Here is a 109952-nt window from a genome sequence, read left to right as displayed (position 1 = left end):
GTATATCGACCTGGCGTTCTTTGATGAATTGCAGAACCGCTTCAAGGCGCCGGGCGACTTCGCTCAGGCCTACGTGATTGCGCATGAAGTCGGCCACCACGTGCAGCACTTGCTGGGCATCTCTGACCAGGTCGACCAATTGCGCCGCCGCAATCCGGCTCAAGCCAACGCGTTGTCGGTGCGGATCGAATTGCAGGCTGATTGTTTTGCCGGCCTGTGGGCGCAGCGCGCGAATGCGGCGCGCAACATCCTGGAAGGGGGCGACGTGGAAGAAGCGTTGGCGGCAGCCACCGCCATTGGCGACGACCGTCTGCAAAAGCAGACACAAGGCTATGCCGTGCCGGACTCGTTCACCCATGGCTCGTCGGCTCAACGCGTGCGCTGGTTCAAGCGCGGCCTGGACAGCGGCAACATCAAGCAATGCGATACGTTCTCAGCCAGCACGTTGTAGGCGCGGGATGAAGGCGCGTTGCCCGGCTATCTTTGGGCTGTATATCCATCCAGTCAAAAGATCAACATCGTCTTCATCTTGTAAGATTACGCCCCCTCGCACTGTTTCCGCGCATGAGTCCCCTGCGCCGACGCGAGCGGCGCCGCGCACCTGAAGCGCAATTCCAAGACCCTACCTCTGTTTTATGGCCAACAAGTTCGAACCGCTAATCACCGTTGATGAGGTGCAAGAGATCCTTGCCGAACCCAAGGAAACCGTAAAGCCGATCGCCTGGGTGCCCAAGCCCGCCGCCAACAACATCCAGTGGATGGAGTTCGCCAGCGTCTGCAAGGTCAAGGGTGAAGTGCGCGACGACGTGATCTTTCGCGTGACCTATCGCGGCGCGCGCACGGTGGTGCACGGCCAGGCCACGATCTTCCTGACGGAAGCGTTCTGTGTGAGCCTTTTCGTCGGTCCGCACCGCGTGTTCGGCGTGGACACGGACGACTCCTTCCACACGAGCCTGGTGGGTGAAGGACGGCCGCAATACCGCAAGCCGCTGGCCGACCGCAGCCATGAACATATCTGGGTGGACGAAGGCGAAGGCTATGCCGAGCCCATCGTGCCCGCCCTGCACACTATCGGCGCGCTGATGCAGTACTTCCTGCCGCGAGCGAACCTGACGCTTGCCGGCGGATTTGCGCATCCCCTCAAAGGCCGCCAAATCGAATTGATCCTATGAGCACTTTTCTGGAAGCCTCCGGCTGGACTGTCCTGCCGGCCGGTGAACACGCCATTCGCGCCGTCGCCCCCATGACACTGGGGCTGGACGGCCAGCACGCGGCCTTCTTCATCGCGCACCCGGACGACGCCACGTTCTATCTGACCGACGCCTGTGAGACCACGATGCACGCGTCCAGCTACGGCATCGACGTGGGCGCCAAGCGCATTGACATGCTGAACGAAACGCCCGGCGTCAGCCTGGCGCACTTCGACCGCGACGGCGCCATCGTTGCCTCGGGCCCCAACGAGCAGCTGCAAGAAGCGCTGTGGGACGCCGTGAAGCTGGCGATGGCCTTGTCGTTCCAATGCGCCAAGTGGATGCCGCGCTTCAGCCAGTTGCGCTTTCGCGCGCAGGTGGGACGCGCGCTTGCCGAAGGCGTGGGCGTGAACCGCATGGTCAAGGGCGCACGCGCCAAGGCCAGCAGCGGCCACACGGCCGACTTCGCGTTCGCCGTTCGTGCGGCGGGCAGCACGGCGCTGACCTACATTGAGCCGATTGCGCTGAAGGCCGGCAAGAAGATGGATTGGACGCAGGTCTACCAAACCCACGGCAAGATGTCGGACGTGAAGATGGCGAATGCGCGCCACTCACGCATGGTCATCCTGGAAGACGGCGCAACGGCTGAAGAATTCAAGAAGGCCGTGACCATTCTTGAGCAGTCCGCCACGGTGCAGACGCTGGCCAAGACGCGCGATTGGCGGGAAGTGTTTTCCGGCTAGGAAGACATCCAGGAAGGGATCACTAAGATGGGATCACTAAGACCGGATCACTAGAACGGGATCACTGAGACCGGATCACTGAGACCACATCGCTAAGACGGCATGTTCGTCAGGCCGTCGACGATCTCGCGGCCATGCGATATGGCCGCGTGCACGGCCTCTCGCGGACTGTAGACGAAACCGCCTTCGGCAAAACGGGGAACCGGGTATTCGTCGCCGCCTTCCAGCACGGCGCCTGCCTGAACCACCATTATCGAGGCGATGAATACGGGGCCGCTGGGCAACGCTTGAACCTCTGCGTCCGCGCCCCGGGACACCTTGGCCGTCAGCCGGTATCCCTTGTAGATCAAGTTGTTTGGATGCACTTCGAATGCCCTCTTTCTGCGGTCGAGCATACTCCGGGCTTTCATGACAGTTCAGATATGTTTTGTAACCTGGGCAGAAAATAGAAACATTGTTGCACCGCAAGAATTACGTCCCCATTTCTCAAATCCTGAGATGCTGAAACGCGTATTTGGCGGATAGGCAAGCCTGACGCGGGCTGCGGCGCAACGCCAGGTTCGCCGCACCCGCATCGCCGCCCGGTTTTACGGGGATTTCCCTAAGTCCTGTTGCGAAATCGCATCTTCCGCCGGAAGCATGGCCGTCGCCCGCATGTAGTCATCCAGCGCCCAGCCCCGCCCCAACAGGATCATTCGCGTGTGCAGATCCTCCTGAACACGGGGCGCCACCTCGCGCCCCAGATAGCGCAACTGCTTACGGCGCAGGTCCACGTAGCCCAGCTCGTAATGCCGCGCCAGCCCCATCCACAAGCGATGCGCGCCGGTGGACTGGCGCGCGCCGCTGATGATGCACAGGCCCGCGTCCAGCCCCCACCGGTACACCGCCGTCGCCAGCCCCATGCCTTGATACGGCGCGGCGTACTTCGAATGCGGCGCACGCACGTAGGGGTCGGCGCGCTTGCCCACTTCGATCAGCCGGTTGAACACGGTGTAGCCCGCCACCCGGTCGCGCTGCACATCCACCACATACACGTAGTACTCGCCGTCCGCCTCGCGATAGCGAAGCACGATGCCAGGGATGTCGGTCTTGACCTCCGGCAGAGCGTGCAAGCGATCCAAAGGGCGGTTCATCCGCGCGTGTATGGCATCGAGTTCGTTCTCCACTTCTTGGGGAGCATGATTGACGTCGATGCGTAGTTCCATCACTCCGCTCATGAAACGCGAGAGCGAATGCAATGCGTGCAGTGCCAACGTAGGCAAGGCCACCTCCTGTACAGCGTTGATAAAAAAATAGCCGCATTCGCGGCTGGGAATGGATGGGTTATGGGTGTGGGCTAGGCCGCGGCATGCGTGTCTGCCGGCGTCCAGCCGTTGGCATGTTGGGCCAGGGATTGCCCGTCGGGTTGGCCGAAGAACGCCGGAAACTGCCGCGCCCCCTTGCGGGTGACCGACAGCGCGCGCGAATCCAGATCCTTGGTGATCCAGCCGCGCTGCACCACCGCGTCAAGCAAGGCCGCGCCCAGCGCGCCGCCCAGGTGCGAACGGCGCTCGCTCCAGTCCAGGCACGCGCAAGCAAAGCGCCGGCGGCGTTGCCGGGCCTGCGCCACGTCCACGCCCACCTGCGCAAGCGATGCTTCGCCCAGCGGCGTCAGCACGTAATCGCGGCCATCAGGCGTGAGCCATTGACGCGCGATCATGGCGTCGTGGATGCGCACGGCCAACGTGCCGGCCATGTGGTCGTAGCAGGTGCGGGCTTCGCGCAAAGCAGAGGGCGTATTGGGTTTGAACGGCACGCGCTCGGCGCCGGCCACGACAAGCAACGCTTCCAGCGCGTGCGCCACTTCACCATTGGCCAGGCGGAAGTAGCGATGCTTGCCTTGCACCGCCATCTCGACCAGGCCTTGCTCGCGCAAGCGCTGGAAATGGCTGCTGGCTGTGGATGCGCCAATGTCCGCCGCCGACGCCAATTCCGTCGCGGTGCGCGCGCGGCCGTCCAGCAGCAGGCATAGCATGCGCGCGCGGGCCGGGTCGGCAATGGCGCCCGCCACGGCCGAGAGATTGACGTCGGCGAACTCGGATTCCATGATTCGCTACAGACCAAAGTGTTGTGTGCAAGGCATAAGCATACTGCGACTCATCTCAAGAAAACATCCGACGCGTCTGAAAACCCATGCCTACTGCTCAACCCTTCTTCGGCTGGAAAGTCCTGGCCGCCACATTCGTCCTGGCCATCTTCGGTTGGGGAGTCGGCTTCTACGGCCCGCCGGTCTTCCTGCACGCGGTGGTGCAGCGCACCGGCTGGAGCGTGGCGCTGGTGTCCGGCGCCGTCACCCTGCATTTTCTAAGCGGCACAATCGTCGTCGCCAACCTGCCGCGCCTGTATCGCCGCGTGGGCGTGCCGCAAGCCACGTTGGGCGGCGCGGTGCTGCTGGCGCTGGGTGTGGCCGGCTGGTCGCAAGCCCAGGCGCCGTGGCAACTGTATGCGGCGTCGGTGCTCAGCGGCATGGGGTGGGTGGCGCTGGGCGCCGCCGCCGTCAACGCGCTGATTGCGCCGTGGTTCGTGCGTCGCCGGCCTGCCGCGCTGGGCATGGCCTATAACGGCGCGAGCGTCGGCGGCATCGTGTTTTCACCGCTGTGGGTGTTCCTGATTGCCCAAGCCGGCTTTGCGCAGGCCGCCTTGTGGGTAGGCGTTGCGATGGTGCTCGTGATTGCGTTGCTGGCGCGCAAGGTGTTCGCCGTCACGCCGCAGCAGCTTGGCCAATTGCCCGACGGCGACACCGCCGCCACCCCTGCCGCGTCATCCGCCTCCCCCCTTCCCCGCGTCAGCAACCTGTGGCGCGACCGCGCTTTCCTGACGTTGGCGGGCGGCATGGCGCTGGGGTTGTTCGCCCAGATCGGGCTGATCGCGCATTTGCTGTCGCTGCTTGCGCCCTTGCTGGGTGCGCAGACGGCGGGCGTGGCGATGGGGCTGGCGACGGCGGCCGCCATTGCGGGCCGCACGCTAGTCGGCGCGTTGATGCCTGCGGGCGCGGATCGGCGCAAGGTGGCCTGCGTGGCTTATGCCATCCAGATCTGCGGATCGCTCACGTTGATGCTGGCCGCCGACCATGCCTGGGCGGTGTGGGTGGGCGTCGTGCTGTTTGGCTCGGGCATCGGCAATGCCACCTCGTTGCCGCCGCTGATCGCGCAAACCGAATTCGCCCGCGAAGACACCGGGCGCGTGGTGCCGCTGATTGTGGCGCTATCGCAAGGCGCCTACGCCTTCGCACCCGCCCTGTTCGGCCTGCTGCGCGCCGTGCTCGACACGACGGGGCAATCGATGATCGGCTTCCTGGCGGTAGCGGCGCTGGTGCAGGCCGCGGCCATTGTCTGCTTCATGGCCGGGCGCGGTGCGGCGGTAGCGCGCGGCAACGTGCCTGATGACGCCGCGCACGCCCTCAGTCCAGCCCGCCCCGGCGCGCAACAAGACCGGCCATGACCGCGTTGCCCCCTTCGCTGGCCAGCCCTTGCGCCACGCCCTGGCGGTCGGCCAGCGTGCGGTTCTGGCTGACTTTCCACTTGCCTTCGATACGCGAAATCGGAATCTCGACGCCCACAATCGCCCGCATCTGCGCCGCAATGAAATCCGCCGGCGCCTGATCCACGCTCCACGGTTGCGTGCGCGCCTTTTCCTGGCTGTTGGTCAGCGCCTCCAACTGCGCGCGCAGCCAGGCGGGATCATCCTGAATGACAGGCGTGCCCCACACATGCACGGCCACAAAATTCCACGTAGGCACGACCTTGTGCGTCTCGGCCTTGGTGGCATACCACGACGGCGTAATGTAGGCCTGCGCGCCATGAAAAACGATCAGGCATTCCTGCCCCGCCGCCAGATGCGCCAGCTGCGGATTCGCGCGCGCCACATGCAGCCGCAGCACGCCGTGCGGGCCTTCGGGATAGAGCAGACAGGGAATATGGTTGGCCATCAGCCCGGCGTCCCCGCTGGTCATGATGACGCCCAGCGGATGGGCGCGGATGAAGTCATGCTGGACGGCAAGGTCGTCTTCACGGAAAGCGGACGGCAGATACATGGCGGGGCTGAAGTGGTCTGGAAAAATCACAACATAACGCCTTCGTGGCCCCATGCACAGGGCCATCGAACTGCTGTTTCATGGAGCCAGCCAGTCAAGCTGCCAAGGCGGCTATCGTCGGACGCGCTCGTACGCCTGGTTCATGCGATCTCTCGCCTCGGTTTCCAGCGCATACGCGCGGTCGTAGCTTTCCAGGCACCCCGGCGTGGGGCTGGGCCACTTGATTGCGGCGATGGCTGCAGTGAGCTCGTCGCGGGCGCGCTGCCATTCCTTCACAGCGGCATACCATTCCTTGGCGGTGTCCATAGTTTCCTCCCTATGTGCACCCGTCCATCGTAGCGCCGGCATGCATGCCGCAACCGCGCGGCGCCGCAGTAATAAAGGATGATCTCCATTTCCTGACAGGGTTTACCCCGCCCGTGTGGCCGCGGAAATGTCTGCGCCGACACGCATTGCGCGGCACATAATTAGCACTGCGCTGGCGCGGACTCCGCCCCTGTCTGGAAAGGAAAAATCATGAACTTTCGATTGACCCTGGCCGCCTGTTGCATTGCCGCCGCCGCGCTGGCCGGCTGCACCAACCTGCCCCGCGCAGAAAACTATTCCACGGAACTCGGAGAATCACAGGCGCAGCTGCAACCGGACCCCGTCTGGAGCGGCGGCCGCATCTGGGTGCGCCCCACCCCGCCGATCAGCAGCCAGTACGACAAGAAGATCTTGCTGGAACCGATCACGTACATTCCCGGCGACCGGCCCGACCAGTTGGACATGAAGAACAACACCGCCCTGCGCGAGCGCGTCCTGGCGTACATGAATGAAGCGGTGCGGCGCGAACTTTCGAAAGCAGGCTATCAATTGGTGGCGGCGCCCGCGCCACGCACAATGCGCGTGCGGGCCGCCATCACCGCCACCTTCAAGAACGACCGCGATCCGCGGGCGATGGAGTACATCCCGATTGGCTTTGTGCTCGGCCAGGGCGCCAAGGCTGCCGGCATGCGCGACGACTCCGCGCGGCTGCTGATTGAGGCGTCCGTACGCGACGCCAACACCAACGAACTGCTGGTCGCATCGCTAGGCGCCGTCACCGGCGGCAATCTGCCCCCGGACAAAACACCCACGCCGGACGACGTGCGCGCCGCCCTTGACGATTGGGCGCGTCAGGTCACCGAGCAATTCAACCGCATCTGGCTGAACGCGGGACCTTGACGGCGGCGCCCGGCGAACTTTCCGAATCTGCGTAAAATCGCGCAGCCCCAATGGCGTGCGCGGCGGACATTTGCCGTCACGCGCAGCGCGAATTTCGCGGTCAAGAAGTGGCGGCGTGCCACAAGCGGGGAACATAGTCGCCACCGCTGAGGTCAAAACGCCCAAGTTTTTTCTTAAAAATCACGATGTGATGAATATTGACGTCAACCCTCACTTACTCACAGCCACGGCTAATGCTACTGTTCCGCCTGTGCAAGGAGTACATGCAATGGATCAGAAAACGAAGCCCTGGGCCTTTCCCAAGCCTCATCCGGAAAACACCCCACGTGGTGAGCGCAATAAACAGGAGTTTGACGCTCCGCCCGAAGTCAAAAAAGCCGCGCCCAAACCGCGCGCCAAGAAAGAGCCTCCGGCCGCCAGCCGCGTGCGCTCATGAGCTTGCCAGCCAGGACACGCGCCGCCATGACGGCGGCGCCGTCCTTTCAGCGCTGGCTGCTTTCCCCCTTTCCCTTCCCGCGGGACTTGCGCTGACACGCCCACGGCGTGATTGACGGTTCAAATCAGGCCCGGCCATACTCTGGCGGCCTGGACCGATCAACACCACCATGACCGCTTCCATCCTGCTTGGCATCACCATCGTGCTCGCCGCCGGTTGGGGCGCGCTGGCGCTATGGATACGCGCCCCCTTACCCGCAAGCCTGCGCGCCGCGCTCGCAATCGCGTGGACAGCACTGGCGCTTGCCGCCATCGCCGCACTGATCTGGCCCGCATGGCGGCCTGCGGGCATCGGTTTTGCCGTGGCGCTGCTGGTGATGCTAATCTGGTGGCGCAGCATTCGCCCGTCAAACCACCGCGCTTGGATTCCGGAAGTGGCGCAGCAAACCTACGGCGACATCGACGGCGATCACGTCACCCTGCACAACGTGCGCAACTTCACCTGGCGCACGCGCACCGACTTCACCCCGCATTGGGAAACGCGCCACTACGCGCTGCACGAACTCGAATCCGTGGACGTGGCGCTGTCGTATTGGGGCCGCCCCGCCATCGCCCATGCGCTCGTCTCGTTTGGCTTTGGCCAGGAACGCTATGTCGTGTTTTCAGTGGAGATCCGGCGTAAGCAAGGCGACAGCTTTTCCGAGATCGGCGGCTTCTTCAAGCAGTACGAACTAAGCGTCATCGCATCCAGCGAAGAAGACAGCCTGCGCGTGCGCACGAACGTGCGCGGTGAAGACGGCTATCTGTACCGCATCCACATGCCGCCAGACAACGCGCGCTCGCTGTTTCTGGCCTACGTGAACACGGCCAACCAGTTGCGCGACACGCCGCGCTTCTATCACACGCTGACCGCCAATTGCACCACCATCGTGTTCCAGATGGCGCGCCGTATCGTGCCAGGCCTGCCGCTGGATTACCGGCAGCTGGTCTCTGGCTATCTGCCTGAATATCTTTATGAATTGCAGGTGCTGCAAGGCGCGAACAACGCCGCGCAGTACCGGCGGCTGGGCCGATACACGGACCGCGCCCGCGCCACGCAAATGCAGACGGAAGTGCCCGCCCAGCCGGCCGCTTTATCGTCCACCGAATCGCCCACTGAATCGACCACAATCTTCTCGCAAGCCATCCGGGAAGGCGTGCCGGGGATTGAACGCGCCGCAACGGCACACACCGCTGCGCCTGTCACCGGCAACGCTACGCGTTAGCCACCCACATCACCACTTGATTGCGGCCCGTTGTCTTGGCCTGATACAGCGCCTGATCCGCGCACTTCAGCACGGCGCCGGCATCTGCGTCATCGTCCGGCCAGCGGGCCGCGCCAATCGAGACGGTGACATGGCCGACGCCGCCCGGCATCAGGTGACCTTCGGTGGCGTGACGAATGCGCTCGGCGATGGCGCGGGCCGCGTCCGGGGAGGCCCCCGGCATCAGCACCAGAAACTCTTCGCCGCCCACCCGGCAGCACGCGTCGTCGGCGCGCACGCAAGAGCGCATGATGTCCGCCAGCGCCGTCAGCACGACGTCGCCGGCCGCATGCCCAAAGGTGTCGTTGACACGTTTGAAGTGATCCAGATCCAACGCCAGCACCGCAAACGGCAGCCGTGCGGAGGTCAGCCTTGATAACTCGTTGGCCATGCCCCGGCGATTCAACAAGCCGGTCATCGGGTCCGTCATCGTCTCAGCGTTCAACTTGCCAATCTGGCTTTCGTGCTGCGCCATGGTGAAGCCGACGGCGTCGCGCAGTTGTTCGGCTTCGAAGTAATTGGCCTGCACCGATTGAATCAACGGCGTGGCCTGTTTGGCATCACCCGACTTCATCGCGCGCGCCAGCGTTGCCAGCGGCCTGGCGATCCAGAAGCCCATCGCCGACACCATCAACAGCATGACGAGCGCGGCGGGAATGGAGTATTCAAAGATCCGCCACATCAGCCCATGCAAAGGCGCAAGCGTCTCGGCCACGGGCCGTTGCACCACCACGCCCCAGCCGCCCAGGCTCATATGCGCATAGCCGGCCAGCATGGGAACGCCCTGGCTATTGGTGACCGCCATGGAGCCGGACTCCCGGCGCAACAGGGCCTGGATGACGCGATTGGAGTCGCCCCCCGTTCCAATCCGGCGATGGTCGCGGTGGTACAGGATATTGCCGTCGGCCCCGACCACATAAACGTAGGAACCATCACGGTAGAAATGCTCTTGCAGCAGGCGGTCCAGTTCGGTGTTGTGCTGAAGGTAAAGCGCCGCCCCCACAAAGCCCAGGTACTTGCCCTGCGCATCCCGCACGGGTTCGGTCAGGGCCACCGTCCATAACCCTTGCGACGACAGATACGGCGGCGTCACATTGCCTGATTGCGCTGCGCCGCGCAGATCGACACCCGAGGTCGTTCTGCCCTGCGTTTCCGCACCGGGCAGCAACGACGCAAAGGCCACCATCGCCCCCTTGGCATCCACCACCGCCGCAGCAATCACACCGTCCGATTGCTCGGCCACGCGTAACACCTCTTCGTCCATCTCTGCCGGCGCATCCATCATCTTCGCCACACGGCGCGCGCTGGACTTCAACTGCTGCTGAATGGCGCCGACGTAGATATCCACCACTTCAGCCAGCTTCACCGCATAGGCGCGATTGCCCTCAAGCGTCGTGGCGACAAGTTGTTCCTTCTGCACCGTGTACGCCGCGAACAGCGCATTGGCAAACGCCACGGCCGCGCTGAACACGGACAAGCCGACAACGAGATACAGCAATGTGATCCTGGGTTTACGCAAGCGGCCTCCGATTTTTTTGTCAGATACGTTCTAGCATCTGCTTGTCGGATGAACCATTGTTGCGCGCATCAAGAATCAAAAAAACAACAGCTAAGCCGGGGAAATGGACCCGGCAATTCTTGCGGGATGGCGCCTTCCGCGGCGGGGTCTGCCGCCGAACTATTCCTGCGGCTCGGCACTATCCGCGGCCAGTTCCGCCGCCGTGGCCGCCGCCGGCGTTGCCCTGAACGACACGCCCAGCCGGTTGAACGCGTTCATCAGCCCAATCGCATACGTCAGATCCGCCAGCTCCTTGTCGGTGAACTCGGCGGCGGCCGCCGCGTAGTCCTCGTCCGGCACGCCGGTCTCGGACACGCGGGTCACGCTTTCAGCCCAGGCCAGCGCCGTGCGTTCGCGGCGGCTGAACACGGCGCCGGCCTCATGCCATACGGGCACCAGCACCAGCTTGTCGATGGCGACGCCCTGCTTGACCAGGTCGCGCGAGTGCATGTCGATGCAATAGGCGCAGCCGTTGATCTGCGACACCCGAAGAAAGACAAGATCAATCAGCGTCTTCGGCAAGCCGCAGCGCTGAAGGTAAACGTATACCCCGCCAAAGGCCTTGTAACCGTCGGGCGAAGCGTGGGCGTAATCGAGGCGGGGAGCGCTCATGATGGGTCCTGGATAGAGAAGATCAGAACCGCTATCGTGCGCCTTCTTGGCCTAGCGCGATAGAGCCATAAACCGCCATATCGACTAGGTCATGACGGCGCGCCGCACAGCCTGCGCCAGACGGCGTTGCCCTCACGAATCTGCCGGCGCACGGGGGCCGGCGTATCGTCAACCTGCTGTGCATCATCGAAATAAATCGGGCGCGTATGCTCGCAGTATTCAACGCCCACCCGGGCCGGCGCCACGCACCCAGTCGCGCTTAAGCTCAGCAGCAATGGCAGCGTCATCCATGCGAGCCGTTTGATCTTGCACATCTCGTGCCTCCTGCCGGGCGTGATCCGCCTGCTGGTTGATGCGCGCATCGCGCTGCTCGCGTTCGGCCGCGCGGCCAGCGCCGCGTCCACGCAAGTAAGCCAGTACCAATAACGCGATGGCCCCGAAAGCGACCAGCACCATCTTGTTGAATCGCTCAAGCCATGTGCGCATGAAGGCTTTCCTCTGCCAGGCGGGCTTGGGCATACAACGCCGCCCACGTGTGCGAATGCGGCTTGCCCGGGCGCCAGGTCCGCAAGTACAGCGCCCACGCGCCGTCGACATCACCGGGCGCCGGCAAGCGCAAAGGGTCCGTCCAGAGCAACAGACGCGCGAAGCCTGCGGCCAGCACATCGTCCGTTTCCAGCGCGGAGTAGACGGATGCGGATAGCGGGGGCACGTTGCGGGCGGCGCACAGGTTATGCGCGGCATCGCGGCTGGACGGGTGCGTCAGCACGCCCAGTACCCCACCGTTTTTTTCGAACTGCCAGAACCCGCGTGCGGGGCCGTTGATCTGGCGGCGATGTTGGAAACGGCTTTCTTGAAGGCCGATGGCAAGCAAGAGGATACGGGCCGCGGGGGAGGTCATGGCGGACGGCAGGAAAGTGAGCGCGGGGGAGATGGTGGTGTGGATGAGGGTGTCAAGGTTCATGGTTGTCTTTTCGCCCCTAGCGCATCACGCCGCGCTGCAATCGTTGAAGTCATCGTTATGGATTCCTTATATGTTTGGCGGTCACAGAGGCCACATAAAATGCTGCGGAGGCAGCAAGGGCCGCATCGCCCGCGCTGGCCCAACCGACCAAGAAGATGCGGCAGGCTGCGCCGGTCGCAGTCAACCCGACCAATGCCAGGCCGATGCGCTCTAGCAAGGTGTCTTTGATCGACTTGGAAAGAACGGCCAGCGCCGCCCCGCCTGCCACGATCAGCCAGCAAACGAATGCCAGGACGGCCCACAACGTGAGGTAGACGGTGCTGTCCATGTCATATCCTGTGGTTGTCTTCCGGTGCACGAGCGGAAGGCCGGCCCCGTACGCGGTCTATGACCGCCTGCCACATGTCCGGTATGGGAAACGCTTGCACGGCTTCCCACGCCCGCGACACAACCGCCATGCCGAACATGCCGACCAGAAATCCCGTGAGTCCCTCGGGAATCCCCAGCACCGCAGACAGATAGGGCGCGGCGTAATACGCGCCAAGCGATCCGCTGATTGCCATGCTGATTCGCGCCGTCCACGATCCATGCAGATAGCGCATGGACACCGCCGCACCCAGTACACCAGCGAACTTCGCCGCCAAGGCGTCGAAATCTTGGAGGTTCATTCGCATCCCCTAAAGACAATGAAAAGCCCGCTAGTGCGGGCCGGTAAAAACACGAAACGCTGATTTGCGCTACAACTCGGGCCTTTTGCCTCATGAAACCTTGGTCCCGCCGTCAGCCCCGCCGCAAATCCACGCCCACCTTGGCTGAAGCGCTGACGCGCTATCTGGCCGAGGTTTCGTCCACAAAGAAGGGCCACGCGGCAGAACAGTCCATCGCGCGCGTCTGGCGCGCTACGCGCCTGGCCATCAGGCCGGTTGACCGGATTCGCAGCTCAGACTTAACCGAACTGCGAGACGAGTGGTTAAAGGACAGAGCCCCCGCCACCGTCGTGCGGCGAATGGCCTTTCTATCCCACGTGTACACGGTGATCCGGAAAGATTGGGGCTTCGACCAGTTGGCCAATCCGGTGCAGCTGGTGCGCCGGCCAGCAGTGGACGACGCGCGCGACCGCCGGCTGTTCGACCGCATCACGTTGCGCGGCGTCTCCGACGACGACTGCCCCCGTAAAGAACTGGAGTGGATCATCCGCGCCACCCGGTCGGCCGAGCTACCCACCATCCTCACCGTCGCCAAAGAAACCGGCATGCGCCGGTCCGAGGTGGTCGGCATCTTGCGTGAGCATCTGGACCTTATGCACGGAGTGGTGCACCTGCCCCATACGAAAAACGGGCGCGCGCGAAACGTTCCGCTGACTCCGCGCGCACGAGAGGCTCTGCGGCGCTGGGTCACCGGCAAACCCCTACGGGGCCGCATCTTCAAAATGCAACCGGGTTCAGTCACGCGCGCGTTCATTCGGGCGCGGCGGCGCGCTCGTTTGAGCTATGAACGGATGTGCCGCCAATATGGCCGTAGGCCGAATGGGGCATATTTCCGTGACCTACGGTTTCATGACCTTCGGCACGAAGGCACCTCGCAGCTTGCTACGGTGTTCCAGATTCATGAGCTGGCCAAGGTCAACGGCAACGTGGACACCCGGATGCTGCTGCGCTACTACCACCCACACGGCCGAGAGTTAGCCCAGAAGCTGGTGCGCAGCCCACTGGGGCGGCGCCAACTGGAAGAAATGCGCCGTGAGCGCGATATCGAGTCGGAGGCCCTGCCCCTGGCGGCGTAAATCTTACGTCTCGTCCGAATCCACTTCGTCCGGTCGCGGCGGCTCGTCCGCGGTCAGCCATGCCGGCAGCGTACCCCAGCCCGGGTAGCTGACTTTGCCTCCGGCGCCATCATGGTCGGCACCGATTGAATACGGCGTGTCAGTCTCCACCCCCCATAACGGCGTGGTGCGATAGTCGTCGACCATGACCCACGTCTCACCCACGCGGCGCGGCCATTTCCCCGCGGGCGGCGCTGGCGGAGCATCCTCGTATGCGCCGTAGGCGATATTGAATGCGCCGGGCGACAGCGCCAACTCGTTCGCAACGGACGCGTATAGGTAGAGGCCGTCGTCGCCGGTCTGGAAAACTTCCTTCTGCATACTGCTTTCTCCTAAGAAATGAAATTTGCACTGCAAATGCGAGAGCGTTGGGTAGTCGGCAGACAGACGCCATGCAGCGGGTGACCGGCACGCTTACCGATATTGCCGCCGGAGCGAATGGAGGAGCAGGCGGCGTCTTCACCAAGACGCGCGACGTCGGAACGATCTATTCGATCAATCAAGTGGCCGGCTATTTGAGGTTCATGGACGTAGCTATGTCTCTGTCGCCCGGTGCGCGCACGTCGGACGAAACCCGCTCTCTGAATACCGCCTACCACCCGCGTATCCACGCGTAGCGTCTGCCTCACTGCAAATGCGAGACCGCTCGGTAGTCGTCAGGCGCATGCGCTGTTGGACCATGCACATAACGTCCTCGCCTATACGCAACTCGACGGTGCCGGCGGCGCCTTGTCTCGCAACGCGGACGGGCGCGGCACTATGCCAACCGGAGGCGTCGTGTCTGGTGGCGGCTTTACCGAAACTCGGCCCGTGAACGCCGCCTATCACTCCCGAATCCATGCGTGATGTTCCTCTCACTGCAAATGCAAGAGGCATCGGCAGCAAGCAAGTGGGGGCCTATCCCAGCCACTCGCACACCGTCTCTGATCCATGGCACAGCCATGGCGTGAATGACGCGGGGCATGCTCATGTCGGTCCCGGGGGAGCCTATTTCCTTATGTCAGGCGGAGGCACCAACTCATTTAATAACTTCGGGGCCGGTGGCATTGCTAGCGGAACAGCTACAGCAGCCACCGGAATTTCTATCAACTCCGCGCCCACAGGGATTTGGATTAACGCATCCGGTGGGGCGGAAAGCCGCCCTCAGAACGTTGCATTCCACCCGCGAATTCACGCCTAGGTTTATGCATGGATGCGCGGCAGATAGGCGGTGTTTATTGGTCGGGTCTCAGCTCCTCCAGCTGTTGTGGTCAAGCCCCACCCGCCCGTCGCTGCCGAGCTTGCAACGTCAACCAAGCCGCCCGTGCCGACGGTAATGGACCGCGCAGAAAGCTGATGACTGTGCGCGGCAAACGCCTGTACTTGGCGCGAACCGATGCCTCTTGCATTTGCAGTGTCAGCGTCAGTTCCCGTAAATCGGCGGAACATATCGCGCAGATCCGGGACGCGGAACGTATTCGCGTCGAGGTTTACGAAGTAGTGCCCACCCCTGCGCGCTTCCCAATTGGCCTGCGTGAGCACCAGGCCATTTTCCTGCGCGTAACCCCAGAGCGCGGCATAAGCGGACTTCTGCAGGACGCCGCCTACTGCGTCTACTTCGCTCGGGAGTGGCGCCACGGTGTGGCCGTCCAGCGGCCGACCGCAAAGGGGCGAGCGATAGCCGGTAAAGAAGCTTGAGGAAACCCAGATCCAAACTTCCGCAACTTCAGCAACTAGAACCGGGCCGATATTCGTCGTGGGCAAACTGCTCACGGACACGACAGGCACGCGAGTGTCCAGTGCCGACTGTAAGCCGGTCACGCGGGGGATATCTGAACGAGCAAAGGCCAGATTACTGATCGCGGCGGTTTGCGACACCGTCTCAAACGCCGTGACGGGTTCCACCAACCATCCGCTTGCCCACGCCGAGACCGACGCGCCAGAAGAGTTGTACTTGGCCTGTACCTCCGACACGGTCACTGTGGGATAAGACCAGGACTTCGACGTATCGCCGATCCAGATGCAGAGCTTGCCCGCCGCATCCGAGCCGAACCGGACCGGCACGTCCGACACCGGGCTTCCCGCCAGCACCGTCGCCCCGCAACGCCCCCACGCCTTGGTTGTCTGAACATAACCATGGATCAACAGCGACACGGGCGGCACGCCGTCCAGGTACTCGAACAGGTCCACGCGCAAGCGCAGCATCGTGTTCACCCCGACAGCCGCAGCGGGCAGCGTGATCTTCATCGCGCCCGCGACGGTGGCGGTGTGGGTCGAATAGGCGCCGCCATCCGGTAACAGCACATGCGCGGTGCGTCCCGACGACGTGTTCACGCCATACTGCGAGCCGATCGCCGCGCCCGTGCCCAACACCACCGGACCCGTAACCTCGCCGCCCGCCTTCGGCAGTGCCTGAATATCCTCCAGCACCTGCGCCGGCGTGCGCGATACCAGCGCGCCCGTGCCCGCCCCGGTCAAGTACGAGCCTGCGGCAAGCGTCGCCACGCCCGTGCCGCCGCGCGCCACCGGCAAGGTGCCGGCGGTGGCTTTCGACACGTCCAACGCGGTCACGTTAAGCGCGACGTTGCCGGTTCCGTCAAAGCTCACGCCGCCAGCCGTCGCGCCGCCCGTGACAGAGAACAGACGCGTCGTGGCCAGCTTGGTTGCGGTGGCGGCATTACCGACTGCGACCTCGCCGGCTGCCGACACGCGGCCCTTGGCGTCTACGGTGAACGTCGGCACCGCGTTGGCGTTGCCGTAGCTGCCCGCAGTCACGCCGGTGCTGCTCAGCGTCAGGCCCACCGACAAGTTGGCGGAACCGTCGAATGTTCCGGAACCCGTTGCGTCGCCGGTCGCTGCAATGGTGCGCGCCGTGGCCAGCTTCTGCGCGGCGCCTGCGGTCAGCGCGGTGGCCGTGCCCGACAAGCGCGCAACAGGCACCGTGCCGGTCTTCAGGTTGGTGGCGTTCAGGTTCTGCTGCGCGTAGCTCAGTGCGTCGAAGCCCGTGGCCGCCAGCGGACGGCCCGTGACTGCCGCCAGGCCGTCCAGCTGCTTGTACAGCCAGGCCAGGCGTTCATCGGTGGTCTGCTGGACCTTGTTGAACTGTTCGACAGAGGGCGGCACGGAACCGATGTACGACCAACCCGTCTTGTATTGCAGGTCGGTGATGCCCTCGGTCAGGCCGTTTTGCGCCCAGGTCGAGTTGAAAAGGTCGAAAAAAGTAGGGTCTGCCATCAGTAGATTCCTCGCGCCAGCACGCCGACGCCAAAGCCAAAGAAACCTTGCTCGCGAAAGCCGAAAGGCTTGTCGGTCGAGCCGGTAATGAGTTGCACGCCGACACCGGCGGCTTGGGGTACCCACTTGTAGGGGTTGGCCATAAGCGGGTCATTGGGACCGGGAATCCGGCTGACCCAGATGCGGATCTTTGCGTTGCCCGCGTTCTGCACCACGACGCGGCTCACGTCGAAGATCGGTTTGAGCGACGAGGCGATCTCCGGCGTGGTGCCGTGCCCGTTGTTCAGCGCGATCTTCCAGTACAGAAGCTTGCGGTACTCGGCGTCCAGCAAGGACGTCGACCCGGCTACCGTCCGTTCGTTGGCGCGGCGAAAACGGGCGTCGGAGAAGCCTCCGACGTTCGGCTGCCCTTCGAAGCCGAAGAAGCGGATGTAGATCGCTTCATCAATCACGCGGGGCAAGCCCACGATCTCGCCGATGCCATCGAGCTGCTTGCCCACCGCGGTCTCTAGCCACCGGTCCTCGTACAGGGAGCGCAGCGCGCCTTGCAGGCCATCGGCGGGTTTGAGCAGTGCGCGGACCAGCGCCTCCAGCCGCCGCTTGGTCTGGAACTGGCCCAGCCAGTGGCCCCACGCAACTTGCCCATGGTCTTGGTTCAAGTCCATCAGGTCACCTCGATGCGTGACAAGTCGAACGCGGCCACCTGGAAGTCCTGGATCGTCACGTTGGCGGCGCGGTAGTCGGCCGGCGTGGGCGTGAACGCGGGGTTGGTGGAGAACGCCAGCTTCAGATCCACCGACGCCAGGCCAGGCGTGCGATAGATGGCGCCGTAGAGCCGTTGCAGGATGACGTCTTCGCCAATGCTCGACGCGTCGCCCACGGCTGCCAGGTTCTCGGCAATGCGTTGAAAGCCGTCTGGAGGAAATGCCTGCTCAGCCGGCGACAGCAGCGTGGTGGCGCAGCGCACCCACAGGTAGACACGCTCGGGCCGGTCGAAGCGGATCAGGTGGTCCGCGCCGTCCTCATCCTTGACCACCACCTGCTGCTTGCCATGGGTGTCGATGCCGGCGGCCACCACGCGAAAGATCGCGTCGGCCACTTCGTCATCCAGGCCGCCGTCCGCCACCACATGCACACTGTGCGGTGGCCTGCCCAGCGCATCCGGCGTGTCGGTGCTGTTCATGAACACCTTCACGGTGCGCACGCCAGCCACCCGGTCGCGCACATTGGGCGCGATGCTGGGCAGCGTCGCCGCGCCCAACCGGAACAGGCCGGTGGGATATCGCGCACGCAGCTCCGCCGCGTTCTCCGCCAGGCGCCCCGCCACACCCGCTTGCAGGTTGCCCACGGCTTCCCAGCCGTCGATCTGCGTGATGATGCCGTTCAAGTCACCCACCGCCGCGCCTTCCGTCGATGCGCCCAGCGTCACGGCAAGGCCCGGCGAGCCTAAACGGATCAGAGACAAGTTGCCGGACCACGTGAACGCCGCCGCGCTGCGTCCATCCGTATGGATGCGTACCGAGGCGCCATCGCTGGATACGGCCAGGCCGCTAGGCGTCAACGCCGTGACCAGCCCCGCCAGAATCTGAGGCAGGTTCGTCGTCGTGCCCGACGTGTAAGAATATGCCGCACCGTCGATTGACACGATGTAGGCGCTGGATGGCGTAACCGCGGGTTGAAGGATCACGTCCGCCGCGGCGCCGGCCAGGATCTGCGTGGCGCTCGCCAGCGCCCACAGGTTCTGGCTGACGCGATGCCGTACTTGCGCGCCCGCCGGCACCGTCGTGCCCGCCGCGCCATACAGCACCACATAGGCGCGCGAGGGCTCGTCGCGATACCGCGACACGCCAGTAAACGACACCGCGCGATCCAGCGACACCCCCGTCGCCGAGCCGGGGTACATCGCGTAATACACGCCTTCCGCTTGCTCCCACAACGTGGCTTCGCGCTCGGCGAACGTATCGATCAACAGACCGGTAATGCTGTCGGGGCGGGTTTCCACCGCGCCGTTGAAGCCGGCGGACTGCATGCGGGCGCGCAGGTCCGCCACGATCTCCTGGCGGATTTCCGGCAGGCGCGGGCGTACGAACCCGTCCGGTGTGACACCGTAGGCCATAGGTACCTCGAAAAAGGATTGGGGTTAAGACGTGCGCAACTCAACGACTCGTTCGAGCCGTCCTGCTGCTGTGTCCACGTCATAGGTGACACGCAGCACGCGCAATTGGCGTTCAATTTGCAGCTCAAGGCCGCGCACGCGGGCCACATCCGGCACGGCGCGAATGCGCGCGCGGAAGATGGCTTCGATGCTGGCCCGATTCGGCGACTTCACCAGCACGTCATCGAAATACGGCACGCCAAACGTCGTGTCCAGGAACCACTCGCCCAGAAAAGTCAGCAAGGTGGTTTTGATTTGCTGGGCGATGCGTTCGGCGCCGTCCACAAATGAAGTGCGGCCGAGCAGATCCAGGTCCAGATCGTGGTCGGCGGATAGCGCAAGGTCGAGTGCCATCAGACAGGGTTCTCCGTGATGCCGCCCGCATAGGCGTGGCGATGGGTGTCGCCGATGTTCTTGCCGTTGTGCATGATGGCGCCGCCCTCGTACGCCACGCCGCCCCGGATACGCATGGATGCGCCGCCTTCGCCGCCCTCGCCCGCCATGCCTTGCGTGTAGGTCAAGGGGCCGTTCACCGTCACCGGTGTATTGAACGTTGTCTGTTCGGCCTGAACCGTCCAGGTCTTGACCTGAAACGTCAGGTCGCCGGCGGGCGACAGTTTCAACATGCCGGGACCGTACTGGATGCAGACGTTCTGCGTGTCGGCCGCCATCGTGCCGGGCCGCAGCAGCGGCGAGGCGAAGGCGTCCGACAAATCAAATTGGCGCGGATCGTCGGGCGGGCCGTTATCGCCCGCCAGCCAGTTCTCCAGCGCCCGCGCTGAAAACGACAGTTTGATCGCATCGCCCACCTTCAGCGGCACCGAGATCAGCGCACGTGCGCCATTCACATCGCCTACCGGCCAGCACACCGGCACACGCACGATCTGCGGCGGCGGCAAGGTTTCGCCGTTGGCGAGCCGCTTGGCCAACGTCGGCCTGGCCGTCACGAAAACACCGTCATAGGCCACGACTTCGCCAGGAAGCGTCGTATAGACGTCCGACAGCTCCGTCGCGATCAAGCGGCGCACCAGAGTCACTGCTTGGCTCATGTCTTTTCCTTTTTCTTCGGTGGCGCATAGCGGTCGACCAGCCCCAATTCGGTCTGCCAATCGCCACCCTCGCTGTCGCCGGTGTGGTGCACGGTTTCGACGCGTTGCCACGCACCAACCGTGCGGCTCTCGACCTTGACCAGGTCGCCGGGGCTGATGGTCGGCAACAATAGCGACTTCACCTTCCAACCGTCACGCTGTTGCTGGCCGCTTGCCGGCTTGGCGCTGGCGGCCGTTGCCGGTTCAGCGGCCTTCGCCGGCCCTTTCGCTGGCCCTTTCGCTGGCCCTTTCGATGCCGCCTTCTCGGTGGCCGCCTCACGCGTGCGCTCGGGCTGGCCCAGCAGCCCCGTGTCCACTGCCAGCACGACGGCCTGACGCCGCGTGGTGCCCAGCCGTTGCACCACCTGTAGCTGCTGATTCTGAATCGACCACTCCAGCCCGGTGCCCTGCGTCACCTTGTGCAACGCCGTGCGGGCGGCGCCGTAGAAAGCAAACCCTTGCTCCCAGCGGCGGTCAGGCACGTCGTCCGCCATGACGAGCGGCAAGCCCATCTGGCGGGCAATGTCACGGATGATGGCGCTGGCCTGTGCACCCGGCCCCAGGCCGATCGACACCGCCGTGTCGCGCACTTCGATATAGCCGTCCTTGACCGTCAGCTCCGTAATCACATCCGGCTGTTCAAATCGGGTGTAGGCGTACACCACGCTGCCCGAGGCCATCAACAGCGGGCCGCCTTCTTCGGCGTAACCCGCGTACAGCACGCAGCGCAGGTTCGGTTCTTCCAGCGCGCCACGCGTACCCGCCGCCAGGTTGTAGAGCGTGATCTTGGCGTCGTTGGGGGATTCCCCTGCGGTCTTGGCGATGTCGAACGTCAGCCGAATGGGCGGCACGATCTCAAGCGCCTTCTGGCCGCTCTTGCCCACGAGCAAGCGGTAAACCCGATCAAATCTGGCCATCCGCCATCTCCTGCGCATCCACGTAGATCAACGCGACTTCACCTGAGGCCAGCGCCGCGCGGCTGATGGTGTCGCGACGGTCGGGCGCCAGCGCCACCAGTTCGCCAGCCGGCACCGTCAAGTGCCGGTAGCCCGACAGCAACGGCGTACCCGGCAGCACGGCGATGCCCGCCACGACGAGCTCGTTGTAGGCGTTCTCGATGGACAGCGTCCACAGTTCCGCCTCGCTGTTCCAGGACAGCCGCAAGAAGTAGGTCAGGCCGTCCAGATCGACTTCGGTAAGACTGTCGTTCACGTCCGGAATCGGAATTTGGATCATGTCGGGATTTGCCTTGTCGTAAAGATTCCGCCCTGCTGCTTCGGGGTGGCCGGCACGCCGCTGGTCTTGCCGGCGTTCTGTTTTGTCGTGCCAGCCTTGCCCGTGGCGCTGCCCGAGGTTTTCTCGGGGGGAATGTCCGCCTGGCGCAAGGTCACTTTGCGGATGCGCCTGAACGTGGCGGATAGCTCGAAGCGGTCACCGCCGCCATTGCTGCGCCCAATGGAGCAGCTTTCCATCACGAAGTTCTCATAGACATCGAGTCCGGTCGTGATGGTGATGGGCAGGCCGTCTGCGTGGATCTTGCGCAAGGCGTCCTTGGCGCCGATGAGTTTTGACCGGCCCACGTCCGTTGACGCCCCGCCAGAGCCCCCCATGCCACCCAACGCGCCCCGCGCATTCAAGCCGCCCAGCAAGGTGATGTCGGCGGCGGTGACCCATCCGTCGAGCGTCAGCAGTTCCGATTCCTGGACCACGTGGTCCGAAACCGGCGGCCCGTCTTCCACCGCATACGAGGTGGCGCGGCTGTTGAGTGCCGTCTTCTCGCCCACCAACGCATCCAGTGGCAACGCGCCAATGCTGCTGCCGCCATTCCATCCAAAGATCATGGAAACAAAGTTCATTGCTGCTCCTAGGCGACCATCTCGACGGGGGCCGGCAGGTCGAAGGTTCTGCCCACGTCGGAAAGGTTGCGTTGCAAGCCCAAGCCGACGCCCCGCTCAACAGCGCTCCTGACGGCTTGAGGTTCCCCCCCCGTCACGTTGACGACGATGTCGTTGTGGCTCTGGTACGAGAACGGCGCGCGGCCGAGGTTCGACGCGGGGCCGACCACAACCGCAGGCGGCACGACCGGAACGACAGCGCCACTGGCCACGGCCATCCATTCCGGCGCAAGGTCTGGCTTGGCGCCTGCCGCATCCGTCGCGGAGGCTTGCTTGTCAGATTTCGACCCGCCCGGCACCAGGCTCTTAAACCACTCCTTCGCCTTCTGAACCTTATCCAGCACCCACGTTTGAATCGCGGCGCCAATCTCCTTGACCGTGGCGATCATGCGGCCGCCCATGCCTGAGAAGAACGTCCACAAACCGCTGAAGGCGCCCTGCCAATGGGCAATTGCGCCGTCCCAATCGCCCGTGAACGCGGCGACGACGCCGCTGACGAGTTCGCTCCAGAACGCCCAGATCGCCGAGATGTATTCCATCACCGGCCCCAGGAAGGAGTCGTGCGCGATTCCCATCAGCGCGTCCCAAGACGCCGAGATATAGGCCTGGATCTCATCCCAGTTTTCCCAGATCTGCCACAACGCAAGCGCCAGCACACCAATGGCCGAAATGATCCGGCCAATGGGCGTCATGGCAAACGCGTTCCACAGCATCGGGATGACGGACCGCGCGATGTACAGCAACCCGTTCCACAGCATCGGCAGCGCCGTCGTCGCCACCCACATCAGCCCGTTCCACAGCAGCGGGATGATGGTCGTGGCCAGGTACAGGAATGCGTTCCACAGCATGGGAACGGCGATCTTCGCCATGGAGAGGATCACGCTGCCGATGGGCGACAGAATCTGCCACAGTCCATAGGCCAAAATGGCAATGGTTCCAAACTGAGCGATCCACGGCCCCAGCGTCTGCCCGGCGCCTACCAGCAGATCCTTCACAACGCCGAGCACACCCGACACGGCATCCAGCTCATCCTGCCATTGCTCCACGCCACCGATCCAGCCGCCCAGCACGGAGTCGCCCCCGCTCAGCCAATTGGCGATGTCTTCGCCGATCAAGTAGATCGTCATCAGCACCGCGGCCATGCGCAGCATTGGCGCCAGCGTCCGCGTCCACACCGACAGCATCTGCATCGCGCCTGCCGGCCCGCTACGCAGCGCCATCGCGCCATCCAGCCCCAAGGCCACGCGGGTGGCGGCGACCAGAGATCGCAGCAAGCCGCCAGACTGCACGGTGGCTTGGCGGAGCCAGTTGCTCAGCGCCACAAGCCCCAAGCTGGTCCCCGCCAACGCCAGCAGCTTGACGACGGCGTCGATGTTGTCGGCCAGGAATTGAATCGATGCCGTCACCGCCGATAGCGCCGCACGGCCCATCGGCAGCGTCTCGCCAAAATAGCGCTGCATGGCGTCGTTGAACACCGTCATCGCCCCGGTGATGGACGCCGGCGCGCTTTCCGCTTCCGCCCGCATCTTGGGCAACTGCGATTCCAGCGCGGGCAAGGCGCGGGTAGCCGTTACTTGCCCGCCCTGCACCTGCTCGCGCAACTGGCCACGGTTGACGCCCAAGCCCGCGGCCAGCGCATCCTGCATGCGCCGGGGCAAGGCGTTGTATTCCTCCATGCCCAGCTTGCCTTGCTCGATCATCTTCAGCAGCGATGCGACGACTCCGCTACGGTCTTGCGCCGGTGCGCCCGACAAGCTCATGCCCAACGCCACCGCTTCGGTGATGCTGGACGCGTCGATGCTGGAGCGTCCCTGATCTTCCAGGGCCTGCCGAGTGCGTGCATACGTATCGACGGTATCGGCATACGGCGTGCGGCTGGAGCGCGACAAGCGCGCCAGGTCGCGGTCGGCGTCGGACGCCTGCGCGTCCGATCCGGCCGCTTGCCGCAGACGCATCTGCGTCTGCGCCCACGCGTCGATGTCGCTCAAGATGCGCTTCAAGGGCGAACCGCCCAGCGTCAGAGAAACAACGCCTCGCAGGCCGCCAAGCGCCGTGGCGTGTTGCCGCGCGGCCGATACCCCCTGCCGCTGCGACTGAACCATGGCGCCTACCGTCTGCTGCGCATTCATCACCGACGGCAGCGCACCCGCCAAGGCTTGGCTGATGGCCGCGCTGGCCTGAGCGCTTGCTCGCACCATCGAAGAAAACATCGTCTCGAACGCCTGCTGATACGTTCTCAGCCCGGAATCATCCACCTGGTAGCGCAACAGCGTCACCAGTTCTCGTACAACGGTCATCGTTACCTCGCCTTGTTTTCTGCCGCAGCCTGGGCCGCCGCCTGGGCATCCATCAGCGCATTGAGCTTCATGATGTCCAGGAGGTCGACATCGCCGCGTTTAACGGCGTCCAGGCTGACATGGCGGGCCAGGATGGGCCGCCAGATGATCAACTCTCTTTCGAAGCCTGCGTCGAACCGCCCGACAGGCTCGCCAGCTTGGCGCGGGCCGGACCAAAGCGGCCGGCCCAACGCGCCAAAGGGCCGGCGAAGTTGTGCTCAAGGATGTGGAACAAGAGCTCCAGGATTTCGGCATAGTCGCCAAACGCCAGGCCGCGATGCGCCGGCGTCAGCTTCTGGGGCTCGCGGCCCGCGAGCTCGAAGGTGACCAGTTCCGCGTCGATCAGCCGTTCGGCCCAGCTGGCCAGGCTGTCGCCGCCCAGCTTGACCGACAGTTCGCGAAAGGCGTTCAGCATCGCCTTTTCGTCGCGTTCCTGCACCGCGCCGTCACCGCCGAACACGGCGGTCAACATCGAGCCCGCGGCCGGCAGCACTTCCTTTTGCAGGTCGCCCAACAGCTTCAGCTGGCGAAACGGATCAAACCGCGAGACCCGGAAGACCGTCGAACCGATGGTCACTTCCTTGATGGCGCTCATCAGGTGTTGCCTCCGATGACGTTGATGGCAGGACCGGTCTCGATCGACCATTCGCGGCTGCCGACCTTGGCGCCGTAGCCCGCGTCGGGCATCTTGACGATCCACGCCGAGTCGGAGGCGTGCAGCGACGTGCCACGCAAGTCGGTCACCGAGATCGGCACGGCGCCGTTGCCATCCGTAGCGCGGTCGGCCTGATGCAGCGCGGTCAACGCGGCGTTGCTGGCGCTGGTCTGCATCAGCGTCAGCGTGATGCGCAGGCGCGAATCGCGCGACATGGAACGCGCAACTTCGCCATCGACGCCGACGACAGAGGCGATGCCTTCGCCGATTTCGGTCACGGTGACAAAGGTGTCTTCGGCCAGGCCAGAGATGGGCAGCGCGCCCATCACGATCTTCACCTGATTGGGTGCGTAAGTTTTGACGGACATGAGTAGGCCCCGATTACAGTTGTTGGTAGGTGAGGTTGCCCTTGATTTCGGCAACATGGATGGCGCCGGCAAGGCGGGCGCTGAACGTCAGGTCACGCAGAATGCGGTTGGCCTTGTCGTTGGTGGAAACGCTGGCTGCACGCGGCACGTTGATGACAAAGCCGGGAATCTTGCGGCCGGCGTCGTCGATCTCGTCGGGTGCAACCAGGCCACGGCTCTGGCCCAGCAGCAGCGCCTGGCGAATGCCGTTGACCAGGATCTGGATACCGGCGTCGGTGTACGGCACCTTGCCGTTCGCGTTGATCAGCTGCGACGCGACGTTGATCTTCACCTGCTCGGCCAGCCAGTCGCGGCCGCGGATCACGTCGATCCATTCGCCGGCGGCGACCTTGCCGTTCTGCGTCACGGCGAAGTTGCGCATCTGCTCGAACGTGTTGGCGTTCTTGGCGTGCGCGGCCAGCGCCTGGCCTTCAGTCAGGCTGTCATAGGTGACGCCCGACAGACGCGTGTTCGCCCACGTTTCACCGCCCGGATAGAAGGTGAAGCGGTTGGCGGCGACGGCGGCATCCAGCGCTTCGCTGGCAGCTTGGCCGTGATACCAGACGTGCGTGCGGAAGAACTGCTTTTGCTGGCACTGGGACGCGATGTCGCTGGACACGGCGGCATCGATGATGCCGGCCTGTGCGCTGGACACGCCGAACAGGCGCTCGTTCGATTCCACCCATTCGGCGGCATCCAACACGTCAGCTTCGACACGGCTGGCCAACGACACGCCGTACCAGTCACCGTTCTCGCGCAGGCAGGCGTTCAAGGCGGCCGACGGGGTTTCGGTGCTGACCGGTGCGGCCGATTGCACATTGCCCTTCACGGCGATGGCGACGGCCTGGCCGGCCTGGCTGGCGGTCACGGCAACGTCAGCGCCCGTCGCGGTAGCGGTTACCGGCGCATCGGTTTCGGCGATGGCGGCAGCCAGCGCGGTGGCGATCGTCTGCGGGGTGCTCTCGGCCAGACCCGACACGTTCACGTCCACCTTTTGCACGGCGCCAGCGGCATCACGCCACGACAGCGAGACGGCGTAGTCGGCCACAGCGGCACGCGTCACGGAAATGCGCGATGCATCCACTTGACGGCGGCCCACGAAAACGCGAGCGACAGTCGGGATCTGTTTGAAGGCATCGCGCACGGCGATGTACAGAGGATCATTCGGCGACATGCCCAGATCCAGCAGTTCACCCGGCTCGGTCACCACCAAGACGCGGTTGACGGCCAGCGCATGCGCGCCAAGGATCAGGATGTCAGAGAAGTTCTGCTCCTTGATCGCCGTGGTGTTCAGCGAGATCGCCACATTGACGATCCGGTCGATTTTTGCCATTTGCGGCTCCAAAAAAAAAGCCGCCCAAGGGCGGCGGGACTGCGTTAAGAAGACCTGGGGCGCTACGTCGCCTTCTCGGTCTCCGCGGAAAAAGAGGTTTCCAGGGCAGGCATGAGCCCGCCCGTCGTGGTGATCGTGCCGGTCACGGTTTCGATGACACCGACAACATCGGTATAGGTCTGCGCGTAGCGGATGCCCAGCGCAAGCACACCCAGCCGCTCGCTGGAGGCGCCCGCGCTTTCACGCGGCACGCGCTCGATGCGGCCGACTTCAAACAGCGCCAGGCCCAGCGCTTCCGCCTGCTCCTCATAAACGGGATGGCGCAAGGTTAGGCCCATCTTGTCGAGCGCAGCGTAGGCGGCGGCGCCCACGCTGCGCAGTTCGACGGTCGCATCGCGGTGGTCATGCACAGGTTGATTGCCATCGTCGTCAACCGGCCCGGCTTCAGCGGGGCCTGTCTGTACCCAACGCACCGCCATCGCGATGTAGGGCGGTTGCGGACTGGATTGCGCGTCGTCGGACGAGACGACGGGCACACCGCCCGCAGCGGCCGTCACCAACGTAAGAATTGCGTTATCGGGCGTCATGGAAGTCCGGTTTCAGGTCTGAAAAAAACAAAGCCCGCGAACCGTTTAGGTGGGCGGGCTGCATTTCGTGTGGGCGCAATGGCCCGGAGCTATTGTCTCAAATCCGGTCCCAAATGGGCATGGTTTTTATGAAGTGCGTGTCCCAATTCCGACCACGCGTAGGTTGCAGACTTGGTGTTGCCGCCACAGCGCTGCACATGCCCCGCATCCAGCAAGTGGTCCAGCACGCGGCGCGCGCCACGGCGCATGGCTTCTTGCGATGCGGGCGCCAACGGAATGCCGCGGCTGACGTGCCGCAGGATCTCGGCCATTCTGAACTCGCGCCCCGGATATGCCGCCAGCAAATCGATGACTTCGTGCGCGTACTTCATTTGAATGCCCTCCAGACCTGTTGCTTGAAACTGCCCAACGCCACCTTGTAGTAAGGCAGCGTGATACCGATGACGCGGCAGGCCTTGTCCTGACGCAGATGCGCGGGTAGATCGCCGTAGTCGGCGCGCCGCGTGTATTCGGCTTGCACCACACGCCGCTCAACCAGCGGCAGCGCTTCATACAACGCGTCAACCCGGCGCGCCCGTTCATGGTTCACCGGAATTCGCACGGGCTCATCGTCATCGTCGTGGCCGGGCTGCGGCGGGAACTCGCACAAGTCCGGCGCCTCTTGCTCCATGCGGCGAGGCCCCGGCCAATCCCCTTCCCACTGCGACCGCGCCCAATTACGAATTTCGTCTTCCACCCAACGTGGCATCCCTGCTTCCATTTCCGACCTCGTCCCTATTGTGTTTTGACCATCTCGCGTGCGGCGTTCAATGACGGCGCTGTGGTTCATGTGCGCTCCGGATTGGCGCTGTGCTTGGCATGCGTCAACATCTCGGCGATGGCCTTGGTTGGATGCCCGCCCAGCGCGATGCGCGCTTCCCATTTCTCGATCCATTCGCGATGCGAGCGGCTGCGCGGCTGCAGCAGCTTTCCCGCCCCCATCTTTTTCAGCGCCGCTTCGGCTTGCGCGCGCGTGGCCATCGTCTGACCTGGCGCCGGCAGCGCCACGCGCGGCGCGGGGATCTCGGGCCACGTGCCTTTGCTTAATTCCTCGGCCAGCGTCCTTTCCCAACGCGCTTTGATCGCGCCGTAATTGCTGTTCAGCAAATCCACGGTAGAGACGCCCACCGCCGCCCAGTACACGGCAGGATGCGACCAGTTGCCGATCTCGCCACGGCGCCGCGCCGACACGCCGCGCACGGCTTCGTGATAGGCGACCTCAGGCGTCAGCCACGGGCAGCACAGCTTCAAGAATTCCGGCAGCGTCGGCGGCCACTCGCGAGTCAGGCACGCGGTCAGCCCGCGCCTGACATGAGATTCGCTCAAGCCCGCCAGCTTCTGATTCCACGAGTCCTTCAACTCACGCGGCGTCAGTCCTTCCCACTGCTGCGCGAACTTCGCGCCGTACAGCAGATGCATTTCATTGACGACCAGCGCGCCTAGCCCGTTTGACAGTTCGTTTGACGGCCCGTTTTGCAACCCTTTTGACAACCCTTTTGACGCTTCAGCGACTTGCATCAATCACCCCCATGTCGATCTCGCTGCGCGCTCGGCCTTCGGCCAGCACGCTGCGCAATTCCGACGACCAATCCGCCCGTTGCCGCGTCCGTGTGGATGGTGTTTCCCGCTGCACGCTGCGAGGCGGGAACAAGCCCTGATATCCGCTGGCGATGCTATGGGCGATGACGGCGCGGGGTGCGATGCCCTCGGCCTGGTAGCCCGCAAGCTGTTGCAGCTGCCGGCGAGCGCCCTCTTCCGTGATCGGCTTCTTGCGCGCTTTGCGGTCAGCGACCCAGCTGACCCAGTCTTCACGATCCAGCCAGGCGGGCAAGGCAATCGCCGACGCATCGAATCCGGAAGCCCGCTTGCAACGCTTCGTTGAGGGTTCGTCCTGGTTCCTGGTTCCTGGTTCTGGTTCCTGGTTAGTTGGCGCGGTGTTCAACGGCTGTTGAACACTTGAGTCCGGGATACCTTCGCGCGGGCCCTGTTCCTTATCGCAGCGTTGCGCCTGTCGCGCCCGCTTCGCGGCGCTTGCCTTGCCGGCCGCAGACTTTGCTTCTTTGTTGCCGTGATAGCGGGCAATCTCGGCATCGCAGCGCGCGTGGCGCCAGCCGTGCTCCGTGTCCGTGAAGAATTCGTTCAGCACCTGGAAGACGGCGGCCTGCTCCTCATCGGACCGCGCAATCAGCAGCCGGCACAACTTGTCGACGTCGCGAGACAAGGGGGCTTCGGTGTCGTAATAGAGTTCGATCAAATCGCGGTAAACGCTGCGTTCGATGCGCGTGAGATGCCGGGTTGCGCTGTTGAAATCGCCGATGTGATGGGGGTAGTAGTTCATTGCTCCTTTGTCCCTTCGGCCAGCTCCGGCCAGATTCGAATGCAATCGGCGGGACGCAGGTCGCGCCGGGTCACCACGCCGTTCGTGGCTTGCTCGATCAAGGCGCAATGCTTGACCGGAACGGGCCTGCGGCCCGTGCGCCACTGGTAGACCAGCGCGGGGGATACGCCCACGCGCCGGGCGAGCGCCGCAGCGCTCAGCGCTTCATCCCCGTCGAAATAATCATGTAGATTCATCACTAAAACTATAGCGATGCTACAGCTTATAAGCAAGCCATGCTATAGTTTTATTTGAATAGCATTGCTATATGAAAATGTGGACGATTGAAGAGGAAGCCGCCGCCCTGCGCGCACGCTTTGAAGGCGTGAACCGCGCGGCATTCGCTCGCGACCACAATGTGAAGGGCGGGCAGGCGATGATTTATCAGCACATCACAGGCCGCCGTCCCATCGGGATCGAAGCCGCCATGGCCTATGCCGAAGGTTTCGGCTGCACGCTGGCGGCAATCAGCCCGCGCCTGGCCGCCGAGGCCAAAAAGGCGGCATCGCTGTCATCCGCGGCGCCCCTGGCGGCGCCTTCCGCCGACACCGCGTGGCCGTTTCCTTCGATTCCCGCATCGCTCATCAAAGGCTTGGCCGACGACCAGCTCAAACGCCTGGAAGGCGCGCTGCTATTGGCGCTGGGCCAGATGGGCGTCAAGGCCAAGGGATCAGCCGCGCTGTCCACGTCCCCATCCTCCAAACGCGGCGCCGTCATGAACATTGACGCCGTCGCAGATGAATTCCCGATGGCGCCCGTTGGTGCCGCGCCGTGGGAACCCGACGGCCTCACGACCCATCACGCCGACCGGATGCAAGCCTTGCGCATCAGCACGGCCGCCAACGTCGGCCATGTCGCCAACGCCGGCTACTCCGCCAACGACCAGGAATTCATGCCCATCCCCGAGCTGGATGTGCGCCTGGCCGCTGGCCGCCTCGGGATCGAGAACTATCACGAGACCGAGATCGGCGAGATCCTTCTGCGCCGCTCGTTCCTGGAATCGTTCAAGCTGCCCATCAGCCGCATGAAGATCGTCTACGCGCAAGGTGACAGCATGGAGCCCGTCATCCGCAACGGCGGCCCCATGCTGTTCTTTGAAGAGCCCGTGACGGACCCGCGCGAGATCGACCCACGCACGGTCTACGCCATCAACCACGGCGGCAAGATGATCGTGAAGTGCATCGCGCGCGAACGCGAAGGCTCGTGGTTGGCCAAGTCACTGAATCCCGCCTACGCCCCCTTCCCGCTTGAGAAGGAAGATGGATGCGAAGTGCGCATCGTCGGCCGCATTCTGTGGTCGCCGTATGATTTGAGAAACGGGGTGGATGAGCGGTTGTTGTAGGTTGGAACGGTTTAACCCGCGCTCCCACAAGGTTCATCCGAATAAGTGGGAATTGCCGCAGCCGGTGACTCAGCGTAAGACGGGTTGAGATGGGGCGTCGGCATGGTGGCGCGCTATTTGATCTGCCCGAACGCCCACTTGATATATGCGGCGGCGACGCTCGCCCCATAGACATCCAAAACTCGGTCCACGTTGGCCTTCTCCGGCCAAGAAACGTACCGCGTAGCAACCTTGCTACCGTCCTTGATCTGAGCCAGTATTTTCGCGCTTACCTGAGGAGGGAATACGGCATCGTTCGACGAAAACACCTGCCCATTTTCAACGCGGATCGACACGCTACTTCCGGGGTAGCGTTGCTCCATGATGGCGACGACAAATCCGAGCTCTTTAGTGTAGAAAATCGTCAGACTTTCCTTTGTCGCTTTGCAAGTCACGCGATCAGTCATCACATCTTTCTTGCAGGACAAGTGCCAGTTCTTTGCATATTCAGATGACGATTGAATGTCATTGGCCTGAGTACCCGCGCTAGTACCGCTAGCATCCGAGAGGTGGAACTCGTATTTGATGCCGTTCATTGTCCCTTCTTCGACGGTGGTCAGCTGCTTATTGAATACGCGGGATTCTTTTCTTGAAGTTGGGCTGAACGTCGAGTCCACCGAAATGACGTCCGAATGCGCATGCGCCAATGTCGAAATGCAAACTGCCGCCAACGTTGCCAAAGACTGGATAGCGAACCTATTCACGATATCTCCTCAGAAATGACGTGGGATGGTAGCGCAAAGCGGTTAAAAGTTCATTCCGATCACGAGAGTTCGAAGTGCAGTTTGCGGCATCTCCAGCGCTAAAATCGGCGACCCAGATTGGGTAGTCTCGACGAAATCTCAGACGGGTCGGCATAACTGCGGACCCTGACCGACCCATCCGGGAAACGAGCGACGACATCAAACTTATATCGGCCTATACCCGTAGAGGGTATAAGCGAAGACGCAATGTGAAGGTCAAGCCAACGTTCTAAAAAATTAGAACTGTGCGATTTATTAGAATTATTCAGATCGCACAAAAGAAAAAAGCCGCTCTAGGCGGCTTTCTTCTAACAAATTCTTTGGGGTGGCTGATGGGGCTCGAACCCACGACAACTGGAATCACAATCCAGGACTCTACCAACTGAGCTACAGCCACCTCTGGTACTGCTTCAAGCGGTACTTTCGTACCGCCTCCTTCTTCACCGCCGCGCTTCAGAAAGAAGCTCAACAACGAAGAGGCCGAACTATAGCACATTTTTTTGACCTGTCAAAAGCCCTGCCCCTAATTTTGCTTGCCTGACTTCGCCAGCTTGCTATCCTTCCGCTTGGCTCACCTTTGGAGGCCGGCTTTTTTGCCATAGCTATGGATCGCCTACACGCATTTTTGATCGATTACTGGCCTCATATCGTGTTCGCCATCAGCATCGTGGCGGGGTCGGGCGCGGCGGTGCATGCCGCGATGACCAAGCAGGATGTGCGCGCCGCCATCGGCTGGGTGGGGGTCGCGTTGTTCTCGCCGCTGTTTGGCGCGCTGTTTTATTTTGTGGCGGGGATCAACCGTATCCGCAAGACACGCGTATCGCAGCTGCGCGATGAAGCCATGGTGGTGGATGCCGAGCAAGTTGAAACGCGGCCCGTGGATGTTGCGCCGATCTCGGGGCCGCAGTTCGCGTCGCTGAAGGTGCTGGGCGACCGGGTCAGCCGGTTCCGTTTGCTGGGCGGCAATGCCGTGCAGCCGCTGGCGGGGGGGGATGAAACCTATCCGGCCATGCTGAAGGCCATTCGCGATGCGCGTCATGCCATCGCGATGCAAAGCTACATCTTCGACAACGATGCCATCGGCCGTGAACTGGCAGAGGCGCTGATCGAAGCGCACGCGCGCGGCGTACAGGTGCGGGTGTTGATTGACGCCATTGGCTCCAAGTATTCACGCCCGCCCATCGTGCGTATGCTCGCGCGCGGCGGTGTGCCCGTGGCGCGCTTCATGACGAATCCGCTGGGCGTGCTGCGCATGCCGTATGCCAATCTGCGTAGCCACCGCAAGGTGCTGGTGATCGATGGGCGCGTGGGTTTCACCGGCGGCATGAACGTGCGGGCGGCCTTTGTCAGCGCGTTGTCGGGGGATGCCACCAACCGCGACACGCACTTTCGGGTGGAAGGGCCGATCGTGACGCAGCTGATGTCGGTGTTTGCGCATGACTGGAACTTCACCACGCACGAATCGTTGCCCGCCAAGCCCTGGTTTGATCCGCACGCCTTGCCGCCTACGGGCAACGTGCCGGTGCGCTGCGTGCCGTCCGGGCCGGACCGTGCGCTGGGCAGTTCGCACAATATGCTGCTGGGCGCGCTGGCGGTGGCACAGCGCCATGTCCGCATTCAGTCGCCCTACTTCCTGCCCGACCAGACGCTGATTGGGGCGCTGGCCACCGCCGCGCGGCGCGGCATCGTGGTCGATATCGTCATTCCGGACAAGAACAACTTACGGCTGGTGGACTACGCCATGTCGGCGCAGCTGGACCAGGTCGTGCGCACGGGCTGCCGCGTGTGGCGCGCGTTGGGCGCGTTTGATCACTCCAAGTTGATGACGGTGGACGACGCGTGGGCCTACGCCGGTTCGTCGAACCTGGACCCGCGCAGCTTGCGGCTGAACTTCGAGTTGGACATCGAGATCTACGACCCAACGGTCGCCTGCTGGATTGGCGACCAGATCGACGGGCGCATCGCGCACGCCAAGCGCGAGACGCTGGAAACGCTGACGCAGACGCCGTTTGCCAAACGGCTGCGCAACAAGATCATCTGGCTGGCGACGCCCTATCTGTAAGGGGGCCAGCGATGGCTGAGTTGCCCTTCGCCAGCAGCGGCCGATGACAGCCGCCCAGCGGCTCAGCCGTCGGACGCCGGCACGGCCGCGTGGCGGACGGCGAACACCGCGTTGGCTTTCAACATCACCCGGCCAGCTGCCTTGAGCAGACAAGTCGCGTAGATCAGCCTCTTGCCCTGCTTGTCCACCTGCACATGCGCTTCGAGCCAGTCGCCGGGCTGCACGGCGTTCAGGTATTCCACCGACATCTGCACCGTTACGATCGACACGTGCGCCTGTTGCGCGATGGTGTAGCCCAGCGCGCTGTCGGCAAGTGTGGCGAGCAGGCCGCCATGCGCCATGCCGTGCATGTTCGTATGCGGCTCGCCGACGCGCAGCGCCATGACGCCGTCTGCATCGCGCCGGTAAAAGGCGCCCAAGTCCGCCAGGTGCGTCATGAAGGGGCTGCTGGGGGTCCAGCGTTCAAAGCCCTCGGGGATGGAATCTGTCATGGCCTGGAAATTAGAAAAGTCCGATAGTGGATGATCGAAAGTACCCCAAAGCGCAAACCATTGGGCATCCCCGGCTGCAAGAGGTGACCGCACAGCGAACGAAGCGGTCATTTGCCCGGCGCGGGGGCCCGCCCCCCTGAGGCCTTCGTATCGTCCGACTTCTGAGAGTAAGATTTACGGCACAACAAACACCTACACATGGCAGGAGCAGTGGAAGATGGCGAAAGTCGGCATGGTTGGAATCGGCCTCATGGGCCACGGCATTGCAAGCAATTTGGTGAAGCATGGTCATAGCCTGACCGTGCTGGAGCACCCGGGCAATCAGCCCCTGGATGCCTTGAAGGCCGCGGGCGCAGCCAGCGTGACCACAGGCGCCGCGTTGGCCGCGCAAGCGGATGTGATCATTCTGTGTGTGACGGGCAGCCCGCAAGTCGAGGCCGTGCTGCTGTCCGAAGGCGGCGTGCTGGAAGGCTTGCGCGCAGGCACCGTCATCATCGATTGCTCGACCGCGATCCCGTCGTCGACCGTGAAGGTGGCGCAGGCCGTGACGGAATCCGGCGGCCGCTTCCTGGACGCGCCGATGACGCGCACGCCCAAGGAAGCCGCCGAAGGCCGGTTGAATCTGCTGGTGGGCGGTGACGCCGCCCTGTTCGAAGAGTGCAAGCCGATCCTGGCCTGCTTCGCCGAGAACATCACGCATGCCGGCCCCGTGGGCGCCGGGCACCGCATGAAGCTGCTGCACAACTACGTGTCGCTGGGTGTTGTCGCCCTGCTGTCCGAAGCGGCGGCGTGCGCCCTGCGTTCCGACATTGATCCGGCGGTGTTCGCCGATGTGCTCAGCAAGGGCGGCGGTGGCGGCGTAGCGCTGGAACGCATCAAGCCCTATCTGCTTGAACAGGACCCGTCGTCGTTGCGCTTTTTCATGTCGAACGCGCAGAAGGACCTGTCCTACTACAACACCATGGCGGCCGAAGCCGGCGCCGTGCGCGAAATCGGCGCGGCCGTGCAGCACACGTTCGACCAGGCCGTGACGCAAGGCGGCGGTGACCGCTATGTGCCTGAGCTGGTGTCGTTGCTGAAAGACCGCTAAGGCGCCCGCAACGCGTTAACGACTGACGGCTGCCGGCGCCCGCACCAATCCGCGGCCCGGCAGCCGCAGCGAAATCGCTGCAGCCAGCAACAGCAACACGCCCGCCGATCCGAAGGCGACCCAATGCGTGTGGAACGTGTCGAAGGCCCAGCCGCCCAGCCACGAACTGATCATGCCGCCGACCTGATGGCCCAGATACGTCAGCCCGTACAGCACGCCGACCAGCCGGATACCGTAAACGTCCGCCAGAATCGCCGAGGACAAGGCGATGCTGCCCGCCCACACGATGCCGCCGATGGTGGCCGCGGCGTAGAGCTCCCAGTGCGCACCCACCATGACCAGCGCGAAGAATCCCAAGCCGCGCACCAGATAGATGGCGGCCAGGATGTTGCGCCGTTCGACCTGGTCCGACATGCGCCCCAGCACCAGCGTGCTGAAGATGGCGACCAAGCCAATCAAACCGATACCCAGCGAGCTCGTCGTGGCGTCAAAGCCGTGGTCCATCAGCATCGGCATGCCGTGCGTGCCCAGCAGGTTCATGCTGTAGCCACAGGCGAACAGACCCAGCGCCACCTGCCAGAACGGCAGCGTGCGCAAGGCATTGCGCACGTTGGGCGCGGGTCCCTTTGCTGCGGGCTTGGCGGCAGACTTGCCTTCGATGATCTGGTGCGGCAGCAAGTCGGTGTGCTCGGGTGCGGTGTCGCGCATCACGAAGAGCGCGACGGGCACCGTCAGCAAGGCGAACAGCACCGAGAAGGCCAGCAGCGTTTCCTTCCAGCCCACTGCGGCGATGGCGAACGTCAAGGTCGGCGTCATCAGCGCGATGCCCGCCATCGAACCCGTGGACAGAAAGAACAGCGCCATGCCGCGCTGGCGCGTGAACCAGCGGCTGATCACCGGGGTCAGCGCAACGGGGCTGGTGAAGGCCAGGCCGACTGATAGCGCCACGCCGAACGACAGCAAGAATTCAATGGGGCCGCGCGCGAATACTGTCCATAGCGAAGACGCCACAACGATGGCAGTGCCGGTCAACAGCACGAAGCGCGTGCCGCGCGTGCTGACCAGGTACCCCGCCAGCGGCATGGCCAGGCCGTAGCACAGCATGCCCACCGCGACGATGCCCGACAGCAGGCTGCGCGAAAATCCCAGCCCGTCCGCCATGGGCAGGAAAAACGGCCCGATGCCCATGCGCAGGCCAACCGTCAACAGGGTGAGTACCGCGGCGGCGCCGACGATGTTCCAGCCGAAATACCAGCCGCCCGACTCTTGCTTGTCCAAGTCCTTCTCCTCGATGTCTTCTTATGGCCGCTTGCGCGCCAAGGCTTACAGACACCGCAGGGAAGGCGCGGAGAGGCTCCGCTATCGACACGGGTGGGAAGGGCGAGGCGTGGATCGGCGTGTTCTTGCCAGCGGCCATCGGCCGTCCGGACGCGTCATATTACTCCTGGCTATAAAGCTTGCGCCCGCCAGAAATTAAAAACTGTCCGATCTCCGGGCAATCTCGCAAGCCGACGCGCCAGGCGATCTCGCAGGCCCGTGCGCCGAGGGATCTCGCAGGCCGCCGGGCCGGGCACTCACGCACGCCGCCGCGCCGGCCCCTTCGGCGCAGCACGTTGCGCACGAAGCGCAGCACGTTGCGCGCGAAGCACAGCACGTTGCGCGCGAAGCGCAGGCGCGTCTCGCCGTCATTGAAGCAGGCATACGGCTGGGCACTGCTGTAGATCGCGAAGTCATCCGTGCCCCACCCGTGTGAGCGACGCCCGACCATTCCAGGCGTAATATGCCGCCGATGCCGTAGGCCATTTCGTGCCACCCATCAGGATCGGTGCGGCCACCTATTGTTCGCCCGGCGCCACGGTCCAGATCCACAACTGCGCAGCTGCTGAATTCAATCGTGAACCCCAAGACGTCGATGTTCGCCCTTTCCCGCCAGGAAATCGCCCTGGTGCTGGTCACCATGCTGTGGGGAAGCACGTTCCTCATCATTCATATCGCCATGCAGCACAGCGGACCGCTGTTCTTCGTGGGGCTGCGCTTCACTATTGCGGGTTTGATGGCGCTGTTGCTGTTCAGGAAACACATGACGGGAATCACCCGTCTGGAAGTCGGCGCAGGCATCGCCATCGGCTGCGCGCTGTTCCTGGGCTACTTTCTGCAGACCGAAGGCCTGCGCACCATCACCAGCAGCCAGTCCGCCTTCATCACCGCGCTGTATGTGCCGATTGTGCCGCTGTTGCAATGGGCGGTGCTGAAGCGTCCGCCTGGGCTGATGAGCTGGATCGGCGTGGCGCTGGCCTTCTCCGGACTGATCCTGTTGGCGGGCCCCGAGGCGGGTTCGCTGAGTTTCAGCCCCGGTGAAGTCGCCACGCTGGCCGGCGCCGTCGCCATTGCCGCGGAAATCATTTTGATCGGTCTGTTCGCCAAGCGTGTCGACAGCCGCCGCGTGACCTTCGTGCAGTTGCTGACTGCCGGGCTGGTGTCGTTTGCGCTGATGCCGGTGATGGGCGAATCGATCCCGGCGTTTTCCTGGCTGTGGGCGGGCGCCGCGATTGGGCTGGGCCTGGCCAGCGCCATCATCCAGCTGACCATGAACTGGGCGCAGAAGTCGGTGTCTCCGACACGCGCCACCGTCATTTATGCGGGCGAACCGGTATGGGGCGGCATCGTCGGGCGCTTGGCGGGTGACCGTTTGCCGGCGCTGGCCCTGGCGGGCGCGGCGCTGATTGTGGCCGGCGTGCTGGCCAGCGAAATCAAGTTCGGCAGAAAGAAACCCGTCGCGGCGAAGGGTAAGCAAGCGGTGGGCGGCTCGGCCTGAATTGAAGTCGGCCTGAATCGAAGTCGGCCCACGTCAAAGCCGACGTCGGCGAAATCAGCCCGCCTGTTCCAGAAATGCTTGCAAGGCGGGCACGGTATTGAGCACATGCTGGCGCATGGCGGCCTCGCAGCGCGCGGGGTCGCGGGTCTTTAACGCGTCGATCAGTTCCTGGTGCGATTCGCGCACGCGCAGCACGCGGCCCGGTTGGGCGGCCCACAAGCGCATATAGGGTTCCACCACGGAATGCAGTTCCGAGAGCTGGCCCAGCAAGCGCGGCTGCTGACAGAAGCTGCACAGGTATTCGTGAAACTCGCGGTGCGCGGTGGTCCAGTCGAGATCCTCGCCCGAGCCCTGGTCCAGTTGCTCAAGCATGTTCGACAGGCGGCGGATGTGCTCGGCGTTCATGTGCAGAACGGCGTTGCGCATGGCCAGCCCTTCCAGCACCGAGCGCATCTCGAACACTTCCAGCATCTCCTGCTGATTCAAGCCGCGCACGACCGCACTGCGGTTAGCGCGAATTTCCACCAGCCCTTCCGATGCCAACCGGCGCAACGCCGCGCGCACGGGCATGCGGCTGGTACCGATCTCGGTGGCGACAACATCCGGCACCAGGCGCTGGCCCGGGGCATAGTTGCCCAGCCGGATTTCGCGTTGCAGATGCAGGTACGCCTCGTCTTCGGCGCTGATCGCTGTCTTTTGAAATTGCAGCATCGTCGTCCCCGGGCTTGGAAAGCCGCAATGATAGATAAACGCAAAAATAACACAAACTGGATACAGTTATCCATGGATGCAAATACCAATGGTTCGAGGGCGCGCGGTCCCGTCTAATTCCCTCCGAAGGGCGTTGTCATGCGCCCTCATAACAGGGGAACCCATGAAATTTCGTCTTATCCGGACGCTGGCGGGTCTAGCCGCCGTGGCTTTCGCGGCCCAGGCCGGCGCGCAAGCTGGCGCCCCGGCCACCGATTGGCCGCAGCATCCCGTGCGTATCGTCGTGCCCTTCCAGGCCGGCTCCGCCACCGATCTGATCTCGCGCCAGCTGGGCGCCGCGCTGGCGACTGAACTGGGCCAGCCTTTCGTCGTCGAAGCCCGTCCGGGCGCGGCGGCCGCTATTGGCAGCGCCTCGGTGGCGCGTTCGGCGCCCGACGGCTACACGCTGTTGATGGGCGGCCCGGCCGCCGTGGTCACGAACCGCTTCCTGCAAAAACGCCTGGCCTATGACCCCGACGCCTTCGCGCTGGTGTCGATGGTGGCCTACACGCCCAACATCCTGCTGGCCAACCCGCAGCAGCCGTTCAAGACACTGCCCGAAATGGTCGCCTATGCGCGCGCCAATCCGGGCAAGCTGACCTATGCCTCGTTCGGCACCGGCACCACCTCGCACATGGCGGGTGAAATGCTGAAGTCCATTGCCGGCATCGACATCCTGCACGTGCCGTACAAGGGCGCGGGCGAAGCCATTCCGGCGTTGCTGTCGGGCCAGGTGTCCATGTACTTCGACACCATCATGACCGGCCTGCCGCAGGTCAAGAGCGGTTCGTTGCTGGCGCTGGGCATGTCCAACTCGCAGCGCTCGGCGCTGGCGCCGGACATCCCCACCATCGCCGAACAAGGCTACGCCGGCTACGACATCGCCCCTTGGTACGGTCTGGTCGCGCCTGAAGGCACGCCGGCCCCGATCCTCGACAAGCTCAACCGCGCCGTGAACAAGGTGCTGGCCGACCCGGCATTGCGCGGTAAGCTCGCCGAAGCAGGCGCCGAGCCCCGTGGCGGCAGCCGCGAAGAATTCGCCGCCTTCATCAAGGCCGAAATTCCGCGCACCAAGCAGTTGATCGATCAAGCCGGCATCACGCCGCAGTAATCCTATTCACGAGTTTCCAGCATCCATGTCCTCCTCCTTCGATTGGTCTTTTCCGTACGCTTCCCGAAAAATGCCGGTCCTGGCCGCCAACGCGGTCGCGACCAGCCAGCCGCTGGCGGCGCAGGCGGGGCTACGCATGCTGCTGGCCGGTGGCAATGCCGTTGATAGCGCCATTGCCACCGCGATTGCTCTGACCGTTGTCGAGCCCGTCATGAACGGAATCGGCGGCGACATGTTCGCGCTTGTCTGGCATGACGGCCGCCTGCATGGCTTGAACTCCAGCGGCTGCGCGCCGGCCGCGTGGACACCCGAATTCTTCAACGGCCGCGACGCCATGCCCGGCACCGGCTGGGGCACCGTCACCGTGCCGGGCCAAGTGGCAGGCTGGAAGGCCTTGTCGGAACGCTTTGGCAAGCTGCCCTTCGCCAAGCTGTTCGAACCCGCCATCGCCTACGCCGAAGAAGGCTTCGCGGTATCGCCCACCATTGCGCGCCAATGGGCCACGCAAGCGCCCAAGCTGGCTCACGAACCCGGCTTTGCCGACGCGTTCCTGCCGCAGGGCCGCGCCCCGCAAGCTGGCGAATGGTGGCGCTTTCCGGCGCAGGCCAAGACGCTGCGCGACATCGCCGAAACCGGCGGCGAAAGCTTCTACCGCGGCGAACTCGCCCGCAAGATCACCGACTTCGCCGGCCAGACGGGCGGCGCGCTCAGTGCCACGGACCTGGCCGAGCACCGCCCGGAATGGGTCGCGGCCATCTCGCAATCGTTCCGCGATGTCGAGCTGCATGAAATCCCGCCAAACGGCCAGGGTATTTCCGCGTTGATGGCGCTGGGCATGCTGGAACAGTTCGACCTGGAAGGCATGGGCCGCGACAGCGCCGACTACTACCACGTCAGCATCGAAGCCATGAAGCTGGCGTTCGCCGACCTGCACCATCACGTCGCCGATCCGCGCCACATGCGCACCGATGCCCGCGCCCTGCTCGACCGCGCCTATCTGGCCGAGCGCGCGCGCCTGATTTCCATGGACCGCGCCAGCATCCCCACCGCGGGCACGCCCACCACGGGCGGCACCGTCTACCTGACCGCGGCCGATGCCAACGGCACCATGGTGTCGTTCATTCAATCGAACTATCACGGCTTTGGCTCCGGCGTTGTGGTGCCTGACACTGGCATCAGCCTGCACAACCGTGGCCTGAACTTCGTGCTCACACCCGGCCACGCCAACCAGGTCGCGCCGCGCAAGAAACCCATGCACACGATCATCCCCGCATTCGTCACGCGTGGCGGTGAACCGCTGATGTCGTTCGGTGTGATGGGCGGGTCCATGCAGGCGCAAGGCCATCTGCAAATGGTCACGCGGCTGGCCGCGTTTGGCCAGAACCCGCAGGCGATGAGCGACGCGCCGCGCTTCCGAGTGGAAAAGGGCCCGGTCGTGAATGTGGAGTCGCACCTGCCGGCGGATGTGGTCGAAGCGCTGCGCGCACGCGGCCACAACGTGGCCGTGGCGCCTGCCGACAGCCTGGAATTTGGCTCGGCGCAATTGATTTGCCGTTTGCCGCAGGGCGGGTATGTAGCGGCGTCGGACTCGCGCCGCGACGGCCAGGCGGTGGGCTTCTAAGCCATCCGGGCGGTCAAACGCGGTTCCAGACGCGCTCGTCCATGCGCGGGATCATCGACAGCCCGCCATCGCCTGCCTGGATTTGCGCCGCGTCGGCGCCGTACTTGATCAAGTCGGCGTCGCGTTCGATTCCCAGCTTGCGCATGGCGCTACGCTTTTGCGAACTGACTGTCTGCACGCTGCGATGCGACATCTGAGATATTTCGGTCACGGTGGCGCCGGCGCAAAACAACCGCACGATTTCGGCTTCGCGCTTGGTCAGGCGCGCGCGCCCCAATGCAAACGCCTGATTCACGATCATGTCCTTGATCGTGGGCGAATAATAGGTGCGGCCCTGGTACATGGCGTGCACCGCGTTAATGATGTGGCTCGTCGAATCCGACTTGCTGAGCACGCACAGATTTTCATACGCCAGCAAGGCGCGGATCAGCGTGGGGTTGTCGATCATGGTCAACACCGCCACGCGCAAGGCAGGATAGCGCCGGCGCAATAGCGCAATCAGGCCCAGGCCGTCGCCGTACTTTCCGCCTGGCATGGTGTAATCGGAAACCACCACGTCGCAATGCTGAGTTTCCAGCCGCGCAATCAGGTCGGTGGAATTTTCCGCGCAGCCGATGACATCGATGGCGGGATCAAGACCCAATTCATAACTGACGCCCAGCGCAACGGCGGGATGGTCGTCTGCGACGATGACACGAATATATCGGGACGACATTGTTGCATTCCCCTCTTCCACATTGGGACTCCCCGGGCAACATTCTCGTTCTCGCGCAATGTCGACGATCGGCGAAAACGAGGTTTCTCATTTATCGGATGATACTCATGGGTGCTTCGTCGGTGTCAAACCACTAGAGCGATAGACCGATATAGTGCTGCCGTACACCTAATAAACAAATAGGAAGAATACGAAAGTGCCAGTTTCGTACCGTTGCCGCGCATGAGTCAGACGTAATCCTAATACGCCTCAGACCAATCCCACAGACGACGCCTCTCTTTTGGCGCATATTGTCTGATCCCGCGTACCGGCACTCAGGACGCTAGCCAGGCCCATGAAAGAAAAAGACCCATTGGAAGCCGGGACTTCCCCCTCCAGACCCACCGCACTCGCCCTAGACCAAGACCAAAACATGGCCTCACCTGACGTGACGGCGCTTGTGCTGCCCCCTCGGCCCGAAGACCGCGAACGCCGCCATGAACAACGCGTGCGCATGATCAGCGACTTGACCGCGGCCGACCCCGCTCGCATCCGCACGCTGGCCAGCGCATTCGTCAAAGCCAACGACGTCGACAAGCAGCAGTTGCGCCGGCTGCATGACAACGGCGACCGCCTGGCGTTGCGCCAACTGGCGCACCGCATCAAAGGCGCCGCACAAATGATGGGCGACACGCAACTCGTTGCGCACTGTACCGCGCTCGGGGCCGCCTGCCTTGATCCCAAGGCCTCGCCCTTCACGCTGACCCGCTGCGTTCAAAACATGGAAGACGCCATGCGCGAGTTCGGCGAGTCCTGCGAGCGCATGGCGCAAGAAGCCGACGGGCCGCCGCCCTGAATGCCACGATTCAGGTGTCGGACACGTTCCCGACACCGCTAGGGCACAGCTCGGCCCCTGCTCGGGCACATCTCGGGCACATCTCGGGCACAGTTCAGACCCTGCTCGAACCCTGCTCGGCCCCCTGCTCGGACAAACCCCGGGCACACCTCGGACACGAATCGGAATCGTCAACCGCGGAATTCGTACTCTTCATAGGGCTTGATTCCTGCCCGCTCCGTATATTGGCCGCTTGCATCGCGTGACCTGATTTTTCGCGTCCACGCCACGTCTCTGACGCCCATTCGCGCCGCGTTCACGTCTGCGACGCCAGCGTCCCATACGGATGACCCTGATGACCCTACGACACGGCGGCGCCCGCTGCATGGCGCTCGCCAAGACGTCCCACACGCTATTTCGACACTTCCGCACCATGCCCCACCGGGCCGCCTGCCTGGCGCTGCTCTTTGCCCAACCCGCCTGGGCGCAGGTACCCGACGCCGGCCGCTCTATCCGGGATCTGGAATCCACCATCCCGGCCCCGCCGCCCGCCGCCCCGCGCCGGCGCTCGACCTGCGTGAACCCGGCGCACCCGCAAGCCCTGCTGCCGACAACGCCGCCCCCCTTGCCACCATCAGGGTGCAGGGCTTCCAGCTGGACGGCAACCGCGTTTACGACAGCGCCGCATTGCAGGCGTTGCTGGCCGACCTGGTCGGCTCCGAGCAAGACCTCAACGGCCTGCGCAGCGCCGCCGCGCGCCTCACGGCCCACTATCAGCGCGGCGGTTATCCGCTGGCGCGCGCCTACCTGCCCGCGCAGGAAATTCAGAACGGCATCGTGCGGATCAGCGTGCTGGAAGGGGTGTATGGGCAGGTCGTTCTGAACAATGCCTCACGCACCCGCAACCACGTGCTGCAACCCGCCCTTGATGCGTTGCATAGCGGCGATGCGGTACATGGCGCCGAGCTCGACCGTGCGCTGCTCGCGTTGAACGATATCCCGGGCGTCACCGCCAAAGGCACTTTGCGCGCAGGCTCGGCGACGGGGGCCACCGACCTGATCGTCAATGCGGACTCGGGCCCCTGGATTTCCGGCAGCGTTGACGCCGACAACTACGGCGGCGCCTACACCGGGGAATACCGGCTGAGCGCAGCGGCCAGCATCAACAGCCCCTTGACGCTGGGCGACCAGCTCGATGTGCGCCTGCTCTCAAGCGACCGCCAACAACGCTACTACCACGTCGACTACTCCCTGCCGCTAGGCCCCTGGTCCACGCGCGTGGGCGCCGGCATGTCGGCCATGCGTTATGAATTGGGCCGGGAATTCAACTACCTGGAAGCGCACGGGCGCGCCGACACGGCAAACGTTTACATCAGGCAAACCCTGTTGCGCAGCCGCGATGCCACCGTGCAGGCCACGCTGCAATACGAACACAAGCGCTTGCAAGACGACTACGACGCCGTGGACTACACGCGCGCGCATCGCGTCGGCTTGTGGACGGCCGCGCTGAACGCCAGCGCCCGCGACCACATCCTGGGCGGCGGGCGCAACGCCGCCTATCTGAGTTTTTCCCGGGGCAACTTGCGCTTTGGCGATACGGCGCTGCGCGATGAAGACCGGCGCTTCAAGCACGCGGGCGGCGGGTTCGGCGTGGTCAATGCCAGCCTGGGCCGCTTGCAGCACGTCGCGGGTCCCGTGCAGTTCTATGGCCGCCTGCGTGCGCAATGGTCCAGCAAGAACCTGAACAGTTCGGAAAAGTTCAGCCTGGGCGGCCCGTACGGCGTTCGCGCATTCGCGCCCGGCGCGGCCAGCGGCGACCAGGGCTGGCAGGCCTCGGGCGAGCTGCGTTATCTGCCCCTGCCGGGCTTGCAGCTATCGGCATTCATCGACACCGGTTCGGTGCAGGCCAGCAAGCACAGCTGGACGGACGAACGCAACCGCCATTTCCTGACCGCCTTTGGCGTCGGCATTGCCCATGCCGCGCCCACCCATTTGATCAACGTCAGCGCCGCCTGGCCCTTGCAGCAAAGCATGCCACGCACCGCGACGGATCAAGAGCCACGCTTCTGGGTGCAAGCCACCCGGTATTTCTAAGCGTAGACACCGCCCTTGTTGCATCGTCCTGGGCCAATGCCGCAGGCGTTAAGGGCACCCATCCATCCCTGGAGAGAGCTTTGAACAAGACCTATGCATTAGTGTGGAGCGAATCGCGACGCGCCTGGATCGCCGCCAGCGAGTGCGCGCGCCGTCGGGGCAAGTCCACCCAATCGGGCGCCCGTGCCGCCGCAGCGGCCATTGCGCTGCTCGGCCTGAGCACCCACTTTTGCGCGCAAGCGTTACCGACAGGCGGCACCATCACGCATGGCGACGCCACGATTACGACAGACGCCGGACAGATGGTCATTCAGCAGAACAGCGAGAAGATCATCGCGGACTGGACCTCGTTTGACATCAGCGCCGGGAATACCGTCAGGTTCGAGCAGCCCAGCAGCACGTCCGCGGCATTGAATAAAGTCACCAACTTTCCACATACCGAGATCAACGGCAAGCTCGAGGCCAATGGCCGGGTCTTCCTGATCAACCCGAGCGGCGTGATATTCAAGCACGGGGCAGAAGTCAACGTGGGCGGCCTCGTCGCATCCACGCAACCTATTCAGGACGCCGACTTTATCGGCAGCCATTACGTCTTTGCCGGTGACAGTGCATCGGCGGTCGAGAACTATGGCGCCATCACGGTGAACGGCGGAGGCGGCGTTGCATTGCTCGGAGCGAACGTCAACAACCAAGGCGTTATCCGTGCGCAGCTGGGCACCATCGCTCTGGCCGCGGGCGAAGCCTTCACGCTGACGTTCCAGGACAACCAACTCCTGGATCTGCAAATCGACCGCGCCGCCGTCGCCGCAATAGCCAGTAATGGCAACCTGCTGCAAGCGAACGGCGGCCAGGTGCTCATCAAGACTGACGCCGCAAACGCCACGTTAAGAACGGTTATTAACAGCGAGGGCATCATCGAAGCCAACACGTTGTCCGGCAAGGCGGGCAGGATCTTGTTGGATGGTGGCACACAAGGCTTGGTAAGGGTCGCCGGCACGATGAGCGCTGCGGCGTTGGGCGGCCAAGGAGACGGCGGCGCCGTTACCACACGGGGAAGTGAAGTGCGCGTCCAGCAGACCACCCAGACGGATACCCGTGCAAACAAGGGCAAGAGCGGCATCTGGAACATCGACAGCAACATCGTGAAGGTCAACACAGTAGGCGCCAACGCCGAGGGCCTGACGATACACAGCAACACGCTCAGCCAGAACCTTGCCACCACGGCAGTTGCGTTGACCGCCGTCGACGGCGATCTTTCGATCAATGGCCCAGTCTCCTGGGCCAGCTCCAGTGCTTTGAGTCTGCACACCAGCCAAAACGCCAACATCAATAGCAGCGTGCGCGGCTCGGGCGCGAATGTCCATTTGTCCGTGCATGCAGGAGCGGGCGCGCTTATCAATGGCTCTCTGGGTGTCACAGGCGCCAAGAGCAGGATGACGATCAACGCATTGAATGGCTACGAGATCGCGGATGGCGCGACCGTGATGCTGTCCGGCGCGGCGACGACGTTCAGCGCCAATGGCCGGGAGCACACCGTGATCCAAAACGTGTCCCAGTTGCAGGCCATTAACAAGCGCCTGGACGGTCATTATGTATTGGGGAACAGCATGGGGGCCAAGGCCAATTTTCAAGCCATCGGCGGCGAAAGCGGCACATTCTCAGGCACGTTCGATGGTCTGGGTCACACGATAGAGAACCTCTCGATAAAGGGCAGCGGCGCCAATCTTGGACTATTCGCGGCGTCCTCCGGCGTGATCCGCAACACCGTTCTGAAGTCCGTGACGGTTAGCGGGGCGCGCGATAGTCTGGCAGCGATGTCGATAGGCTCGCTGGTGGGCTTGAATATTGGCGGGGAGCTCTACAACGTCAAATCCTGGAGCACGGTCGTAGAGGGTTCCGCCAATCGCGAAAATGTCATCGGTGGCCTGGTCGGCACCAACGAGGGCGCCATCATTCAACGCGCCACGGTGTCGGGCAACGTACGAAGCAACGGTCATACCCGAGCCGCAGGCGGTCTGGTGGGCGAGAACAAGGGGGGTGCTACGGGCCGCGGGATGATCCGGAACAGCGCGTCGACCGCTACCGTATCCGGCGACATGCAGCGCAGTTCGACAGGCGGCATGGGAGGGCTGGTAGGGGTCAACAACCGTGGGTCTGTCCACCATTCGTCCGCCACGGGTAAGACGGCAACCCGCAGTGATGGCATTAATGTGGGCGGCTTGGTTGGCAACCACACCGACAGCTTCATTGAGTCCTCACAGGCTGGCGGTCTTGTCCAGGGCGGCAAACTCGGCAACACCGGCGGCCTGGTAGGGGCCAACAACGGCGGCGCGATTTACCACGCGATCGCGAGCAACACCGTCGAAGCCTTTGGCGCCGGCAACACGGGCGGAGCGGTGGGCAGCAATAATGATCGAGGCGAACTGCTCAACGTCAGATCCAATGGAAAAGTCGCAGATTGGGAAGGCCATAACGTCGGCGGACTGGTGGGCGCGAACGTCGGAAGCGATAGCCGGATCGAGGAAGGCCACTCCTCCGGACGAGTCGACGCGCGCAAGAGCCAGAAGGGCGCACAAATCGGCGGTCTGGTCGGCTACAACAGCGGCGTCATCAGAGACTCCGAATCACATGCTTCTATCGAGACCGGCCACAACGCATCGGCCGGCGGCCTGGTCGGCACCAACGATGGAAGTCTGCAACGCGTGCGCGCAAACGGCAATGTCACCGCCTACAGGCATTCGTCCGTCGGAGGATTGGTAGGCACCAATAACGGCAGAATCGATTCGGCTGTCGCGTCTGGTGCAGTGTGGGGCCATGATCAAAGCCGTATCGGCGGCATCGCTGGCGTGAACGCGCGCAACGGATTTATCTTCAACGCCACTGCGCGTGGAACCCTGGAAGGCGCTCACCACACAACGATTGGAGGCATCGCCGGATTGAATCAAGGACTGATTGAAAGGTCTAGCGCCGCGGGCCGCATCAAAACGCACTGGTACACGTGGTTGCTGGGCCAGACGCACGGCGCGGTCGCGGGAAAGAATACCGGCATCATCCGCTAATGGACTTCATGCCCCTTTGATCGTCTAAAGCACTTTCCACGCCTAAGTTCCAGGGCATGAAAAAGGCCGTACGGGTTAAACCGTACGGCCTTCTTTCCTATCACGCCATCATCAGTCATCAGGGAAATTCGATGGTGAACTCCGCTGTCCCATTCGCATGTCCGCCTGCCATCTGGGCCGGGTGCGCGGCGGTGCGCAAATAGCTGGCGCGCAGAAATATGCTTGCGCTGTCCGCGCCGGCTCTCGCCATGTCATAGAACTTGCCGAATTCGATGCGCTTGTTGGTCGCCGCGTTAATCATCACAATGCCCACGCCTTTGGCCGGTGGCAATCCCCGGTCGTCCACTTTGGGATCGAGCTTCAGCACAGTCTTGTCAGCACTGGCGCCGTGTTTGGCGGTAAAGGAAATTTTGGGTTTGGCAAGGGCGCTGCATTTGCTCAGCGTAATATCAAATGGTTTTTCTTCAGAGGTGGCTCCTTGACCGGGAAAATCACGCAGCGAGTAGGACCCCAGTTCCACGGTCTTGGTCTGTGTCAGCCCCGCTTCGCAGGCATTGGAAAACACCACCTCGCTGCCACCCGCCCCAAGTCCCATGATGCCGCTTCCCAGCAAGGGGCCCAGCTTGGTAGAGACACAAACCTGCGGCCCTGCGGGATAAGACGGAAAGCGCGGAATCGTTTGTCCGAGTTGATACGGATTACCTTTCGGAAAGCTCATTGCATACAGCGCGAATCCCGCGCCAAGGGCGACACCGGTCACACTCTGCGGCCCGTTGGAAGGCAACTGATCCAGCGGGGAGGCCAACACAAGCTGTTGGATCAAAGCGGTATGCACCGAATCATGTTTCGGCTTCGGCTTTCCGTCGTTGACAGCCAGCGCGTGCTTTGCCACCACCACCGGAAGATTGCCGGGCAACACTGCCTGGCCGTTTGCCAGTATCGCCATGGAGATGCCGGGAACGTTGGTCTTGGCCCAGCCGTTTTGATCCACAGCCAACCTGGGCTCCCAAATTGCCGCCACGATCAATTCGTATTCCTCCGAAGGATCGCCGTAATCCTCATAGGTAAAATCCGTCGTCACAAAAGCACTTCTTTCAGACAGCACATCACTCACTTGCGCCGCACTGCTAAGTTGCGGCCTAAGCGGATTCCATCGCGAGCCTAGCTTATTGCTCCAGGTGCAATTCCCGGCGATCAGGCCTTTCTGCGTTGACTGGCCCCACGCCATCGGCGCTGCCACCGCCAGCAACACGCCCGCCAATCCTCCCGTGCCAAGACGCCGCAACACACCCCTGCTTGCCATGTTTGTCTTCCTAGTTTGATTGACGGCGGCTTACCGGCACCCGCCGCCCTGCTTCACTTCATCGCGCTCGTCGCGAGCGCGCTCGTGCCCTGCACCATGACGCCGTCGTCCGTCGGCGCTTCAAACCGCAGTGCGTCCCGGCCGGCTAACGGGATGACGCCCGGCGCCAGCGGAAAGCGCGTTCCGCCCAAAGGCGCCACGGTCAGTCCGTCCAGCAGGACGGGGCCCGCACGGGCCTTGAATTCCACGCGGGCGAACGACACGAAGTAGGCCGACGGATTCCACGCTTCAAGCACGCCCTCGCCCTGCGCCCCCTCTGCCGCATTGCGATACGTCCACCTCACCTGATCAATGGCCTCACGCGCCGATCCCGCCAAGCCCGATGGCCGGTACAGCACTTTCATGCGGAAGCGATGCGACAACTTCAAGCGATTAGGCGCGTCGCCCGCCACCGAAGGCGTACTCGACGGCACGTTCAGAAAATTGATCCAGAATACGGATTCCCGATCTGTGGGCATGGGTTCACCCGTGTGCCGCAACGACACCGCCGCGCGTTCATGCGCGTTCAGACGAAACACGGGCGGCGCCACGACAAACGGCACCGCCAGCTGGCTGGGGTCCGCATCACGGCTTCCTTGATCCAGCCACACCTGCACCAGAATCGGCCGCTCGCCCGTGTTGCGGGTTTGAATCGTCAGTGCTTTGTCGTTTGCCGGGTAGACATGACGCGTGCCCACCACAGCGAGATCGGCGCGCGCAGCCGCGCTCAGCCCCAGCGCCAAGGCAAGACACAGGATGACTCGGTAACCAGCAGGCAAGACAGGCGCATTCATCGCATCGTCAGCGCGTCGCCCGCCGCCGCCTTCAACACCGGCGTTGCCACCCCCGCGGTGCAGGCCAGCTCAAGCACGTCATAGCCCGTGGACGTGTTCCGCTCGGGCAATTGGTAGTCAATCAGGCATTGCTCATCGTCACCCGTTCCCCACTGCACACGCACCGTACCGCTGTCTTGTTCGGCGCGCATGACGATACGGCTGCCCTGCCCGACCACGCCCACCGGCAATGCGGTTGCCACATCGATGACCTCGGCGCCAAACGGCAGCGAAGCGCCGTCGGCCTGCGTGCTGCGAATCAGCAGTTGGCGCGCACGCAGCGTCGGGTAAACCAGTTTGGCGATGGCCCCGGCCCGGGGCGCGATGTTGACCGAGCTGGTCTTCAGTTCAATGTCGTCCGGAATATTCTTGGGGTCCAGGTCCACCGAGTTCAGGCGATACGGCGTCAGATGGCCAACGATGGCGTAGCCGCGAGCGTCCACCTGATTGAAGCCGTACCCTACCCGCGCGCCCTGAGCGCCCTTGGCCTCGACCAGCGCCACGGTCTCGCCCATTGCCTGGGCGAACGTCACGCCGCCGCCGTGCACCAAGACACCGCCATTGGCGCTCATGGACGCCTGGCGGTACCCCTGGCCCGCGCCTACGCTTGCCGACACCGATACCTGAGGGAATTGGTACGCCAGGCTGGCATCCGCCGTATTGGAGCCATTGCCGCCCGTGTGAGAGGCAGATACCGAGTAAGTGCCGGCGCTTTCCTCATCCAATGCGCCCGTCACACCCGTGGTGAGGCGGGTTCCAGACTGGCTGTCGCGGCTGTAGAACGTATTCAATCGGGACGATCCGCCCGAGGCTGCGCTGCCCAAGGGGATGGAGATATTCAGCGTCACCTGCGTGCTTCGGTCGCCATTGCCACGACGATACCCGTCTGCGCCGCCCGCGTTGTGCACCCGCTGCACGCCTAAGGAATACGAAATGCGGTTCCAGGAATTGCTGTAGCCCAATGCAAAGTTCAAGGCGTTGCCCCGCTCGCTCCAGTAGTTCGCCGCCGAGCCCGCCACATACACGCTGCCCCACCGCTCACCCAGCGCCTGATTGATGTTCGCGTCGAAGCGGCTGCGCATGCCGTTGTCGCGAAATGGGCGGTAGCCGTCTCCGTACGCCGTTCTCCCGGCGGCGACGGCCTCTCCCAAGCCGACGTATCCGCTGGTGGAGTACCGGTACGCCAGCAACGAAAAGCTGGTGCCGCTGTTCGGCAAATCCTTGCTGTAGGTCAGCCGGTAGCTGGCGCCGCTGCGCTTGCCCGCGCCCGGCAAGTYGGCGCGCGCTGTCGTGACGTCCGCCGCAAAAGCGCCTATCCGCGTACTCATCGCCGCACCCAACAGCATCGAGCGGTAATCGTCGGTAAAGGCCAGCCCGCCGTAGGCCGTCACGGCGTCGCCCACCCCGCGTTTGAGCGTTCCTTGCAGGACGTACTGCGAACTGCCGCGCAGCCCCGGGTCTGCTGCGCGGCCCGCAGTCAGGCTGTATTGGGTCGTGCCCGGTCTGAGCAACTGCACGATCGTGGCAAACGGCACCACGAAGCTGCGTGAGCTGCCATCGGCTTCCGTCACGCGTACGTCCAGGTCGCCGCCATAGCTGTTGGCGCGCACGTCTTCAATCGCAAACGGGCCGGGCGAGACGGTCGTTTCATACACAAGAAAGCCGCGCTGATAGACCGACACCTTGGCATTGCTGTTGGCCGTGCCCCGCACGATGGGCGTGTAGTACCGCAGGGTCTCGGGCAACATACGGTCATCGCTGGCAAGTTGAACGCCCCGGAACGTCACCGAGTCGAACAGTTCGCCGCTGGTGGCGCTTTCCCCCAGCAGCAACTGTGATTGCCACGAGGGCAAATCAGTTTGCACATAGTAGGAACTGGCTTGATACCTGGCTCCGTTGCGGGTGGACCAGGTGACCGATCCCGTGTGCCGGAACCGCAGCGCGCCCACATTGACGCCCAGGTTCAGCCCCGAGTATCCCCGCGTCATGCGGCGCCCCGCGCCTTCGCTGGTGTACACGTTGGCCGTGTAGTTCAGTCGCGCCGCCGTCATGCCGCTGTCCCATTGCGACGGGTCCACATACCGGTGCGACGCCGCCAGCCGTTGCAGGTATTCGGGGTAGGTGATGTACAGGCGCTGTTGGGCCATATCCAGCTTTATCTGACCGCCCGGCACGTATGCGGCCAGCTCTTCGCAGGTCAGCGCGTCCGGCAAGGGATCAACGCCTTCTGCGCGCGACACCTTGTTCAGATCCAGCCCGCCCCGGTCGAGAAAGGCGGTGTCATAGCAAGGCACGGCGCTATCGAAGCCCTCGATGTGACGGAACTCGATGTCCTCGACCCCGCGCCATTGGCCGTTGAAGTAGACATCCAAATGATGTGTGCCGGCCTCGGCGTAATTCACGCGCTGAAACCGGCGCGTATCAATGGTGACGCCGCCGATGCCTTGCACCAGCATGTTCGGGTCGAAGATGGCGATTTCGTCCTGCGCGTTCGTGGCGGTTGCCGCGACACCCAGGGCGAAAGCCAGCGCCATCATGCCTCCGATTGGCCGCCGCGAGGGCGCGGCAGGCGTCGCGATCAGAGGCGATGGGCGTGCAGAGACGCGAACGAAAGTCCGCAAGCGTAAAGGTTCCATCTCGGGCGAATTGGCTCCTTGGCCCAACCACAGTCAAAGTGACGGGGAGTCAATCAAGCAGGCGCATATCCTGAGGCTGCAACCCGCCGTAGTCGTTGACAATTTCGTAGCGAACGCTCAGCCCTTTTTGGGTAGCTGAAATGCCAGCTGCGGGCAATTCAAAACGTGCGGTGTCAAAGGGCGCCACCATGCCGCTACCGGCATCGACTCGACCGTTCTTGGAGTACAGCCCAATGCCCACCAACGTGACGTGGTACGGCGTCGGATTGGCGACTTCAAGCACAGTCTTGCCCTTCGCACTGCGCGCGAGCTTCCAGCCGAGCTTGCCGGGCGCGCCGCCCACCCCTTGCTTCAATGAGACCGGCCGAAAGAAGATCTTGATGCGCGTTCTGATGTTGAACATCAGTGCGTTCTCAGCGCCCGCCACGCGCGGAGGCGTTTCCATCACGTTCAGATAGAACAGGCTTTCGCGATCAGCAGGCAGCGGTTCACGGGTGTACGAAATGCGAACCACCGCCGAACCACTGGGTTCTACCCGAACGATGGCCGGCGTCAGGATGAACGGCACATTGATATCCGCAGGCAAGGCGTCTTGCCGCCCGTCATCGATCCAGTTCTGCGCCAGCACGGGCACATCACCCGTGTTCTGCATGCCAAGCGTGACACTGCGCGCATCGGACGAGATCACAACGCGAGTTCCGTCCAGCACGATCGCAGCTTGGACCGGGGTGGCCCAAGCTGCCAGGATCACTGCGGACGACACAGCAAGTAACGATGCGCCGCGCGCAAGGATTCCAGAGTCAAACGTCATRTCGCTGACAGCAATTAGCGGACGTTGACCGTAAAGTTCAGGCGCGCGTTACCATCGCCCGGCGTGACCGGAGCCGCGTTGTCCCGGCGCACATACTGCGCGAAGTACGAGTACTTCGCCGCGTTGTCGACGATCTCGGCTTCCACCGCGCCAACCTGGCCAAGCAGCACCTTGTCGCCCTTCACGCCGTTCGTGCTGTTGGAGATTTCGATTTGCACGTTGCCCGCACCGCCCGCATACAGCGGAACGTTGTTGGACACCAGGTCGACGTCGTTGCGGTCGAAGCTCAACATGGCCTTCTTGCCATTGGTGCAATCGGCCCCGCCACCCACGTTGATGTCGAAACTCAGGGCCGGCGCGGTGCCGGCAATGACGGCATCCGGTTTGACGGTGCCAAACCGCACTTCCGAGCCCGTGGCCGACGAAACATCGACGGCGCACGTCGTGTCGCTGATGTCACCGCGAAATTGAATAACCCCGTTGGCGGCATACGTCGATACGGGCGCCAACACGGCCAGGAGTAAACCGGAGGCGGCAAGGGTATTCACAATACTGCGCTTCATGCGAGTTCCTCTATGCAGAGATAAAAAAGTCCATTCGAAAAAAGGCACCGCCAACGGGCAATAGCTGCTTGCCGACGGTGCTTCAAATGGCTACCAACGCTGTGAAAAGCCCAGACACGGCAATGCCGTACACAAGGCTGAAAGGACATACACAGACCTGATTGGCGGACCAAGTCGTGGATCTGTGCAGACCCACGAACGATACTTTTTTGACACCCTCAAGGAACTAGGATGATGCTTAATTCAAACCCTGATTAATCAGATATTCCCCTCGAAATCTGAGGGTGATGCGCAGACTGTATTGCTGGATTGCAAAGCGCAGTGTCTGAGCTCAGCCACCTTGGGCAAGCCACAGTGGAGGTTCGGTGCTGAACGTTCCAGTACAGGCCGCGTCGACGCAATCCGCCAAGGACCCGAAGCGTACGTTCCTGTCCACCAGCCCCGGCCCGTAATGCGCGTACTTTCCGGAATTGGTCATGACCGTCTTGACGGCGGGGTCAAAGACCGGCGCCTGGATCACGCACCAACACGTGTCCACGACGAAGCTGACGCCGAAGCTGCGCAATGCCGCAACGGGCCCGGCCATTGCCGCAGAACGCAGTACGTCGCCATGGGTCGTGACCGTGATGCCCACCGTGTCGCTCTTCTTCCGGCCAGCGCATCGCTCTGCCAGCGCCGTGATTTCTTCGGCAGAAAAGTGCGGATTACCCAACGCCACCCATTCCACCTGATCCCGCTCGGCCTTGTTGAATGCCCGCCACGCGTTTCGCAAATCTGCAACCGTGATTCGTCGCGTCGAGTTGGGCTCCGCCCCGCCCAGCGCCGCCGCCAGATCAGGCGCTTCCGGCGTGACGCCCGCGATATGGAACATGGGTGCGGACGACGTGGTGGCGAACGCGGCGCCAAACGCGCGCAGCGCGTCCAGCGTGGGCGACGCAGCCTGCAGTCCATTCACCACCGGCACATCGCGGCCCGCGCAAACGCCCACGAGATAACCCAGCAGGGGCCAAAAGCTATCGTCATGATCGGCCGGCGGGTCGATGTCCACCTGCAACACGGCACGGCGGTTCTGTGTCAGATGACTGCTGGCCGCGGCGGCGCGGCCGGTCAGCGCGATGAAAATGTCCAGGAAATCCGGATACTTGGCCGTGCGCGCACCGATCACGCTGTTCGCATAGACAACCGCATTGGATTCCGCCCAGGCGATCTGCTCGCCGAACCTCGGCGCCGTGGGCAGGTGATAGGGCGCACAGGTGTAGGTGGGCGCCACTCCCATGGCCACATAGGCGTCGGCCAGCGCTTCGGCTGGCACGCCCAACGTTGCCGGCACGCCCTGGGCGCGCCAGGCGCAACGGTCCACGGAAATGGCGTTCATGGTCGTGGGGATCTTCACCTTCGCGTCCCAACTGGCCAGCCGCCGGGCGAACGCCAGGCCTGCCGGCCCGGTATAGATGCAGCCGTCGATATGGCCTTGCCGGATATCAAGCAGTTGCGTCGCACCCGCCGCGCGCGCCATGCGCACGATGATCTCCATCGCAACCCGCGCAGCCTTGCCTTCGGTCCCTTGCAACATCCGCAGGTCGCCTTCGCCCAATGCCACCGCCGACCAATGGGATGCATCGGCAATGATGACCGCGTCGTCCGTCTGCGCGGGCATGGGCATGGGCATGGGCACGGGCGCTTCCCCTGCCTGCACCCGCAGCGATGGGCGTTGCTTCAAGGCAAGAAAGGCCGAAGCGCCGACGCTGACCACGGGGATGCTCTTGCCGAACACCGCTTCGGCCACCAGCACGCCCAGCATGAGGATGTCGTCGCGGCCGGCCAGCACCAGCGCCCGCGGGGCCCGGCCGCCCAGCAGCAATTCAAGCATGACGGCGCTGCCGGTACACGAGCCCCGACTGCCCGGCAACACCAGGATGCGGTCTGAGAGGGATTGCCCGTGCAACGGATGATGCTCGTCGATCACCACGCCCGTGCGCGGGTCGACGCCGCCCCAGAAGCTCAAGTCCATATCGGTCCAGAGCACCTCGCCTGACGCCTCGCCAGGAACCCAGGTCTTGCCCAGCAGTTTGGGCGTGTCCGACTGAAAGCGATCCACTTTTTTCTCCCTGTTGGTCCTATTCATCCCCGGCGCGCGTGCCACGTGGGCAGCGACGCAGTTGCCGCAGGCGCTGGCCTTAGTTCAGGACGCGCTGCAAAAACTGCCGGGTTCTTTCTTCGCGCGGTGCGTTGATGACGGTTTTGGCGGGCCCCACTTCGCACAGGGTGCCTTGATCAAAGAAGGCCACCCGATCTCCGCTTTCGCGGGCGAAGGCAATATCGTGAGTGACGACGATCATCGACATTCCGGATGACTTCAGCCGGCGCAGCGTGTCCAGCACTTCGCCCACCAACTCCGGGTCCAGCGCCGAGGTGACCTCGTCAAACAGCATGTAGTCGGGCCGCATCGCCAGCGCGCGTGCAATGGCCAGACGTTGTTGCTGCCCGCCCGACAGCTTCACCGGGCGCAGCGTTGCGCGCTGGCTCAAGCCCACGTAATCCAGATACTCGGCAGCCAGCGCCAGCGCATCCTTGCGGCTCATGCCCTTGACCACCCGGGGCGCCAGCGCCACGTTCTCCAGCGCGGACAAATGCGGAAACGCGTTGTACTGCTGAATCACGATGCCAAGCTTCTGACGCAGCTGGTTCAGGTTCGTATGCTTGTCATGCACGTCCACGCCATCCACCAGGATCTGCCCGCTTTGTATCGGCTCCAACCCGTTGATGCATTGAAGCAGCGTCGATTTACCCGAGCCGCTGGCGCCGATCAGGCACACGACCTCGCCCCGTGCAATAGTCAGGTCTATGCCTTTGATGACCTCGACCTGGCCGAACGACTTTCTTACGTTTTTGATTTCGATCATGGGGTTGCCTTGGCAGGAGTGGCGCGGCGTCAAACGCCGTCAAGACGGCGTTCCAGCGCACGGCTGTAGCGGGACACCGGGTAGCAGATCAGGAAATACGCGATGCCCACGCCGGTCAGCAGCAGCAAGGCATCGTTGGTGCGCGTAATGAGGATCTGCGCCGCGCGCAGCAGCTCGACATAGCCGACCACGCTCACCAGCGCCGTATCCTTCGTCAGGCCCAGCACCGTGCCGATCCAGCTGGGAAACACCGTCCGTAGCGCCAGCGGCAGGGAAACATGACGAAGCTCCTGCCAATACGTCATGCCCAGAGACCGCGCCGCCCGCGTGAGCTCGGGCCGCACCGACCGTAACCCCGAGCGCACCAGTTCCGACGTCAGCACGCCCATATAGAGGCTCAAGGTCAGCACCCCGACTTGAAGCGGATCAAGCGGCACGCCCAACACCGAGAACGCGCTGTTCACCAGAATGAACTGGATCAGCAGCGGTATGCTGCGCGTGATGTCGACATAGGGCGCCAGCAACACTGACACGGCGCCATTGGCCTCTCGCGCCCAACCCAGCAGCACCCCAAGCAGCGTGCCGAAGGTGGTGGCTATTGCGGCCAGCAACAAGGTGCGGCTCAAGCCGATCAATACGAAGGTCATGTCGCCCCACTGCAACCCGGCGTAGGCAAATTGAAATTGCATGGATCATCCCCTTCCCATCAGGCGCCAGGCCAGCATGCGCGCCACGAAGCTGATGCCCTTGGAGATCAGGTAGTACATCGCGGCGGCGACAACGAAGAATTCAAACGTGCGAAACGACTCCGCCAGTGAGGTCTGCGTGGCGCCGGTCAGTTCGGCCACCCCGATGATCGACCCCAGCGAACTGTTCAACAGCGCCCAATTCAGCTGATTGATGTACGGGAAGAACACCATCACGAAGACCTGAGGAAAAATGACGCGGGTATACGCCTGCGTGGCCGTCAGCCCCAAGGAGCGGGCGGCGGCATACTGAGTCGCGGGCACCGACGCAATTCCGCCACGGAATATTTCAGCCAGATAGCCCGCGTTGTTGAAACTCAGCGCGGCCAGCAGAGAGGCGTAGCTGGGGATATCGATACCGATGGCGCCCAGACCGAAATACGCCATGTAGATCTGAAACAACGCTGGCGTGTTGCGCGACAGTTCGACCCAGGCCGTCGCCACGTAGTACCCCACGCCGCCCGGCCGGTTGCGCATCAGCGCGAGCGGCAGCGCGATGCATGTGCCGATCAGCATCGATAGCGCGGTGATCTCGATGGTGCGGCGCGCGCCATCCAGCAGGATGGGCAGCTTTGCCCACACGACGGACCAGTAGAAGGTGTAATCAAGCATGGGGCGCGAGCACTCGGATCAGAAGTCCACACCGGCCACGTTCAGGGCGGGTGCGTTGGCGGTGCCGTAATAGGTTTCGTAAAGCGCTTGATACCGGCCGGTGCGAACCTGGTTCCAGACAAACACGTTCACCCAGCGCAGCAAGGCCGTATCGCCCAACCGCACCGCAATCCCGACGAGATCAGGCGGATAGTGGGTGGCGCCCTTGGTCACGAACGACGGAAACTGTCCGCTGCGTATCAACGCGTCCGCGGTATTGGAACTGGCCACCAACCCATCGATCTTCTTTTGATTCAGCGCCAGATAGGTCTCGGCTTCGGAACCATACGTGATGAACTTTCCGCGGGCGTCGTTCCAGGCGTCGAACGACGTACGCAATTGCAGCGCTTGCGTGGTGCCGGTGACGCCGCCGATCGTGCGGCCCTTGAAGTCTTCGTAGCGATTGATCCCCGCGTCGTTGCGCGTCAGCACGACGTTCTGAAGGCTGAGATAAGGCTGCGAGAACGCCACGCTCAATGCACGCTGCGGCGTGATCGAGGTGGACGCAATCAGGACGTCGATGCGGTTCGACACCAGCGCGGGAATGCGCTCGGCCGACGGCGTTTCAATGATCTCGGCCTTGACGCCCAGCGCGCGAGCCATGTCCTTGCAATACGCAACGTCGTAGCCCTCGGGCTCGTTCTTGGGCGTGCGAAAACCGGCGGGCGGAAAGTCGAGCTGCACGCCGCACTTGAGGGTGTTGGCGGCCAGCACCTTTTCAAGCGTGGGGGAGCTTTGCGCGTGGGCGGCCGAAGCCAGGACAACACCCGTCAACACGGCGCAAGGCGCCAACATCGCGGCAGCGCGTGCCAAAAAACGGTAGGTCATATCGATTCCTGTGTAGATCAAACGCGGCGGTTTTCCGGGGCTTGGGCAATGCCAGGGGCAATGTGGACCAACCCATCAAATTAAGTCACCATTGTTCTTTGGAATCGGGATTCAAGAATGACAATGTCGTTAACACGCCAGGCCCGCTGACAGCCGTCGCGCGGGTTGGGCCCTGCAACGCCACACTGGGAGGCGCCGTGAACACGGATCACATCCATCTTTCGATAGACCAGGTCTACGAACTGTCGTTTGACGTACTGACACATAACGGTTTCTCGGCGGCTCACGCCGCAGCCATCGCAAAGACCATCACTGCCGGGCAGCGTGACGACTGCCAGTCACATGGCTTGTACCGTTTGCTGGTGTGCGTGCGCACGTTGAAAACGGGCTTGGTGGACGCGGCCGCCCTGCCCTTGATTACCCATCCCACTCCCGCCGTCGTACAAGTGGACGCGCAACGCGCGTACTCGCTGCTGGCGTTTCAGGAAGGCCTGCCGCATCTGGTTGAAAAGGCCAAAAGCAATGGCGTGGCCGTGCTGGCGATTAATAACTGCTTTCATTTTTCGGCGTTGTGGCCGGAAGTTGAAGCCATCGCCCAACACGGTCTGGCCGGGCTCGCCATGACGCCCAGCCACAGCTGGGTAGCGCCCGCAGGCGGCACGCGCCCCGTCTTCGGCACCAACCCGTTTGCCTTCGCCTGGCCACGTCCGGGCGGCTACCCCTACGTGTTCGATTTCGCGACCAGCATGGTGGCGCGCGGCGAGATCGAATTGCATCGCCGCAGCGGCCGCGCCATTCCCGAAGGCTGGGCCATCGACCGCGACGGGCGCCCCACCACCGATGCCGCAGCCGGCCTGGACGGCGCGATGCTGACCTTTGGCTCGTACAAGGGGTCTGCGCTGTCGACCATGATCGAACTGCTTGCCGGCCCGCTGATTGGCGACTGGACCAGCCTGCAATCCCAGGCGTTCGACAACGGCGCAGGCGGCACGCCCCTGCATGGTGAATTGGTGATTGCGCTAGACCCGGACATCCTGGGCCGCGGCCAACGGGCCATCAACGCCAGCAGCGCCGAAGCGATGCTGGACGCCATCAGCGGCCAAGGCGCCCGCTTGCCGTCCGAGCGGCGTTTCAAAGCCCGCGCGGTCAGCGAACGGGAAGGCGTCTGGGTCGGCCGCGCGCTTTACGACGATGTGATGGCCCTGAGCACGCCGTCATCCTCTCGCCGTACTTGAAGCCATCACCGCGGGCAACGGCGCATGCCGCACGCGCTGCCCCGGCGCGTCACGCTGGGACATGCCGTAGATCACGCTGCCCCGCGCGCCCGCAGCCTTACACCAGGTTCTTCGCGCGCGGATCGTGCTTGCCCAAGCGGGTCAGCAGATGATCCACTTCGGCCTTCGCCGCGGGCGTCAACGCGCCGCCCGGACGGCGTTGCGCCGCACTGGACAAGATGCCTCGGCGCATCATCACGTACTTGCGCACGGCCAGGCCCACGCCCGGCTGCTGCTCGTAGCGCAACAGCGGCAAGTGCGCGTCGAACAAGTCATGTGCGGCTTCTGTTTTGCCCTCGCCCACCCATTTGACGAAGTCGCACAGCATGTCGGGGAAGCAATAGCCGGTGTTGGCGCCATCTGCGCCGCGCGCCATTTCGTAGTCCAGGAACAGGCCGTTGTTGCCGCACAGGATCGAGATGTGGCGCATGGCGCCTTCGGCTTCAAAGCGGCGCAGCGCCGAGATCTTTTCCAGGCCGGGCCAGTCTTCGTGCTTGAGCATCACGCAAGAGGCCAGGTCCGTGACGATGCGGCGGATCACCGACGGCGCCATCTGCACCGAGAACGTCAGCGGATAGTCTTGCAGCACGAACGGCACGTCATCGCCAATGGCCTCGACCGCCTGGTGGTAATACGTGACGATCTGGTCATCCGTGCGCAAAGTGTTGGGCGGCGCGATCATCACGCCAGCGGCGCCCCGGTCCATCACTTCACGCGTCAGCGAGCGCATGGACGCAAAACCCGGCGCCGACACGCCCACCACGATGGGCATGCCGCCGGCCTTGCCGATCACCTGCGAGGCGATGTCCAGCGATTCCTTGAAATCCAGCTTGGGCGCTTCGCCCAATTGGCCCAGCACCGTCAGGCCGGTCGCGCCGCACGCTTGGTAGAAATCCATCATGCGGTCGATGGACGCGTGGTCCACCGCGCCGTCGTCAAAGAACGGCGTGGGCGCAATGGGGAACACGCCCTTGGCGTCAGCAGTCAGTTTCATCTTCAACATCCTTCAATGTCGCTGCCAAGTTCGGCAACGGTTGCGTTCAGATCAATGGCGTTCAGATACTGGCGATCAGGCCGCCGTCCACGCGGATCGTCGATCCGGTGATGTAGCTGGCGCGCGTGCTGGCCAGAAATGCCACCGCGTCGCCATATTCCTTGGGGTCGCCATAGCGTCCCACCGGAATCGTGCCGGTGCTTTCGCGGCTGACGTCTTCCACGCTGCGGCCTTCGCGCTTGGCGCGCGCTTCGTCCAGGAACGTGATGCGGGCGGTGGCGATGCGGCCCGGCAGCACGATGTTTGACGTGATGCCGTCCTTGCCGACTTCGCGCGCCAGCGTTTTGGACCAGCCCACCAGCGACATGCGCAGCGCGTTTGAAATACCCAGGTTGGCGATCGGCGCAATCACGCCCGACGACGTGCTGGTGATGATGCGGCCCCACTGCCGTTCACGCATGCCGGGCAGCACGCGGTCAGTCAGTTTGATGACGGACAGCACCATGCCTTCGAAGTGCTCGCGCCACAGATCGGCCGTCTGGCCCGAGGACGGTGTGGGCGGCGGGCCACCCGTGTTGTTGACCAGAATGTCGACCGCGCCCACGTTGGCTTCAATCCACGCGACCTGGCTGTCGATGGCGTCAAGCGCCCGCAGATCCCACTGCAGGGCCACCACCGTCAGGCCGTCGGCGCGGAGCTTGTCCGCCGTGGCCGTGGCGGCATCGAGGTTCAGGTCGGCCACCACCACCTTGGCGCCCTCCTGCGCCAGCGACGCCGCAATCGCGCTGCCCAGCCCGCCGCCACCGCCCAACACCAGCGCCGTCTTGTTCTTGATACCCAGATCCATCGTTGTCTCCTGAAGTCAGACCTTATTTTCCGTCAGGCGACGGGGCGTGAAAAACGGAAAAACCTCATGCAGATCATTCATTTTATGAATGACCTTTGACCGAAAACGATTGATTCATCTCAATATATTCCAGCGTGCCGCGGTATATTGATGCCCCACCATTCATGTATTTACAGAATGAATCCGCGCCGTCTGACCCCGTCCATGTCGCTGCTGCTGGCCTTTGAGGCCAGCGCGCGCCACCTCAGCTTTACCCGCGCCGCGACCGAGCTCGCGCTGACCCAAAGCGCCGTCAGCCGGCAGGTGCAAGCGCTGGAGGATCTGCTGGAAGTGGCGCTGTTCCGGCGCGAGAAGCGGCGCATTCTGCTGACCGAAGCCGGCATGCGGTATCAGAAGGAACTGGAGGCCGCGCTACAGCGCATTCGCAGCGCGTCGCTGCAAGCGATCTCGCACCGTACCGGCCGCGGCGACATTCATCTGGCCGCGCTGCCCACCTTTACCGCCAAGTGGCTGATGCCCCGGCTGAACCGGTTCTACGCGCGCCACCCGGGCATACTCGTCCACCTGCATTCGCGCGTGACGCGGTTCGATCTGGATCTGGCTGGCATTGATGCCGTGATCGCCGTGGGTGACGGCGACTGGCCGGGTCTGACGCCGTATCGCTTGATGGATGAATACGTCATTCCGGTCATCAGCCCGGAGCTGGCGGTCAGCCATCCGACGCGCCAACCGTCGGACCTGGCGCAACACAGCCTGCTGCAAGTGGCCGCCCGCCCGGCAGTGTGGCAGCGCTGGTTTGAAGCGCACAATCTGCCCGTGCGTTCGATGCGCTGGGGCGCGCAGTTTGAGCTGACCACCCATTTGATTCAGGCGGTGGCCTCGGGTATTGGTATCGGCTTGCTGCCGACCTTCCTGGTGGAAGACGAGCTGCGGCAAGGCGTGCTGGCGCCTGCGCTGGATGAGGCATTCAGTACCGGCGCGGGCTATTACTTTTTGGCGCCGCCAGAGAAATTGGCGACCTCACCCGTTGCCGCATTCCGCGACTGGCTGCTGGAAGAAAGCGGCCAGGCGGGTAACGGTATGGCCTGCGCTACACGATAGGATCACGCTGAAACTCAGGGCGGCGGCGCATCAGCCGCGCCAGCTTTTCCAGCGCATCCGCAAGCGCCTGCCGGTCTTTCACGCCGCCCAGTGAAATACGGATGGCATTCTGCGCCGCATTGCCCATCACAGCCGTGCCCACCTGAAACGCGTCCGACGACGCCACGCTCAAGCCTTCGTCACGCGCCACGCGCGCCAGATCTGCCGCCATCCATTGCGACGGCAGCGGCTGCCACAGATGAATCCCCACCGAGGCCGAACCAAACGGGCCGGGCAACAGCTTGCGCGCCACGCGCTGGCGCGCCTGCGCTTCGGCCCGCACCCCGTTCAGCACGGTCTGCGCGGTGCCGCTCACGATCCATTGCGTGGTCAGCGCGCCCATTAACGGCGTGGCCATCAGCGCGAAGGAACGCATGGCGGCCATCACGCGCGTGCGGCTGTCTTGATCCGGGCTCAGCACGAAGGCGGTGCGCAGACCCGGTGTCAGGCACTTGGCTAGCGTGGCGATGTGAAACACCGACGCAGGCGCGAGGCTGGCCAAGGGCGGCGGCGCGTCGTCCAGGAACAGCCGATACGGATCGTCTTCAATGATGCGTGCGCCGCAAGCGGATGCCGATCGCACCAGATCACGCCGGCGGCGCGCGCTCATCGTGTGCGTGGTCGGATTCTGCAACGTGGGATTCAGATAGACCAGCCGGCTGCCGCTTTCGCGGCAGGCGCGTTCCAGGCCGGCGGGCGTCATGCCGTCGTCGTCGACCTCGGCGGCCAGCACGTGGCGGCCCAGATGTTGCGCAGCGTTGAGCAGGCCGGGGTACACCAGCGGCTCGGCAATGATGCTGTCGCCGGGTTGGCTCAGCGCCAGGATCAGCGCGGCCAGCGCCGCTTGCGCGCCGGGGCAGACCAGCACCAGTTCGGGGTCAATGGGACCCAACGCCTGCGCTAGCCATTGGGCACCTGCGGCGCGGCCATCGGGGCCACCGCCCGCCAGGTGATACGCCATCATCACGTTGACGTCGTGGCGGTCCATCACCTTGGCCAGCCCGCGTTGCACCAGCTCTTGCAAGTCGCATCCCAGCGGCACGGGCGGCATGTTCATGCCCAGGTCGATCAGCTGAGTGGACTGCGCGGCGGGCCGGGCGATGAAGGTGCCCAGCGCGCCGCGCGGGTCCAGCAGCCGGCGCTGCCCGGCTTCGGCATAAGCGCGCGTGACGGTGGTCAGATCCACCCCCAGCCGCTGCGCCAGCCCACGTTGCGGGGGCAGGCGGTCGCCGGGATGGAGTTGGTTTTCAGCGACGGCGCGCTCAATGAAATCTGCAATCTGGCGGTAGCGCGGGCCACCGCCACGGATCAGATGTTGCGGCCAAATTGCATACAAATCTTCGTCTTGCATGTGTTTTAGGTGCGCCGGAATGTCGCAATGTATGGATGATACTGCACCCCTTCTACACCATGGGCGGCGACGCCAACGTGAACGCCTTCTTCGGCGTCATGACGGCATCGTCACGCGCCGCCTGTCCTGCCCCCTATGTTCCGGCACTTCCCGGATCTGGTCTGGATCTGCGTCTTCACCTTTGTCTACCTGCGAGAGTTCGTATGAGCACGGCCACCCATCCTTCCCCTCACCCCCGATCCGTTATCGCCGGCAAGCCTGCAAGCAACTTGTCCAGCGTAATCGGATAGTCCCGCACGCGTACCCCGGTGGCGTTGTAGACCGCGTTGGCAATCGCCGCGCCCACGCCGCAAAGACCCAGTTCGCCCACGCCCTTGGCTTTCATCGGCGACGACGTCGGATCGGTTTCGTCCAGGAACACCACCTCTTGCGACGGAATGTCGGCATGCACCGGCACTTCGTACCCCGCCAGATCGTGGTTGACGAAGAAGCCCACCCGGTGGTCCACGGCCAGTTCCTCCATCAGCGCCGACCCCACGCCCATCGTCATTGCGCCAATCACCTGGCTGCGCGCCGTCTTGGGGTTCAGAATGCGGCCCGATGCGCACACGGCCAGCATGCGGCGGATACGCGTTTCGCCCGTGTCGGCGTCGACCGCCACTTCCACGAAGTGCGCGCCGAACGTGGACTGCTGGAATTTCTTGTCCAGGTCGCCGAACTCCACGCCGCCTTCCACCACCAGCTCGCCGTCGCTAGCCGCTTGCCGCAGCAGCGCCGTCCGGCCGCCGTCCTCGGTCACCGACCCGTCGGCGAACGTCGCGCCTTCCGATTTGAAACCCAGCTTGTTCAGCACGGCCGTGCGCAGCTTTTGGCAAGCCGCGTACACGCCGGCCGTGGCGCTGTTCGCGCCCCACTGCCCGCCCGAACCGGCCGACACCGGGAACGACGAATCCCCCAGCCGCACCACGACTTTCGCCAACGGCACGCCCAGCATCTCGGCGGCGGTCTGCGCAATGATGGTGTAGCTGCCCGTGCCAATGTCGGTCATGTCGGTTTCCACGATGACCTGGCCCGCGGCATCCAGCCGTACCCGCGCGGCGGAATCCATCACCAGGTTGTTGCGAAATGCCGCCGCTACGCCCATGCCCACCAGCCATCGGCCTTCGCGCCGTGTTCCCGGCTGCGTGTTGCGCGCCGTCCAGCCAAAGCGCTCGGCGCCTGAACGCAGGCACTCGATCAAGCTGCGTTGCGAGAACGGCCGATCAGGTTTTTCCGGGTCCACCTGCGTGTCGTTGCGGACGCGAAATTCGATGGGGTCCAGCTTCACGGCCTCGGCCATTTCATCGATGGCGATTTCCAGCGCCATCAAACCCGGGGCCTCGCCCGGCGCACGCATCGCGTTGCCTTCGGGCAAGTCCAGCTCCATCAAGTTCAATGCGGTCAGCCGGTTGGCGCCGGCATACAGCAAGCGCGTCTGCTGCACGGCTTCTTCAGGCTTGCCGCCGGGCAAATCGCCCGACCAGCTTTCATGCCCGATGGCGGTGATCTTGCCGTCTGGCGTCGTGCCGATGCGGATGCGTTGAATGGTCGCCGGACGGTGCGTGGTGTTGTTGGCGATCAGCGGGCGTTGCAGCGCCACCTTCACCGCGCGCTTGGCCGCGCGCGCGCCCAGCGCCGCCAGCAGCGCATCCGATCGCACAAACAACTTGCCGCCAAAGCCGCCGCCGATGTAGGGAGAAATCAATCGCACTTTGTCCTTGGAGATTCCCAAGGTCTTGGCGACGTCGCTGCGCCCCCAATCGATCATCTGGTTCGACGTCCACAACGTCAGCGCGTCGCCTTGCCACATGGCGGTGGACGCATGCGGCTCCATCATCGCGTGGGTGTGGTCGGGCGTGGTGTAGGTGTGGTCGATCTTCACGGCGGCTTGCGCGAACGCGCCTTCGAAATCGCCGACGCGATCCGCCTGCGGTGGCTTGCCGGCTTTGTCTGCGGCGTCTTTTTCCGCCGCCAGATCGAATGCCCCCCGCGCACGCTCGTACTGCACGCGAATCAAGCGGCTGGCGGCGCGCGCCTGCTCCAGCGTGTCGGCCACCACCAACGCAATGGCTTGGTGATAGTGTTCAACGTCGGGGCCGCCCAGCAAGGTGGCGGTGTTCATCTTGCCTTTGCCGAGCTTGCCGGCGTTTTGCGCGGTGACCACGGCCAGCACGCCGGGCGCGCGCCGCGCGGCCTCGATGTCCATGCTGCTGATGCGGCCCTTGGCAATGGCGGAACCCAGCACGTAGCCCACGGCGGCGTCTGGCGCCGTGTCGTGGTGTTCATACGCGTAATGCGCCGTGCCGGTCGTTTTCAGCGGGCCGTCAATGCGGTCAACGCCATGGCCCACGATCTTCAATTGATCGATGGGATTTTGGGTAGCGGGAGTATCGAATTTCATCGCGTCAGGCCCTCGCTTGCGCCAGCACTGCACTCAGGGTTCGCGCCGCCAAGGTCAGCTTGAAGGCGTTGTCGTCTGTGGGGCGCGCGTCGGCCAGCAGCCGGTCGGCCACCGCTTTCGCGCCTTGCGGCACGGCGGCATCCGCCGCGTCCATGCGCCACGGCTGCGGCGCAACGCCGCCCATCGCCACGCGCCCGCTGCCGTCCGCCTGCACAATCGCGCCCACCGACACCAGCGCAAACGCAAAAGAGGCGCGGTCGCGCACCTTGCGGTAGACGTGCGTGCCGCCTGCGGGCTTGGGCAAGGTGACGGCCGTGATGAGTTCGCCCGCGTCCAGCGCGGTGTCGATGTGCGGAGTGTTCCCCGGCAAACGATAGAAGTCCGCAATCGGGATCACACGCGCCGCGCCGTCCGGGCGCACGGTTTCAACCTGGGCATCCAGCAGCCGCATGGCCACCGCCATGTCGCTGGGATGCGTGGCGATACAGGCATCGCTTGCGCCAATCACAGCCAGTTGCCGCGTCACGCCGCCAATGGCCGAACAGCCGCTGCCCGGCGCGCGCTTGTTGCACGGCATGTTGGTGTCGTAGAAGTACGGGCAGCGCGTGCGTTGCAGCAAGTTGCCCGCGGTGGTGGCGCGGTTGCGGATCTGCCCGGACGCGCCCGCCAGAATCGCGCGTGACAGCACGGCGTAGTCGCGGCGGATGCGTGTGTCCGCCGCCAGGTCCGTATTGCGCACCAGGCTGCCCACGCGCAAACCGCCTTCGGGCGTCTCGGTGATCTGGTCCAGGCCCAGGCCGTTCACGTCGATCAGGTGCGCGGGCGTTTCCACTTCCAGCTTCATCAGGTCCAGCAGGTTGGTGCCGCCCGCGATGAAGCGGGCGCCACGCATCTGCGCCGCGCTGGCCGCAGCTTCGGCGGGCGTGCGGGGGCGCTCATAGGTAAAGGGCTTCATGATTTGCCCCCCGCCACGTCGACAATGGCGTCAACGATGTTTGAATACGCGCCGCAGCGGCAGATGTTGCCGCTCATGCGCTCGCGGATCTCGTCTGCGCTGAGCAGCGGGCGTTCGGTCAGGCTGGCGCTGACGTGGCTGGGCACGCCTTGGGACACTTCGTCCAGCATGCCGACGGCGGAGCATATCTGCCCCGGCGTACAGTAGCCGCATTGGTAGCCGTCGTGCTTCACAAACGCCGCTTGCAAGGGATGCAGCGCGCGGGGTGTGCCCAGGCCTTCGATGGTGGTGATCTCGGCGCCTTCGTGCATCACCGCCAAGGTCAGACAGGAATTGACCCGCCTGCCGTCCAGCATCACCGTACAGGCGCCGCATTGGCCGTGATCACAGCCTTTCTTGGTGCCGGTCAGGTGCAGATGCTCGCGCAAGGCGTCAAGCAGGGTCGTGCGCATGTCCAGCGATAATTCGCGCGCGGTGCCGTTGACGCGCAAGTTCACGGTGGACGACATGGGCAGCGTGCCGGCCTGGGCCGCCTGCTGCGCGTGGGCGATTGATGGCGTGGCCATTGCGGTGGCGGACACGGCGCCTGCCTTCAGCAGATTGCGCCGGGTGATCTTGAGTGCGAGCGAATTTTCCAAGGCAGCCCCTTCATGAATTTGCAAAAGCCAGCAAGCCGCATTCCTGCAACGCTGGCGAGGTGGCAGGCGCGCCATCCAAACTGCGGATCTGCGCCGTTTGCCGGATGCGTTCCGCCGTCAGCTCCGCCAGGATCGACACCGCGATTTCCGGCGGCGTGCGGCTGCCGATGTCCAGGCCCACGGGCCCGTGCAAGCGTTGGACGGTCTCGTCCGAAAAACCAAAATGTTCGACCAGCCGTTTGCGCCGGTGCGCATTGGTGCGCCGTGAACCCAGCGCACCCACAAAGAATGCGGGCGACGGCAACGCTTCAAGCAGCGCCATGTCGTCCAGCTTCGGGTCGTGCGCCAGCACGATGATGGCGGTGCGGATGTCGGGCGCCAGGGCGGTGACCGCGTCGTCGGGCATGGCCGTCACCAGCTGAGTACCCGGCACGTTCCACGACGCCGCGTATTCGTCGCGCGGGTCGCAGACGATGACGTCAAACTCCAGCGCCACCGCCATGGGGGCCACATACCGGGCGATATCGCCCGCCCCCACCAACAGCAGGCGCCACTGCGGCCCGTGGAGTGTCGTCAGCGATGCGCCGTCCCAACGGAAGCGGCCGCCCCGCTCCGCATGCGCCAACGTCGCGGCGCCATCTTTCAACGTGACGGTGCGGCTCACGAGTTCGCCGCGGCGCAAGCGCGTATCCAGCTGCTGCAACGCCGCCATGTCAGGGGCCGGCTCAATCAGCAGTTCCAGGATGCCGCCGCAAGGCAGGCCAAAATTCAGCGCCTCGTCGCGCGTGGCGCCATACGTCAACGCGTAAGGATGCGCGGCCCACAATGCGCCGCGCCGCATCTTGTCGATCAGGTCATCTTCAATACAGCCGCCCGAGACAGAGCCGGCGATTCGGCCGTCGTCGCGCACGGCCAGCCAGGAACCCGGCGGGCGTGGCGATGCGCCCCAGGTGGCGGCAACGGTAGCCAGTACCACGCGATGCCCCTGGCGATGCCAATCGCGGATGGCGGACAGCACTTGTAAATCCAGACTCTGCATGACGGCGCCCCCCAGATAGTCGAACGAGTCTAACAACCGGCCCCTTTCGGGAAAAAGGGGCAAAATCTGCATACACCGTTGAAACTGACTCATCAATGCCAGCCGTGTTGGCCCCTTACCCTTAGCCTGTCGCGTCTTATCGGCAAACCGCCATCGGCAAGACACCATCGGCAAGAATCATGCCCAATCCTCTGACCGCTACCGAATCGTCATCAATGCCCGCCACGGCGTGCGTGGGCTTGCTGCTGGCCGCGGGCCATGGCCGGCGCTTTGCCGCGATGGCGCCCGGGCAGGACAAATTACTGGCGCCGCTCACACCACTCAGGGCGGGCTGGTCCGTGGCGCAGGCCGCCGCCACCGCGCTTTGCGCCGCCACCGGCCGGACCATCGCCGTGACCCGTGCAGACCAGGCCGCGCTGCGCACCCTGCTGGCATCAGCGGGGTGCGAGGTGCTTGTCGTCGGCCCCGATGCCAACGGCATGGGCGACAGCCTGGCGGCCGCCGCGCGCCACTTGCTGAACACGGCGGCGCCGGGCGAACAAACTTGCCTGATCGCCTTGGCAGACATGCCCTGGTTGCGTCACGACACCTGCCAGCACGTGGCTGCGGCGGCGCTGGAACATTCCATCGTCGTGCCCACGTGGCAAGGCCGGCGGGGCCACCCGGTGGCATTCAGCCGCGTGCTCTGGCCGGAACTCGCCACGCTGTCCGGCGACACGGGCGCGCGATCGCTGTTGGCCCGGCATCCGGTTACGGAACTGGCGGTGGACGACGCCGGCGTGCTGGCCGACGTCGACACGCCGCAGGACTTGCACCCTTCCGTCGATGGCCGGTCCCGGCCCTGACCGGGAAATTGTGTAAATCTATAAAGCGACGACGCACCCTTCTTCACACTTCTTAAATGGATTGAAGAAGGTTGCCACGCCCCTCCCGATACATTGCCCGCCAGCGGTCGCGTGACCGCAGCGCCATGCACGGGAGGAAGCGGTGTCGGAAGTCGTCGTCTATATCAGAAGCCAGCCGCAGTGGGGCGACCAGATCGTCGCGCTGCCCACGCTGTACCAGCTAAAAACGTGGTGGGCGTCTGAACGAATCCGCGTGGTGGCGCGCGACGACGTGGGCAGCTTTTACCGGGCCGTGCCCTGGGTTGATGAGTTTGTGCGCGTTGCCTCATTCGGCGACACCGTGCGCAGCCTGACGCCGAATACACAGATGTGCGTCAGCCTGCATCACAGCAGCGAACGCGTCGGCATGGCCACCCTGCTGCGGCCGCCGGCCATTCGGCTGGGGTTTCGCAATGCGCGCTTGAGCGACCTGATCTGGACGCACTGCCACCGCAAGACCACTGCCGAATACATCGGCCTGGCCAACCTGCGCCTGCTGGCCACCTACCGGCCCTTTGACGCCGAAGACGCCACGCGGCGCTGTTTTCAAACGCTGGCCGGCCCGCATCTGCGCTCGTCGCCCAGCGCCGACGTCGTCATGATTCCCGGCGGCGGCGCGGGGGCGTTCAAACGCTGGGGGCTGATGAATTACCTGCGGCTGGCTGACCGGCTCACGCCCTTGCTGGGCGCAGACGCCCGCTTCCTGTTCGTGCTGGGGCCGCAAGAAGCCGCCGAACGCGAAGCGCTTGAAGCCATGCGCCGCCCGGACTTCGCCATCGCCTATTGCCGCACCCTTTCCGAACTCAGCGCCATCATGCTGCGCGCACGGCTGGTGGTGGCCAACGATTGCGGGCCTTCGCACATTGCGCAAGGCGCCTGTGTGCCCTACGTGGGCATCTTCAACGAACCCAATCCGGAATGGTTCTGGGACCGGCCCTACTCGGCGGCCGTCGTTCCCCCCCATCCTAAAGACGGCATTGACGCCATCACGCCCGACGACGTGCTGCACGCCTGCCAAAACGTACTGGATCATCATGCGCATTCTTCATACGCTGGCTGAACACAACCTGGGCGGACTGGAATTCCGAACGCTTGAGCAGGCCAGCTGGCTGCAACGCACAGGCTACGGCGTGGCGATCGCGGCGCCCGCCGCCAGCGCCGTCAACCATGAAGCCCGGCGGCGCAACCTGGACGTGGTGGACATCGACTTCAGCCCCGCCTACGCGCCCGGTACGGTCCTGGCGCTGCGGCGCGCCGTCAAAGCGCTGAACATCAGCGTCATCGACAGCCACAGCCGCGCCGACGGCAAGACCGCGGCGCTCTGCCGCGACCTGTGCACGGTCGTGCGGACGCGCCACTTCGCCAAGCCGATGCGCACCTCGCCGCGCCGCAGGCTGGAATGGAAGATCGGCTGTGACCACGTCATCGCGACCAGTCTGACCGGCAGGCACGAGCTGCTGGCCGCGCGGTTCGCGCCAGAAGAACGCATCAGTGTGGTGGGGGAATGGGCCGCGGATGCCTTTTTTCAAACGGGCGGCACACCCGGCCCGCGCGTAAAAGCCCGGCGCGAACTGGGGCTGCCCGCGCACGATGCCGCCTGCGTCATCGCCACGATTGGCATGCTGCGCCCGGACAAACGGCAGGCCGACCTGCTGCGCGTCGTGCAGCGGTTGCGCGCGCAGGGCGTGCCCGCGGTGGCGCTGGTCATCGGCATGCCCACGCCCGCCACCCAGCCCTATGCCTATGAGCTTTACCAATTGGCCGTGGAGCTAGGCATCTCGGAACACACCGTGTTCGCCGGACACCGGACCGATATCGCCCAGATTATCCACGCCGCCGATGTGGTGCTTGTGCCATCGGCCACTGAAGCCTGGTCGCGTATCGTGCCCGAAGCCTTCGCCTCGGGCCTGCCCGTGGTCGCAAGCAATGTGGGAGGACTGCCCGAGATCATCTCGCCGGGTCAAACCGGGTGGCTGGCCGCGCCCGGCAATGTCCGGGAATTCGCCGACTGCATCATGCAGATCCGCGCACAGCCGGCTGACGCGCAAGCCGTGACCGCCCGCGCGCGCGCCTATGCGGAGCAGCACTTTCGGCTGTCAGCCAAAATGATCAGCACCTTGGATGCCTATAAAAAGGCGATGGGCGCGCCGGTCAGCCTCGAATTCCGGTAACCGCGCGAAGGCGGTTGACGCTGGTTTGCCGTGCGCCGATGCATCCCGCACCCTGCGGCAATTCCCATTGGATAAATACGTCTTTTCGCATCAGCACGATTATCTTTGTGCTGGCTGGCGACGCCAAACATATTATTTGCTCCATTATTGTCGGTGACGGCCAAGCCGCAAGCAAAGACGCTATAGACACTACCACTGCATTGTTCAGCATCCGGATTCGCTATCTATACGGAGCGCGCAGTGTAGTGAGGGTTATGCCAAACCCACGCTAGGAAAGGCAAACAAAGAAAACAGAAAGTATCTAACACATTAACTATATTTCGATTTATTCCGCAATAAATAATTTTGCTTATCGAACCAGTCCTATATCCAGGGCCGGTGGTGGCTACTACATTCGGCACTGAACTTTCGCCGGCTTACCGGCGCCCGACTTTATTCCAAACTGAATGCCACTGAACCGCACCCTTAATGGACACGCCGCCCCAGACTTCGAACCGAGTGCGTTGGGCCTCTCTGGCCGCGTCAGCGCTGATTTGCCTGGAGCCCCAGGGGCAACGGGCCATCCTGAGCGCCACCCGAGCGCTGGCGAGCTCTCCCGAAAGTGCCAGCCTGCCACACGCAAGCGGTATCTCCCGGCGCATCTTGACGGTGTCCCACTTATGGAACGTGCATTATCAATGGGACAAAAATGGAATATTGATCAAGCACCTGGAACCGTCGCCCCCACTAATCAAACCGCGCCCGCCCCTCCCCGTGAATCGGCCCCGCCAACGTCACGCGTAGACGGTGAGCCCGCTTATGTGCTCTTGCATTACGACGAGTATCTGGAACTGCTGCAAGCCTATCTGCCGGGCAATGCCGCGACGGATTCGATTACCGCCCCGTTCATTCGAACGCCGCTCGCATGGGCGCAAAGTGACTTACTAACGGCCGCCGCCAAACAGGATGCAAACCTGGCGCATTTGGCCAGTGAAGATGCGCATGTTCCCGATGACGGCACCATCCCACAGGACGTGCTGGAAAAAGTCATCCAGAACCGTTGGCCCTTGCCGCGCGCATGGCGCGAATACTTGAAACTGTCCAAGCAGGAAGTTGCCGCGCGCGCCGATATCTCAGACCGGCGTTACGGCGAATTGGAGGACAGCTTCGTCAGGCTCAGCAAACGGCGCAAGGCCATGATTGCAGACGGCCTGGCGCTGCAAGCGGCGCAATTGCTGGCGGAATAGAACGCGGAATAGATCGCGGCAGCAGGCAGCGGGTGGCCCGGCGATCACGGCAGCGGGTGGCCCGGCGATCACGGCAGCGGGTGGCCCGGCGATCACGGCAGCGGGCGGCCCGGCGATCACGGCAGCTGGCAGCGCGTAGCCCGGCGCTTTAACCGGACAGCGAGTTCTTGTAGATCTTGCCGTCCTTCATGATCACCCGCAGGTTCTTCTCGGGGTCGCCCAGGAAATCCAGATTGCGGGCCGGGTCGCCGTCGGCCACCAGCAGATCAGCAAACGCGCCGGGAACAATCCGCCCGAGCACATGGGGATAGGGATTGCGCGCGCCAGACAAGCCCAGCAGTTCGCCGTTGGCGCCCGTGGCCTGGGCAAGCGCCGTCAGCGGGTCATAGAAGCGCACCATCTTCGCCAACTGCCTGCCCTGGCTGGGCGTGTTCTTGGCGTTGAACAGAATGTCCGTACCCCATCCCGTCTTGACGCCGTACTTCTGCGCCAAGGCATAGGCGTTGACCGTGCCTTCGGAGACCAAACGCTGGCTTTCGCGCCGCTCTGCGTCGGGGTAGGTATTGGCGTCTTCGTCCATCAAGAAGGGCTGCAAGCTCCACCACACGCCTTCGTCGCGCATCATCCGCGCGCTGGCCTCGTCCGCCAGCTGGCCGTGCTCGATGCTTTTCACGCCGGCCTTGATGGTGCGCTGGATGCCTCGGGGCGTGTAGACGTGCGCCATCACATAGGTGTTCCAATCTGCCGCCGCATCCACCGCTGCACGCACTTCGACTTCCGAGAACTGCGTGCTGTCCAAGGGGTCGTAAAGCGACGCCACGCCGCCCCCGGCCATGATCTTGACCTGCGACGCGCCCAGCATCAGCTGCTCGCGCACGCGGCGCAGCACCTGGTCCGCGCCATCGGCAATCATCGCCACGCCGCGCTGCTCCACCAGATTGTGCGGCGTGTCGGAGCCGCGCGGCACCTCGCTGCGCAAGCGAAAATCACCATGCCCGGCCGTCTGCGAAATCATTGCCCCGCTGGGGTAGATGCGCGGGCCAGGCACCATGCCTTCATCAATGGCGCGCTTTAACGCAAACGCCGGGCCGCCCGCATCGCGTATGGAGGTGAAGCCGCGCAGCAGCGTGCGCTCGGCTTCTTGGGCCGCCGCAATATAGAGATACCCAAGGTCGGCCGTCATGGCCGTGGTCTGTGCAATGGCGGCCAGCATCGTGTGCCAATGCACATCGATCAGCCCGGGCATCACCAGCTTGCCTTGGCAATCCATCACCTGCGCGCCCTCCACGGTTTCACCGGCAGCGGGCAATGCAGTGATCACGTTGCCCTGGATCAGCACCTGCCCCCCGTCCTGCACCGGCTTGCCTGAGCCGTCGAACAGCCGCAGATTGGTAAGCAGCAGGGGGCGGTCAGACGTGGCGGGACGCCGCACAAGTTCGTCTGCCGCACGCAACGACGTAAACGGAATCAGCGTCGCGGCAATGCCGCCCAGAAACAGCCGGCGCGACATGTCGGCCATGACGCGTTGATAAATCAGCGTGCAGGCCACGCTGCCACACTGGCAGACACGATTCCGGCGGGAGAGATAACCCTGCGACGTGTCGCGGCGGGACATTGCGGGCACGCCCATAGCTAACTCCTGATTGCGCTTATTTGGCGAACGCGCGGCGCAGCCGCTCCAATTCAGCGGTGTTCAGCCGTTTGGCTTCTTGCTCCGCATAATTGCGTTCCCCCGCATCATACGAGCCTTCGTAGATGCACCGGCTACGCAGCCATTTGCAGTTGTCGCTGACCACCCGTTCCGAGGCGGCGGCGGAGCTGGAGTTTGACGCGGCACCAGACGCGCCGGGCTTCACCGACGAACAGCCGGCAATCAGCGTAGCGAACAACAGCGCCACCCCGTAGCGGCTTAGCGTTTGAACAGACATTTTCTTCAGGCCTTACATCGCAAAGACACGGTTGTAGCAAGCGGGGCGTCAAATTGGCGTTCAACACGGGGCCTCCCCGCCACCCGAGATTCGGCTTAGTCTTCCTCGGCGCCAGACAGGTCGGTGAAGTCCACCACCTTACCGTCCTGAATGTTCACCATGATGCCGTAGGGTTCGCAGATGGGAAACACGCCGTCTGCGAAAAGAATCGACCATTCGTCTGCGCTATGGAAAATGACTTCCGGCCCCTCCACGACGGGCACGCCCGCCGGAAGCTCGAAGGATTCGTCCGCACCCAGGGCCTCGGGGTCGGATCGGAAAACGCTTTCCAGGTAGGCGTTGGCTTGCGCAATCCAGCCGCCCAGATCCGCCATGATGCGTTCAAACGCCGCCAGGCCGGCTTCATTGTCTTGCGAATCCGCCAGCACCTGCACGGACACATAGACCTTGCCATCGTTGATATCGGAGGCGGTGTCGTAGTTGCCCTGAAGATAGCGCAGGCCGTCTTCGCTGGTATTGAGGGTCAGGGCGGACAAGGGGGAATCGGGGGCGGTCATGGCGTGTCCTTGAAAAAGCGGAGTCAGGGTTCATTGTGCGCGAAGTGCGGGGCAATGGGGATGACAATAAAGGTGCAGGCTGAATGCGCCCTTATGGGATGGCCATGGGAATCCGTCTGAGATATGTCGATGATGGCGGCTAGATCATTGTGTAACGCGTAGCATGGACGCATGTGTGGCTTGCGCCGGTAGGCGCGATCCGCCAGGAGAACCACATGCTTTACCCCATCTACGTCCACAAGGAAAAGGGCAGCGCCTACGGCGCGTCTTTTCCTGACTTCCCGGGTTGCTACGCGGCAGCCGCCACGCTACAACGCCTACCGTCAGCGGCCCAAGAAGCCGTGGAGGCCCATTTCTTCGGTGAAACCGAACCCATTTCGCCGCCCACCGCCCCTGATGTCTGGATGAAGACAAAAGCGTTCAAAGGCGGATTCTGGATGCTGGTCGAGATCGACTTGTCGAAAGTCAATGCCAAGGCAGTTCGGCTCAATATCAGCCTGCCCGAGAATCTGGTGCACAGGATCGATGCCGTGGCGAGAGCCCGGAAACTATGGCGGTCTGCATTTCTTGCGCTGGCGGCGGAACATGAGATGGAAGCGGCGTAGTCCTGCGCAACAAAGGTAGCGGCCCGCGCAACTGACTCACCCCTGCCCCCTACCCCGCCTCCAACGTATGCGACAAACAATAAACCTCTGACCAGGCCGCCCCGGCGCCGTAATCGCGCAACTCAGGCGCATTCAGCACATCGCCGTCACACGCCGCCACCGCATTGATTTCGTAGCCGTTGATGATGTAGATCCAGTCGGCTGCTTGATCCTTGCCGCCGCGTATCTGCTGCTCGGTCGTGGCGGCGATGGGTGGGGTTTGTGTCATCAGCAGGTGGGCGCCTGAGATGCCGGGTTGCAGGGACACAGACGCTGCATGCGCCTTCAGATACGCGCGCAATTCGTCTTGCGCGCCCTGCCTCGGCGACAGGCGGAGGGTGAGTGCGTAACGGGCCAGGCCGCCGCCAGCGCTTTCCAGCACCCGGCACTGGCTGCGGATCATGTTGCGATGCTGCGGCATCAGGGTCGTGGACCACGGCGTCGGACGATTGAGCCGGTTCAGGTAGCCGGGGGAACTCAACGTTTCGTAGGCATCCAACTCGTACAGAACGAAGAACCCTTCCCCTCCCCGTGCGCTCACCCATCGCGACCCGCGCAAGAAGCCCGGCACATTCATCCGTTCCGGAAAATGTTCATGGGAATGCCAGTCTTCGAACTCAGCGCGCCAAGCGGGCGAAATGTCCCACCACATGGCGATGGCGGCTTCTCCAAGCAGCGCCATGATCAGCGCTTGGCCCGCAGCGTGGAGAGTTCAGTGGCCGTCTGCTGCATGACTTCGGGGCCGATCTCTGCCGCAAACTTATCGACCACGGGCTTCACGGCGTCGCGCAGCTGGGTGACCTGATCCGGGGTCAAGCCATTGACCTGCATCAGCTTCTTCAAGTCGTCGATGGCCACGGCTTCCTTGGCTTGCGAGATCTTGCGTTCCTGCGCCTTGGCTTCCGCGGCCGCATCCAGAATGATCTGGCGCTCAGTTTGTGACATGCCGTCCCACGTCTTCTTGCTCATCAGAAACGGCATGCCCGTGTAGATATGACGCGTGAGCGACAGGTACTTCTGCACCTCGGCAAACTTGGCAGACTGGATGACGCCCACGGGATTATCCTGCCCATCAATCGCCTTGGATTCCAGCGCGCCATAGACTTCGCCAAAGGTCATCGGGACAGGGTTGGAACCCAAGGTTTTGAACATCTCGATATACACCGGCGCGGCAATCACGCGAATTTTCAGGCCCTGAAAATCCTGCACCGTTGAAATGGGCCGCTTGCTGTTGGTCATGTTGCGAAAGCCCAAGTCCCAGATACCCAGGCCAATCAGACCGTGATCCGCCAATCCGCCCAAAAGGCGTTGGCCGACCGGCCCATCAGACACCGCATAGGCTTCTTGCGCATCGTTGAACAGGAACGGCAAGTCGAACACCATGAAGCGCTTGTCGATGCCGGCCAACAAGCCAGTCGCCATGGACGTGAAATCCAGCGTGCCGCCACGCACCGCCGAAAGGTTCTGCGGGTCTCCGCCCAACACCGCGTTGGCGTAGATCGACACCTTCATCTTGCCGCCGCTTTTCTCGGCAACAAGATCCGCGAATTTCTGCGCGCCCTGGCCTAGCGGATGATCCTGCGCCAGGCTGAAGGCGAACTTCAAGGTGCGCGTCTTGACGTCCTGCGCGGCCGCCGAGGCCATCAGCGCCAGGCTCGTCAACAGGGATGCGGCTGCCATTACGGCAACGCGCGTGGGCGATTGCTTCGTCTTCATCTCCAACCCCTTATTCCATTTGGTGGTGGCAAGTGGTCCGCATCCATCGACAGCCGCAGCAGACCTTATCGTTGAATATTCGGCTGCGAGCATAGGGCATAATTTTGAATGCCGTTCAAAAATTGAGTGAATTCAAAATTTGAATAATCGGCGTGACGATCTTCAGGAGAAGGCGATGAGCGGGGCAATTGAAAAGACGCTGGCGCTACTTGAATACCTGGCGGACCACCCCGACGGCGTGGCGCTTGCCAACATCGCCGACGACTTGAATCAGCTGCGCAGCGGATGCCATCGCACGCTGCACGAGTTGATGAAATACGGCTATGTGCGGCAGACGCCCGTGCGCGGCGAATACGCGCTGACCACCAAACTGGCTTCCATGGGCTTGAGCTTTCTAAGCCGCTCGGGCGTGGTCGACATCGCGCAACCCGTCATCGACCGCTTCGCCTTGGCCACCGGTGAACTGGTTCGGCTGGCCATCGTTGACGGCAAGCGGCTGACCTTGGTGGCCAAGGCTCAGGGCGCAAAATCCGGCCTGCTTTACGACCCCGACATGGGCATCGATCTGCGTCTGTCGTGCAGCGCCGCGGGCCATGCCTGGCTGATGACCTTGCCCGAGGACCAAGCCATTGCGTATGTCACCGAACAAGGGCTGGGCAAGCCGCGCGACTTCGGGCCGAATGCGCCGACGTCGATACGTGCGCTGCTGGCCAGCCTGGACGGCCACCGCCGGCGCGGGTACAGCATCCTGCAAGACGTGTATGCCGCCGGCATGAGCGCGATGGCCGCGCCCGTGCGCCGCCCTGGCTACGCAAGCACCGGCATCCTGGTGGTGGCCGGGCCATCGCAGCGGTTGACGTTGAAGGCAATGGAGAAATTTGGGCCCGCCTTGCTGCGCGCAGCAAGCGAGCTTGCGCAAGCGGGGGACGCGTCGCCGTTGCTGCGATCAGCACGCGTGGGAACGTGGGGCAATGGCCCGGCTGACCCCGGCTGACCCCTGCTGACCCCCGCTGACCCCCGCTGCCCCCCCGCTGCCCCCGGCTGTTAATCGCTGACAATGCCGAATGGCGACGCGGGCGGCGCCCCCGCGCCATTACTCACTTAGCCGTCTCGTCCCCGGCATTGCGGCCCTGCATCGGAAAGCGCGTGCGGAACATGGGCGAGGCCAAGCTGGCCAGCGCCAGTTCCTCGGCCGCGGCCAACAAGTCCGGGCCCAGCTCCAGCATGCGCGCTTCGGTCAAACGCATCGCGGGCCCGGCAATACTCAACACGCCGATGGCGTCTTCGCCCTTGCGCTGCACGGGCGCAGCCATGGCGGTCATGCCCGGCGCGAACACTTCATTGATCATGGCGTAGCCGCGCTTGCGGCCAGCGTGCAGGATCTTGGTCAGAGCGGTGATGGTCGTCGGCGCATTGGGGCCATATTCCTCGGGCGTGCCGAAGCCCTGCCGCGAGACCAGATCCAATGCCCGCTCATCAGACATCGTCAGCATCCAGGCGTGCCCGGATGCGCTGCACGACAGCCGCGCGTCCGAGCCCATCTCGGGGTCATAGCGCAGGCCGTGCCGCGCGCCTTGGGCCTTGGCCACCCAGGTCAGCCGTTCGTTGTCGACGATCGCCAGGCGCACGAGTTCGCCTGAGGTTTCCGCCAGACGATCCACCAGCGGCTGCGCGATATCGACGATGCCGGTGGCGGCCAGGTAGCTCAGTCCAATCGACGCCACGCGAGCCGTCAGTGCGTAGTCGCCGTGGTCACGCATCTGCCGCACGTAGCCGCACCGGCACAGGTCGGTCAACAGACGATGCGCGGCGCTTTGCGGAATCTCTAGCTGTTGAGCCAGGGACGCAAGCGGAACACCTTCCGGCCTGGAAGAGAGGTGCTCCATGACGGCGAGGGCGCGTTCGAGGATTCCGGCCATGACATCTCAACAAGTAGTGGGGTGATGGATGATAACCCTAGGTGGAAAACTATTCCACTCGGAATTACATTCCACTACCGAGTCTTGCAAGACATCGAGAACATTCCAAAAAAACCGGAAGGAGACAACCATGAAGACCAGCATTTTCCGCTTGGCTTTGGTAGGCGCCCTGTGCTCGGCCGCCATGACGGCCACCGCGCAGGACATCCAGGAACGCACGATCCGCTTCGGCCACCTGAACAACACCGACCACCCCGTGAGCGCGGGCGTGCAGAAGTTTGCCGAGCTGGTGTCCGCCAAGAGCGGCGGCAAGATGAAGGTCAAGGAATTCCCGGCGTCGCAGCTGGGCAATGAAATGCAGCAGCAGTCGGGCTTGCAAGGCGGCGTGCAGGAAATGTCGGCGCCCGCATCAACGTCGCTGGCCGGCATCGTCAAGGAATTCGGCTTGATCGACCTGCCCTTCTCGGTCACCGATTTCGGTCAGGCGGACGCGCTGCTGGACGGCCCGCTGGRCAAAGCGCTGATCGCCAAGCTGCCCGAAAAAGGCCTGGTTGCGCTGGGCTTCTGGGACCTGGGCTTTCGCAACGTCACCAACTCCAAGCACCCCATCACCAAGCCGGAAGACCTGGCGGGCTTGAAGATTCGCGTCATTCCCAATCCGGTGTTCCTGGATACGTTCAAGGCGTTCAAGGCCAACCCGGTGCCCATGCCGTTCGCGGAACTGTACGGCGCGCTGGAATCGAAAGCGGTGGACGGCCAGGAGAATCCGTACTCGGTGATCCTGTCGAACAAGTTCTACGAAGTGCAGAAATACGTCAGCGCGACCAACCATGTGTACGCCGCGAACATCGTGCTGGTCAGCAAGAAATTCTGGGACAAGCTCTCGCCCGCCGAGCAGCGCATCATGAACGAAGCCGCGGATGAAGCGCGCGGCTACCAGCGCAAGGTCAGCCGCGACGCCGCGCAGAAGGCGGTGGCCGAATTGCAGGCCAAGGGCATCCAATACAACACGATCGAGCCGGGTGAAAAAGCCCGCATGCAGCAGGTGGTCAAGCCCGTCATCGAACACTTCACGGGCAGCTACGACCCCGCCATCGTCAAGCTCTACAACGACGAACTCGCACGCATCCGCAAGTAAACGCACCGGCGTATCCATCATGAAGATTCTTGTTCTGCACGGCCCGAACCTCAACCTGTTCGGCCGCCGCGAGCCGCACATCTATGGCACCACCACGCTGGCGGAAATCAACCAGCGGCTGGCCGCGCTGGCCGGCGAACTGGGCGTTGAGCTTGCCACGGTGCAATCCAACCACGAAGGCGCGTTGATCGATTTTCTGCACGAGAACATCGACACCGCGCAAGGCGCGCTCGTGAACCCGGCCGGGCTGACTCAGCATGGCGTGCCGCTGCACGACGCGATCAAGGCCATGCCCTTTCCCACGCTGGAAGTGCATATGTCGAACATCGCGGCGCGCGAAGCGTGGCGTGCGCATTCGATCATCTCGCCTGCCGTGCGTGGCACCGTGCAAGGGCTGGGGCCGCACTCCTACCTGACGGCGCTGCGCGGGCTGGTCGATATCGTCCGGGAAGCGCAAGCATGACGCGGCCGCACCTTCATCCGATTCTTCAAGGGGCCGCGCCATGGTCTACATAGACAGATTCATTGGAGGTATCTGCCGCGTGCTGGAACTGGCCATCGCGCTGCTGCTGGCGGCGATGGTAGTGCTGGTGTTCGGCAACGTGGTCGCGCGCTATGGCTTCAATTCGGGCATCACGCTGTCGGAAGAAATCTCGCGCTGGATGTTCATCTGGCTGACCTTCCTGGGCGCCGTCATCGCGCTCAAGGAACGCGGGCATCTGGGCATGGACATGGTGGTGGCCAAGCTGCCCACGGCGGGCAAGAAGATATGCCTGGTCGTGGGGCAGGTCATCATGCTGTACATCGTGGGCCTGATGTTCAAGGGCAGCTGGGAACAGGCCGTGATCAACGCGGATGTCAGCGCGCCGGTCAGCGGCTTGCCGATGGCGATTGTCTACGCGTCGGGCTTGGTGTTCTCGGCATTGGCCGGGCTGATCATCGCGCTGGACCTCTACCGCGTGCTCTCCGGCAAGCTGCATGAGCAGGATCTGATCATGGTGCAGGAGTCTGAAGAAGCGGTGCAGCTCAAGCAGATTCTTGACGACGCCCAACAAGGCGCGCCGGGGAGAAGCGCATGACCATCGCCGTCTTCATTGGATCGCTGTTGGGGGTGATGGCGCTGGGCGTGCCGATCGCGTTTGCACTGCTGGCAAGCGGCGTGGCGTTGATGTGGCACCTGGACATTTTCGATTCGCAGATCCTGGCGCAGAACGTCATCGGCGGCGCCGACAGTTTTCCGCTGCTGGCCGTGCCGTTCTTCATGCTGGCCGGCGAAATCATGAACGTCGGCGGCTTGTCGCGCCGCATCGTAGACCTGGCGTTGGCGCTGGTGGGCCACGTCAAAGGCGGGCTGGGCTACGTGACCATCATGGCGGGCTGCCTGCTGTCCGCATTGTCTGGTTCCGCCGTAGCGGATGCCGCTGCACTCACCGCGCTGCTGCTGCCCATGATGGTCGCGGCCGGCCACAAAAAATCGACGGCGGGCGGGCTGATTGCGGCCACCGGCGTGATCGGCCCGGTGATTCCGCCCAGCATCGGTTTGGTTATTTTTGGCGTGGCGGCCAATGTGTCCATCTCGAAGCTGTTCATGGCGGCCATCGTGCCCGGCCTGATGATCGGCGGCGCCTTGTGGCTGACGTGGGCATGGCTTGTCCGCCGCGAAAAAGTCGTGCCGCCACCGCGCAAATCCGCACAAGACATTGCCATCGCCTTCCGCAAAGCGCTGTGGGCGCTGATGCTGCCGGTCATCATCCTGGTGGGCCTGCGCATGGGCGTGTTCACGCCGACGGAAGCCGCCGTGGTGGCCGCCGCCTACGCCTTGTTCGTGTCTACAGTGGTCTACCGCGAGCTGAAACTCAGTCAGCTGTACGCCGTGTTCGTGTCGGCGGCCAAGACCAGCGCCATCGTCATGTTCCTGATTGCCGCGGCGATGGTCAGCGCATGGCTCATCACCGTAGCCGACCTGCCCGCCAAAGTGGTGGAAATGTTGCAGCCGTTCATGGGCAACAAGATCCTGCTGATGGCCGCCATCATGGTGCTGGTCATGGTCGTGGGCACCGCCATGGACATGACGCCCACCATCCTGATCCTGACGCCCGTGTTGATGCCGCTGGTGCGCGCGGCCGGGATCGACCCGGTGTACTTCGGCGTGCTGTTCATCATCAACAACTCGATCGGCCTGGTCACGCCCCCCGTCGGCACCGTCCTGAACGTGGTGGCGGGCGTGGGGAGGATGAAGATGGACGACGTCACGCGCGGCGTGATCCCGTTCATGGTGGCGGAATTCCTGATCATGTTCCTGATGGTGGCCTTCCCTGCCCTGGTGATCGTTCCCGCCCGCTGGTTCGGCGGCTGACGCCCGGCGCGTTTGCCTATTCGCTTATTCGCCTATTCGCCTACGCCCGTTCGCCCGTTCGCCTGTTCGCCCGCTCGCCCGTTCGCCTGTTCGTCCGTTCGCCCGTTCGCCTATTCGACTGTTCGCCTATTTGCGCCGCCAGGGCCAGTGATCTGCCCCGGCGGCACTTCCAAGGAGATTCGCTGCAATGTCTCAACTTGCTCAATACCGGCGCCCGTTCTGGGATACGCAGCCGGGATACCGTTTCGATCCCTATGGTTCCACTCAGCTGCGCGCGCCCAACGAACCGCTGATCGTCGTGCCGCAAACCTTGTCGGAAATCACCGGCCCGGCGTTCGGCGGCGCGTTCGTCAAACAAGGCGACAACGATCTCACGCGCATCGCCAGCGCGGACGCCATCGGTGAACGAATCATCGTGTCCGGCCGCGTGCTGGACGAGAACGGCCGGCCCGTGCCCGATGCGCTGATCGAAATCTGGCAGGCCAACGCCGCCGGACGATACCTGCATAAACGCGACCAGCACGACGCGCCGCTGGACCCGAACTTCAGCGGCGAAGGCCGCACCGTCACCGACGCGCAGGGCCGCTATCAGTTCAAGACAATCAAGCCGGGCGCGTATCCCTGGGGCAACCACTACAACGGATGGCGGCCGCAGCACATCCATTTTTCCTTATTCGGCCGCGCCTACGCCACGCGCCTGGTCACGCAGATGTACTTCCCGGGTGACCCGCTGCTGGAGTTTGATCCCATCTTCCAATGCGTCCCGGACGTCAAGGCGCGCAACCGTCTCGTCGCCACGCTCGACTGGGAAACCACCGTGCCCGAATACGCGCTGGGCTATCGCTTCGACATCGTGCTGCGCGGCCGCAACGCCACCCCCATGGAGTAACGCATGCTCTACCCCACCACCTCGCAAACCGTTGGCCCTTATCTGCATATCGGCTTGTCCGGCCTGAACTGTGCGGACCTGTCCGCCGGCCTGCCCGACCAGGGCGCCCCCAAGGTCGTGATTGAAGGCCGCGTCATCGATGGACAGGGCAACCCGGTACCCGACGGCATGATCGAAATCTGGCAGGCCGATGCGCGGGGCGTGTACCGGCATCCGGATGATCCGGGCTATGCCGGTGCCGATGACGCGCGCTCGGCGTTTACTGGCTTTGGCCGTTTGCCGACGGAACCCGACGGCTCGTTTCGCTTCACCACGATCAAACCCGGTCGCGTGGCTGGCCCGGGTGGCTCGTTGCAAGCGCCGCATTTAGTCGTGTCGTTGTTCATGCGCGGGTTGCTGAAGCATCTGTCGACTCGCATGTATTTTCCGGACGAAGCGCAGGCGAATGAGGAGGACTGGATACTGCAGCAGGTGCCTGCGGCCCGGCGTGCGACGTTGGTGGCGCAGCGGGTGGAGAACGGCGAGCTGCGGTGGGAGGTCGTGCTTCAAGGGAAGGGGGAAACGGTGTTTTTTGATATTTGAGGGTGCGCTTGCCGATTGATGCTGTGGATCGGGATCGGTGGACGGCGCGAGCTCGGCGAACTGCGCTGTTTTAGCCGCTAAAGTCCAGCATCCAGCCGGTCTGGCAAAAAGCCCTCGACCGCCAACGCCCTCATCACACCTCGCAGCAAGTAATTGTTCGCAAACCCGGCGAAATAGGTTCTGGCGTTGGGAGAGGACGGCACGAGCATTCCTCTCTCGACAAGCTTTCGAATCTGATAAGTCCGCTGATTCTTATTGGGTAACACTGCATCCAGATCGCCTGCCTTGATCAACCCGTCTTCTGCCCTCAGCGCAGCCTTCAACGCATCCTCTTCCACCTTATTGATGAGGCCTCTTTCTGCTGAATATCGAATGGCGGGCGCAAGCACCTTTGAACGCAAGTACTCGTAGCTGGTGAGCTGGTCGACCTTTTTGAGCTCAAGCAAGATCCCTCCCAGCACATAAGCGCACCAATCCTCCAGGCCAGCTGATGTGCCGGTGTCAGCAACCCCGAGCATGCGGTAATAACGGTCTCGATCATTACAGAACACCGCCGTTGGATTCAAGATTCGGTTACCCGCACTGACATTGAAGCCATACTTCAGCAGCATCGCATAGCTAAGGAGGCGGACGACTCTGCCGTTTCCGTTCGAAAACGGCTGAATCCAGCCGAAGCGATGGTGTGCCAACGCGACCTTCATCAAGTCGTACTTGGGCGCGTCAGCCCGATTAACGAACTCGACCAGTTCCTGCATATACATCGGCACCGAAGCCGCCGGTGGCGGAAGATGCATTGATTTCGAAATAACAACCTGCCCTAGCCGATAAGCGCCGGGAGTCTTGTCGCCCTCGCGGACAAGATCTCTCACCGTCAGGTGGTGCAGCTCGCGAACAAACTGTTCGGAAAGGGGCGCACCCTCGTTCACGCTGTCGTCGATGTAGTCCATCGCGCGTTCGATGTTCTGAATCTCCCGTAGCGGATCTGTGGTTGGGCCTTGCTGCGCGCCCTCGACCAGGTGCTCCACGTAATCCGATAAGGTGGTGTGGTTTCCTTCGATACGGGCAGAGCCTAAGCTCTCCAGGATGTGGAAAATTCTCTTCAGCTGAAAGAACAGGTGCGCCGGCGTGGACCCACCCAGTTGCAGCCTGCGGACGTACTCCAACTCTGTCAGCGTATCGACAAGAGGCGAGTCGAACGACGGGTTCAAAATGCGAAGCTCGAAGTGGCTGAATGAAGCAGACATGTCGGCGGAAGTTAACCAATCGTTTTCACGAAGTGAACTTTACCAAATTTTTACCCTATAAATCAGCAAGTTATGAAATATAGGACCAAGAGACAAGTTAAACAAGCGGTTTAGCTAAACGTAAACGTCGCGCTACCCGGCAAGTGGCTCAGAGCGAAATCGGCATCATCGAGCCCGGCGAGGAGCCCCCGTCCAGGCTCAAGCTGAACAAGCTAATTCCACGGATCAGCTCCCTCGGATAGGAGCAAACCCATGAAAGGCGACAGATATTGGCGCGGGAAGCAGCATATGATTGCTGCCACATAAATTCCGTCAGGAATCACTCCCTTTATGCATATCGAAGAGCGCATCCACATTGCAGTCCCGGTCATGGTCGTCGATCGCATTTGGAGCGAGGTCGACCGGTGGCACCTATGGGACCCGGACACCAAGCAAGCCCGCCTTAATGGGGCATTCGCCGTGGGAACAAAGGGCCGGATAATTCCCCGCAAGGGCATGGGCGTTCCGATGGTTGTCACAGAGCGCTCCGAGGGCCGTTCGTTCACCGTGGAAGGCTACATCCCTCTGTTCCGCATGCACTTCGAACATACCGTTTCTGCCGTAGATGGCGGCTCGGAAGTCACTCATCGCGTGTGGTTTTCTGGCGCCCTTGCCTTTCTGTTCGGGCCACGCGTTGCCGCGCAGATTCGAGAGGGGCTTCCTCGAACCATGCAGTCGCTCAAAGCCTATGCTGAGCAACGACAAACGGCTCCCCTCACTGCCTGACCCCACCCGCCACACCAAGGGGGTTCCCCTTGGATGCGGCGGGTGACAACAGCTTAGAAGCGGCCGCGCAAGGTCAATGCGGCGCTGCGCGGCGTCCCGTAGAAGTTGCCGTAGTCCAGGTAACCGACCGTGCTGTAGTAAGTCTTGTCGAACAGATTGTTCACGTTGACCTGCGCCGACCAGTTGTCGCTGATCTGGTATTGGGCAAACGCATTCCAGATCGCGTAGCCGGGCTGCGTGAACTTGTAAGGCGTGCTTTGCTTGCTGAGGCTGCCGTCGGCATTACGCAAGTACGCGCTGCCGCTGACATAAGTGGTGCTTTGGATGCTGACGCCGCCGCCCACTTTCCAGCGATGCAGTTCGCCCGGCAACTGGTAGGTCGCAAAGATCTTGGCCATGTGCTTGGGCGTCAGGGGCTGATAGCTGCCCCCCGACGCATTGCGGTCGCGATTCTGGTTGTAGTTGTAGCTGGCTGTCAGTTGGACGCCCGGCGCCACTTCCCCGCTCAGTTCCGCGTCAAAGCCCTTGCTGACGATGTTCCCGTTGGGCAGGAAGCAGCAAGTCGCGCCGTTGCCCGCCCTGCTGGACGGATAGGCCGTATCGCGCACGGCGGCATTCTTGCGCTCGATCTGATAAATGGCGAACGCGCTATGCAGCTTGCCGCCCAGATGCTCGCCTTTCAGGCCGATCTCGTAGTTGCGGCCGGTTACCGGGTCCAGCGGGTTACCGGGCGCCGGGCCTTGCAGGCTGTTGGCCTGTGATTTGAAGGTTTCGGCCACGCTGGCGTAGGTGGTCCAGGTGTCGTTCAGGTCAACCGTCGCGGCCACATAGGGCGTAAAGACATTGTCGTCCTGGTACTGGGTCACCGACGTTGCCGTGACCTCCCTGGTCGCATTCAAGGTCTGGTTTGTAAATGTGTAGTCATACCGGCTCAGGCGGCCGCCCACAATGACATGCAGCGGGTCTGCCAGATGCATGTTCAGCGACCCGTACACGCCGGCCTGCCGCGTGTCGGTGGTCTGATTCCACATCGGCGTGAAGTCTGAGCCGCGCGGGTAATCGTAAGGATTGAACTCGAAGATGTCAGGCACCGCCTGGCCGCGGTTGGACGGTTTGGAACCGTAAGTGCTGGGCCGGAAACGTTCCCAACTGGCGCCCACCACCACCTGGTGGCGGCGGCCCCACAGGCCAAACGAACCATTGGCGGACAAGTCGATGGACGTGTTCTTGAAGTGCTCGTTCTGGTCGCTGGCGGCGTCGAACAGCCCGCTCCCCGTCACGGGGTCGATCGCGCCGGAGAAATAGTGATCGAAGCGGTCCTGGTGCGAATTTTCCTGGTTGATGTCCAGGTTGGCGCTCCAATCGCCTCCAAGCTGCTGCGTCACATGCCCAAAGAGATTGACGATGGTCCGGGTCGCGTGATCGTCGGCGCCGCTCAGGTAGGTATTGCGGGGAAGCTTCAGGTCCTCGCCGGTGGCATATCGCGGCAAACCGTAGCCCTGATAGGACGAATCCCGCTTTTGATAAGACGCCCCGACAAAGGCCGTGGTGGTGCTGGTCAGATCCGCTTCAAGAATGCCGTAGCCCAGCGTGCGGCGGCTGTGCGCCACATCGTAGAAGAAGTTCTTGTCTTCATAGGCCAGCACGCCGCGCCCACGCAACTTGCCGTTTTCCGTCAGCGGGCCACTCACGTCCAGATCCGTACGCTTGTAGGCCCAACTGCCTACCTCGGCCTGCGCGATGATCTGCAATTCCGGGGTGGGTTTCTTGCGTACCAGGTTGATCGTGCCGCCCGCTTCGTTGGCGCCGCCAAACAGGCCGTCAGCACCGCGCAGCACTTCGACGTGGTCATAGAACGCCATGTCATCGTCCGCACCGAACGAGCGGTACATCGACGCCCCACCATCCACGCGCATATTGCCGATTGCGAATCCGCGCGACAGGTAGTTGCTGCTGAGCATCGCGCCCTGGAACATCGAGATGCCCGGCGTGGCGCTCATCACGTCGTTCAGGCTGACCAGACGCCGGTCTTCGATCTCTTGCCGGGTGATCACCGATACGCTTTGCGGCACCTCGCGCAGCGCTTGCGCCGTCTTGCCCCCCACCGTGGCCGAACTGGCGGTGAAAGAACCCGTGTTTTCGGTCACGCCCGCGCGGCCCAGCACGGTGACAGGCTCAAGCTGCGTCACACCGGGCGGCGGCACGCGAACCAGGCGATACCCGTCACGCTCGGGCAGCGCCTCCAGACCCGTGCCGCGCAGCAGCGCCACCAGCCCTTCCCTGACGCTCATCACCCCGTCCACGCCCGGACTCTGCAAACCCGACGTGACGGCGGGATCGCTTGCGATCAACACCCCGGCCTGAGCGCCGAAGCTCAACAAGGCGGCATTCAAGCCACCCGCGTCAATGCGATAGGCGCGACGTTGATCGTCGGCTGCCGCCTGCGCCCAAGCAGAAGACGGCAGATGGGGAAGGATTGCGCCAAGCAATACCGACGCAAGAAGGGTGTGGCGGGCGGCTCGGGGAAAGGCCATGACTCAGAGTTCCTAGACTGTGATGGAAAACAGATACGCCGGTGTGTTGGCGCCGTTCTCTATCTCTTTCGCTTGAACGCTGAATTTCCGCCTTTCCTGTAACAACTTCGCCGCGCCATCAGCGGGCGGCGCTCAGGGTCACCCAATACCGCGTGCGGTAATGCACCCGCACGGGCAACACCCGGGGCAGCATCGTCAGGATGCTGTCGGTGTCCGCCAAGGGATACGTGCCCACCACTTCCAGCCGCGCGATGGCGGGATCACAACGCAGCACGCCCGTCCGGTAGCGGGCCAATTGCGCCACGAAGTCGCTCAACGGCATCCGGTCGGCCAACAACATGCCATGCGTCCAGGCGTCCGCGCCCGGCGCCACCGGCAGCACCGGACCGGCGCCCAACGCTTGCAGCGCCGTATGCTGGCCTGCCAGCACCCGTGTCACCCGCCCATCGGCGCGCGCGACGATATCCACCGCCCCTTCGAAAACGGCAATCTCATAGCCCAGGTCATCCCCGTTGTCGCGCACGGAATAGCGCGTACCGACCGGCGTCAGCACGCCGTCGCGCGTCATCACCGACAGCGGGCCCAAGTCGTTGGAACCGGCGCTGGTGATCAAGATTTCACCCGAACGCAGCACCAGGGAGCGAGGCCGCTGGTCCAGGCGCAGGTCCAGCGCGGTGCCCGGCCCCATGACGATGCGCGTGCCGTCATCCAACGTCAGGGTGCGCAGCTCGCCCGTGCCCGTGCGCTGATCCGCCAGCAGGACGGGCCAGCGCTCCCACGGTTCGGCGGCCCATGCCAACCCGGCCACGGCACCGCCCGTCACCATCCACTTGAGCGCGTCGCGGCGCGCGCGGCGCATCGCGGCCCGCTCGATCAATTCGACCGCAACCGCTGGCGTCGCCACGGCACAGCGCGCGGCAAGATCGCCACGCATGGCGCACATCCGCTGCCAGATGGTTTCGTTGTCGGGATGCGCCTGACGCCAGCGCAGACAGGCGGCCACCGTCGCGTCGCTGGGCTCGCCTTGCAGCCGGGCCATCCAGTCGGCCGCCTGCGCCAGGCGCTTGCGATCGACCGGCAGGCCGTCCGGGGCACGCTTGCTCAGCATCGCGGCGTCAGCCATAGATCGCCAGGTAGCAATGCTGCAAGGCCTTGGACAAGGCTTTCTGTACGGCGTTGGTGGAAATGCCCAGTTCGCGGGCGATGTCGGGCTGCGACAGGCCTTGCACCTGCGCCAGCATGAACACCCGGTGCACGTGCACCGACAAGCCATCCAACACGGCGCACACCGCCGTCACCGCCTCGACCACCAGCGCCTGCTCTTCCGGCGAAGGGGCCACGTCGACGGGCTGGCGCGCCAGCACCTCGCAATAGGCCGCCTCGACGGCCGCCCGGCGGAAATGGCCGATAGTCAGCGTGCGAGCGATGTTGGTCAGGCAGGCGCGCGGCGCCGCGATGATGGCGCGGATATCGTCACGCAAGACCCGTTCGAAGGTGTCGTGCGCCAAGTCGGCCGCCTGGTCGACGTTACCCGTCTTGCGCCGCAGTAGTGTCACTAGCCAACGGTGATGGACGCGATAAAGGTCCTCGACCGCCTGGCCTTTCATAACATCGGATGAGGAAGACACGGCTGCGCCCGCACCAAAATGGAACAATAACGATTCGCATTATAGACACAGCGCCCACCGCCGTCCGGCAGCGGGAATCCAGCGATGCCTGAAACAGGCATGGCGCGGCAGGAGGGGCTCGAACCCCCGACCCCGGGCTTAGAAGGCCCGTGCTCTATCCAGCTGAGCTACTGCCGCGCAGTCTTTTGACGACCCGGAGCATGTCCGGGCGCCGAATTTTACCTTGTTGCTGAAAAAGGTGGGCGGCCCCTGATCCGGGCGTCTGAAGCGGCCCAGATACCCGCCCCTGCCGCGCCCTACTCTTCTTCAATATCCGCGTGCGTGGACACCCACAGCACGATCGCGTCTTGCGAGCTCAGGCTGATGACCCGGTGTCCCATGCGGCTGTCTATATAGAAACTCTCGCCAGCTTTCAGGCGGGCGGGTTCGTAGAATTCCGTGTACAGCTGCACCTCGCCTTCCAGCACGTAGACGAATTCTTCGCCGCCGTGGCGGCTCCAGTCTTGGAATTCGTCGAACGAGCGGGCTTTGACGCGGGTGTGGAACGGCATCATGCGCTTGTGTGACAGCGCGGTGCACAGCAGGCGGTGGTCGTAGTACGGGGTGTCGTATTGGCGGCCTTCGCCTTGGCGGCTGAGGCTGCGGCGGCCGGTGCCCATGTGGGCATCGGACGCGGTGAAGAGTTCGGCCACGTCCAGCTCGAGGCCGGCGGCGATCTTGATCAGGTTGTCATAGGTGGGCGACAGCAGGCTGTTCTCGATTTTGGACAGCGTGGACGCGGCCACGCCGGTGGCCGCCGCCAACTGCTTCAGAGTCCAATCGCGCTCTTGGCGCAGGGCTCGCAGCCGTTGTGCCAATGCGCTCTGTTTGTTGCCTTGCATCCTGTGTACCTTGTCATGCCCGCGATGAGCGCTCCCGCCACCAGTCGCGCGCCTGGTAAGACCAATAAGTCAGTTGAACCGCCGCTGTCCCCAGCCCGCCGCCGTTCCACGCCAGCCCGAACGGTTCGAACAGCTTGTAGCGCTGCGTGTCGCCGCTGATCCCTTCGGCCACGACGCGTCCGCCGATTGAGGTGGTGTTCATGCCGTGCCCGCCAAACGCCGTGCAATACCAGACGTCCGGCGCCAGCCGGCCGATCTGCGGCATCAGGTGCCGGGCGTAGGCCATGCGCCCCGACCATGCGGTCTCGACGCGCAGCCCCTGCAATTGGGGGTAGACGGACAGCAATTCGCGGCGCAGGGACTCGGCCAGATCGGGCGGGTCATCGACACGGGTGGTGATTCTACTGCCCCAGCCGATGCGGCCGCCATCCAGCACGCGATAGTAGTTGCCGGCGCGGCGGTCATCGCCAATGGCGGCGGTGCTGCGGATGGCTTCATGCACGCGGTCGCCCAGCGGTTCGGTCAGCATGATGTAGGTGGCGATCGGCAGCATCGCGCGGCGCAGCGCGGGTACAACGTCGCCCGTGTAGCCACCGGTGGCCAGCACCACGGTACGCGCATCGATCTGGCCCTGCGCCGTCTTCAGATGCTTGATGGCGCCTTCCAAGGTGACGCCGGTGACCGGGGAATCTTCATGGATGCGCACGCCCAGCCGGACACATTCGCGGGCCAGCGCGCGGGCGTAGTTCAGCGGATGAAAGTGAAACGAGCTCGGGTCTTCCACGCCTTGGTGGTAGACGTCGGACACCAGGCGTTCGCGCACCTGGTTGCGCGTCAGAAAGCGCACGTCACGGCCGAAGTCGCGGCGCTGGGCGTCGCACCACTGGTTCAGCGCATCCGTGGCTTCGTAGCGCACCACGCGCAGCCGGCCGTCGACCTTGTGCGCGTCGGCGATGGCGAGCGTGCGGATGTTGTCGCGGATGATCTCCACGCCTTCCATCGACAGCCGGTACAGCTGGCGGTAGTGGTCTTCGTCCACATGCTTTCTGATGGCGTCGGCGCCGGCCGAAAACGCCGGCGAGACCGAGCCGCCGTTGCGGCCCGACGCACCCCAGGCCACGCGCTGCGCTTCCAGCACGGTGACGTTGCGGCCGCGGCGCGCCAGTTCCAGCGCGGTGGACAAGCCCGCCAGCCCCGCGCCCACTACGCAGACATCGGTGCTGGACACGCCCGCCAACGCCGGATAAGTGGTCTCGGTGTCGGACAGCGTGCGTTTGTAATAGGTGTCGATGTACTCGGAGGCCATGCCGATGCGGTCCGTGTCAGTGCAGGCTTGCGCCCTGCAAGCCGCCCGTCAAGCGCTTTTCCAGCCAGTTGGCCAGGCGCAGCAACGGGTAGCAGTAGATGAAATAGATGGCGGCGATCATGCCGTAGATGAACAGCGATTTCGCCGGGAAGGTAATGATGAACACCTCGCCCTGGCGCGTCAGTTCGGTAATGCCAACCACCGACAAGATGGCGGTGCTTTTGATCAGCATGACGTAGACGCCGCTCATGGGCTGCACGATCAGGCGCATGGCTTGCGGCAAGACCACCAGACGCAGAATCTGCAAGGGCCGCAGGCCAAGTGTCATGGCCCCTTCGGTCTGGCCGCGCGGCACAGACTGAATGGCGCCCATGACGATTTCGGCCACGTAGCACGACGTATAGACGGACAGCGACACAAACGCCGCGGTGCCGGAATCCCAATGCAGCAGTTCGATGCCGGTGCTGGGCAGCACGAAGTAGAAGATGTAGAGCTGCACCAAGAACGGCGTGCCGCGCAGGATGTGGATGTATAGGCCGAGCAGCTGGTGGATGACACGAATGTGATAGCTGCGGATTACACCAATCACGAAGCCCAGCAACGAGCCCGCGATGATGGCCACGAACGAAATCTTCAGCGTTTCCCAGAAGCCCTTCAGCAGAAAGGGCAGCACGACGCCGGCAGTGGAAAGATAGGAATCCAGCATGTTTACCTCGCGTTCCAGGCCGGGCCGGCCAGCCACAGGCTGACGCCCCGTGACAACAACAGCATGCAGCCGTAGATCAGCAGATAGCCGGCGGCAATCGTCAGGAAGCTCTCGCTGGGCACGATGCGGTCGCTGTTCATCTGCACGCCTGCGGCGACCAGCTCAAACACGGTGATCAGCGACAGCAGCGACGTGTCTTTGATGAGAACGGCGGTCTGCCCCAGCAGCGGCGGCAGCGTATTGACGAAGGCTTGCGGCAGCACGACGTAGCGCAACCGCTGTTGATAGTTCATGCCGCAGGCCTTGGCGCCTTCGATCTGGCCGCGCGGCACGGACTCGATGCCCACGCGAATGATCTCGCTCATGTAGGCGGCGTGGTGCAGCGTCATGGCCATGATGCCCAGGATCATTTCGCTCCAGCGCCCGGCGCCCGGAATCAGCATCGGCACCGCGTAATAGACCAGATAAATCTGCACCAGCAAGGGGGTGGAACGGATGAACTGCACGTAGGCCGCCACCGGGCGCCAGATGGCGGGGCGGCGCGACATGTGCAGCAAGGCCAGCGGCACGCCGGCCAACACCGACAGCACCAGGCTTGCGCCCGCCGCGATCAGCGTGTTGGCCAGGCCGGTGGCGAATTGGCCCGTGTACTGGCTGACGATGCGCCAGTTGTAGTAATCGATCAGCCAGTCCATGGGCGCTCAGGTCTCCGTGTGGTGTTGCGTAATCGCAATCGATGGATCAGTGGTCTTTCTTCCAATCCGTGGAGTACCAGTACTTGACCTGCTCGGGCAGCGTGTTGTCGGCGGTCTTCAGCGTCTGCCAGTTATCCAGCCAGAACTTCAGGCGGAACGCATTGGGGCCGACGGCGAACGCCAGCGGCTCGCGCACCATCACGCCGTCCAGCACGCGCAGGTTGCCGAAGTCCACCAGGAACTGGTTCGCAGTGGACATGGACATGATGCCGGCGTCCAGACGGCCGCTGGACAAGGCCTGCCCGACCGGGGCGCTGCCGCCCGAGAACTCTTTCATCGTGGCCTTGGGCAGCATCTTCTTGCCCACTTCGGCATAGGTGCTGGCGCCCAGCACGCCGACATTGACGCCGGCCTTGTCGAGTTCCTCGTACGACTTGTACGGGGAATCCTTGGGCACGACGGCGACGGTTTCGGCATAGAACATCGGCGCCGAGAACAGCACCTGCGCCGCGCGCTGCGGGGTGGGCGTCATGTCGGCAGCCACCATGTCAGCCTTGCCGGACAGCAGCGCCGGCAACAGGCCCTTCCACTCGTAGTCCTGCAAAACGAGCTTCACGCCCAGGTCGTCGGCCATGCGCTTGGCCACTTCCACGGCCAGGCCCGTGCGGTTGCCGGACTTGTCCATGAAGCTCATCAGCGGGCCAGAAGTCTGCACCGCCACCCGCAATTCACCGCGCTTGATGATGTCGCCCAGCTCGTCGGCTTGCGCCGGCTGCGCAACCGTGGCGGCCGCGAATGCGACGCTGGCCACGCCCAGCCATTGTTTGATTTTCAGCATTTCAATATCCCCTAGAGGTGGATGAAGCCTTGTCGTTCCGGGCGAAGCGAATCGTGTTGCCGCAGGGCCGGCAGCGCCCGGATTAGCCGGACCGGCCTGCTTGGACTACAAAATCTTTTCCAGAAAGGCGCGCGTGCGCGCCTCTTTCGGATGACAGAACACCTCGTCGGGCGTGCCGATTTCGACGATGCGGCCGGCGTCCATGAACAGCGCGCGGTCGCCGACGTCGCGGGCGAATCCCATTTCGTGGGTCACCACCGCCATCGTCATGCCATCGCGGGCCAACTGGCGCATCAGCTCCAGAATGCCGCCAACCGTTTCGGGGTCAAGCGCAGAAGTGGCTTCGTCAAACAGCATCAGCTTGGGGTCCATGGCCAGCGCGCGGGCAATCGCCACGCGCTGCTGCTGGCCGCCGGATAACTGGCTGGGATAGCGCTCGCCGTAATCGCCCATGCCCACGCGGCCCAAAAGCTCTCGGGCATAACGTTCGGCATCCGCACGGCTGCGGCCGCGCACCACGCGCTGGGGTAGCGCAACGTTGTCCAGCGCAGTACGGTGTTGGAACAGGTTGAAGTGCTGGAACACCATGCCCACTTCGGTGCGCCAGCGGTTGACGTCGGTGGCGGGGTCAGTGAGCGACACGCCGTCCACGCGGATCGTGCCGCTATCGATGCTTTCCAGCCCATTCAAGGTGCGCAGCAAGGTGCTCTTGCCGGAGCCGGACGGCCCGACGACCACCATCACTTCGCCCCGATTCAGCTGGCAATCGACGGCGTCCAACGCCAGATGCGGCGGCTGGCCGTCGCGTTGGAAGGTCTTGGTGACTGCTTGAACATCAAGTAAAGCGTCTGCCACGTAGGCACCCCATCACGTTGGGCCGGCTCTAAAAAAAAGTTTCGCAATTCACGCCAGAGTTTCGTATAGTAAATTTTTTTCCAGAATCGCCACTTAGGCATAACCCTTAAGCGAAGACATGAGTTTCAAAACATGGGCTTCGCTGGCAATCCAAGGAACCGGCATGGACACCCCCCAAGACATCCTGCGCGCGCTCGGCCTGAACGCCGACGCGCTTACCGGCGGCACGCTGACCGCACGCAGCCCGATCGACGGCGCTGAACTGGCCCAGGTGCACGAACACACGGTGGCGCAGGCCCATTCGGCCATCACCCGCGCCCGTCAGGCAAGCCTGGCCTGGCGCGACGTGCCGGCCCCGCGCCGGGGGGAACTGATCCGCCTGCTGGGCGAAACGCTGCGCGAAAACAAAACCGCGCTGGGCCGTCTCGTCAGCCTGGAAGCCGGCAAGATCGTGGCCGAAGGCGAAGGCGAAGTGCAGGAAATGATCGACATCTGCGACTTCGCCGTCGGCCTGTCGCGCCAGTTGTACGGCCTGACCATCGCGTCTGAACGCCCCGGCCACCGCATGATGGAAACCTGGCATCCGCTGGGCGTGATCGGCATCATCAGCGCCTTCAACTTCCCCGTGGCCGTGTGGTCGTGGAACGCCGCGCTGGCCATCGTCTGCGGCAACGCCGTCGTCTGGAAACCGTCTGAAAAAACACCGCTGACGGCGCTCGCCTGCCAAGCCTTGTTCGCCCAAGCGGTGCAACGCTTTGGCGACGCGCCCGCCGGCCTGTCCGAAGTGCTGATCGGCGGCCGTGAAGTGGGCGAAGCGCTGGTCGACTCGCACACCGTCGCGCTCGTGTCCGCCACCGGCTCCACCCGCATGGGCCGCCAGGTGGGCCCGCGCGTCGCACAACGCTTTGGCCGCGTGCTGCTGGAACTGGGCGGCAACAACGCCATCATCGTCGGCCCCACCGCCGACCTGGACATGGCCGCACGCGGCATCGTCTTCGGCGCCATCGGCACGGCCGGCCAGCGCTGCACCACCACGCGCCGCCTGATCGTCCACGAAAGCGTGGCCGACGCCCTGGTCCAACGCCTGCACAAAGCCTACGCCAGCGCCCCCATCGGCAACCCGCTGGACAGCGGCAACCTCGTTGGCCCGCTGATCGACCGCGGCTCGTTCGACGCCATGCAAGAAGCCCTGAAAGCCGCGCGCGAACAAGGCGGCAAAGTCACCGGCGGCGAACGCGTGCTGGCCGATGAATACCCCAACGCCTGGTACGTGCGTCCGGCCATCGCCGAAATGCCCGGCCAGACCGACGTGGTCTGCCACGAAACCTTCGCGCCCATCCTGTACGTGATGCGCTACAAGGAATTCAGCGACGCACTGGCCCTGCAAAACGGCGTGCCGCAAGGCCTGTCGTCAGCCATCTTCACCAACGACCTGCGCGAAGCCGAAGCCTTCCTGTCGGCATCGGGTTCGGACTGCGGCATCGCCAACGTCAACATCGGCACATCCGGCGCTGAAATCGGCGGCGCCTTCGGTGGCGAAAAAGAAACCGGCGGCGGCCGCGAATCGGGTTCCGACGCCTGGCGCAACTACATGCGCCGCGCGACCAACACCATCAACTACTCGCGCAACCTGCCCCTGGCGCAAGGCATCAAGTTCGGCGAATAAGCCGAACGAGTAAACGCTTAGCGCTTAAACGCTTACCCGGCGCGCACTCGCCACTTGGGCCGCGCTGCGGCTTAGCCACCAAACACAAGGCCCCGCGCATTGTCATCAATGCGCGGGGCCTTGTCGTATGCCGCGCAAGCAATGCCACGCCGACATCCTGAGTAACACCTGTTTATTACAAGCCCTACATCCGATAAGCCTGCCTTACAAACAGTTGCCGCGCGCGATGCTACATTGCCTCGTCACAAGAACAACACACCGCGCCCATGCCCCTACGCCGTCTTGCACACCCCCACTTCGCCCTGCACGCCCTGACCGCCGCCGTCGCCCTCAGCGCCGCCAGCGCCGCCACCGCAGGCGTGTCGTACCGGATGGACCGCCCGTCCGCCGCCCCAGGCGAAACCGTCACCATCGAAGCCGTGTACTTCAACGAAGGCAGCGCGCGCGCCAATTGGGAAGCGCCACCAGAACTGGTGCTGCAATGGCGCAGCCAAGACGGCCAGATCGTGCGCAGCCTGGCCAAGCTGGCCGGCGACCGCGCCAGCTACAGCGTGCCCGTCAACAACTTCGCGCGCATGGCCTGGACCGCCGTCGTCCCCAGCACCGCACGCGGCCTGCAAGCCGTCTCCATCGAAGGCCAGCCCTCGATGATGGCGCTGGACGCCACCGGCCGCGAAAGCGGCACCGTCGCCAGCACGCCCGCCCAAGGCCCCGTCGTTGACGCCCGCAGCGGCCAGCCCGTACCCGTGGCCGCCGTCACCGCCGTCGGCGCATCGCCCGAAGGCGGCCCCGCCCCCGCCGCCGCCGTCACGCCCACCGTACAACCGCAAACGGCGTTCGATCATTTCCGCAGCTCGATCTCGGAATACAAACCCGTCTACTTCGACATCGGCACGCGCGGCCAAACCACCGCCCGCTTCCAGATCAGCGCCAAGTACCGCCTCTTCAGCCCCAGCGGCGACCGCCCGGCAACCTGGGGCGAGAACTTCTACCTGGCCTACACCCAGACCTCGCTGTGGGACTTGCAGGGCGACTCCATGCCCTTCATCGACACCACCTTCAACCCCAGCGCGTTCTGGCTATCGGACAACATCTGGCAGTCAGCCAACCAGAACTGGCGCTTCGGCATGAACACCGGCGTTGAGCACAACTCCAACGGCAAGGACGGCGAAGACTCCCGCTCCGTCAACGACGGCTACATCGAACCGCGCTTCCACTACCGCTTCGACAGCGGCAGCACGCTGACCTTCGCCCCCAAGGTCAAAGCCTACTTCGCCGTGGCCGACGAAAACCGCGACTACGCCGACTACGCCGGCCGCGTCGATTGGCAGTTGCGCTGGGCGCAAGACAACGGCGCCGTGGTGTCCGCGATGTACCGCCAAGGCGACCAGAAGCGCCGCACGACGCAGTTGGACTTCGCCTGGCCATTGCAGCGCACGTTCTTGAACATGAACGGGTATCTGCATTTGCAGTATTTCAACGGGTACGGCGAGACCTTGTTGGGATACAACCAGCGCAACGAATCGCAGTTCCGCGTAGGCCTGTCATTGGTGCCGTAGCACGACGCCGTGCGATGGCGCACGCGCGATCTGCAACGGATCGCGCGTGACGCAAAGCGACGCTTCCCCCATCCCACGAATGCACAAGCCCACATGCCCACCGCCCGCCGCCCGGGCGGCAGGCGACGGGCGGCCCTGCAAGATCTTCCAAGCCAAATACAGCCCCCAGAAGCAGGCCAAGCAATCCGCCCGCCCCCGCTGACGTCCAAATTTCAACCGGCGCAGCCCGGGGTGGCGGCGGGCTGGGGGGCGCGGGGAGTCGATGCGCCCGAGGGAATCTGAAGGCAGCGGCCGTAGGCCGCAACGAAGATGACGACGGGGCAGTCCGGAGCGAAGGCTCCGGACCGCAATCGTTGACCCGCGCCCCCCAGCCCGCCGCCACCCCGGGCGTCCCAAGCAATCCGCCCGACGTATTACCCGCGCGGGGTTTCGCCGTGAACTAAAGCTCTCCAAAACAAGCACGACAACCAACGCCACTTCAAGTAAGGCACATGCCCCTTCAACCACGGCCAACACCCTTCCCGTAAACTTCCCAAAAAACAAAGACCAAGCGCGCCCCGGGGAAAACACGTAATTATGTTCGCCGACTTAAACCATCTCTCCCACCACGCCGCCTGGCGCCGGCAGTTGGAAATGCTTCTGGAGTCCGCCGGCGAAGGCATCTACGGCATCGACCTGCGCGGCCGCTGCATCTTCATCAACGGCGCCGGCGCCACCCTGCTCGGCTACTCCCCCGATGAAGTCGTCGGCCGCAACATGCACTACCTGATCCATCACTCCCACGCCAACCGCGACCTGATGCCCGTCCACGACTGCCGCATCTTCCAAGCCTTCCGCGAAGGCCGTGGCGTGCGCGTTGACGACGAAGTGCTCTGGCGCCGCGACGGCTCCTGCTTCGACGCCCAATACGCCTCCTACCCCATCCGCAACGAACAAGAAGTAGTCGGCGCCGTCGTCACGTTTTCAGACATCACCGACCGCAAACGCATCGAACGCGAACTGCACAGCACCCAAGCCCAGCTTGAACGCCGCGTCGGCGAACGCACCGCCGAACTCACAAGCGCCCACGACTCGCTGCGCCGTCTGTCTTCCCACCTGTCCACCCTGCGCGAAGAAGAACGCGCCCACATCGCCCGCAACATCCATGACGATCTTGGCGCCTCGTTCACCGCCTTGCAGCTGGACCTGAACTGGCTGCGCCGCCAGCTGGGCGCCACGCCCCAACTGCAAACCCACGTCGACCGCATGCTGGACGTCACCCAGACCGCCATGGGCGCCACCCGCCGCATCCTCAGCGACCTGCGCCCCGTCGTCCTGGATCACCTGGGCCTCTGGGCCGCCCTGGAAACCCTGCTGCAAGACCTGCAAACCCGCACCGGCCTGCAATGCCGCTACCTGTGCCCGCCTGACACCGAACGCCGGCGCCTGGACCGCAACGCCGAAATCGCCGTCTACCGCATCGTCCAGGAACTGCTCACCAACGTCCAACGCCACGCCTGCGCCCGCAGCGTCAGCGTCAGCGCCGTGTGGACCGAAGACGGCCTGCTCATCACCGTCGAAGACGACGGCATCGGCATGCAACTGCCCGAAACCCGCCACACCTTCGGCATCCTCGGCATGCGCGAACGCGCGCGCGGCATCGGTGGCGACCTTGCCTTGGACAGCGCCCCCGGCGCCGGCATGCGCGCCCGCCTGCGCCTCAACCCCACCTGAAGTTATCGCCCCGAATTTCCCGCCCTAGATTTCCCGCCCTGAATTTCCCGCCCTAGATTTCCCGCGCTGAACTTCCCGCGCTGACTTCGCGCCCCGATCCCCCAAGATTTCGCCATGGCCCTGAACCTGCTCATCGTTGACGACCACCTCATCATCCGCCGCGGCCTTGCCCGCATCCTGGAAGAAGACCCACGCGTGGCGCTCGTGGACGAAGCCGCCGACGCGCCTTCCGCCTTGCGCGCCCTGCGTCAAACCCGCTACGACGCCATCGTGCTGGACGTCGCGCTAGGCGAACGAGACGGCCTGGACGTCCTGAAGACCGTACGCGCCGACTACCCCGCATTGGGCGTCGTCATGCTGTCCGTCTACCCCGAAACCCAGTTCGCCGTGCGCGCCCTGCGCACCGGCGCGCACGCCTACCTGAACAAAGGCTGCGACCCCGACGAACTGCTGTCCGCGCTTGTCAACGCCGCCGCCGGAAAACTGTACGTCACCCCCGCCGTCGCCGAACTGCTGGCCCACACCGTCCGCCAGGACACCACCCGCCCCCCGCACGAACAACTGTCCAACCGCGAATTCCAGGTCTTGCAGCTGCTGGTCGCCGGCCGATCCGTATCCGCCATCGGCGAACAACTGGCCTTGTCCGTCAACACCATCTCCACCTACCGCAGCCGCATCTTCGAAAAGCTCGGCGTGCGCACGCTGGTGGAACTGGTCGCCTACGCCAACACGCACCAGCTGGGTGCGCTTTAGGCCCACGCGCACCACCCCGGCGCACACCCCGCACCGCGTAGTAAATCCCCTACACGCATATCGTCGAACCCGGGATACCGCCCCCGCGCGGCCGGCCCCATGATGGCTCCAACCCCCTCTAGGCCGGAGCCATCCCATGTCCCTATTCAGCAATCCGTTCGACGCCAACAGCCGTCTTGCCTGCGGCTGCGGCCGCCATGCCTCGCAGGCCGAACACGAACGCGCCGCGCAAGCGGCCACATCATCCGCCACGGACAGCGCGGTAGAACAGGCCGTAATGCGCGCCCTGTTCCCGCAAGACGCGCTGCGCCGCCGCTTCCTGCGCGCTGTGGGCAGCAGCACCGCCATGGCCGCCATTGCGTCGATCTTCCCGCTGGCCGCCGCCCGCGAAGCCTTCGCGCAATCCACCGGCCCGCTGGAAAAACAGAAACTCAAAGTCGGCTTCATCCCCATCACCTGCGCCACGCCCATCATCATGGCGCACCCCATGGGCTTCTACGCCAAGCAAGGCCTGGATGTGGAAGTGGTCAAGACCGCCGGCTGGGCGCTGATCCGCGACAAAGCCATGTCCGGCGAATTCGACGCCGCCCACATGCTGTCGCCCATGCCGCTGGCGATCTCGATGGGCGTGGGCGCCAGCCGCGCCGTGCCGTGGACGATGCCCGCCGTGGAAAACATCAACGGCCAGGCCATCACGCTGTCCATGAAGCACAAAGACCGCCGCGACCCCAAGGACTGGAAGGGCTTCAAGTTCGCCGTGCCGTTCGACTACTCCATGCACAACTACCTGTTGCGCTACTACCTGGCCGAGCACGGTCTTGACCCCGACACCGACGTGCAGATCCGTTCCGTGCCGCCCCCCGAAATGGTGGCCAACCTGCGCGCCGACAACATCGACGGCTTCCTGGCGCCTGACCCCGTCAACCAGCGCGCCGTGTACGACGGCGTGGGCTTCATCCACACCCTGTCCAAAGCCATCTGGGACGGCCACCCCTGCTGCGCGTTTTCCGCCAGCAAGGAATTCGTCACGACGATGCCCAACACCTACCAGGCGCTGCTGAAGTCCATCATCGAAGCCACCGCCTACGCCCGCGACCCGAAGCACCGCAAGGAAATCGCCACCGCCATCGCCGCGCCCAACTACTTGAACCAGCCCGTCACCGTGGTCGAACAAGTGCTGACCGGCACCTACGCCGACGGCCTGGGCAAAGTGCTGACCGACCCCAACCGCATCGACTTCGATCCCATGCCCTGGCAATCGTTTGCCGTGTGGATACTGACGCAGATGAAACGCTGGGGCCAGATCAAGGGCGACGTCGACTACCAGAAGGTGGCCGCCGACGTCTTCCTGGCGACCGACGCCGTGCGCCTGATGCGCGAGGCCGGCCTGACCCCGCCCGCTGAAACCAACAAGACCTTCAGCATCATGGGCAAACCGTTCGACCCCACCCAGCCTGAAGCCTATCTGGCCGGCTTCAAGATCCGGAGGACCTGATGCGGTCCATGCAATATTGGCGGGCAACGTTCCTGTCCGTCGCGCTGTTCCTCGCGTTTCTGCTGCTCTGGCACGCCGCCACTCGGCCCGACACGGGCGGTGTGGCGGTGGACCCGGCCTATGCGGCACTGGTCGGCAATGCGGCGGCCAGCGGTTCGAAGACGCCCTTCCCCGGCCCCGCCGAGGTGGGCGAGAAACTGTGGCAGCACGTCAAAGACCCGTTCTACGACCGCGGCCCCAACGACAAAGGCATCGGCGTGCAGCTGGCGTATTCGGTGGCGCGCGTGCTGACGGGCTTTGGCCTGGCGGCGCTGGTAGCCATCCCGCTGGGCTTTCTGATTGGCATGTCGAAGACCGTCTACCGCGCCTTCGACCCCTTCATCCAGGTGCTCAAACCGATTTCACCGCTGGCGTGGATGCCGCTGGCGCTCTACACCATCAAAGACGCCGACACGTCCGCCATCTTCGTGATCTTCATCTGCTCGCTGTGGCCGATGCTGGTGAACACCGCGTTCGGCGTGGGCGCCGTGCGGCAAGACTGGCTGAACGTAGCGCGCACGCTGGAGGTGTCGCGCCTGCGCACCGCGTTGCAGGTGATTCTGCCTGCCGCCGCACCCACCATCATGACGGGCATGCGCATTTCGGTGGGCATCGCCTGGCTGGTGATCGTGGCCGCCGAAATGCTCATCGGCGGCACCGGCATCGGCTACTTCGTCTGGAATGAATGGAACAACCTGTCCATCGCCAACATCATCTGCGCGATCTTCTTCATTGGCCTGATCGGCATGCTGCTGGACACCTTGCTGGCGCGCGCGGCGCGGCTGGTCAGCTATCGGGAGTAACGCCATGAGCCATGCATTTCTGCAAGTCCAGGGCCTGGGCAAACGCTACCCGGGCCGCAACGGCCAACCCCAGCCGCCGGTGTTCGAGAACATTGATTTCGACATCGAGCAAGGCCAGTTCGTCTGCGTCATCGGCCATTCGGGTTGCGGCAAGACGACCATCCTGAATGTGCTGGCCGGCATCGACGACACCAGCGAAGGCGTCGTCATCATGGACGGCCGCCAGATCTCTGGCCCGTCGCTGGAGCGCGGCGTTGTGTTCCAGGCGCATGCGCTGTTGCCGTGGCTGACCGCGCTGCAAAACGTGGAATTCGGCGTGCGTTCGCGCTGGCCCGCCTACACCCGCGAACAGGTGCGCGAACACAGCATGCGCTATCTGGACATGGTGGGCCTGGCGCATGCAGCGGCCAAGAAACCCAGCGAGTTGTCGGGCGGCATGAAGCAGCGCGTGGGCATCGCCCGCGCCTTCGCCATCCAGCCCAAGATGCTCTTGCTGGACGAACCCTTTGGCGCGCTGGACGCGCTGACGCGCGGCACCATTCAGGATGAGCTGCGCAGCATCGTTCAGCAAACCCGCCAGACCGTATTCATGATCACGCACGACGTGGACGAAGCCATTCTGCTGTCGGACCGCATCCTGCTCATGAGCGCGGGCCCCTACGCCCGCATTGCCGAGTCCGTCAGCGTAGACCTGCCGCGCGACCGGACGCGCGCCAGCCTGCACCACGAACCCCGCTACTACGAAATCCGCAACCATCTCGTCGACTTCCTGGTCGACAAGGCATCCCACAAGGAGTGAATCCCATCATGATGTCCCGCGCTGAAGTCACCGAACTGATCGTTACCCGCAAGCTGGAAAAGAAGCTCAGCTGGTCCGCCATTGCCGAGGCCGTGGGCCAGAGCAAGGAATGGACCACCGCCGCATTGCTGGGCCAGATGACCCTGACCGAGGAACAGGCGCTGGCCGCCGCCCGCGTGCTGGACCTGCCCGCCGACGCCGTGGTGCAGCTGCAAGTGGTGCCTTACAAGGGCTCGCTGCCCACCTCGGTGCCGACCGACCCGCTCATCTACCGCTTCTACGAACTGATCAACGTCTACGGCACCACCTTCAAGGCGCTGATCMAYGAAGARTTYGGCGACGGCATCATGAGCGCSATCGACTTCAAGATGGACCTGTCGCGCGAAGCCGACCCCAASGGCGACCGCGTGCAGATCGTGATGAGCGGCAAGTTCCTGCCGTACAAGACGTACTGATCAGTCTTCCACCGCCAGCTCTTCCCAAGCCAGCTCGCGCGTGCGGACAAGCGTGGCGGTGACCAAGGCCGCGGCCTCGCGCACGGCTTCGGGCAAGTCCTGCCCGGTCAGCAGCTTGGCCGTGACGCTGGCCATGAACACGTCGCCGGTGCCATGCACCGACGGCGGAATGGCGATCTCGGGGTGCGTGACCACGCTGACGTTGTCGCGCGTCACCACCGCCAGCTGCAAAGTGCCCGGCGCCGCCGCCATCGGCGCGGCGCTGGTCACGACAATCCATTGCGGCCCCAGCGCGATGAGTTCGCGGGCGGCCATCACCACCTCTTCCATCGTCGACAAGGCGCGGCCTGCCAGCAGCTCAAGTTCGAAATGGTTCGGCGTCATGCCATCGGCCAAGGGCACCAGCAGGCTGCGGTACTGCGCGACCAGCCCCTCGTTCACGTACAGGCCATCGTTGCGGTCGCCCATGACGGGATCAATGTGCACGCGCACGTCCGGCCGCGCCGCACGCAAGGCCGGCAGCCATTGCGCCAGCAAGTCCGCCTGCCCCGGCTGACCCAGATAGCCGCAGACGACCGCGCGCGCCACCTTGGTGACGCCACGCTCGTCCAGGCCCTTCAACAAGCCTTCGAACCAGTCCAGCGGCACCGCGCCGCCATGCAGCGTGGGATAGTGCGGCGTGTTGCTCAAGAGCACCGTCGGCACGGCAATGGCCCGCAGGCCGGCGCGGCGAAATACCGGCATGGCGGCGTTGTTGCCAACATAGCCATAGACGACTTGGGATTGGATGGAAACGATGTCCACCTGCGCGGTGTAGGCGGGCAACGCTGCGCCCGTCTCGGGGGCAGCGGAGATTGCGGTCATACGTCGGGCTCCTGACAGGAACGAAAGGCACGCCGGCCCACGCCGGCTGTGCCACATTCTAGTCCTGCCCGCCCCCGGCATCCGCCGCGGCCAGCCAGGCGGCGTCTTCCCGCACCGCGCGGGCGATGCCCGCCAGGTGCGGCGCATAGGGATACGCCACTGACGACACGATCTGGCATAGCGACAACTGGGGATGCGCCGCGTTCAGCAAGTACTGCACGCCCCCCGCCGCCGATGGCACACGCAGCAGCAGCGACTCGCCGCTCGCCAACCACGCGTTGCCCAGCGCGCGGGTGGCGGGCAGATCCGTTTGCCAATGCACGGGCAGATCGGCCTCGCTGACGACATCGCTGACGGCCCCGCCGGGCGCCTTCACTTCCAGCAGGAAGTAGTGGCGCGGCAAGGCGCGCGGATGCGCAACTTCGGACAACGCCAGCCGGGCGAACACGGCGGCGGCGGGATTCGCGTCCAGCACCACCACCGGCGCGCCGGCACTGTGCCAGCGGCCCGCTGGCCGCGCCCTAGGCTGCAAGTCCTGGCTATTGCTTAAGCGCCAGAGCGCAATCATGGGCCGTTTCCTTCATCAATATCGACCAGCCATTCTTCAATGACCGCGGCGTAGCGCCCGTGTTGGCACAGCAGCAACGGCACCCGGCCATGCAACCGCCGCTTCGGCGTGCATAGCCAGCGCCGCGCCTCATCGCGGCCGCCGAAGATAAGCTCGGCCAGCCACGCCACGCGAATCGCCCGATACAGCACGCGCAGGTCGGCCAAGTCCAGGCCGAGCGCGCGCACCGGGTCCCGCCCGCGACGGGATGCGGGCTGCGGCAACGCGAATGGCGACGGCATCGGCGTAGACCTCGTCAGGGGCATCGACGACGCCCCCGCCACGGTCATCGGCGACGCCCCCGGCAACGACATCGGCATCAAGGGAAACCAGCGCGCAAGTTCGTCGGGAAACGTCAGCCGTAGCGCCTGCAACAGCGCCGCCGCGTCTTGCATGCTGGCTGGCGGCTGGGCGCTGCCCAGCGCTTGCGTCAGGCGCTGGTCAAGCGCGTGGGTGATCGCGCTTGCCGCGTCATGCAGGCCACCATGAAGCCCATCATCAAGCGCGTCTTTCCCCCCATCCTGAAACCCATCACGGGGCGCGTGCGACGGACGGGGCGTTGGACGTGGGGCTGAATCCGCCTGCCGCGCTTTCTTCAAACGCGGCATTGAGGGCTGCGCCATCGATGCTGACGGTTCCGGCATTCAGCAGTCCCTCCATATAGGCCCGCGCGGCCAGTTCCTGACGTTGATTACGCAGCGCAACGCGCAGCTCGTCCTTCACCTGCTCAAACGGCGTCACACTGGCCGGCTGCGACGCCGTCAGCTTCAGGATGTGAAACCCCGCCGCCGACTGCACCGGGGCCGACACCTCGCCCGCCTTCATCTGCGCCACCACCGGCCGCATCTCGGGCGTCAGCTGCGCCAAGGGCACGTAGCCAATGTCGCCGCCTTGCGCCCGCGTGGTCTCGTCGCGCGATTGGCTTTGGGCCAACGCCGCGAAATCGGCCTTCGGCGCCTGCGCGCGTTTGGCCAGGTCTTGCGCCTGCTTGCGCGCCGCCGCCACCGCG

At 63.8% G+C, this 109952-nt stretch carries 115 protein-coding genes, 2 tRNA genes and 1 pseudogene (2 of these 118 running past the window's edge); 42 read left to right on the top strand and 76 right to left on the bottom strand.

All coding sequences use genetic code 11. The features are described 5' to 3' along the window. The 3 genes from ypfJ to AC1DSJ_RS04495 all read left to right on the top strand — a co-directional run. Positions 1-451 carry the 3' portion of a KPN_02809 family neutral zinc metallopeptidase gene (gene ypfJ / locus AC1DSJ_RS04505; RefSeq protein WP_054426628.1) on the top strand. The gene continues 404 nt to the left of window position 1, outside the view, so only the last 451 of its 855 coding nucleotides appear in the window; its start codon lies off the left edge, out of view; its stop codon occupies positions 449-451. Between the two features lie 184 nt (positions 452-635). Next, complete coding sequence (locus AC1DSJ_RS04500) at positions 636-1172, top strand: hypothetical protein (protein ID WP_054426629.1); 537 nt, start codon at positions 636-638, stop codon at positions 1170-1172. Then, the gene (locus AC1DSJ_RS04495) at positions 1169-1933 is read left to right on the top strand and encodes a DUF1828 domain-containing protein (protein WP_054426630.1); all 765 of its coding nucleotides are present in this window, start codon (positions 1169-1171) and stop codon (positions 1931-1933) included. The genes AC1DSJ_RS04500 and AC1DSJ_RS04495 overlap by 4 nt, the downstream gene beginning before the upstream one ends. A gap of 92 nt (positions 1934-2025) precedes the next feature. On the opposite strand, the gene AC1DSJ_RS04490 is transcribed toward AC1DSJ_RS04495, so the two are convergent. The 3 genes from AC1DSJ_RS04490 to AC1DSJ_RS04480 form a co-directional block, all read right to left on the bottom strand. Next, positions 2026-2298 (bottom strand): hypothetical protein, encoded by a 273-nt coding sequence (locus AC1DSJ_RS04490; protein WP_082387210.1) that lies wholly within the window; start codon positions 2296-2298, stop codon positions 2026-2028. Between the two features lie 222 nt (positions 2299-2520). Next, positions 2521-3138, bottom strand: coding sequence for an N-acetyltransferase (locus AC1DSJ_RS04485; protein WP_254600770.1), 618 nt, complete (start codon positions 3136-3138; stop codon positions 2521-2523). 131 nt (positions 3139-3269) lie between these two features. Then, positions 3270-4019 (bottom strand): ArsR/SmtB family transcription factor, encoded by a 750-nt coding sequence (locus tag AC1DSJ_RS04480; RefSeq protein ID WP_175171809.1) that lies wholly within the window; start codon positions 4017-4019, stop codon positions 3270-3272. A gap of 86 nt (positions 4020-4105) precedes the next feature. On the opposite strand from AC1DSJ_RS04480, the gene AC1DSJ_RS04475 reads away from it, so the two are divergent. After that, the gene (locus tag AC1DSJ_RS04475; protein ID WP_441371470.1) at positions 4106-5413 is read left to right on the top strand and encodes an MFS transporter; all 1308 of its coding nucleotides are present in this window, start codon (positions 4106-4108) and stop codon (positions 5411-5413) included. Here the strand turns inward: AC1DSJ_RS04475 and AC1DSJ_RS04470 are convergent. Continuing rightward, positions 5373-6005: an FMN-binding negative transcriptional regulator gene (locus AC1DSJ_RS04470; RefSeq protein WP_054426752.1), complete on the bottom strand. Its 633-nt coding sequence runs from the start codon at positions 6003-6005 to the stop codon at positions 5373-5375. The genes AC1DSJ_RS04475 and AC1DSJ_RS04470 overlap by 41 nt on opposite strands. Before the next feature lie 111 nt (positions 6006-6116). Next, positions 6117-6311, bottom strand: coding sequence for a hypothetical protein (locus AC1DSJ_RS04465; protein WP_054426635.1), 195 nt, complete (start codon positions 6309-6311; stop codon positions 6117-6119). Between the two features lie 210 nt (positions 6312-6521). On the opposite strand from AC1DSJ_RS04465, the gene AC1DSJ_RS04460 reads away from it, so the two are divergent. The 3 genes from AC1DSJ_RS04460 (at position 6522) to AC1DSJ_RS04450 (ending at position 8911) form a co-directional block, all read left to right on the top strand. Next, positions 6522-7211 (top strand): DUF3313 domain-containing protein, encoded by a 690-nt coding sequence (locus tag AC1DSJ_RS04460; RefSeq protein ID WP_441371469.1) that lies wholly within the window; start codon positions 6522-6524, stop codon positions 7209-7211. Between the two features lie 268 nt (positions 7212-7479). Beyond that, positions 7480-7647: a hypothetical protein gene (locus AC1DSJ_RS04455; protein ID WP_175171814.1), complete on the top strand. Its 168-nt coding sequence runs from the start codon at positions 7480-7482 to the stop codon at positions 7645-7647. A 169-nt stretch (positions 7648-7816) separates the two neighbouring features. After that, a complete protein-coding gene (locus AC1DSJ_RS04450; protein ID WP_441371468.1) occupies positions 7817-8911 on the top strand; it encodes an Lnb N-terminal periplasmic domain-containing protein in 1095 nt (364 codons plus the stop codon). On the opposite strand, the gene AC1DSJ_RS04445 is transcribed toward AC1DSJ_RS04450, so the two are convergent. The 6 genes from AC1DSJ_RS04445 to AC1DSJ_RS04420 all read right to left on the bottom strand — a co-directional run bounded on the left by AC1DSJ_RS04445 (position 8901) and on the right by AC1DSJ_RS04420 (position 12752). Then, positions 8901-10469, bottom strand: a complete 1569-nt coding sequence (locus AC1DSJ_RS04445) for a sensor domain-containing diguanylate cyclase (RefSeq protein WP_441371467.1) — start codon at positions 10467-10469, stop codon at positions 8901-8903. The two genes, AC1DSJ_RS04450 and AC1DSJ_RS04445, sit on opposite strands and share 11 nt — an antisense overlap. Before the next feature lie 159 nt (positions 10470-10628). Further along, positions 10629-11120, bottom strand: coding sequence for a carboxymuconolactone decarboxylase family protein (locus AC1DSJ_RS04440; RefSeq protein ID WP_054426639.1), 492 nt, complete (start codon positions 11118-11120; stop codon positions 10629-10631). Positions 11121-11339: 219 nt separating this feature from the next. Then, on the bottom strand, positions 11340-11606 hold the full coding sequence (locus AC1DSJ_RS04435; RefSeq protein WP_441371466.1) for a hypothetical protein: 267 nt from the start codon (positions 11604-11606) through the stop codon (positions 11340-11342). Next, the gene (locus tag AC1DSJ_RS04430) at positions 11590-12084 is read right to left on the bottom strand and encodes a hypothetical protein (protein WP_441371465.1); all 495 of its coding nucleotides are present in this window, start codon (positions 12082-12084) and stop codon (positions 11590-11592) included. The genes AC1DSJ_RS04435 and AC1DSJ_RS04430 overlap by 17 nt, the downstream gene beginning before the upstream one ends. Before the next feature lie 55 nt (positions 12085-12139). Further along, positions 12140-12412: a hypothetical protein gene (locus tag AC1DSJ_RS04425; RefSeq protein ID WP_054426642.1), complete on the bottom strand. Its 273-nt coding sequence runs from the start codon at positions 12410-12412 to the stop codon at positions 12140-12142. 1 nt (position 12413) lies between these two features. After that, complete coding sequence (locus AC1DSJ_RS04420; RefSeq protein WP_054426643.1) at positions 12414-12752, bottom strand: hypothetical protein; 339 nt, start codon at positions 12750-12752, stop codon at positions 12414-12416. A 92-nt stretch (positions 12753-12844) separates the two neighbouring features. On the opposite strand from AC1DSJ_RS04420, the gene AC1DSJ_RS04415 reads away from it, so the two are divergent. Beyond that, entirely contained in the window at positions 12845-13867 is a 1023-nt protein-coding gene (locus AC1DSJ_RS04415; protein ID WP_054426644.1) for a tyrosine-type recombinase/integrase, read from the top strand. Positions 13868-13870: 3 nt separating this feature from the next. Here AC1DSJ_RS04415 and AC1DSJ_RS04410 read toward each other — a convergent pair whose 3' ends face one another. Then, entirely contained in the window at positions 13871-14227 is a 357-nt protein-coding gene (locus tag AC1DSJ_RS04410; protein ID WP_441371464.1) for a phage tail protein, read from the bottom strand. Positions 14228-14298: 71 nt separating this feature from the next. Here AC1DSJ_RS04410 and AC1DSJ_RS04405 point away from each other — a divergent pair, with 71 nt between their 5' ends. Next, entirely contained in the window at positions 14299-14523 is a 225-nt protein-coding gene (locus AC1DSJ_RS04405) for a hypothetical protein (RefSeq protein ID WP_441371463.1), read from the top strand. 565 nt (positions 14524-15088) lie between these two features. On the opposite strand, the gene AC1DSJ_RS04400 is transcribed toward AC1DSJ_RS04405, so the two are convergent. The 19 genes from AC1DSJ_RS04400 to AC1DSJ_RS04310 form a co-directional block, all read right to left on the bottom strand. Beyond that, positions 15089-17119 (bottom strand): hypothetical protein, encoded by a 2031-nt coding sequence (locus AC1DSJ_RS04400; RefSeq protein WP_476760269.1) that lies wholly within the window; start codon positions 17117-17119, stop codon positions 15089-15091. Then, complete coding sequence (locus tag AC1DSJ_RS04395) at positions 17119-17784, bottom strand: baseplate wedge 1 family protein (protein WP_054426726.1); 666 nt, start codon at positions 17782-17784, stop codon at positions 17119-17121. Before AC1DSJ_RS04395 ends, AC1DSJ_RS04400 begins: the two co-directional genes overlap by 1 nt. Beyond that, positions 17784-19235, bottom strand: coding sequence for a hypothetical protein (locus AC1DSJ_RS04390; RefSeq protein ID WP_441371825.1), 1452 nt, complete (start codon positions 19233-19235; stop codon positions 17784-17786). Before AC1DSJ_RS04390 ends, AC1DSJ_RS04395 begins: the two co-directional genes overlap by 1 nt. 24 nt (positions 19236-19259) lie before the next feature. Further along, positions 19260-19628 carry a contractile injection system sheath initiator gene (locus AC1DSJ_RS04385; RefSeq protein WP_175172115.1) on the bottom strand — a complete coding sequence of 123 codons (369 nt, stop codon included), beginning with the start codon at positions 19626-19628 and terminating at the stop codon, positions 19260-19262. Further along, positions 19628-20323: a Gp138 family membrane-puncturing spike protein gene (locus AC1DSJ_RS04380; RefSeq protein ID WP_441371824.1), complete on the bottom strand. Its 696-nt coding sequence runs from the start codon at positions 20321-20323 to the stop codon at positions 19628-19630. Before AC1DSJ_RS04380 ends, AC1DSJ_RS04385 begins: the two co-directional genes overlap by 1 nt. Continuing rightward, positions 20320-21279, bottom strand: coding sequence for a phage protein (locus AC1DSJ_RS04375; protein WP_441371823.1), 960 nt, complete (start codon positions 21277-21279; stop codon positions 20320-20322). The genes AC1DSJ_RS04380 and AC1DSJ_RS04375 overlap by 4 nt, the downstream gene beginning before the upstream one ends. Next, the gene (locus AC1DSJ_RS04370) at positions 21266-21598 is read right to left on the bottom strand and encodes a phage baseplate plug family protein (RefSeq protein ID WP_054426721.1); all 333 of its coding nucleotides are present in this window, start codon (positions 21596-21598) and stop codon (positions 21266-21268) included. The genes AC1DSJ_RS04375 and AC1DSJ_RS04370 overlap by 14 nt, the downstream gene beginning before the upstream one ends. Next, positions 21595-22218 carry a phage baseplate protein gene (locus tag AC1DSJ_RS04365; protein ID WP_441371822.1) on the bottom strand — a complete coding sequence of 208 codons (624 nt, stop codon included), beginning with the start codon at positions 22216-22218 and terminating at the stop codon, positions 21595-21597. Before AC1DSJ_RS04365 ends, AC1DSJ_RS04370 begins: the two co-directional genes overlap by 4 nt. Positions 22219-22226: 8 nt before the next feature. Further along, positions 22227-24554: a tape measure protein gene (locus tag AC1DSJ_RS04360; RefSeq protein ID WP_441371821.1), complete on the bottom strand. Its 2328-nt coding sequence runs from the start codon at positions 24552-24554 to the stop codon at positions 22227-22229. A 2-nt stretch (positions 24555-24556) separates the two neighbouring features. Then, entirely contained in the window at positions 24557-24706 is a 150-nt protein-coding gene (locus tag AC1DSJ_RS04355; protein ID WP_181953216.1) for a hypothetical protein, read from the bottom strand. Next, complete coding sequence (locus AC1DSJ_RS04350; protein ID WP_441371820.1) at positions 24703-25188, bottom strand: phage tail assembly chaperone; 486 nt, start codon at positions 25186-25188, stop codon at positions 24703-24705. The genes AC1DSJ_RS04355 and AC1DSJ_RS04350 overlap by 4 nt, the downstream gene beginning before the upstream one ends. Next, a complete protein-coding gene (locus tag AC1DSJ_RS04345; protein ID WP_054426717.1) occupies positions 25188-25616 on the bottom strand; it encodes a phage structural protein in 429 nt (142 codons plus the stop codon). The genes AC1DSJ_RS04350 and AC1DSJ_RS04345 overlap by 1 nt, the downstream gene beginning before the upstream one ends. Before the next feature lie 13 nt (positions 25617-25629). Next, on the bottom strand, positions 25630-26988 hold the full coding sequence (locus AC1DSJ_RS04340) for a DUF3383 family protein (protein ID WP_441371819.1): 1359 nt from the start codon (positions 26986-26988) through the stop codon (positions 25630-25632). 62 nt (positions 26989-27050) lie between these two features. After that, entirely contained in the window at positions 27051-27575 is a 525-nt protein-coding gene (locus AC1DSJ_RS04335) for a phage neck terminator protein (protein WP_427945845.1), read from the bottom strand. An 89-nt stretch (positions 27576-27664) separates the two neighbouring features. After that, entirely contained in the window at positions 27665-27946 is a 282-nt protein-coding gene (locus AC1DSJ_RS04330) for a hypothetical protein (RefSeq protein ID WP_054426714.1), read from the bottom strand. Further along, positions 27943-28323, bottom strand: coding sequence for a hypothetical protein (locus AC1DSJ_RS04325; protein ID WP_441371818.1), 381 nt, complete (start codon positions 28321-28323; stop codon positions 27943-27945). The genes AC1DSJ_RS04330 and AC1DSJ_RS04325 overlap by 4 nt, the downstream gene beginning before the upstream one ends. Positions 28324-28400: 77 nt before the next feature. Then, complete coding sequence (locus AC1DSJ_RS04320) at positions 28401-29132, bottom strand: hypothetical protein (protein WP_441371817.1); 732 nt, start codon at positions 29130-29132, stop codon at positions 28401-28403. Beyond that, complete coding sequence (locus tag AC1DSJ_RS04315; RefSeq protein ID WP_441371816.1) at positions 29119-29997, bottom strand: YdaU family protein; 879 nt, start codon at positions 29995-29997, stop codon at positions 29119-29121. Before AC1DSJ_RS04315 ends, AC1DSJ_RS04320 begins: the two co-directional genes overlap by 14 nt. After that, positions 29949-30188: a transcriptional regulator gene (locus AC1DSJ_RS04310; RefSeq protein WP_441371815.1), complete on the bottom strand. Its 240-nt coding sequence runs from the start codon at positions 30186-30188 to the stop codon at positions 29949-29951. Before AC1DSJ_RS04310 ends, AC1DSJ_RS04315 begins: the two co-directional genes overlap by 49 nt. A 71-nt stretch (positions 30189-30259) precedes the next feature. On the opposite strand from AC1DSJ_RS04310, the gene AC1DSJ_RS04305 reads away from it, so the two are divergent. Next, the gene (locus tag AC1DSJ_RS04305; protein ID WP_441371814.1) at positions 30260-31333 is read left to right on the top strand and encodes a S24 family peptidase; all 1074 of its coding nucleotides are present in this window, start codon (positions 30260-30262) and stop codon (positions 31331-31333) included. A 113-nt stretch (positions 31334-31446) separates the two neighbouring features. Here the strand turns inward: AC1DSJ_RS04305 and AC1DSJ_RS04300 are convergent, their stop codons facing one another. Both AC1DSJ_RS04300 and AC1DSJ_RS04295 read right to left on the bottom strand, forming a co-directional pair. Then, on the bottom strand, positions 31447-32076 hold the full coding sequence (locus tag AC1DSJ_RS04300; protein ID WP_441371813.1) for a hypothetical protein: 630 nt from the start codon (positions 32074-32076) through the stop codon (positions 31447-31449). Positions 32077-32436: 360 nt separating this feature from the next. Then, a tRNA-His gene (locus AC1DSJ_RS04295) sits at positions 32437-32512 on the bottom strand. A gap of 207 nt (positions 32513-32719) precedes the next feature. Here AC1DSJ_RS04295 and cls point away from each other — a divergent pair. Continuing rightward, positions 32720-34177: a cardiolipin synthase gene (gene cls / locus AC1DSJ_RS04290; protein ID WP_175171210.1), complete on the top strand. Its 1458-nt coding sequence runs from the start codon at positions 32720-32722 to the stop codon at positions 34175-34177. A 62-nt stretch (positions 34178-34239) separates the two neighbouring features. On the opposite strand, the gene AC1DSJ_RS04285 is transcribed toward cls, so the two are convergent. Continuing rightward, positions 34240-34668 (bottom strand): PaaI family thioesterase, encoded by a 429-nt coding sequence (locus tag AC1DSJ_RS04285; RefSeq protein ID WP_441371812.1) that lies wholly within the window; start codon positions 34666-34668, stop codon positions 34240-34242. 217 nt (positions 34669-34885) lie between these two features. Between AC1DSJ_RS04285 and AC1DSJ_RS04280 the strand changes: the two genes are divergently transcribed. Continuing rightward, the gene (locus tag AC1DSJ_RS04280; RefSeq protein ID WP_175171208.1) at positions 34886-35758 is read left to right on the top strand and encodes an NAD(P)-dependent oxidoreductase; all 873 of its coding nucleotides are present in this window, start codon (positions 34886-34888) and stop codon (positions 35756-35758) included. A gap of 15 nt (positions 35759-35773) precedes the next feature. On the opposite strand, the gene AC1DSJ_RS04275 is transcribed toward AC1DSJ_RS04280, so the two are convergent. Beyond that, a complete protein-coding gene (locus AC1DSJ_RS04275) occupies positions 35774-37036 on the bottom strand; it encodes an MFS transporter (protein WP_054427791.1) in 1263 nt (420 codons plus the stop codon). Positions 37037-37196: 160 nt separating this feature from the next. Beyond that, positions 37197-37526: a hypothetical protein gene (locus AC1DSJ_RS04270; RefSeq protein ID WP_441371811.1), complete on the bottom strand. Its 330-nt coding sequence runs from the start codon at positions 37524-37526 to the stop codon at positions 37197-37199. Between the two features lie 144 nt (positions 37527-37670). Here AC1DSJ_RS04270 and AC1DSJ_RS04265 point away from each other — a divergent pair, with 144 nt between their 5' ends. Beyond that, complete coding sequence (locus AC1DSJ_RS04265; protein ID WP_441371829.1) at positions 37671-38573, top strand: DMT family transporter; 903 nt, start codon at positions 37671-37673, stop codon at positions 38571-38573. A 54-nt stretch (positions 38574-38627) separates the two neighbouring features. On the opposite strand, the gene AC1DSJ_RS04260 is transcribed toward AC1DSJ_RS04265, so the two are convergent. Then, positions 38628-39284, bottom strand: coding sequence for a GntR family transcriptional regulator (locus tag AC1DSJ_RS04260; RefSeq protein ID WP_054427793.1), 657 nt, complete (start codon positions 39282-39284; stop codon positions 38628-38630). Between the two features lie 163 nt (positions 39285-39447). On the opposite strand from AC1DSJ_RS04260, the gene AC1DSJ_RS04255 reads away from it, so the two are divergent. Continuing rightward, complete coding sequence (locus tag AC1DSJ_RS04255) at positions 39448-40434, top strand: Bug family tripartite tricarboxylate transporter substrate binding protein (protein ID WP_054427794.1); 987 nt, start codon at positions 39448-39450, stop codon at positions 40432-40434. 25 nt (positions 40435-40459) lie between these two features. Further along, on the top strand, positions 40460-42055 hold the full coding sequence (locus AC1DSJ_RS04250) for a gamma-glutamyltransferase family protein (protein ID WP_441371810.1): 1596 nt from the start codon (positions 40460-40462) through the stop codon (positions 42053-42055). Positions 42056-42068: 13 nt separating this feature from the next. Here the strand turns inward: AC1DSJ_RS04250 and AC1DSJ_RS04245 are convergent, their stop codons facing one another. Continuing rightward, a complete protein-coding gene (locus AC1DSJ_RS04245; RefSeq protein ID WP_054427796.1) occupies positions 42069-42770 on the bottom strand; it encodes a response regulator in 702 nt (233 codons plus the stop codon). Positions 42771-43182: 412 nt separating this feature from the next. Here AC1DSJ_RS04245 and AC1DSJ_RS04240 point away from each other — a divergent pair, with 412 nt between their 5' ends. The 3 genes from AC1DSJ_RS04240 to AC1DSJ_RS04230 all read left to right on the top strand — a co-directional run bounded on the left by AC1DSJ_RS04240 (position 43183) and on the right by AC1DSJ_RS04230 (position 48737). After that, positions 43183-43605, top strand: a complete 423-nt coding sequence (locus AC1DSJ_RS04240; protein WP_427945820.1) for an Hpt domain-containing protein — start codon at positions 43183-43185, stop codon at positions 43603-43605. A gap of 618 nt (positions 43606-44223) precedes the next feature. After that, the gene (locus tag AC1DSJ_RS04235) at positions 44224-45678 is read left to right on the top strand and encodes a ShlB/FhaC/HecB family hemolysin secretion/activation protein (RefSeq protein WP_441371809.1); all 1455 of its coding nucleotides are present in this window, start codon (positions 44224-44226) and stop codon (positions 45676-45678) included. 80 nt (positions 45679-45758) lie between these two features. Beyond that, positions 45759-48737, top strand: a complete 2979-nt coding sequence (locus tag AC1DSJ_RS04230; RefSeq protein WP_441371808.1) for a two-partner secretion domain-containing protein — start codon at positions 45759-45761, stop codon at positions 48735-48737. A gap of 118 nt (positions 48738-48855) precedes the next feature. On the opposite strand, the gene AC1DSJ_RS04225 is transcribed toward AC1DSJ_RS04230, so the two are convergent. The 10 genes from AC1DSJ_RS04225 to AC1DSJ_RS04180 all read right to left on the bottom strand — a co-directional run bounded on the left by AC1DSJ_RS04225 (position 48856) and on the right by AC1DSJ_RS04180 (position 60050). Further along, complete coding sequence (locus tag AC1DSJ_RS04225; protein ID WP_441371807.1) at positions 48856-50040, bottom strand: fimbrial protein; 1185 nt, start codon at positions 50038-50040, stop codon at positions 48856-48858. Between the two features lie 53 nt (positions 50041-50093). Continuing rightward, on the bottom strand, positions 50094-50873 hold the full coding sequence (locus tag AC1DSJ_RS04220) for a fimbria/pilus periplasmic chaperone (RefSeq protein WP_441371806.1): 780 nt from the start codon (positions 50871-50873) through the stop codon (positions 50094-50096). Then, complete coding sequence (locus AC1DSJ_RS04215) at positions 50870-53449, bottom strand: fimbria/pilus outer membrane usher protein (protein ID WP_476760268.1); 2580 nt, start codon at positions 53447-53449, stop codon at positions 50870-50872. Before AC1DSJ_RS04215 ends, AC1DSJ_RS04220 begins: the two co-directional genes overlap by 4 nt. 148 nt (positions 53450-53597) lie before the next feature. Then, positions 53598-54257 carry a fimbrial biogenesis chaperone gene (locus AC1DSJ_RS04210; RefSeq protein ID WP_441371804.1) on the bottom strand — a complete coding sequence of 220 codons (660 nt, stop codon included), beginning with the start codon at positions 54255-54257 and terminating at the stop codon, positions 53598-53600. 116 nt (positions 54258-54373) lie between these two features. Then, positions 54374-54922 (bottom strand): fimbrial protein, encoded by a 549-nt coding sequence (locus AC1DSJ_RS04205; protein WP_175171203.1) that lies wholly within the window; start codon positions 54920-54922, stop codon positions 54374-54376. A gap of 331 nt (positions 54923-55253) precedes the next feature. Next, positions 55254-57020 (bottom strand): cis-3-hydroxy-L-proline dehydratase, encoded by a 1767-nt coding sequence (gene lhpI / locus AC1DSJ_RS04200; RefSeq protein ID WP_441371803.1) that lies wholly within the window; start codon positions 57018-57020, stop codon positions 55254-55256. 79 nt (positions 57021-57099) lie between these two features. Further along, positions 57100-57825, bottom strand: coding sequence for an amino acid ABC transporter ATP-binding protein (locus AC1DSJ_RS04195; protein ID WP_441371802.1), 726 nt, complete (start codon positions 57823-57825; stop codon positions 57100-57102). A 29-nt stretch (positions 57826-57854) separates the two neighbouring features. After that, positions 57855-58514, bottom strand: a complete 660-nt coding sequence (locus AC1DSJ_RS04190; protein ID WP_342066980.1) for an amino acid ABC transporter permease — start codon at positions 58512-58514, stop codon at positions 57855-57857. A gap of 3 nt (positions 58515-58517) precedes the next feature. After that, positions 58518-59183: an amino acid ABC transporter permease gene (locus AC1DSJ_RS04185; protein WP_441371801.1), complete on the bottom strand. Its 666-nt coding sequence runs from the start codon at positions 59181-59183 to the stop codon at positions 58518-58520. Positions 59184-59201: 18 nt separating this feature from the next. Then, positions 59202-60050, bottom strand: a complete 849-nt coding sequence (locus AC1DSJ_RS04180; protein ID WP_054427806.1) for a transporter substrate-binding domain-containing protein — start codon at positions 60048-60050, stop codon at positions 59202-59204. Positions 60051-60247: 197 nt separating this feature from the next. Here AC1DSJ_RS04180 and AC1DSJ_RS04175 point away from each other — a divergent pair, with 197 nt between their 5' ends. Beyond that, positions 60248-61285, top strand: coding sequence for an Ldh family oxidoreductase (locus AC1DSJ_RS04175; RefSeq protein ID WP_441371800.1), 1038 nt, complete (start codon positions 60248-60250; stop codon positions 61283-61285). A gap of 97 nt (positions 61286-61382) precedes the next feature. Here AC1DSJ_RS04175 and AC1DSJ_RS04170 read toward each other — a convergent pair whose 3' ends face one another. Next, positions 61383-62318: a dihydrodipicolinate synthase family protein gene (locus AC1DSJ_RS04170; protein ID WP_175171199.1), complete on the bottom strand. Its 936-nt coding sequence runs from the start codon at positions 62316-62318 to the stop codon at positions 61383-61385. A gap of 61 nt (positions 62319-62379) precedes the next feature. Further along, positions 62380-63165: an SDR family oxidoreductase gene (locus AC1DSJ_RS04165; RefSeq protein ID WP_441371799.1), complete on the bottom strand. Its 786-nt coding sequence runs from the start codon at positions 63163-63165 to the stop codon at positions 62380-62382. 177 nt (positions 63166-63342) lie between these two features. On the opposite strand from AC1DSJ_RS04165, the gene AC1DSJ_RS04160 reads away from it, so the two are divergent. Beyond that, positions 63343-64266 (top strand): LysR substrate-binding domain-containing protein, encoded by a 924-nt coding sequence (locus tag AC1DSJ_RS04160; RefSeq protein ID WP_342066985.1) that lies wholly within the window; start codon positions 63343-63345, stop codon positions 64264-64266. On the opposite strand, the gene AC1DSJ_RS04155 is transcribed toward AC1DSJ_RS04160, so the two are convergent. Continuing rightward, the gene (locus tag AC1DSJ_RS04155) at positions 64256-65656 is read right to left on the bottom strand and encodes an aminotransferase-like domain-containing protein (RefSeq protein WP_054427809.1); all 1401 of its coding nucleotides are present in this window, start codon (positions 65654-65656) and stop codon (positions 64256-64258) included. The genes AC1DSJ_RS04160 and AC1DSJ_RS04155 overlap by 11 nt on opposite strands. Before the next feature lie 100 nt (positions 65657-65756). Between AC1DSJ_RS04155 and AC1DSJ_RS04150 the strand changes: the two are divergent. Continuing rightward, a pseudogene (locus AC1DSJ_RS04150) lies at positions 65757-65863 on the top strand (cytochrome o ubiquinol oxidase subunit III); the annotation flags it as partial. A gap of 22 nt (positions 65864-65885) precedes the next feature. On the opposite strand, the gene paoC reads toward AC1DSJ_RS04150, so the two are convergent. The 4 genes from paoC to AC1DSJ_RS04130 are packed head-to-tail and all read right to left on the bottom strand — an operon-like array spanning position 65886 to position 70728. Further along, positions 65886-68096, bottom strand: coding sequence for an aldehyde oxidoreductase molybdenum-binding subunit PaoC (gene paoC / locus AC1DSJ_RS04145; RefSeq protein ID WP_441371798.1), 2211 nt, complete (start codon positions 68094-68096; stop codon positions 65886-65888). Positions 68097-68100: 4 nt separating this feature from the next. Then, positions 68101-69051: an FAD binding domain-containing protein gene (locus tag AC1DSJ_RS04140; RefSeq protein ID WP_054427811.1), complete on the bottom strand. Its 951-nt coding sequence runs from the start codon at positions 69049-69051 to the stop codon at positions 68101-68103. Next, the gene (gene paoA / locus AC1DSJ_RS04135; RefSeq protein WP_441371797.1) at positions 69048-69689 is read right to left on the bottom strand and encodes an aldehyde dehydrogenase iron-sulfur subunit PaoA; all 642 of its coding nucleotides are present in this window, start codon (positions 69687-69689) and stop codon (positions 69048-69050) included. The genes AC1DSJ_RS04140 and paoA overlap by 4 nt, the downstream gene beginning before the upstream one ends. Positions 69690-69699: 10 nt before the next feature. Then, on the bottom strand, positions 69700-70728 hold the full coding sequence (locus AC1DSJ_RS04130) for an XdhC family protein (protein ID WP_175171194.1): 1029 nt from the start codon (positions 70726-70728) through the stop codon (positions 69700-69702). A gap of 179 nt (positions 70729-70907) precedes the next feature. Here AC1DSJ_RS04130 and AC1DSJ_RS04125 point away from each other — a divergent pair, with 179 nt between their 5' ends. The 4 genes from AC1DSJ_RS04125 to AC1DSJ_RS04110 all read left to right on the top strand — a co-directional run bounded on the left by AC1DSJ_RS04125 (position 70908) and on the right by AC1DSJ_RS04110 (position 75009). Further along, entirely contained in the window at positions 70908-71573 is a 666-nt protein-coding gene (locus AC1DSJ_RS04125) for a nucleotidyltransferase family protein (protein WP_441371796.1), read from the top strand. Between the two features lie 142 nt (positions 71574-71715). Further along, positions 71716-72672 carry a glycosyltransferase family 9 protein gene (locus AC1DSJ_RS04120; protein WP_175171193.1) on the top strand — a complete coding sequence of 319 codons (957 nt, stop codon included), beginning with the start codon at positions 71716-71718 and terminating at the stop codon, positions 72670-72672. After that, on the top strand, positions 72647-73783 hold the full coding sequence (locus tag AC1DSJ_RS04115) for a glycosyltransferase family 4 protein (protein WP_441371795.1): 1137 nt from the start codon (positions 72647-72649) through the stop codon (positions 73781-73783). The genes AC1DSJ_RS04120 and AC1DSJ_RS04115 overlap by 26 nt, the downstream gene beginning before the upstream one ends. 659 nt (positions 73784-74442) lie before the next feature. Continuing rightward, positions 74443-75009, top strand: a complete 567-nt coding sequence (locus tag AC1DSJ_RS04110; RefSeq protein ID WP_441371794.1) for a hypothetical protein — start codon at positions 74443-74445, stop codon at positions 75007-75009. A gap of 148 nt (positions 75010-75157) precedes the next feature. Here the strand turns inward: AC1DSJ_RS04110 and AC1DSJ_RS04105 are convergent, their stop codons facing one another. The 3 genes from AC1DSJ_RS04105 to AC1DSJ_RS04095 all read right to left on the bottom strand — a co-directional run bounded on the left by AC1DSJ_RS04105 (position 75158) and on the right by AC1DSJ_RS04095 (position 77494). Then, on the bottom strand, positions 75158-76639 hold the full coding sequence (locus tag AC1DSJ_RS04105; protein ID WP_441371793.1) for a metal-dependent hydrolase family protein: 1482 nt from the start codon (positions 76637-76639) through the stop codon (positions 75158-75160). A 19-nt stretch (positions 76640-76658) separates the two neighbouring features. Continuing rightward, positions 76659-76937: a hypothetical protein gene (locus tag AC1DSJ_RS04100; protein ID WP_054427817.1), complete on the bottom strand. Its 279-nt coding sequence runs from the start codon at positions 76935-76937 to the stop codon at positions 76659-76661. Between the two features lie 95 nt (positions 76938-77032). Continuing rightward, positions 77033-77494: a hypothetical protein gene (locus AC1DSJ_RS04095; RefSeq protein ID WP_441371792.1), complete on the bottom strand. Its 462-nt coding sequence runs from the start codon at positions 77492-77494 to the stop codon at positions 77033-77035. Between the two features lie 215 nt (positions 77495-77709). Here AC1DSJ_RS04095 and AC1DSJ_RS04090 point away from each other — a divergent pair, with 215 nt between their 5' ends. Then, a complete protein-coding gene (locus AC1DSJ_RS04090; protein WP_441371791.1) occupies positions 77710-78099 on the top strand; it encodes a type II toxin-antitoxin system HicB family antitoxin in 390 nt (129 codons plus the stop codon). A 49-nt stretch (positions 78100-78148) separates the two neighbouring features. Here AC1DSJ_RS04090 and AC1DSJ_RS04085 read toward each other — a convergent pair whose 3' ends face one another. Further along, entirely contained in the window at positions 78149-78820 is a 672-nt protein-coding gene (locus tag AC1DSJ_RS04085) for a hypothetical protein (protein WP_441371790.1), read from the bottom strand. A gap of 2 nt (positions 78821-78822) precedes the next feature. Continuing rightward, positions 78823-79854: a TRAP transporter substrate-binding protein gene (locus AC1DSJ_RS04080; protein WP_441371789.1), complete on the bottom strand. Its 1032-nt coding sequence runs from the start codon at positions 79852-79854 to the stop codon at positions 78823-78825. Between the two features lie 175 nt (positions 79855-80029). Between AC1DSJ_RS04080 and AC1DSJ_RS04075 the strand changes: the two genes are divergently transcribed. Further along, positions 80030-80848 (top strand): IclR family transcriptional regulator, encoded by an 819-nt coding sequence (locus AC1DSJ_RS04075; RefSeq protein ID WP_054427822.1) that lies wholly within the window; start codon positions 80030-80032, stop codon positions 80846-80848. A gap of 103 nt (positions 80849-80951) precedes the next feature. On the opposite strand, the gene AC1DSJ_RS04070 is transcribed toward AC1DSJ_RS04075, so the two are convergent. Then, positions 80952-81773, bottom strand: a complete 822-nt coding sequence (locus tag AC1DSJ_RS04070; RefSeq protein ID WP_175171186.1) for an IclR family transcriptional regulator — start codon at positions 81771-81773, stop codon at positions 80952-80954. Between the two features lie 130 nt (positions 81774-81903). Between AC1DSJ_RS04070 and AC1DSJ_RS04065 the strand changes: the two genes are divergently transcribed. The 6 genes from AC1DSJ_RS04065 to pcaG all read left to right on the top strand — a co-directional run bounded on the left by AC1DSJ_RS04065 (position 81904) and on the right by pcaG (position 86738). Beyond that, entirely contained in the window at positions 81904-82911 is a 1008-nt protein-coding gene (locus tag AC1DSJ_RS04065) for a TRAP transporter substrate-binding protein (protein WP_476760267.1), read from the top strand. A gap of 19 nt (positions 82912-82930) precedes the next feature. Continuing rightward, positions 82931-83374, top strand: coding sequence for a type II 3-dehydroquinate dehydratase (locus AC1DSJ_RS04060; RefSeq protein ID WP_054427825.1), 444 nt, complete (start codon positions 82931-82933; stop codon positions 83372-83374). 49 nt (positions 83375-83423) lie between these two features. Further along, entirely contained in the window at positions 83424-83990 is a 567-nt protein-coding gene (locus AC1DSJ_RS04055; RefSeq protein WP_420865351.1) for a TRAP transporter small permease, read from the top strand. Beyond that, on the top strand, positions 83987-85267 hold the full coding sequence (locus tag AC1DSJ_RS04050) for a TRAP transporter large permease subunit (RefSeq protein WP_175171183.1): 1281 nt from the start codon (positions 83987-83989) through the stop codon (positions 85265-85267). The genes AC1DSJ_RS04055 and AC1DSJ_RS04050 overlap by 4 nt, the downstream gene beginning before the upstream one ends. Before the next feature lie 187 nt (positions 85268-85454). Next, the gene (gene pcaH, locus AC1DSJ_RS04045) at positions 85455-86156 is read left to right on the top strand and encodes a protocatechuate 3,4-dioxygenase subunit beta (RefSeq protein WP_427945863.1); all 702 of its coding nucleotides are present in this window, start codon (positions 85455-85457) and stop codon (positions 86154-86156) included. A 3-nt stretch (positions 86157-86159) separates the two neighbouring features. Beyond that, positions 86160-86738 (top strand): protocatechuate 3,4-dioxygenase subunit alpha, encoded by a 579-nt coding sequence (gene pcaG / locus AC1DSJ_RS04040; RefSeq protein WP_441371788.1) that lies wholly within the window; start codon positions 86160-86162, stop codon positions 86736-86738. A 77-nt stretch (positions 86739-86815) separates the two neighbouring features. On the opposite strand, the gene AC1DSJ_RS04035 is transcribed toward pcaG, so the two are convergent. After that, entirely contained in the window at positions 86816-87982 is a 1167-nt protein-coding gene (locus AC1DSJ_RS04035) for a Fic family protein (protein WP_441371787.1), read from the bottom strand. 330 nt (positions 87983-88312) lie between these two features. Here AC1DSJ_RS04035 and AC1DSJ_RS04030 point away from each other — a divergent pair, with 330 nt between their 5' ends. Next, the gene (locus tag AC1DSJ_RS04030; RefSeq protein WP_175171179.1) at positions 88313-88747 is read left to right on the top strand and encodes an SRPBCC family protein; all 435 of its coding nucleotides are present in this window, start codon (positions 88313-88315) and stop codon (positions 88745-88747) included. 53 nt (positions 88748-88800) lie between these two features. Here the strand turns inward: AC1DSJ_RS04030 and AC1DSJ_RS04025 are convergent, their stop codons facing one another. The 10 genes from AC1DSJ_RS04025 to AC1DSJ_RS03980 form a co-directional block, all read right to left on the bottom strand. Continuing rightward, positions 88801-91281, bottom strand: coding sequence for a TonB-dependent siderophore receptor (locus AC1DSJ_RS04025; RefSeq protein WP_342066999.1), 2481 nt, complete (start codon positions 91279-91281; stop codon positions 88801-88803). A 118-nt stretch (positions 91282-91399) separates the two neighbouring features. After that, positions 91400-92404, bottom strand: coding sequence for a FecR domain-containing protein (locus AC1DSJ_RS04020; RefSeq protein ID WP_441371786.1), 1005 nt, complete (start codon positions 92402-92404; stop codon positions 91400-91402). Then, positions 92397-92888, bottom strand: a complete 492-nt coding sequence (locus AC1DSJ_RS04015; protein WP_054427835.1) for a sigma-70 family RNA polymerase sigma factor — start codon at positions 92886-92888, stop codon at positions 92397-92399. The genes AC1DSJ_RS04020 and AC1DSJ_RS04015 overlap by 8 nt, the downstream gene beginning before the upstream one ends. A gap of 121 nt (positions 92889-93009) precedes the next feature. Further along, positions 93010-93086, bottom strand: a tRNA-Arg gene (locus AC1DSJ_RS04010). A gap of 119 nt (positions 93087-93205) precedes the next feature. Continuing rightward, positions 93206-93790, bottom strand: a complete 585-nt coding sequence (locus tag AC1DSJ_RS04005) for a helix-turn-helix domain-containing protein (RefSeq protein ID WP_441371785.1) — start codon at positions 93788-93790, stop codon at positions 93206-93208. 13 nt (positions 93791-93803) lie between these two features. Continuing rightward, the gene (locus AC1DSJ_RS04000) at positions 93804-95096 is read right to left on the bottom strand and encodes an NAD(P)/FAD-dependent oxidoreductase (protein ID WP_054427837.1); all 1293 of its coding nucleotides are present in this window, start codon (positions 95094-95096) and stop codon (positions 93804-93806) included. Positions 95097-95112: 16 nt separating this feature from the next. Then, entirely contained in the window at positions 95113-95802 is a 690-nt protein-coding gene (locus tag AC1DSJ_RS03995) for an amino acid ABC transporter permease (RefSeq protein WP_175171173.1), read from the bottom strand. Between the two features lie 2 nt (positions 95803-95804). Beyond that, complete coding sequence (locus AC1DSJ_RS03990) at positions 95805-96497, bottom strand: amino acid ABC transporter permease (RefSeq protein WP_054427839.1); 693 nt, start codon at positions 96495-96497, stop codon at positions 95805-95807. Between the two features lie 46 nt (positions 96498-96543). Further along, entirely contained in the window at positions 96544-97335 is a 792-nt protein-coding gene (locus AC1DSJ_RS03985) for an ABC transporter substrate-binding protein (RefSeq protein ID WP_054427840.1), read from the bottom strand. A gap of 105 nt (positions 97336-97440) precedes the next feature. Next, positions 97441-98190: an amino acid ABC transporter ATP-binding protein gene (locus tag AC1DSJ_RS03980; RefSeq protein WP_054427841.1), complete on the bottom strand. Its 750-nt coding sequence runs from the start codon at positions 98188-98190 to the stop codon at positions 97441-97443. Between the two features lie 163 nt (positions 98191-98353). Between AC1DSJ_RS03980 and amaB the strand changes: the two genes are divergently transcribed. The 8 genes from amaB (at position 98354) to cynS (ending at position 107472) form a co-directional block, all read left to right on the top strand. Next, a complete protein-coding gene (gene amaB, locus AC1DSJ_RS03975) occupies positions 98354-99856 on the top strand; it encodes an L-piperidine-6-carboxylate dehydrogenase (RefSeq protein ID WP_441371784.1) in 1503 nt (500 codons plus the stop codon). 266 nt (positions 99857-100122) lie between these two features. Further along, positions 100123-101415 (top strand): phospholipase A, encoded by a 1293-nt coding sequence (locus AC1DSJ_RS03970; protein ID WP_441371783.1) that lies wholly within the window; start codon positions 100123-100125, stop codon positions 101413-101415. A 576-nt stretch (positions 101416-101991) separates the two neighbouring features. Continuing rightward, positions 101992-103128, top strand: a complete 1137-nt coding sequence (locus AC1DSJ_RS03965) for a sensor histidine kinase (RefSeq protein WP_175171170.1) — start codon at positions 101992-101994, stop codon at positions 103126-103128. 114 nt (positions 103129-103242) lie between these two features. After that, complete coding sequence (locus tag AC1DSJ_RS03960; RefSeq protein ID WP_054427845.1) at positions 103243-103881, top strand: response regulator; 639 nt, start codon at positions 103243-103245, stop codon at positions 103879-103881. Positions 103882-104017: 136 nt separating this feature from the next. Further along, a complete protein-coding gene (locus tag AC1DSJ_RS03955) occupies positions 104018-105376 on the top strand; it encodes a CmpA/NrtA family ABC transporter substrate-binding protein (protein ID WP_054427846.1) in 1359 nt (452 codons plus the stop codon). After that, positions 105376-106218: a nitrate ABC transporter permease gene (gene ntrB / locus AC1DSJ_RS03950; RefSeq protein ID WP_427949203.1), complete on the top strand. Its 843-nt coding sequence runs from the start codon at positions 105376-105378 to the stop codon at positions 106216-106218. The genes AC1DSJ_RS03955 and ntrB overlap by 1 nt, the downstream gene beginning before the upstream one ends. 4 nt (positions 106219-106222) lie before the next feature. Next, complete coding sequence (locus AC1DSJ_RS03945; RefSeq protein ID WP_054427848.1) at positions 106223-107017, top strand: ABC transporter ATP-binding protein; 795 nt, start codon at positions 106223-106225, stop codon at positions 107015-107017. Positions 107018-107028: 11 nt separating this feature from the next. Further along, positions 107029-107472 (top strand): cyanase, encoded by a 444-nt coding sequence (cynS, locus tag AC1DSJ_RS03940; protein WP_476760279.1) that lies wholly within the window; start codon positions 107029-107031, stop codon positions 107470-107472. Here the strand turns inward: cynS and pdxK are convergent, their stop codons facing one another. The 4 genes from pdxK to AC1DSJ_RS03920 form a co-directional block, all read right to left on the bottom strand. Beyond that, the gene (gene pdxK, locus AC1DSJ_RS03935; RefSeq protein ID WP_441371782.1) at positions 107473-108336 is read right to left on the bottom strand and encodes a pyridoxine/pyridoxal/pyridoxamine kinase; all 864 of its coding nucleotides are present in this window, start codon (positions 108334-108336) and stop codon (positions 107473-107475) included. Between the two features lie 58 nt (positions 108337-108394). Continuing rightward, positions 108395-108904, bottom strand: a complete 510-nt coding sequence (locus tag AC1DSJ_RS03930; RefSeq protein WP_346553288.1) for an RES family NAD+ phosphorylase — start codon at positions 108902-108904, stop codon at positions 108395-108397. Beyond that, on the bottom strand, positions 108901-109338 hold the full coding sequence (locus tag AC1DSJ_RS03925) for an MbcA/ParS/Xre antitoxin family protein (protein ID WP_441371781.1): 438 nt from the start codon (positions 109336-109338) through the stop codon (positions 108901-108903). Before AC1DSJ_RS03925 ends, AC1DSJ_RS03930 begins: the two co-directional genes overlap by 4 nt. 136 nt (positions 109339-109474) lie before the next feature. After that, positions 109475-109952, bottom strand: the 3' end of a protein-coding gene (locus AC1DSJ_RS03920) for a peptidylprolyl isomerase (protein ID WP_441371780.1). 626 nt of this gene lie beyond the right edge of the window; only the last 478 of its 1104 coding nucleotides appear in the window; its start codon lies beyond the right edge, outside the window — the gene reads right to left on this strand; the stop codon is at positions 109475-109477.

Source organism: Achromobacter sp. 01N37, assembly GCF_056399725.1.
Note: the sequence above shows the minus strand (reverse complement) of the source record. Positions and strands in the feature narration are given on the sequence as shown.

Bases quoted from the DNA above. Each gene is read 5' to 3' on its own strand.
- AC1DSJ_RS04250 (WP_441371810.1), top strand. From the start codon at position 40,460: ATGTCCTCCTCCTTCGATTGGTCTTTTCCGTACGCTTCCCGAAAAATG.
- AC1DSJ_RS04425 (WP_054426642.1), bottom strand. From the start codon at position 12,412: ATGGACAGCACCGTCTACCTCACGTTGTGGGCCGTCCTGGCATTCGTT.
- AC1DSJ_RS04395 (WP_054426726.1), bottom strand. From the start codon at position 17,784: ATGGACTTGAACCAAGACCATGGGCAAGTTGCGTGGGGCCACTGGCTG.
- AC1DSJ_RS04435 (WP_441371466.1), bottom strand. From the start codon at position 11,606: ATGCGCACATGGCTTGAGCGATTCAACAAGATGGTGCTGGTCGCTTTC.
- AC1DSJ_RS04075 (WP_054427822.1), top strand. From the start codon at position 80,030: ATGAGCGGGGCAATTGAAAAGACGCTGGCGCTACTTGAATACCTGGCG.
- AC1DSJ_RS04495 (WP_054426630.1), top strand. From the start codon at position 1,169: ATGAGCACTTTTCTGGAAGCCTCCGGCTGGACTGTCCTGCCGGCCGGT.
- AC1DSJ_RS03965 (WP_175171170.1), top strand. From the start codon at position 101,992: ATGTTCGCCGACTTAAACCATCTCTCCCACCACGCCGCCTGGCGCCGG.
- AC1DSJ_RS04190 (WP_342066980.1), bottom strand. From the start codon at position 58,514: ATGCAATTTCAATTTGCCTACGCCGGGTTGCAGTGGGGCGACATGACC.
- AC1DSJ_RS04270 (WP_441371811.1), bottom strand. From the start codon at position 37,526: ATGGTCGGGCGTCGCTCACACGGGTGGGGCACGGATGACTTCGCGATC.
- AC1DSJ_RS04440 (WP_054426639.1), bottom strand. From the start codon at position 11,120: ATGAGCGCTCCCCGCCTCGATTACGCCCACGCTTCGCCCGACGGTTAC.
- AC1DSJ_RS04280 (WP_175171208.1), top strand. From the start codon at position 34,886: ATGGCGAAAGTCGGCATGGTTGGAATCGGCCTCATGGGCCACGGCATT.
- AC1DSJ_RS04165 (WP_441371799.1), bottom strand. From the start codon at position 63,165: ATGGATCTGGGTATCAAGAACAAGACGGCGCTGGTGTTGGGCGGTGGC.
- AC1DSJ_RS04170 (WP_175171199.1), bottom strand. From the start codon at position 62,318: ATGAAACTGACTGCTGACGCCAAGGGCGTGTTCCCCATTGCGCCCACG.
- AC1DSJ_RS04255 (WP_054427794.1), top strand. From the start codon at position 39,448: ATGAAATTTCGTCTTATCCGGACGCTGGCGGGTCTAGCCGCCGTGGCT.
- AC1DSJ_RS03960 (WP_054427845.1), top strand. From the start codon at position 103,243: ATGGCCCTGAACCTGCTCATCGTTGACGACCACCTCATCATCCGCCGC.
- AC1DSJ_RS04180 (WP_054427806.1), bottom strand. From the start codon at position 60,050: ATGACCTACCGTTTTTTGGCACGCGCTGCCGCGATGTTGGCGCCTTGC.
- AC1DSJ_RS04380 (WP_441371824.1), bottom strand. From the start codon at position 20,323: ATGAGCCAAGCAGTGACTCTGGTGCGCCGCTTGATCGCGACGGAGCTG.
- AC1DSJ_RS03995 (WP_175171173.1), bottom strand. From the start codon at position 95,802: ATGCTGGATTCCTATCTTTCCACTGCCGGCGTCGTGCTGCCCTTTCTG.
- AC1DSJ_RS04430 (WP_441371465.1), bottom strand. From the start codon at position 12,084: ATGAACCTTGACACCCTCATCCACACCACCATCTCCCCCGCGCTCACT.
- AC1DSJ_RS04050 (WP_175171183.1), top strand. From the start codon at position 83,987: ATGACCATCGCCGTCTTCATTGGATCGCTGTTGGGGGTGATGGCGCTG.
- AC1DSJ_RS04485 (WP_254600770.1), bottom strand. From the start codon at position 3,138: ATGGAACTACGCATCGACGTCAATCATGCTCCCCAAGAAGTGGAGAAC.
- AC1DSJ_RS03930 (WP_346553288.1), bottom strand. From the start codon at position 108,904: ATGATTGCGCTCTGGCGCTTAAGCAATAGCCAGGACTTGCAGCCTAGG.
- AC1DSJ_RS04475 (WP_441371470.1), top strand. From the start codon at position 4,106: ATGCCTACTGCTCAACCCTTCTTCGGCTGGAAAGTCCTGGCCGCCACA.
- AC1DSJ_RS04035 (WP_441371787.1), bottom strand. From the start codon at position 87,982: ATGTCTGCTTCATTCAGCCACTTCGAGCTTCGCATTTTGAACCCGTCG.
- AC1DSJ_RS04410 (WP_441371464.1), bottom strand. From the start codon at position 14,227: ATGCAGAAGGAAGTTTTCCAGACCGGCGACGACGGCCTCTACCTATAC.
- AC1DSJ_RS04405 (WP_441371463.1), top strand. From the start codon at position 14,299: ATGCAGCGGGTGACCGGCACGCTTACCGATATTGCCGCCGGAGCGAAT.
- AC1DSJ_RS03990 (WP_054427839.1), bottom strand. From the start codon at position 96,497: ATGGACTGGCTGATCGATTACTACAACTGGCGCATCGTCAGCCAGTAC.
- AC1DSJ_RS04465 (WP_054426635.1), bottom strand. From the start codon at position 6,311: ATGGACACCGCCAAGGAATGGTATGCCGCTGTGAAGGAATGGCAGCGC.
- AC1DSJ_RS04360 (WP_441371821.1), bottom strand. From the start codon at position 24,554: ATGACCGTTGTACGAGAACTGGTGACGCTGTTGCGCTACCAGGTGGAT.
- AC1DSJ_RS04450 (WP_441371468.1), top strand. From the start codon at position 7,817: ATGACCGCTTCCATCCTGCTTGGCATCACCATCGTGCTCGCCGCCGGT.
- AC1DSJ_RS04455 (WP_175171814.1), top strand. From the start codon at position 7,480: ATGGATCAGAAAACGAAGCCCTGGGCCTTTCCCAAGCCTCATCCGGAA.
- AC1DSJ_RS04085 (WP_441371790.1), bottom strand. From the start codon at position 78,820: ATGGCGCTGCTTGGAGAAGCCGCCATCGCCATGTGGTGGGACATTTCG.
- AC1DSJ_RS04125 (WP_441371796.1), top strand. From the start codon at position 70,908: ATGCCCAATCCTCTGACCGCTACCGAATCGTCATCAATGCCCGCCACG.
- AC1DSJ_RS04105 (WP_441371793.1), bottom strand. From the start codon at position 76,639: ATGGGCGTGCCCGCAATGTCCCGCCGCGACACGTCGCAGGGTTATCTC.
- AC1DSJ_RS04350 (WP_441371820.1), bottom strand. From the start codon at position 25,188: ATGAGCGCCATCAAGGAAGTGACCATCGGTTCGACGGTCTTCCGGGTC.
- AC1DSJ_RS04400 (WP_476760269.1), bottom strand. From the start codon at position 17,119: ATGGCAGACCCTACTTTTTTCGACCTTTTCAACTCGACCTGGGCGCAA.
- amaB (WP_441371784.1), top strand. From the start codon at position 98,354: ATGGACACCCCCCAAGACATCCTGCGCGCGCTCGGCCTGAACGCCGAC.
- AC1DSJ_RS03925 (WP_441371781.1), bottom strand. From the start codon at position 109,338: ATGCAAGACGCGGCGGCGCTGTTGCAGGCGCTACGGCTGACGTTTCCC.
- AC1DSJ_RS04155 (WP_054427809.1), bottom strand. From the start codon at position 65,656: ATGCAAGACGAAGATTTGTATGCAATTTGGCCGCAACATCTGATCCGT.
- AC1DSJ_RS04470 (WP_054426752.1), bottom strand. From the start codon at position 6,005: ATGTATCTGCCGTCCGCTTTCCGTGAAGACGACCTTGCCGTCCAGCAT.
- AC1DSJ_RS04015 (WP_054427835.1), bottom strand. From the start codon at position 92,888: ATGAAAGGCCAGGCGGTCGAGGACCTTTATCGCGTCCATCACCGTTGG.
- AC1DSJ_RS04420 (WP_054426643.1), bottom strand. From the start codon at position 12,752: ATGAACCTCCAAGATTTCGACGCCTTGGCGGCGAAGTTCGCTGGTGTA.
- AC1DSJ_RS04335 (WP_427945845.1), bottom strand. From the start codon at position 27,575: ATGACGCCCGATAACGCAATTCTTACGTTGGTGACGGCCGCTGCGGGC.
- cls (WP_175171210.1), top strand. From the start codon at position 32,720: ATGGATCGCCTACACGCATTTTTGATCGATTACTGGCCTCATATCGTG.
- AC1DSJ_RS04185 (WP_441371801.1), bottom strand. From the start codon at position 59,183: ATGCTTGATTACACCTTCTACTGGTCCGTCGTGTGGGCAAAGCTGCCC.
- AC1DSJ_RS04260 (WP_054427793.1), bottom strand. From the start codon at position 39,284: ATGCTGCAATTTCAAAAGACAGCGATCAGCGCCGAAGACGAGGCGTAC.
- AC1DSJ_RS04385 (WP_175172115.1), bottom strand. From the start codon at position 19,628: ATGGCACTCGACCTTGCGCTATCCGCCGACCACGATCTGGACCTGGAT.
- pcaG (WP_441371788.1), top strand. From the start codon at position 86,160: ATGCTCTACCCCACCACCTCGCAAACCGTTGGCCCTTATCTGCATATC.
- AC1DSJ_RS04240 (WP_427945820.1), top strand. From the start codon at position 43,183: ATGGCCTCACCTGACGTGACGGCGCTTGTGCTGCCCCCTCGGCCCGAA.
- AC1DSJ_RS04460 (WP_441371469.1), top strand. From the start codon at position 6,522: ATGAACTTTCGATTGACCCTGGCCGCCTGTTGCATTGCCGCCGCCGCG.
- AC1DSJ_RS04220 (WP_441371806.1), bottom strand. From the start codon at position 50,873: ATGAATGCGCCTGTCTTGCCTGCTGGTTACCGAGTCATCCTGTGTCTT.
- AC1DSJ_RS04325 (WP_441371818.1), bottom strand. From the start codon at position 28,323: ATGCCACGTTGGGTGGAAGACGAAATTCGTAATTGGGCGCGGTCGCAG.
- AC1DSJ_RS04195 (WP_441371802.1), bottom strand. From the start codon at position 57,825: ATGATCGAAATCAAAAACGTAAGAAAGTCGTTCGGCCAGGTCGAGGTC.
- AC1DSJ_RS04025 (WP_342066999.1), bottom strand. From the start codon at position 91,281: ATGGCCTTTCCCCGAGCCGCCCGCCACACCCTTCTTGCGTCGGTATTG.
- AC1DSJ_RS04365 (WP_441371822.1), bottom strand. From the start codon at position 22,218: ATGAACTTTGTTTCCATGATCTTTGGATGGAATGGCGGCAGCAGCATT.
- pcaH (WP_427945863.1), top strand. From the start codon at position 85,455: ATGTCTCAACTTGCTCAATACCGGCGCCCGTTCTGGGATACGCAGCCG.
- AC1DSJ_RS04285 (WP_441371812.1), bottom strand. From the start codon at position 34,668: ATGACAGATTCCATCCCCGAGGGCTTTGAACGCTGGACCCCCAGCAGC.
- AC1DSJ_RS04000 (WP_054427837.1), bottom strand. From the start codon at position 95,096: ATGGCCTCCGAGTACATCGACACCTATTACAAACGCACGCTGTCCGAC.
- AC1DSJ_RS04500 (WP_054426629.1), top strand. From the start codon at position 636: ATGGCCAACAAGTTCGAACCGCTAATCACCGTTGATGAGGTGCAAGAG.
- AC1DSJ_RS04020 (WP_441371786.1), bottom strand. From the start codon at position 92,404: ATGGCTGACGCCGCGATGCTGAGCAAGCGTGCCCCGGACGGCCTGCCG.
- AC1DSJ_RS04070 (WP_175171186.1), bottom strand. From the start codon at position 81,773: ATGGCCGGAATCCTCGAACGCGCCCTCGCCGTCATGGAGCACCTCTCT.
- AC1DSJ_RS03945 (WP_054427848.1), top strand. From the start codon at position 106,223: ATGAGCCATGCATTTCTGCAAGTCCAGGGCCTGGGCAAACGCTACCCG.
- AC1DSJ_RS03970 (WP_441371783.1), top strand. From the start codon at position 100,123: ATGCCCCTACGCCGTCTTGCACACCCCCACTTCGCCCTGCACGCCCTG.
- AC1DSJ_RS04030 (WP_175171179.1), top strand. From the start codon at position 88,313: ATGCATATCGAAGAGCGCATCCACATTGCAGTCCCGGTCATGGTCGTC.
- AC1DSJ_RS04130 (WP_175171194.1), bottom strand. From the start codon at position 70,728: ATGCAGAGTCTGGATTTACAAGTGCTGTCCGCCATCCGCGATTGGCAT.
- AC1DSJ_RS04095 (WP_441371792.1), bottom strand. From the start codon at position 77,494: ATGACCGCCCCCGATTCCCCCTTGTCCGCCCTGACCCTCAATACCAGC.
- AC1DSJ_RS04100 (WP_054427817.1), bottom strand. From the start codon at position 76,937: ATGTCTGTTCAAACGCTAAGCCGCTACGGGGTGGCGCTGTTGTTCGCT.
- AC1DSJ_RS04390 (WP_441371825.1), bottom strand. From the start codon at position 19,235: ATGGCCTACGGTGTCACACCGGACGGGTTCGTACGCCCGCGCCTGCCG.
- AC1DSJ_RS04205 (WP_175171203.1), bottom strand. From the start codon at position 54,922: ATGAAGCGCAGTATTGTGAATACCCTTGCCGCCTCCGGTTTACTCCTG.
- AC1DSJ_RS04005 (WP_441371785.1), bottom strand. From the start codon at position 93,790: ATGCAAGGCAACAAACAGAGCGCATTGGCACAACGGCTGCGAGCCCTG.
- AC1DSJ_RS03955 (WP_054427846.1), top strand. From the start codon at position 104,018: ATGTCCCTATTCAGCAATCCGTTCGACGCCAACAGCCGTCTTGCCTGC.
- AC1DSJ_RS04265 (WP_441371829.1), top strand. From the start codon at position 37,671: ATGTTCGCCCTTTCCCGCCAGGAAATCGCCCTGGTGCTGGTCACCATG.
- AC1DSJ_RS04110 (WP_441371794.1), top strand. From the start codon at position 74,443: ATGGAACGTGCATTATCAATGGGACAAAAATGGAATATTGATCAAGCA.
- AC1DSJ_RS04225 (WP_441371807.1), bottom strand. From the start codon at position 50,040: ATGGCAAGCAGGGGTGTGTTGCGGCGTCTTGGCACGGGAGGATTGGCG.
- AC1DSJ_RS04060 (WP_054427825.1), top strand. From the start codon at position 82,931: ATGAAGATTCTTGTTCTGCACGGCCCGAACCTCAACCTGTTCGGCCGC.
- AC1DSJ_RS04340 (WP_441371819.1), bottom strand. From the start codon at position 26,988: ATGGCAAAAATCGACCGGATCGTCAATGTGGCGATCTCGCTGAACACC.
- AC1DSJ_RS04080 (WP_441371789.1), bottom strand. From the start codon at position 79,854: ATGAAGACGAAGCAATCGCCCACGCGCGTTGCCGTAATGGCAGCCGCA.
- AC1DSJ_RS04480 (WP_175171809.1), bottom strand. From the start codon at position 4,019: ATGGAATCCGAGTTCGCCGACGTCAATCTCTCGGCCGTGGCGGGCGCC.
- AC1DSJ_RS04140 (WP_054427811.1), bottom strand. From the start codon at position 69,051: ATGAAGCCCTTTACCTATGAGCGCCCCCGCACGCCCGCCGAAGCTGCG.
- AC1DSJ_RS04160 (WP_342066985.1), top strand. From the start codon at position 63,343: ATGAATCCGCGCCGTCTGACCCCGTCCATGTCGCTGCTGCTGGCCTTT.
- AC1DSJ_RS04330 (WP_054426714.1), bottom strand. From the start codon at position 27,946: ATGAAGTACGCGCACGAAGTCATCGATTTGCTGGCGGCATATCCGGGG.
- AC1DSJ_RS04345 (WP_054426717.1), bottom strand. From the start codon at position 25,616: ATGTCCGTCAAAACTTACGCACCCAATCAGGTGAAGATCGTGATGGGC.
- pdxK (WP_441371782.1), bottom strand. From the start codon at position 108,336: ATGACCGCAATCTCCGCTGCCCCCGAGACGGGCGCAGCGTTGCCCGCC.
- AC1DSJ_RS04415 (WP_054426644.1), top strand. From the start codon at position 12,845: ATGAAACCTTGGTCCCGCCGTCAGCCCCGCCGCAAATCCACGCCCACC.
- AC1DSJ_RS03985 (WP_054427840.1), bottom strand. From the start codon at position 97,335: ATGCTGAAAATCAAACAATGGCTGGGCGTGGCCAGCGTCGCATTCGCG.
- AC1DSJ_RS04375 (WP_441371823.1), bottom strand. From the start codon at position 21,279: ATGGCCAGATTTGATCGGGTTTACCGCTTGCTCGTGGGCAAGAGCGGC.
- AC1DSJ_RS04370 (WP_054426721.1), bottom strand. From the start codon at position 21,598: ATGATCCAAATTCCGATTCCGGACGTGAACGACAGTCTTACCGAAGTC.
- AC1DSJ_RS04320 (WP_441371817.1), bottom strand. From the start codon at position 29,132: ATGCAAGTCGCTGAAGCGTCAAAAGGGTTGTCAAAAGGGTTGCAAAAC.
- AC1DSJ_RS04115 (WP_441371795.1), top strand. From the start codon at position 72,647: ATGCGCATTCTTCATACGCTGGCTGAACACAACCTGGGCGGACTGGAA.
- AC1DSJ_RS04310 (WP_441371815.1), bottom strand. From the start codon at position 30,188: ATGAATCTACATGATTATTTCGACGGGGATGAAGCGCTGAGCGCTGCG.
- ntrB (WP_427949203.1), top strand. From the start codon at position 105,376: ATGCGGTCCATGCAATATTGGCGGGCAACGTTCCTGTCCGTCGCGCTG.
- AC1DSJ_RS04245 (WP_054427796.1), bottom strand. From the start codon at position 42,770: ATGTCGTCCCGATATATTCGTGTCATCGTCGCAGACGACCATCCCGCC.
- paoC (WP_441371798.1), bottom strand. From the start codon at position 68,096: ATGAAATTCGATACTCCCGCTACCCAAAATCCCATCGATCAATTGAAG.
- AC1DSJ_RS04305 (WP_441371814.1), top strand. From the start codon at position 30,260: ATGAAAATGTGGACGATTGAAGAGGAAGCCGCCGCCCTGCGCGCACGC.
- AC1DSJ_RS04090 (WP_441371791.1), top strand. From the start codon at position 77,710: ATGCTTTACCCCATCTACGTCCACAAGGAAAAGGGCAGCGCCTACGGC.